At 71.9% G+C, this 115343-nt stretch carries 105 protein-coding genes and 1 tRNA gene (1 of these 106 running past the window's edge); 70 read left to right on the plus strand and 36 right to left on the minus strand.

What is annotated here, in order from left to right; all coding sequences use genetic code 11:
- Positions 1-452: 452 nt before the first annotated feature.
- Together ABZS37_RS18295 and ABZS37_RS18300 are read left to right on the plus strand one after the other, a co-directional pair.
- Positions 453-1595, plus strand: coding sequence for a geranylgeranyl reductase family protein (locus tag ABZS37_RS18295; protein ID WP_355170329.1), 1143 nt, complete (start codon positions 453-455; stop codon positions 1593-1595).
- A gap of 31 nt (positions 1596-1626) precedes the next feature.
- Positions 1627-2397: an isoprenyl transferase gene (locus tag ABZS37_RS18300; RefSeq protein ID WP_354995768.1), complete on the plus strand. Its 771-nt coding sequence runs from the start codon at positions 1627-1629 to the stop codon at positions 2395-2397.
- A gap of 35 nt (positions 2398-2432) precedes the next feature.
- Here the strand turns inward: ABZS37_RS18300 and otsB are convergent, their stop codons facing one another.
- The 3 genes from otsB to ABZS37_RS18315 all read right to left on the minus strand — a co-directional run bounded on the left by otsB (position 2433) and on the right by ABZS37_RS18315 (position 4284).
- The gene (otsB, locus tag ABZS37_RS18305; protein ID WP_355170331.1) at positions 2433-3257 is read right to left on the minus strand and encodes a trehalose-phosphatase; all 825 of its coding nucleotides are present in this window, start codon (positions 3255-3257) and stop codon (positions 2433-2435) included.
- A 67-nt stretch (positions 3258-3324) separates the two neighbouring features.
- The gene (locus ABZS37_RS18310; RefSeq protein WP_355170333.1) at positions 3325-3678 is read right to left on the minus strand and encodes a hypothetical protein; all 354 of its coding nucleotides are present in this window, start codon (positions 3676-3678) and stop codon (positions 3325-3327) included.
- A gap of 162 nt (positions 3679-3840) precedes the next feature.
- Positions 3841-4284 (minus strand): XRE family transcriptional regulator, encoded by a 444-nt coding sequence (locus tag ABZS37_RS18315; protein ID WP_355170335.1) that lies wholly within the window; start codon positions 4282-4284, stop codon positions 3841-3843.
- Positions 4285-4548: 264 nt separating this feature from the next.
- Between ABZS37_RS18315 and ABZS37_RS18320 the strand changes: the two genes are divergently transcribed.
- The 6 genes from ABZS37_RS18320 to ABZS37_RS18345 all read left to right on the plus strand — a co-directional run bounded on the left by ABZS37_RS18320 (position 4549) and on the right by ABZS37_RS18345 (position 9886).
- Complete coding sequence (locus ABZS37_RS18320) at positions 4549-4893, plus strand: hypothetical protein (protein WP_354995764.1); 345 nt, start codon at positions 4549-4551, stop codon at positions 4891-4893.
- A 31-nt stretch (positions 4894-4924) separates the two neighbouring features.
- Positions 4925-5260, plus strand: a complete 336-nt coding sequence (locus ABZS37_RS18325; RefSeq protein ID WP_074316807.1) for a hypothetical protein — start codon at positions 4925-4927, stop codon at positions 5258-5260.
- A gap of 413 nt (positions 5261-5673) precedes the next feature.
- Positions 5674-7089, plus strand: a complete 1416-nt coding sequence (locus ABZS37_RS18330; RefSeq protein WP_355170337.1) for a PhoH family protein — start codon at positions 5674-5676, stop codon at positions 7087-7089.
- A gap of 277 nt (positions 7090-7366) precedes the next feature.
- Positions 7367-8044, plus strand: coding sequence for a lytic transglycosylase domain-containing protein (locus tag ABZS37_RS18335; protein ID WP_355170339.1), 678 nt, complete (start codon positions 7367-7369; stop codon positions 8042-8044).
- A 114-nt stretch (positions 8045-8158) separates the two neighbouring features.
- Complete coding sequence (locus ABZS37_RS18340; protein WP_355170341.1) at positions 8159-8812, plus strand: rhomboid family intramembrane serine protease; 654 nt, start codon at positions 8159-8161, stop codon at positions 8810-8812.
- Between the two features lie 105 nt (positions 8813-8917).
- Complete coding sequence (locus tag ABZS37_RS18345; RefSeq protein ID WP_355170503.1) at positions 8918-9886, plus strand: NAD(P)/FAD-dependent oxidoreductase; 969 nt, start codon at positions 8918-8920, stop codon at positions 9884-9886.
- A gap of 45 nt (positions 9887-9931) precedes the next feature.
- Here ABZS37_RS18345 and ABZS37_RS18350 read toward each other — a convergent pair whose 3' ends face one another.
- Positions 9932-10633: a TetR/AcrR family transcriptional regulator gene (locus tag ABZS37_RS18350; RefSeq protein WP_355170343.1), complete on the minus strand. Its 702-nt coding sequence runs from the start codon at positions 10631-10633 to the stop codon at positions 9932-9934.
- A 141-nt stretch (positions 10634-10774) separates the two neighbouring features.
- Here ABZS37_RS18350 and ABZS37_RS18355 point away from each other — a divergent pair, with 141 nt between their 5' ends.
- Positions 10775-11689, plus strand: a complete 915-nt coding sequence (locus ABZS37_RS18355; RefSeq protein WP_355170345.1) for an NAD-dependent epimerase/dehydratase family protein — start codon at positions 10775-10777, stop codon at positions 11687-11689.
- A 54-nt stretch (positions 11690-11743) separates the two neighbouring features.
- Here ABZS37_RS18355 and ABZS37_RS18360 read toward each other — a convergent pair whose 3' ends face one another.
- Both ABZS37_RS18360 and glpX read right to left on the minus strand, forming a co-directional pair.
- The gene (locus tag ABZS37_RS18360; protein WP_355170505.1) at positions 11744-12682 is read right to left on the minus strand and encodes a DMT family transporter; all 939 of its coding nucleotides are present in this window, start codon (positions 12680-12682) and stop codon (positions 11744-11746) included.
- Between the two features lie 29 nt (positions 12683-12711).
- On the minus strand, positions 12712-13743 hold the full coding sequence (gene glpX / locus ABZS37_RS18365) for a class II fructose-bisphosphatase (RefSeq protein ID WP_355170347.1): 1032 nt from the start codon (positions 13741-13743) through the stop codon (positions 12712-12714).
- A gap of 158 nt (positions 13744-13901) precedes the next feature.
- Between glpX and ABZS37_RS18370 the strand changes: the two genes are divergently transcribed.
- Complete coding sequence (locus tag ABZS37_RS18370; RefSeq protein ID WP_355170349.1) at positions 13902-14711, plus strand: DUF4245 family protein; 810 nt, start codon at positions 13902-13904, stop codon at positions 14709-14711.
- 206 nt (positions 14712-14917) lie between these two features.
- Positions 14918-15769, plus strand: coding sequence for a hypothetical protein (locus ABZS37_RS18375; RefSeq protein ID WP_355170351.1), 852 nt, complete (start codon positions 14918-14920; stop codon positions 15767-15769).
- Positions 15770-15812: 43 nt separating this feature from the next.
- Here the strand turns inward: ABZS37_RS18375 and ABZS37_RS18380 are convergent, their stop codons facing one another.
- Both ABZS37_RS18380 and xseA read right to left on the minus strand, forming a co-directional pair.
- On the minus strand, positions 15813-16034 hold the full coding sequence (locus ABZS37_RS18380; protein WP_354995755.1) for an exodeoxyribonuclease VII small subunit: 222 nt from the start codon (positions 16032-16034) through the stop codon (positions 15813-15815).
- 45 nt (positions 16035-16079) lie between these two features.
- Positions 16080-17252 (minus strand): exodeoxyribonuclease VII large subunit, encoded by a 1173-nt coding sequence (gene xseA, locus ABZS37_RS18385; protein WP_355170353.1) that lies wholly within the window; start codon positions 17250-17252, stop codon positions 16080-16082.
- 254 nt (positions 17253-17506) lie between these two features.
- Here xseA and ABZS37_RS18390 point away from each other — a divergent pair, with 254 nt between their 5' ends.
- Both ABZS37_RS18390 and ABZS37_RS18395 read left to right on the plus strand, forming a co-directional pair.
- The gene (locus tag ABZS37_RS18390; protein WP_355170355.1) at positions 17507-18493 is read left to right on the plus strand and encodes a 4-hydroxy-3-methylbut-2-enyl diphosphate reductase; all 987 of its coding nucleotides are present in this window, start codon (positions 17507-17509) and stop codon (positions 18491-18493) included.
- Between the two features lie 40 nt (positions 18494-18533).
- A complete protein-coding gene (locus ABZS37_RS18395; RefSeq protein ID WP_355170357.1) occupies positions 18534-18968 on the plus strand; it encodes a hypothetical protein in 435 nt (144 codons plus the stop codon).
- A 27-nt stretch (positions 18969-18995) separates the two neighbouring features.
- On the opposite strand, the gene ABZS37_RS18400 is transcribed toward ABZS37_RS18395, so the two are convergent.
- Complete coding sequence (locus ABZS37_RS18400) at positions 18996-20159, minus strand: DNA recombination protein RmuC (RefSeq protein WP_355170359.1); 1164 nt, start codon at positions 20157-20159, stop codon at positions 18996-18998.
- Positions 20160-20213: 54 nt separating this feature from the next.
- Here ABZS37_RS18400 and ABZS37_RS18405 point away from each other — a divergent pair, with 54 nt between their 5' ends.
- Positions 20214-21053: a hypothetical protein gene (locus ABZS37_RS18405; RefSeq protein WP_355170361.1), complete on the plus strand. Its 840-nt coding sequence runs from the start codon at positions 20214-20216 to the stop codon at positions 21051-21053.
- A 69-nt stretch (positions 21054-21122) separates the two neighbouring features.
- On the opposite strand, the gene ppc is transcribed toward ABZS37_RS18405, so the two are convergent.
- A complete protein-coding gene (gene ppc, locus ABZS37_RS18410; protein ID WP_355170363.1) occupies positions 21123-23909 on the minus strand; it encodes a phosphoenolpyruvate carboxylase in 2787 nt (928 codons plus the stop codon).
- A 128-nt stretch (positions 23910-24037) separates the two neighbouring features.
- Positions 24038-25051, minus strand: coding sequence for a hypothetical protein (locus tag ABZS37_RS18415; protein WP_355170365.1), 1014 nt, complete (start codon positions 25049-25051; stop codon positions 24038-24040).
- Positions 25052-25135: 84 nt separating this feature from the next.
- Here ABZS37_RS18415 and ABZS37_RS18420 point away from each other — a divergent pair, with 84 nt between their 5' ends.
- Positions 25136-26176 (plus strand): S66 peptidase family protein, encoded by a 1041-nt coding sequence (locus ABZS37_RS18420; protein ID WP_355170367.1) that lies wholly within the window; start codon positions 25136-25138, stop codon positions 26174-26176.
- A 6-nt stretch (positions 26177-26182) separates the two neighbouring features.
- Here ABZS37_RS18420 and ABZS37_RS18425 read toward each other — a convergent pair whose 3' ends face one another.
- Positions 26183-27097 carry a cyclase family protein gene (locus ABZS37_RS18425; protein WP_355170369.1) on the minus strand — a complete coding sequence of 305 codons (915 nt, stop codon included), beginning with the start codon at positions 27095-27097 and terminating at the stop codon, positions 26183-26185.
- A 1063-nt stretch (positions 27098-28160) separates the two neighbouring features.
- On the opposite strand from ABZS37_RS18425, the gene mfd reads away from it, so the two are divergent.
- The 4 genes from mfd to ABZS37_RS18445 all read left to right on the plus strand — a co-directional run bounded on the left by mfd (position 28161) and on the right by ABZS37_RS18445 (position 35401).
- The gene (gene mfd / locus ABZS37_RS18430) at positions 28161-31817 is read left to right on the plus strand and encodes a transcription-repair coupling factor (RefSeq protein ID WP_355170371.1); all 3657 of its coding nucleotides are present in this window, start codon (positions 28161-28163) and stop codon (positions 31815-31817) included.
- Between the two features lie 64 nt (positions 31818-31881).
- A complete protein-coding gene (locus tag ABZS37_RS18435) occupies positions 31882-32691 on the plus strand; it encodes a hypothetical protein (RefSeq protein ID WP_355170373.1) in 810 nt (269 codons plus the stop codon).
- A 2-nt stretch (positions 32692-32693) separates the two neighbouring features.
- Positions 32694-33686 carry a nucleoside triphosphate pyrophosphohydrolase gene (locus tag ABZS37_RS18440; RefSeq protein ID WP_355170375.1) on the plus strand — a complete coding sequence of 331 codons (993 nt, stop codon included), beginning with the start codon at positions 32694-32696 and terminating at the stop codon, positions 33684-33686.
- 95 nt (positions 33687-33781) lie between these two features.
- Entirely contained in the window at positions 33782-35401 is a 1620-nt protein-coding gene (locus tag ABZS37_RS18445) for a DUF885 domain-containing protein (RefSeq protein WP_355170377.1), read from the plus strand.
- Positions 35402-35456: 55 nt separating this feature from the next.
- Here ABZS37_RS18445 and ABZS37_RS18450 read toward each other — a convergent pair whose 3' ends face one another.
- Both ABZS37_RS18450 and ABZS37_RS18455 read right to left on the minus strand, forming a co-directional pair.
- On the minus strand, positions 35457-35609 hold the full coding sequence (locus tag ABZS37_RS18450) for a hypothetical protein (RefSeq protein WP_355170379.1): 153 nt from the start codon (positions 35607-35609) through the stop codon (positions 35457-35459).
- The gene (locus ABZS37_RS18455; RefSeq protein WP_355170381.1) at positions 35606-36298 is read right to left on the minus strand and encodes a hypothetical protein; all 693 of its coding nucleotides are present in this window, start codon (positions 36296-36298) and stop codon (positions 35606-35608) included. The genes ABZS37_RS18450 and ABZS37_RS18455 overlap by 4 nt, the downstream gene beginning before the upstream one ends.
- A gap of 213 nt (positions 36299-36511) precedes the next feature.
- Between ABZS37_RS18455 and eno the strand changes: the two genes are divergently transcribed.
- The 16 genes from eno (at position 36512) to ABZS37_RS18535 (ending at position 50338) form a co-directional block, all read left to right on the plus strand.
- Positions 36512-37795: a phosphopyruvate hydratase gene (eno, locus tag ABZS37_RS18460; RefSeq protein WP_269681111.1), complete on the plus strand. Its 1284-nt coding sequence runs from the start codon at positions 36512-36514 to the stop codon at positions 37793-37795.
- Between the two features lie 33 nt (positions 37796-37828).
- Positions 37829-38470, plus strand: coding sequence for a septum formation initiator family protein (locus tag ABZS37_RS18465; RefSeq protein WP_355170383.1), 642 nt, complete (start codon positions 37829-37831; stop codon positions 38468-38470).
- A gap of 34 nt (positions 38471-38504) precedes the next feature.
- Positions 38505-39062 (plus strand): DUF501 domain-containing protein, encoded by a 558-nt coding sequence (locus ABZS37_RS18470; RefSeq protein WP_355170385.1) that lies wholly within the window; start codon positions 38505-38507, stop codon positions 39060-39062.
- Entirely contained in the window at positions 39059-39595 is a 537-nt protein-coding gene (locus ABZS37_RS18475; RefSeq protein WP_354995738.1) for an amino-acid N-acetyltransferase, read from the plus strand. Before ABZS37_RS18470 ends, ABZS37_RS18475 begins: the two co-directional genes overlap by 4 nt.
- Positions 39596-39690: 95 nt before the next feature.
- A complete protein-coding gene (locus tag ABZS37_RS18480; RefSeq protein WP_355170507.1) occupies positions 39691-40632 on the plus strand; it encodes a Ppx/GppA phosphatase family protein in 942 nt (313 codons plus the stop codon).
- Positions 40633-40775: 143 nt separating this feature from the next.
- Entirely contained in the window at positions 40776-41108 is a 333-nt protein-coding gene (locus tag ABZS37_RS18485; protein WP_074316865.1) for a PadR family transcriptional regulator, read from the plus strand.
- Complete coding sequence (locus ABZS37_RS18490) at positions 41105-42115, plus strand: hypothetical protein (RefSeq protein ID WP_355170387.1); 1011 nt, start codon at positions 41105-41107, stop codon at positions 42113-42115. Before ABZS37_RS18485 ends, ABZS37_RS18490 begins: the two co-directional genes overlap by 4 nt.
- Positions 42116-42246: 131 nt before the next feature.
- Positions 42247-42774 carry a hypothetical protein gene (locus tag ABZS37_RS18495; RefSeq protein WP_355170389.1) on the plus strand — a complete coding sequence of 176 codons (528 nt, stop codon included), beginning with the start codon at positions 42247-42249 and terminating at the stop codon, positions 42772-42774.
- A gap of 199 nt (positions 42775-42973) precedes the next feature.
- Positions 42974-43660: a dienelactone hydrolase family protein gene (locus ABZS37_RS18500; protein WP_354995733.1), complete on the plus strand. Its 687-nt coding sequence runs from the start codon at positions 42974-42976 to the stop codon at positions 43658-43660.
- Complete coding sequence (locus tag ABZS37_RS18505) at positions 43653-44393, plus strand: uracil-DNA glycosylase (RefSeq protein WP_355170391.1); 741 nt, start codon at positions 43653-43655, stop codon at positions 44391-44393. Before ABZS37_RS18500 ends, ABZS37_RS18505 begins: the two co-directional genes overlap by 8 nt.
- 20 nt (positions 44394-44413) lie before the next feature.
- Positions 44414-45199, plus strand: coding sequence for a DUF4129 domain-containing protein (locus tag ABZS37_RS18510; protein WP_355170393.1), 786 nt, complete (start codon positions 44414-44416; stop codon positions 45197-45199).
- Between the two features lie 58 nt (positions 45200-45257).
- A complete protein-coding gene (locus tag ABZS37_RS18515; protein ID WP_355170395.1) occupies positions 45258-45842 on the plus strand; it encodes a hypothetical protein in 585 nt (194 codons plus the stop codon).
- Complete coding sequence (locus ABZS37_RS18520; protein WP_355170397.1) at positions 45842-46849, plus strand: MoxR family ATPase; 1008 nt, start codon at positions 45842-45844, stop codon at positions 46847-46849. The genes ABZS37_RS18515 and ABZS37_RS18520 overlap by 1 nt, the downstream gene beginning before the upstream one ends.
- A complete protein-coding gene (locus ABZS37_RS18525) occupies positions 46849-48291 on the plus strand; it encodes a DUF58 domain-containing protein (RefSeq protein WP_355170399.1) in 1443 nt (480 codons plus the stop codon). The genes ABZS37_RS18520 and ABZS37_RS18525 overlap by 1 nt, the downstream gene beginning before the upstream one ends.
- Positions 48292-48340: 49 nt before the next feature.
- Positions 48341-48904 (plus strand): hypothetical protein, encoded by a 564-nt coding sequence (locus ABZS37_RS18530; RefSeq protein WP_355170401.1) that lies wholly within the window; start codon positions 48341-48343, stop codon positions 48902-48904.
- A gap of 102 nt (positions 48905-49006) precedes the next feature.
- Entirely contained in the window at positions 49007-50338 is a 1332-nt protein-coding gene (locus tag ABZS37_RS18535) for an NAD(P)/FAD-dependent oxidoreductase (RefSeq protein ID WP_355170403.1), read from the plus strand.
- Positions 50339-50446: 108 nt separating this feature from the next.
- Here the strand turns inward: ABZS37_RS18535 and ABZS37_RS18540 are convergent, their stop codons facing one another.
- Positions 50447-52306 (minus strand): hypothetical protein, encoded by a 1860-nt coding sequence (locus ABZS37_RS18540; RefSeq protein WP_355170405.1) that lies wholly within the window; start codon positions 52304-52306, stop codon positions 50447-50449.
- Between the two features lie 101 nt (positions 52307-52407).
- Between ABZS37_RS18540 and ABZS37_RS18545 the strand changes: the two genes are divergently transcribed.
- From ABZS37_RS18545 to ABZS37_RS18560, 4 genes are all read left to right on the plus strand, one after another.
- Positions 52408-52488, plus strand: a tRNA-Leu gene (locus tag ABZS37_RS18545).
- Positions 52489-52598: 110 nt separating this feature from the next.
- Positions 52599-53414 (plus strand): Bax inhibitor-1/YccA family protein, encoded by an 816-nt coding sequence (locus ABZS37_RS18550; RefSeq protein WP_354995725.1) that lies wholly within the window; start codon positions 52599-52601, stop codon positions 53412-53414.
- A gap of 310 nt (positions 53415-53724) precedes the next feature.
- Positions 53725-54483, plus strand: coding sequence for a Bax inhibitor-1/YccA family protein (locus ABZS37_RS18555; RefSeq protein WP_355170407.1), 759 nt, complete (start codon positions 53725-53727; stop codon positions 54481-54483).
- Positions 54484-54529: 46 nt separating this feature from the next.
- Entirely contained in the window at positions 54530-54850 is a 321-nt protein-coding gene (locus tag ABZS37_RS18560; protein ID WP_355170409.1) for a hypothetical protein, read from the plus strand.
- Between the two features lie 7 nt (positions 54851-54857).
- Here ABZS37_RS18560 and ABZS37_RS18565 read toward each other — a convergent pair whose 3' ends face one another.
- The 3 genes from ABZS37_RS18565 to ABZS37_RS18575 all read right to left on the minus strand — a co-directional run bounded on the left by ABZS37_RS18565 (position 54858) and on the right by ABZS37_RS18575 (position 58060).
- Entirely contained in the window at positions 54858-56120 is a 1263-nt protein-coding gene (locus ABZS37_RS18565) for an acetyl-CoA C-acetyltransferase (RefSeq protein WP_355170411.1), read from the minus strand.
- Between the two features lie 78 nt (positions 56121-56198).
- Positions 56199-57011, minus strand: coding sequence for an SGNH/GDSL hydrolase family protein (locus ABZS37_RS18570; RefSeq protein WP_355170413.1), 813 nt, complete (start codon positions 57009-57011; stop codon positions 56199-56201).
- Positions 57008-58060, minus strand: coding sequence for an SGNH/GDSL hydrolase family protein (locus tag ABZS37_RS18575; RefSeq protein WP_355170415.1), 1053 nt, complete (start codon positions 58058-58060; stop codon positions 57008-57010). Before ABZS37_RS18575 ends, ABZS37_RS18570 begins: the two co-directional genes overlap by 4 nt.
- 151 nt (positions 58061-58211) lie before the next feature.
- Here ABZS37_RS18575 and ABZS37_RS18580 point away from each other — a divergent pair, with 151 nt between their 5' ends.
- Together ABZS37_RS18580 and ABZS37_RS18585 are read left to right on the plus strand one after the other, a co-directional pair.
- The gene (locus ABZS37_RS18580; RefSeq protein ID WP_355170417.1) at positions 58212-58568 is read left to right on the plus strand and encodes a YkvA family protein; all 357 of its coding nucleotides are present in this window, start codon (positions 58212-58214) and stop codon (positions 58566-58568) included.
- A 72-nt stretch (positions 58569-58640) separates the two neighbouring features.
- The gene (locus tag ABZS37_RS18585) at positions 58641-60011 is read left to right on the plus strand and encodes a cystathionine beta-synthase (protein WP_354995718.1); all 1371 of its coding nucleotides are present in this window, start codon (positions 58641-58643) and stop codon (positions 60009-60011) included.
- Positions 60012-60299: 288 nt separating this feature from the next.
- On the opposite strand, the gene ABZS37_RS18590 is transcribed toward ABZS37_RS18585, so the two are convergent.
- From ABZS37_RS18590 to ABZS37_RS18610, 5 genes are all read right to left on the minus strand, one after another.
- A complete protein-coding gene (locus ABZS37_RS18590) occupies positions 60300-61256 on the minus strand; it encodes a trypsin-like peptidase domain-containing protein (RefSeq protein WP_355170419.1) in 957 nt (318 codons plus the stop codon).
- An 87-nt stretch (positions 61257-61343) separates the two neighbouring features.
- Positions 61344-61859: a GNAT family N-acetyltransferase gene (locus ABZS37_RS18595; RefSeq protein WP_355170421.1), complete on the minus strand. Its 516-nt coding sequence runs from the start codon at positions 61857-61859 to the stop codon at positions 61344-61346.
- On the minus strand, positions 61856-62785 hold the full coding sequence (locus ABZS37_RS18600) for a ribonuclease Z (protein ID WP_355170423.1): 930 nt from the start codon (positions 62783-62785) through the stop codon (positions 61856-61858). Before ABZS37_RS18600 ends, ABZS37_RS18595 begins: the two co-directional genes overlap by 4 nt.
- Before the next feature lie 370 nt (positions 62786-63155).
- Positions 63156-63818 carry a peptide-methionine (S)-S-oxide reductase MsrA gene (msrA, locus tag ABZS37_RS18605; protein ID WP_355170425.1) on the minus strand — a complete coding sequence of 221 codons (663 nt, stop codon included), beginning with the start codon at positions 63816-63818 and terminating at the stop codon, positions 63156-63158.
- Positions 63819-63933: 115 nt separating this feature from the next.
- The gene (locus ABZS37_RS18610) at positions 63934-64344 is read right to left on the minus strand and encodes an HIT family protein (protein WP_355170427.1); all 411 of its coding nucleotides are present in this window, start codon (positions 64342-64344) and stop codon (positions 63934-63936) included.
- A gap of 102 nt (positions 64345-64446) precedes the next feature.
- Here ABZS37_RS18610 and ABZS37_RS18615 point away from each other — a divergent pair, with 102 nt between their 5' ends.
- From ABZS37_RS18615 to ilvA, 4 genes are all read left to right on the plus strand, one after another.
- Positions 64447-65589 carry a cystathionine gamma-synthase gene (locus tag ABZS37_RS18615; protein WP_355170429.1) on the plus strand — a complete coding sequence of 381 codons (1143 nt, stop codon included), beginning with the start codon at positions 64447-64449 and terminating at the stop codon, positions 65587-65589.
- A 12-nt stretch (positions 65590-65601) separates the two neighbouring features.
- The gene (locus tag ABZS37_RS18620; RefSeq protein ID WP_355170431.1) at positions 65602-67011 is read left to right on the plus strand and encodes an amidase family protein; all 1410 of its coding nucleotides are present in this window, start codon (positions 65602-65604) and stop codon (positions 67009-67011) included.
- A 45-nt stretch (positions 67012-67056) separates the two neighbouring features.
- Positions 67057-67860, plus strand: a complete 804-nt coding sequence (locus ABZS37_RS18625; RefSeq protein ID WP_355170433.1) for a DUF4328 domain-containing protein — start codon at positions 67057-67059, stop codon at positions 67858-67860.
- Between the two features lie 154 nt (positions 67861-68014).
- Positions 68015-69235 (plus strand): threonine ammonia-lyase, encoded by a 1221-nt coding sequence (gene ilvA / locus ABZS37_RS18630; protein WP_354995710.1) that lies wholly within the window; start codon positions 68015-68017, stop codon positions 69233-69235.
- Between the two features lie 64 nt (positions 69236-69299).
- Here the strand turns inward: ilvA and greA are convergent, their stop codons facing one another.
- A complete protein-coding gene (greA, locus tag ABZS37_RS18635; RefSeq protein WP_355170435.1) occupies positions 69300-69797 on the minus strand; it encodes a transcription elongation factor GreA in 498 nt (165 codons plus the stop codon).
- Positions 69798-69954: 157 nt separating this feature from the next.
- Positions 69955-70395 carry a DUF4307 domain-containing protein gene (locus tag ABZS37_RS18640; protein ID WP_355170509.1) on the minus strand — a complete coding sequence of 147 codons (441 nt, stop codon included), beginning with the start codon at positions 70393-70395 and terminating at the stop codon, positions 69955-69957.
- Between the two features lie 199 nt (positions 70396-70594).
- On the opposite strand from ABZS37_RS18640, the gene mca reads away from it, so the two are divergent.
- The 6 genes from mca to purE all read left to right on the plus strand — a co-directional run bounded on the left by mca (position 70595) and on the right by purE (position 78414).
- On the plus strand, positions 70595-71476 hold the full coding sequence (gene mca, locus ABZS37_RS18645; protein ID WP_355170437.1) for a mycothiol conjugate amidase Mca: 882 nt from the start codon (positions 70595-70597) through the stop codon (positions 71474-71476).
- A gap of 48 nt (positions 71477-71524) precedes the next feature.
- Positions 71525-71818 carry a hypothetical protein gene (locus tag ABZS37_RS18650; RefSeq protein ID WP_355170439.1) on the plus strand — a complete coding sequence of 98 codons (294 nt, stop codon included), beginning with the start codon at positions 71525-71527 and terminating at the stop codon, positions 71816-71818.
- 179 nt (positions 71819-71997) lie between these two features.
- Positions 71998-74529, plus strand: a complete 2532-nt coding sequence (locus ABZS37_RS18655) for a bifunctional diguanylate cyclase/phosphodiesterase (RefSeq protein WP_355170441.1) — start codon at positions 71998-72000, stop codon at positions 74527-74529.
- A gap of 17 nt (positions 74530-74546) precedes the next feature.
- On the plus strand, positions 74547-76592 hold the full coding sequence (locus tag ABZS37_RS18660; RefSeq protein WP_355170443.1) for a thioredoxin domain-containing protein: 2046 nt from the start codon (positions 74547-74549) through the stop codon (positions 76590-76592).
- Between the two features lie 123 nt (positions 76593-76715).
- Positions 76716-77891: a 5-(carboxyamino)imidazole ribonucleotide synthase gene (locus ABZS37_RS18665; protein ID WP_355170445.1), complete on the plus strand. Its 1176-nt coding sequence runs from the start codon at positions 76716-76718 to the stop codon at positions 77889-77891.
- Between the two features lie 31 nt (positions 77892-77922).
- The gene (gene purE, locus ABZS37_RS18670; protein WP_355170447.1) at positions 77923-78414 is read left to right on the plus strand and encodes a 5-(carboxyamino)imidazole ribonucleotide mutase; all 492 of its coding nucleotides are present in this window, start codon (positions 77923-77925) and stop codon (positions 78412-78414) included.
- A gap of 78 nt (positions 78415-78492) precedes the next feature.
- Here purE and ABZS37_RS18675 read toward each other — a convergent pair whose 3' ends face one another.
- Both ABZS37_RS18675 and ABZS37_RS18680 read right to left on the minus strand, forming a co-directional pair.
- Positions 78493-83388: a permease gene (locus ABZS37_RS18675; RefSeq protein WP_355170449.1), complete on the minus strand. Its 4896-nt coding sequence runs from the start codon at positions 83386-83388 to the stop codon at positions 78493-78495.
- Positions 83389-83537: 149 nt separating this feature from the next.
- Positions 83538-84965, minus strand: a complete 1428-nt coding sequence (locus tag ABZS37_RS18680; RefSeq protein WP_355170451.1) for a UDP-glucose/GDP-mannose dehydrogenase family protein — start codon at positions 84963-84965, stop codon at positions 83538-83540.
- A gap of 250 nt (positions 84966-85215) precedes the next feature.
- Here ABZS37_RS18680 and ABZS37_RS18685 point away from each other — a divergent pair, with 250 nt between their 5' ends.
- Both ABZS37_RS18685 and ABZS37_RS18690 read left to right on the plus strand, forming a co-directional pair.
- Entirely contained in the window at positions 85216-86385 is a 1170-nt protein-coding gene (locus tag ABZS37_RS18685; protein WP_355170453.1) for an acyl-CoA dehydrogenase family protein, read from the plus strand.
- Between the two features lie 432 nt (positions 86386-86817).
- Positions 86818-88038, plus strand: coding sequence for a multidrug effflux MFS transporter (locus ABZS37_RS18690; protein WP_355170511.1), 1221 nt, complete (start codon positions 86818-86820; stop codon positions 88036-88038).
- A gap of 37 nt (positions 88039-88075) precedes the next feature.
- Here the strand turns inward: ABZS37_RS18690 and ABZS37_RS18695 are convergent, their stop codons facing one another.
- The gene (locus ABZS37_RS18695; RefSeq protein WP_355170455.1) at positions 88076-88747 is read right to left on the minus strand and encodes a hypothetical protein; all 672 of its coding nucleotides are present in this window, start codon (positions 88745-88747) and stop codon (positions 88076-88078) included.
- A gap of 23 nt (positions 88748-88770) precedes the next feature.
- Between ABZS37_RS18695 and ABZS37_RS18700 the strand changes: the two genes are divergently transcribed.
- Together ABZS37_RS18700 and ABZS37_RS18705 are read left to right on the plus strand one after the other, a co-directional pair.
- Positions 88771-89289 (plus strand): hotdog domain-containing protein, encoded by a 519-nt coding sequence (locus ABZS37_RS18700; protein ID WP_355170457.1) that lies wholly within the window; start codon positions 88771-88773, stop codon positions 89287-89289.
- Positions 89290-89431: 142 nt separating this feature from the next.
- Entirely contained in the window at positions 89432-91402 is a 1971-nt protein-coding gene (locus tag ABZS37_RS18705; RefSeq protein ID WP_355170459.1) for an acetoacetate--CoA ligase, read from the plus strand.
- A gap of 216 nt (positions 91403-91618) precedes the next feature.
- Here ABZS37_RS18705 and ABZS37_RS18710 read toward each other — a convergent pair whose 3' ends face one another.
- The gene (locus ABZS37_RS18710) at positions 91619-92308 is read right to left on the minus strand and encodes a TIGR03089 family protein (protein ID WP_355170461.1); all 690 of its coding nucleotides are present in this window, start codon (positions 92306-92308) and stop codon (positions 91619-91621) included.
- Positions 92309-92457: 149 nt separating this feature from the next.
- On the opposite strand from ABZS37_RS18710, the gene ABZS37_RS18715 reads away from it, so the two are divergent.
- Positions 92458-93603, plus strand: coding sequence for a glycosyltransferase family 1 protein (locus tag ABZS37_RS18715; protein WP_354995697.1), 1146 nt, complete (start codon positions 92458-92460; stop codon positions 93601-93603).
- A gap of 63 nt (positions 93604-93666) precedes the next feature.
- Positions 93667-94758 carry a sugar phosphate nucleotidyltransferase gene (locus ABZS37_RS18720; RefSeq protein ID WP_355170463.1) on the plus strand — a complete coding sequence of 364 codons (1092 nt, stop codon included), beginning with the start codon at positions 93667-93669 and terminating at the stop codon, positions 94756-94758.
- Here the strand turns inward: ABZS37_RS18720 and ABZS37_RS18725 are convergent.
- Entirely contained in the window at positions 94727-95329 is a 603-nt protein-coding gene (locus ABZS37_RS18725) for an NUDIX hydrolase (RefSeq protein WP_355170513.1), read from the minus strand. The two genes, ABZS37_RS18720 and ABZS37_RS18725, sit on opposite strands and share 32 nt — an antisense overlap.
- Before the next feature lie 54 nt (positions 95330-95383).
- Between ABZS37_RS18725 and ABZS37_RS18730 the strand changes: the two genes are divergently transcribed.
- The gene (locus ABZS37_RS18730; RefSeq protein WP_355170465.1) at positions 95384-96430 is read left to right on the plus strand and encodes a hypothetical protein; all 1047 of its coding nucleotides are present in this window, start codon (positions 95384-95386) and stop codon (positions 96428-96430) included.
- Between the two features lie 291 nt (positions 96431-96721).
- Positions 96722-97720 (plus strand): winged helix-turn-helix domain-containing protein, encoded by a 999-nt coding sequence (locus ABZS37_RS18735; RefSeq protein WP_355170467.1) that lies wholly within the window; start codon positions 96722-96724, stop codon positions 97718-97720.
- A gap of 12 nt (positions 97721-97732) precedes the next feature.
- Here ABZS37_RS18735 and ABZS37_RS18740 read toward each other — a convergent pair whose 3' ends face one another.
- The gene (locus ABZS37_RS18740; RefSeq protein ID WP_355170469.1) at positions 97733-98818 is read right to left on the minus strand and encodes a coenzyme F420-0:L-glutamate ligase; all 1086 of its coding nucleotides are present in this window, start codon (positions 98816-98818) and stop codon (positions 97733-97735) included.
- Positions 98815-99762 (minus strand): 2-phospho-L-lactate transferase, encoded by a 948-nt coding sequence (cofD, locus tag ABZS37_RS18745; RefSeq protein ID WP_355170471.1) that lies wholly within the window; start codon positions 99760-99762, stop codon positions 98815-98817. Before cofD ends, ABZS37_RS18740 begins: the two co-directional genes overlap by 4 nt.
- Positions 99763-99860: 98 nt before the next feature.
- Here cofD and ABZS37_RS18750 point away from each other — a divergent pair, with 98 nt between their 5' ends.
- The 6 genes from ABZS37_RS18750 (at position 99861) to ABZS37_RS18775 (ending at position 106489) form a co-directional block, all read left to right on the plus strand.
- Positions 99861-100841 (plus strand): hypothetical protein, encoded by a 981-nt coding sequence (locus tag ABZS37_RS18750; RefSeq protein ID WP_355170473.1) that lies wholly within the window; start codon positions 99861-99863, stop codon positions 100839-100841.
- Between the two features lie 172 nt (positions 100842-101013).
- On the plus strand, positions 101014-103524 hold the full coding sequence (locus ABZS37_RS18755; protein ID WP_355170475.1) for a bifunctional FO biosynthesis protein CofGH: 2511 nt from the start codon (positions 101014-101016) through the stop codon (positions 103522-103524).
- Between the two features lie 162 nt (positions 103525-103686).
- A complete protein-coding gene (locus tag ABZS37_RS18760; RefSeq protein ID WP_355170477.1) occupies positions 103687-103965 on the plus strand; it encodes a hypothetical protein in 279 nt (92 codons plus the stop codon).
- A gap of 51 nt (positions 103966-104016) precedes the next feature.
- The gene (locus tag ABZS37_RS18765; protein ID WP_355170479.1) at positions 104017-105411 is read left to right on the plus strand and encodes a DUF4331 domain-containing protein; all 1395 of its coding nucleotides are present in this window, start codon (positions 104017-104019) and stop codon (positions 105409-105411) included.
- A gap of 20 nt (positions 105412-105431) precedes the next feature.
- Positions 105432-105761 (plus strand): phospholipase, encoded by a 330-nt coding sequence (locus ABZS37_RS18770; protein WP_355170481.1) that lies wholly within the window; start codon positions 105432-105434, stop codon positions 105759-105761.
- Positions 105762-106231: 470 nt separating this feature from the next.
- Entirely contained in the window at positions 106232-106489 is a 258-nt protein-coding gene (locus ABZS37_RS18775) for a WhiB family transcriptional regulator (RefSeq protein WP_088980572.1), read from the plus strand.
- Between the two features lie 57 nt (positions 106490-106546).
- On the opposite strand, the gene ABZS37_RS18780 is transcribed toward ABZS37_RS18775, so the two are convergent.
- Entirely contained in the window at positions 106547-106996 is a 450-nt protein-coding gene (locus ABZS37_RS18780) for a metallopeptidase family protein (RefSeq protein WP_074316962.1), read from the minus strand.
- A 152-nt stretch (positions 106997-107148) separates the two neighbouring features.
- On the opposite strand from ABZS37_RS18780, the gene ABZS37_RS18785 reads away from it, so the two are divergent.
- Positions 107149-107523 carry a DUF3499 domain-containing protein gene (locus tag ABZS37_RS18785; RefSeq protein WP_354995685.1) on the plus strand — a complete coding sequence of 125 codons (375 nt, stop codon included), beginning with the start codon at positions 107149-107151 and terminating at the stop codon, positions 107521-107523.
- A gap of 16 nt (positions 107524-107539) precedes the next feature.
- On the opposite strand, the gene ABZS37_RS18790 is transcribed toward ABZS37_RS18785, so the two are convergent.
- The 3 genes from ABZS37_RS18790 to ABZS37_RS18800 form a co-directional block, all read right to left on the minus strand.
- Complete coding sequence (locus ABZS37_RS18790) at positions 107540-108946, minus strand: FAD-dependent oxidoreductase (protein ID WP_355170483.1); 1407 nt, start codon at positions 108944-108946, stop codon at positions 107540-107542.
- Entirely contained in the window at positions 108931-110277 is a 1347-nt protein-coding gene (locus ABZS37_RS18795; RefSeq protein ID WP_355170485.1) for an aspartate aminotransferase family protein, read from the minus strand. The genes ABZS37_RS18790 and ABZS37_RS18795 overlap by 16 nt, the downstream gene beginning before the upstream one ends.
- Positions 110278-110572: 295 nt before the next feature.
- On the minus strand, positions 110573-111085 hold the full coding sequence (locus ABZS37_RS18800; protein ID WP_355170487.1) for an Lrp/AsnC family transcriptional regulator: 513 nt from the start codon (positions 111083-111085) through the stop codon (positions 110573-110575).
- Positions 111086-111301: 216 nt separating this feature from the next.
- Between ABZS37_RS18800 and ABZS37_RS18805 the strand changes: the two genes are divergently transcribed.
- The 4 genes in view from ABZS37_RS18805 to ABZS37_RS18820 are tightly spaced (at most 5 nt apart) and all read left to right on the plus strand, a layout consistent with a single transcriptional unit that may run on beyond the window.
- Positions 111302-112486, plus strand: coding sequence for a spermidine/putrescine ABC transporter substrate-binding protein (locus ABZS37_RS18805; RefSeq protein WP_355170489.1), 1185 nt, complete (start codon positions 111302-111304; stop codon positions 112484-112486).
- Positions 112487-112491: 5 nt separating this feature from the next.
- The gene (locus ABZS37_RS18810; RefSeq protein WP_355170491.1) at positions 112492-113643 is read left to right on the plus strand and encodes an ABC transporter ATP-binding protein; all 1152 of its coding nucleotides are present in this window, start codon (positions 112492-112494) and stop codon (positions 113641-113643) included.
- Entirely contained in the window at positions 113640-114554 is a 915-nt protein-coding gene (locus ABZS37_RS18815) for an ABC transporter permease (protein ID WP_355170493.1), read from the plus strand. Before ABZS37_RS18810 ends, ABZS37_RS18815 begins: the two co-directional genes overlap by 4 nt.
- Positions 114554-115343: the 5' portion of an ABC transporter permease gene (locus ABZS37_RS18820; protein WP_355170495.1), read on the plus strand. The gene runs 47 nt beyond the window's last position; 790 of the gene's 837 nt are visible here — the first part of the coding sequence; it begins with the start codon at positions 114554-114556; the stop codon falls past the right edge of the window. The genes ABZS37_RS18815 and ABZS37_RS18820 overlap by 1 nt, the downstream gene beginning before the upstream one ends.

A 115343-nucleotide genomic window follows, 5' to 3' on the forward strand; every position in this document is an offset into this window, starting at 1 on the left:
CTTCCGATCTCCCGCCCCGCCCCGCCCCGCCCCGCCCCGCCCCGCGCCCCGCGCCCCGCGCCCCGCGCCCCGCGCCCGGCGCCCGGCGCCCGGCGCCCGGCGCCCGGTGCCGTCGATCATGGAGTTGTGGTGGGGGATGAAAGTGGCAAATATGGGTGCACCGGGCACCACAACTCCATGATCGGCGCGGCGGGGCGGGGCGGGGCGCGGCGCGGCGGGGCGGGGCGCGGCGGGGCGTGGCAAGGGCGCGGCGGGCTTGGGGATCGGTTGGTGTGGGTGGGCTGGTGCAGGATGACGGGTGGCGCCGGTCACAAGGGTTCGGCGTTGAGTGGCACAGGCGGGTCGTCGGGCGGGCGGGTCGTCGGGCGGGCGGGAATGCGGCGCCCCACCGGATAGCAGTGACCGGGCGAGGCGGGAACGACCGATTCGCATCGGACGGAGGGAGGCGCGCGGTGGGCGACGAGTTCGATGTGGTGGTGGTGGGAGCGGGGCCGGCCGGGGCGGCCGCCGCGCTGACGGCGCGCCGGGCGGGCGCCAGCGTGCTGCTGCTGGACCGGGCCGACTTTCCCCGGGACAAGGCGTGTGGCGACGGAATCGCGGCGCACTCGGTGGACGTGCTCGCCGAGCTGGGGGTGACCGAGGCGGTGGCAGGCTACGCGCCGCTGCCCGCGTTACGCATGATCGCGCCGGGTGGCGGCGCGGTGGCCCGGGCGCTGCCCCGACCCGCGTACACCGTGCCCCGGGAGGTCTTCGACGCGCGGCTGGTGGCGGCCGCCGTGGCGGCCGGCGCTGAGCTGCGGCGGCACACCGTGCGCCGGGTCGACCCGCGCGCCGACCGGGTGGTGCTCGACGGGGAGTTGTCCGGCCGGGTGGTGGTGGGCGCGGACGGCGCCGGGTCGGTGGTGCGTCGAGCGCTCGGCCACCCGCAGAACCCCGACCGGCACCTGGCGCTGGCCATCCGGGGGTACGCCCCGGCGCTGCCCGGCCCGTCCGAGCAGCTCATCGTCACCTCGGAGGCGCGCTGGCCGGCGTACGCCTGGTCGTTCCCGATCGGTGACGGACGGGCGAACGTCGGGTACGGGGAGGTGCTGCGCGGTGAGCCGCTGAGCCGGGCGTATCTGCTGGACCGGCTGGCCGCGCTGCTGCCCGGCACCGACCTGGCGACGGTGACCGCGTTGCGCGCCCATCACCTGCCGTTGTCCACCCATCGGCCGACACCAGGTCGGGGGCGCACGCTGCTGGCCGGGGACGCGCTGTCGTTGATCAATCCGTTCACCGGGGAGGGCATCTTCTACGCGCTGCTCTCCGGTGTGCTCGCCGGTGCGGCGGCGGCCCAGGCGCCCGAGGGGGCCGCCCGCCACTATGCCGACGGGCTGCGTCGCCGCCTCGGCACCCACCTGCGGCACAGCTCGGTCGCCGCCTGGTTGGCGCGGCGGCGCCGGGTGGTCGACGCGGCGGTCCGGGCCGCCCGTCGGGACGACCGGGTGTTCCATGACGTGGTCGAGCTGGGATTGGGTGACGGGCGTCTCACCGCTCGCACTCTGGCAATGATCGGCATCGGTCTGCCCGGCGGGGATGGGGCTCCGAGGCGATGAACTGGCTCAAGGGTCGCTACGCTGCTAGGTGATGACGCTGCGGAACCTTATCTACTCCGTGTACGAGCGCCGGCTCACGGCGAAGCTGGCGGGTAAGCCGGTGCCCCGACACGTCGGGGTGATGTGCGACGGCAACCGCCGGTGGGCGCGGGAGATGGGCTTTGTCGACCCGAACGACGGGCACCGGGTCGGCGCGGCAAAGATCAAGCATGTCCTCGGCTGGTGTGACCAGGCCGGCGTCGGGCACGTCACCCTCTATCTGCTGGCCACCGACAACCTGCGCCGTCCGGCCAGTGAGCTGGACCCACTCCTCAAGATCATTGAGGACCTGGTGGTGGAGCTGGCGGAGGAGGGCAACCCCTGGCGGCTGCGCATCGTCGGGGCGCTCGATCTGCTGCCGGCGCAGACTGCCGCTGCTCTCAAGGGTGCCGAGGAGCGCACCCGCGAGCGCACCGGCGGCGCGGAGGTCAACATCGCGGTGGGCTACGGCGGTCGCCGGGAGATCACCGATGCGGTCCGCTCGCTGCTGCTGGAGCACGCCGCCGCCGGCGGCACCATCGAGGAGCTGGCCGAGGTGCTGGACGTCGAGCACATCAGCGAGCACCTCTACACCCGCGGCCAGCCCGACCCCGACCTGGTCATCCGCACCAGCGGCGAGCAGCGGCTGTCCGGCTTCATGCTCTGGCAGTCCGCACACTCGGAGTTCTACTTCTGCGAGCTCAACTGGCCGGACTTCCGGCACATCGACTTCCTGCGCGCACTGCGCTCGTACGCCACCAGACAACGCCGCTACGGCGTCTGAGCCGGCGGCGACGCGTCTGTCGCCGCCAGGCGCGGTCAGGGCAGGTGGGTCAGTGCCCGGGTGAGGAAGTCGCCCAGGGCGGCCGGGGACTCGATCGTCAGGTCGGCGGCGTTGGCCACCTCCTGGCCGGTCTCCGGGTTGGCGACGGCCACGCAGACGCCGAGGAAGTCCGGGTCGGCGGCGGCACGGGCACGCAGCGCGGCAAAGGCCTTGATGTCCGAGACGTCGTCGCCGAAGTACCAGGCGCCGGTGGCGCCCTTGATCGCCTCGCCGATCACCATGCCCTTGTCCCGGTCGACTGGCGGCTTGAGCTCCAGCACCATGCGCCCGGCCTGCACCCGCAACCCCAGCCGGTCGGCCTGCGCCTGCCCCCACTGCTGCACGGTCGAGCCGAGCTGCGGAGCGGTACGCCAGTGCAGCGCGACGGAGAGCCGCTTGTACTCGACCAGCGTGCCGGGCGGCAGCTCCGCCCGGGCCAGGTCGGTCAGCTCCACCATGGTCGGCACCCAGGGCAGCGCCGCCGGCTCGGTGACGGTCTCCCCGCCCGAGTGGCTGTGCTCCAGCCCGTAGAGGCCGTAGAGGTCCACGCCGACGAGCCCGCCGAGCTGATCCCGGAGGAACTCGACGGGTCGGGCGGAGACGATCGCGACCCGCTGCACGATCGGGGCCAGCGCCTCGATCGCGGCCAGCGCCTTGGGCGCCGGGCGTACCGCGGTCGGATCGTCGTCGACGGGCGCAAGCGTGCCGTCGAAGTCGAAGAAGAGCACGGTCCCGGCCGCCCGGCTGGCGGTGGTCCGCCAGGCCTGGTCGGCATTCAACGGGGTCCTCGGCTGCTGACTGCCCAGATTCAACGGCGACACGCGCGTCAGCGTACCCCGGCGATGGAGGCTCATTCCTGGCCGAGTGGACCCGTTCGACGGTACGCGATCAGCGTTCGGCGGCTCCTCGTCCGCGGCGGCCGAACGGCACCACCGCCGCCTCCTGGCCATGGCTCAACAGGTAGCCCTCCACGAACCCGGTGTTGCGATCGCCGGTGTGGTTCTCGATCTCGTTGAGCCGTGCCACCAGGAACTCGGTGAGCGCGCTGAGCCGGTCGTTCAGACGCTCGTGCAGTTCCGCGACGACGGCCAGGATGACCGCGGTGGCGGCGGTGATGAGCACAACGAGGTTGACGAGCAGCGGAAGCTGCCCGCCATCGACCGCGAGGGTCACTGCGTTTCCGGTCGCCCACAGTGTCACCGACACCGTCGCGACCACGACTGCCAACCACTTCAGGGTCATGGACAGACCCCTCCTTTTGTCCCGCAGGGCTGGGTTCGGCCTTGTCCCGTCCCCCCGCCGATGACGAGCCCAAGCAGTACGAATAGGGACGCTAGCGTGCCCGTTCCGGCCCCGGAGGCAAACGAATGAACCCGACCAGGCGTTCTTTCGCCATCTGAGGAACTACCCTGCTTGATTGCCCCTTTTTCGGACATCGACCGGCAACGTTGGGCGGTAAGCGAGATATCGGATGGTTTCGCGGATGTGGAACTTCTCCGCGTCCGACACGTTCGGATCGACCAGGCGGCGCAGCAGTGCCTCCACGTCGGGGTCCATCGGAGGGGCCGGCTGGCCGGTGCGAGGGCTGGCCGCGGTGCGGTCCCAGCCGAGTGCGGCGAAGGCGGCGGCCGGGTTCAACCCCAGGCCCTCGCAGAAGGCGACCACCCGTTCGGCCTCCGGGTCGCTGGCCCAGTCGCCCCGGACCCACCTGTTGATGGTCTGCCGGGAGACGCCGGTGCGCCGGGACACCTCGGTGCCACTCCAGGCCCGGGTCGCCCGTGCCTCGTCCAGGGCGCGCCGGACGAAGGTGGCGAAGGCGATCTTCCGCGCATTGGCCGTCTCGGTCACCCCGTGACGGTACGGCCAGCCGGGTGCGAGTGCGCGCCCCGGCTCGCCACTGTCACGCAGACGTGACGGGTTATTCGGATTTCCGGTAAACGATCCAGTGCCACTGTCGAGGGGTGTCACGCGGGCAGAATAGATGCCCTTAGTGGCAAACGTAAGCGGACGAAAAGCTGATACTGTCACGCCCATGGGACAATCTACGGTGTGTCACGTGCATGAGACGATTGGTGCTCACATGCGTCACGCCCCCGGTGCCAAGGGGGTGTGGTGACCGAGCTCGCCACCCGCGCCCAGGCCTTCGGGCTGATCGCCGAGGGGGTGGCCGCGGGGCTGACCGCTCCCTGGCGCCTCTACCTCGCCCGAGGCTGCCGCTACCTGTCGCTGAGCGTCGGCGACCGCGCCGAGTGGAACGCCTGGCGTACCCATCTCGGCTGCCCGGAGCTGAGCGTCCGGGTCTACGACGCCGGCGGCGAGATCCGCCGATCCTCGGTGGCCGAGATCGTGCTGGACGGCTGCCGGATCAGCGTCGAGCTGGTCGAGGAGGTCAGCACCGACGACCTGGACCGGCTGCTCGTCGCGGATCCCACCACGATCGAGCCGGAGGAGCGATGACCTGGCGTCCGAGCTGGGCCGGAGCTGCCCGATGAGCCCATTCCTCGCGGTGTTCCTCGTTCTGGTGCTCGGTGCCACCAGCTACGCGGCCGGTCGTTTGCACGGGCAGCTCAGCTACCGCATCGGCTACCGCTTCGGTTACCGGCAGGGCTACTTCGACGGTGATCGGGGCGCCTGGAACCGGCGTCGACGCGACGCCCAGGCGGCGATCGCCTCGGCCCTGTCGGTCTCCCCGGCGGGTGTCGTCCGCTCCGCCGGCACCGTCGCCCGCCCCGGCACCACGTACACCGGCTCGTCGTTCACCGCGCCGGCCGCCCCGATCACCGGGCGGCACCCGACCGGCACGCTCGTCCGACGTACCGGCTGAGGTCGGTCGGCGGGCGAGGGCCCGCCGGCCGGCGCCACGAGCGCGGTGCGTCGTCCGCGGCGGACACGCACCGTCGGGGTCACGTCAGACCGGTGACGGTGGCCCCGCCGGCCGGGATGCGCGCAGGGGGCATGCATCCCGGCCGGCTCCGCCGTGCCCGCCGCCGGGCTCCGTGACGGTGCGGGCCCCGGCGAAGCGGTGTTTTCACGCCCGTCTTCGGAGATCCACGTTCGTCCTCTAGCCGGGAGGGTCCGGCGCGGCTAGCGTCTAGGCATGGCACGGGGTTCTCCCGAGCCAGCCGGTCCGCCCGGATCTGCGACCTCGCGCACGGGGTTCCGCATCCGACCCCGTGTCCCCGGGCACCGGAGGAGGCGGAACACGGGTGGCGGGTGCCCATCCGTCGGAGCAGGCCTGTGACGACTCGCCGTACCACCGCCGGTGCCGACCAGACCCCGGCCGCGACTGCCACGACCCGCCGCGCCACCAGGGGCCGCCGCACGGCGGCCGCCGCGCCGGCCGACCCCAAGGAGCCGCGACCAGCCGGCCAGGCCTTTGTCCTGGACACTTCCGTGCTGCTCTCCGATCCGGCGGCGTTTCACCGGTTCGCGGAGCACGAGGTGGTGCTGCCTCTGGTGGTCATCACCGAGTTGGAAGGCAAGCGGCACCATCCGGAGCTGGGCTGGTTCGCGCGGCAGTCGCTCAGGATGCTCGACGACCTGCGGGTCCGGCATGGCCGACTCGACCGACCGGTGCCTGCCAACGACGTCGGCGGCACACTGCGGGTGGAGCTCAACCACACCGACGACGGCGTGTTGCCGCCCGGGTTCCGCACCGAGAGCAACGACGCCCGGATCCTCTCCGTCGCGCTCAACCTCGCCGCCGAGGGGCGGGAGGTGACCCTGGTCAGCAAGGACATGCCGCTGCGGGTCAAGGCGGCCTCGGTGGGCCTGCGGGCCGACGAGTACCGCCACGGTCAGGCCAGCGACCCGACCTGGACCGGCATGTCCGAGCTGGATCTGGGCGAGGAGCAGATCGGTCGGTTGTACGCCGGCGAGACGCTCGACCTCGACGAGGCGGCCGGGCTGCCCTGCCACACGGGCCTGGTGCTGCACTCGGCCCGTGGCTCGGCGCTCGGTCGGGTGCTGGCGGACAAGTCGGTCCGGTTGGTCCGGGGCGACCGGGAGGCGTTCGGGCTGCACGGCCGCTCGGCCGAGCAGCGGATCGCTCTCGACCTGCTGCTCGACGAGGCGATCGGGATCGTCTCGCTGGGCGGCCGGGCCGGCACCGGCAAGTCGGCGTTGGCGCTCTGCGCCGGGCTGGAGGCGGTGATGGAGCGCCGCCGCCACAAGAAGGTGATCGTGTTCCGTCCGCTGTACGCCGTCGGCGGCCAGGAGTTGGGCTACCTGCCGGGCTCGGAGTCGGAGAAGATGTCGCCCTGGGCCCAGGCGGTCTTCGACACGCTCGGCGCGGTGGTGCACGAGAACGTGCTGGAGGAGGTCACCTCGCGGGGCATCCTCGAGGTGCTGCCGCTGACCCACATCCGGGGGCGCAGCCTGCACGATGCCTACGTGATCGTGGACGAGGCCCAGTCGCTGGAGCGCGGGGTGCTGTTGACCGTGCTGTCCCGGATCGGGCAGGGCTCCCGGGTGGTGCTCACCCACGACGTGGCCCAGCGGGACAATCTGCGGGTCGGCCGGCACGACGGGGTGACCGCTGTCATCGAGGCGCTCAAGGGCCATCCGCTCTTCGCTCACGTCACGCTCAGCCGTTCGGAGCGGTCGCCGATCGCCGCGATGGTCACGGATCTCCTGGAGGACATCCCGATTTAACGGTGCCTATGCGGGCTTTTGTCCGCATTTTAAGTGTGGCACAGATCACAAAGAGGCTGGTTGGTTTCCCATCAGCCTCACTGTGCGCAATCGTGTCCCACGAGCGTCCACGCACCACGGGAATCGTTGGTGATCGTTCGTCACGAGACGGGCGACATCGGCGGCGGTCGGTGCGTCGGCGCGACCGGCAACCGGTCGGGGCGCTCGTGGCACGGCTGACGGCCCGCCTGTGGCCCGCACCGCGCCGCGTCCTTGCCCCCGACGAAGGGACCACTTCGTGAGTCGGCTGTGGAGCCGGTTGGGCGCCCGTACGGCTGCTGTGGCACTGCTCTCCGTGGGCGTAGCCGGCGGCTTCTACCTGGGCGAAGACCGGGAAACCCAGCAACAGGGCCTGACCGCGCAGGTCGGCGTCGAGGTCGATCGGATCGATCTTGCCTACCAGCGCGATCGGCAGGCCTCCCACCAGGTGAAGTTCGCCCAGCAGCGGGCCGCCGAGTACCAGGCCAAGCTGCGCGCGGCACAGGCCGCCAAGGAAGCCGCCGAGCGGGCCCGCAGGGCCGAAGCCGCCGCGGCGTCCCGTAAGCGCGAGCGTGCGGCGGCCAACGCGCCCGCCAAGCCGTACGACGGGCCGATCCCGGCGTCCTGCACCGAGTACAGCGGCAACCGGAAGACCGGCTGCGCCATGATGATCGACGCGGGCTTCGGCATCGCCGAGTTCCCCTGCCTGGAGAAGCTCTGGACCAAGGAGAGCGGCTGGAACCACAAGGCCAACAACTCCTCGTCCGGTGCGTACGGGATCCCGCAGGCCCTGCCGGGCAGCAAGATGGGTTCCGTCGCCAGCGACTGGCGGACGAACCCGGCCACCCAGATCAAGTGGGGGCTGGGCTACATCAAGGGCAGGTACAAGACGCCCTGCGGTGCCTGGGGTTACTTCCAGAACAACGGCCACTACTGACGGCTTCGACGGCGGGGCGGGTGGCGACCACCAGCCCCGTCGTCGCGCGTACAACCGTCTGTTCCGACGGGACGCGAGTGGCGGTCGGCGACTTTTGCTGATAGCAGTTGGGGGGTGACCCTGCACCCGTCAAGCGGCGACCCCCACCGGTTCGGCACCGAGGCGTTCTACGCCGCGCTCGGCCGGGCGTTCGTCGCGATGTGCGCGGTGATCCCGTTCCTCTTCCTCATCGAAGCCGTCGATCAGGGGCTCGCGTTCGGCCTGGACGCCACCGCCGGCATCATCCCGCAACGCATCGACGGGCTGGACGGGGTCTTCTTCTCCCCGTTCCTGCACCACGGCTTCGACCACCTCTACAGCAACAGCATCCCGCTGATCCTGCTGGGCACCTTCGTCCTGGCCGCCGGCGCCCGCCGGTTCCTCTGGTCGACCCTCATCATCATCCTGGTCAGCGGGCTCGGCGTGTGGTTCACCGGCTCGCCCAACTCGGTGGTGGTCGGTGCCAGCGGCGTGATCTTCGGCTACCTGGGCATCCTGCTCACCCGGGGCATCGTCGAGCGCAGCTGGTGGAACTTCGCGGTCTTCCTGCTGGTCGGCCTGCTCTACGGCTGGCAACTGGTCGGCATCCTCCCCACCGACGAGCGGATCTCCTGGCAGGGCCACCTGTTCGGGCTGCTCGGCGGGGTGGTGGCGGCGATCCTGTTCCGTCGCCGTCGGCCGGCCCTGGATGGCCCGGACTACTCGGGTTCCACACTCAGCCTGCCCTGACCAATTCCTCGGCGCGCCTCTGGGACGTGCTTGCCCGACCGCTGCCACCCGCCTACCGTCTAGATCAGCAAGCGTTGATCCGTGAGCGGAAAGCGACGGTACGCCATGCGCGAGGTCGACATCGCCGTGATCGGGGCCGGTCCGGCTGGCCTCTTCGCCGCGTACTACGCAGGGTTCCGGGGGTTGTCGGTGGCGGTGATCGACGCGCTGCCGGAGCCGGGCGGTCAGGTCACCGCCATGTACCCGGAGAAACTGATCCTGGACGTGGCCGGCTTCCCGGCCGTCAAGGGCCGGGATCTGGTGGCCAACCTGGTCGCTCAGGCCGCCCCGTTCAACCCGCAGTACCTTCTCGGCACCCGTGCCGAGAAGCTCTCGTACGCCGATGACCGACCGGTGCTCGGCCTGGCCGGCGGCGAGCAGCTCGGTTGCGGCGCGGTCGTGGTCACCGGCGGGCTTGGCAGCTTCAGCCCACGACCGCTGCCGTGCGCCGACGGCGCCCCCGGCACGGGGATCGTCTACTTCGTCACCGCGCCGGCCGAGTTGACCGACCGGGACGTGCTGATCGTCGGCGGCGGCGACTCTGCCTTCGACTGGGCGCTGGCCCTGCAACCGTTGGCCCGTTCAGTGACCCTGGTGCACCGACGGGAGAAGTTCCGGGCGCACGCCTCGACGGTCGCCCGCGTGCTGTCGCTGCCGGTGCGGGTGGTGGTCAACGCCGAGGTCACCCGGCTGATCGGGGACGGCACGGTGACCGGCGCCGAGGTGACCGTGCGCGGCGGCGCGGCCGAGACGCTGCCGGTGGACACCGTGGTGGCGGCCCTCGGCTTCACCGCCGACCTGGGCCCGCTCGCCGAGTGGGGGCTGCGACTGGACCGCCGGCACATCCTGGTGGACAGCGCCATGGCGACGAATCTGCCCCGGGTCTTCGCGGCTGGCGACATCACCGAATACCCGGGCAAGGTCCGGCTGATCGCCACCGGCTTCGGCGAGGCCGCGACGGCGGTCAACAACGCGGCGGTGGCCATCGACCCGAGCGCCCACCTGTTCCCCGGGCACTCCTCCGACGCCGGCTGAGCGCCGGTATCGGTGCCGCCGCGCCGACCGTGGCGTCGGCTGCGGTCAGCGCGGTGGGGGCAGACCGATCAGGTCGGCCAGCAGCCCGACCTGGTGGTCGAAGTACGCGTCCCGGTGCGCGACGGTCCGGTTGAGCCGGCCGAACAGCTCGAAGCTGATCAGCCCGAAGAGCTGGGTCCAGCCGGCCATGCCCCGGGCCAGCAGGGCGGGGGGCAACCCGGGAAAGAACGCGTCGGCCAGCTCGGTCAGGTCGGCGTGCAGCTGGGGCGGCAGCTCATTGGCGGGCGGCGGGCTGAGCAGGCCGTCCTCCAGCCCTTCTCGGAGCAGGCCGACCAGGGTCAGCGGGGGGCGCTGGGCCGGGCCGACGGTGTCGTCCGGGGCGGCGTACCCGGGGACCGGGCTGCCGTAGAGCAGCGCGTATTCGGCGGGATGGGCGAGCGCCCAGTCCCGCGCCGCCCGACAGACCGCCTGCCAGCGGGCGCGGAGGTCGAGCCGATCGGTGGCGGCAACGGCCGCCGCCTCCACCGCGTCGCCGAGTGCGTCGTACGCCTCGATGATCAGCGCGGTGAGCAGGTCGTCCCGGCTCGGGAAGTAGCGATAGATGGCCGACGAGACCATGCCCATGTCCCGGGCCACCGCGCGCAGCGAGAGGTTCGCGCCATCAGTGGCGAGGTGCTGGCGGGCGACCGCCTTGATCTCGTCGAGCATTTCGGCGCGGACCCGGGCGCGGATCGAGGAAGCGGGCATGGGGACCAGTCTGCCACGGTTCGGAGCGCCAATCCAAAAAGAGAGCACCGCTCTTGACGGCTGTGGTGGTGGCGGGCCATGCTGGGTGAGCACTTCGAGAGCACCGCTCTTGTTTCGTATCTCTGCTCCCAAGGAGTTCCCATGGCACTGCACGTGATCGTCGGCACCGGCCCGGTCGGCACCGCGACCGCCCGCCTTCTCGCCGACCGAGGTGAGCGGGTCCGGGTGATCAGTCGCAGGGGCGCCGGGCCGGAGCACCCGGCCATCGAACGGATCGCCGCCGACGCCGCCGAGGTCGACCGGCTCAGCGTGCTGACCGAGGGCGCGCAGGCGCTGTACAACTGCGCGAACCCGGCGTACCACCGCTGGCCCATCGACTGGCCCCCGCTGGCCGGTGCGCTGCTCGCCGCCGCCGAGCGGTCCGGAGCGGTGCTCGCCACGGTCGGCAACCTCTACGGGTACGGGCCCGTCGACGGCCCGATGACCGAGCAGACCCCGCCGTCGGCGACCGGCATCAAGGGGCGGGTACGCAACCAGATGTGGGACACCGCGCTCGCCGCCCACCGGGCCGGTCGGGCGCGGGTCACCGAGGTACGCGGCTCCGACTACGTCGGCGTCGGCGGCACCTCACTGGCGATGATGGTGCTGCCCCGGGTGCTCGCCGGGCGGCGGGTCTTCCTGCCGGTCGACTGGGACGCCCCGCACACCTGGACGTACATCCCGGACGTCGCCCGTACCCTGGTCGCCGCCGCGACCGACCCGGGGGCGTGGGGACGGCTCTGGCACGTGCCGAGCGCTCCGGCCGCACCGATGCGTGAGCTGGCCACCCGGGCGGCGGCGCTGGCGGGCGCACCCGCGCCGCGGCTGACCCGGATGCCCTACCCCGTGCTGTGGCTGGGCGGTCTGGCCAACCCGTTCGTGCGGGAACTGCGGGAGACCGCGTACCAGTTCGACCGGCCGTTCCTGATGGACTCCGCCGCCACCGCCGCCCTGGGCGTCGAACCGACCCCGCTGGAGGACGCGCTCACGGAGATCGTCGCAGCCCTGCGCCGCTGAACCGCCCGTCACCGTCGTCCGGCTCGCCCGCCGTCCACCCCGCCCGCTGGTGGCTCAGCGGCGGGACGGCGGGGCGAGCGCGGCGACCAGCACGGCCACCATCGTCAGCGCCGCCCCGAGCAGGGTGTTCAGGCCGAGGTTCGAGGCCGCGGTGGGCAACACCAGGTCCAGCAGGACCGCGCCCACGATCTGGCCGGCGATGGTGGCCAGACCGAGCAGCAGCACACCCGTGAAGCGCACGATCGCGGCGGCGATCGCGATGAACACGATGCCGATCGGGCCACCCAGGTAGAGCCACGGCTCGGTCGGCAGGTGACCGGTGGGCCAGCCGCGTACCGCGATGTCGATCGCGAACGCGACGAGCAGGGTGACCGTGCCCACGGCGAAGTTGACCAACGTGGCGGTCAACGCGCTGTCGGCCGCCGCCCGGACCCTGCCGTTGACCGCCTGCTGCCAGGCGATGCCCACCCCGGCGAGCAGGGGCAGCAGGGCCAGCGCCAGGGTGCCCGGGTCACCGAGCCGGTCACCAACCGCCAGGACGACCGCGAACACGGTGAGCACCGCACCGGCCAACCGCTGCGGGGTCACCGGCTGCCGGCCCGTCGGCCCGATCCCCGCCCGGTCCACGGCGAGGCTGCTGCCGGTCTGGCCGGCGACCACCGCCACCGTGAAGACCGCCACACCCAGCGAGCCGATGGTGAGCCCCTGGGTGGCCACCAGGAACGCCCCGCACATCCCGCCGAGGCACTGCCACGGCCGCAGCGCGCCCGCCGCCAGAGCACGCCGCGTCGCGGCCAGGCCACGCCGTCCACCGGGGGTGGCGGGCACCAGCACCAGGAGCACCAACAGGCCGAGGCCGAACGAGACCACCGCGGCGGCGAAGCCGTCGGCCAGCCGTACCCCCAACTCGCCGTTGATTCGAGACTGCACCGCCACCGCGACCCCGGAGACCGATGCCAGCGCGACACCGGTGATCCGGCGGGTGGCCGACAGGACCTGCGGGACCGCCGTGTCGGTGGCGGTCACTCCTGTTCGTCCAGCGGACGGCCGTCGAAGTCGACCGCCGAGTAGAGCGCCAGCTTCTCCAGCCGGTGGTACGAGTCGATCACCCGGATGGTGCCGCTCTTCGACCGCATCACAATCGACTGGGTGTACGCGCCGCCGGCCCGGTAACGCACCCCGCGCAGCAGATCCCCGGAGGTGACACCGGTCGCCACGAAGAAGCAGTTGTCCCCGGTGACCAGGTCGTCGGTGCCCAGCACCCGATCCAGGTCGTGCCCGGCGGCGAGCGCCTTCTCCCGCTCCTGCTCGTCGCGCGGCCAGAGCTTGGCCTGCATCGCACCGCCCATGCACTTCAGCGCACAGGCGGAGATGATGCCCTCCGGCGTGCCGCCAATGCCCATCAGCACGTCGACATCCGACTCGCCCCGGGCGGCCGCGATGGAGCCCGCGATGTCGCCGTCGGAGATGAAGCGGATGCCCGCCCCGGTCCGGCGAATCTGCGCGACCAGGTCGTCGTGGCGGCTCCGATCCAGCACGCAGACCGTCACCTCGGAGACGTCGGTGCCCTTGACCTTGGCGATCCGGCGCAGGTTTTCGGCCACCCCGGCGTTGATGTCCACCACATCGGCGTACGCCGGCCCGACCGCGAGCTTCTCCATGTAGAAGACCGCGCTGGGGTCGAACATCGCACCCCGCTCGGAGACGGCGAGCACCGCCACGGCGTTCGGCATGCCCTTGCTCATCAGGGTGGTGCCGTCGACCGGGTCAACGGCCACGTCCACCTCCGGGCCCGTCCCGTCGCCGACCTGTTCGCCGTTGAAGAGCATCGGGGCGTTGTCCTTCTCGCCCTCGCCGATCACCACCACGCCGCGCATCTGGATCGAGTTGATGAGCTTGCGCATCGCGTCGACGGCGGCCCCGTCGCCGCCCTCCTTGTCGCCCCGGCCAACCCACCGACCTGCGGCCATCGCCGCGGCCTCGGTGACCCGGACCAGGTCGAGGGCGAGGTTTCGGTCGAGATCCTGTGGGATCCGCGTCCTGGTGTTCGTCATTACGCTGCTCCTCCTCGCGACGGTGCGGGGACGGCCGGTCGCAGGGCGGTCCCTGCTGCCGGCTTTGTCGCTGATCCTCACACGATCGCCGACCGGGCATCGGCGCGGGGCGGTGATGGCCCGGATACCGCCGGTCGGGCGGCTGCGAAGATAGAGGGGTGGAACCCGCACAGCCAGCCGACCGCGTACCCGCCGACCGCACGCCGCCCGACGGTCAGCCGCCGGTCGACGTCCCCACCGGCCCCGGTGGTGAGTCCGCCGCGACCGATCCGACGCCGGCCGCCGGCGAGCCGGCCCTGGTTTCGTCCGGCCCGGCGACAGCCCCGCCGGTGGACGAGCCAGCCCTGGTTTCGTCCGGCCCGGCGACAGCCCCGCCGGTGGACGAGCCGGCCCGGAACCAGCCCGACGGCACCGCGCGGGCCGGGGAGCGGCCGGCACCACCGCCGCGGGCGGAATCCGCCAAATCCGAGCGGTCGCCGAAGGACATGGCGATCTCGCTGCTGGTGCTGCTTGTCCCGATCGCGCTGCTGCTGGCGTTCTACCGGGGGTTTCTCGGCGGCGATCAGGCCGCGACCGTCGATCCGGCCCCCGCGATCGAGCAGGCCCGGTCGGCGAACGTCTTTCCGGTGAGCCAGCCGCAGGGGCTCGGCTCCGACTGGTTGACGGTCAGCGCCCGCTATCAGACCGTCGAGGACGGCGCGAACCTGCGGCTCGGCTACCTCACGCCGGAGGGACGGGGCGTTCAACTCCTGCAGAGCAGCGTCCCGGCGGAGCGGCTGCTTCCCGCCGAGCTGACCGACCAGGGCCAGCCGCAGGGCACCACCGAGTTGGCCGGGCGCACCTGGCAGCTCTACACGGCGCGGGGGAACCAGCAGGCGCTGGTCCTGCTGGAGCCGACCCGCACGGTGATCGTCGTCGGTGATGCCCGGGACAACGAACTGCGCGAACTGGCCGGCTCGTTGCGCTGACGGGCCCGCCGATCGGCGGCCCCTGATGGCGAAAATTGGGCAACCAGACAGAAGGGTGATTGTCCGACGCGTCGACAGGGAACAAAGAGGGAGCGATCCGGGCGCGCTGCTCGGCCCGGATCGCGCGGCGCAGCCGACGGTGCTGCTGCGTCGCCGGAGTTTCCGGCGCCGTCCAGGTCGTCGGGTGACCCTCTTGGGAGACACGTATGACTGTTCGACGACTCAGCGCCGGCCTGGTAGCCGCCGCTCTGATCACGCCCGCCCTGGCCGCCTGCGCCAGCGGTGGAACCGGCACCGCCGGATCGACCGCGTCCCCGACGGTGACCGCGTCCGGCACGGCGAGCCCGTCCGGCGGCGCGCCGGTGGCGGGCGACGCCAAGCAGGCCCTGCTCGACTCCACCAAGGAGATCAGCAACGGCAACTTCCGGTTCACCCTGGCCGGCGCCGGCTCGACGGCGGAGGGGCAGGTGCACCAGCCGAGCCAGAGCGCGGCGATGAAGTTCGCCATCGGCGGCCCCTCGTCCGACCTGGCGATGAAGCTCGACGTGATCCACTTCAAGCCGGACAGCTGGGTGAAGCTGGAGCTGACCGGCCCCACCGCCGACAGCCTGCCCGCCATCAAGCAGCTCAACCTCGGCAAGTACCAGCACCTCGACCAGGCCCGGATCAAGGGCAACCGCAATCTCGGCTTCGACTTCGACAAGGTCGACCCGGCCGGCAGCGCGGTGCTGACCCAGGGCATCACCGAGGTTCGCAGCACCGGCACCGGCACGTACGCCGGCACCATCGACGTCACCAAGGCCGCCGAGGCGGGCTCGTTGAACGCTGCCACGATCGCCGCGCTGGGCACCCAGGCGAAGACGGTCCCGTTCACCGCGAAGGTGGACCCGCAGGGCCGCCTCAGCGAGCTGGTGCTGCAGCTGCCGGCCGCCGGGCAGGCCGCCGCCCAGGAGATCCGGATGACGTACTCCGACTACGGTGCCGCCACCGCCGCCCAGAAGCCGCCGGCGGACCAGGTCGTCGAGGCGCCGGCCGAGCTGTACAGCCTGTTCAACTGACCGTCGTACGTGGGTGGGGCGGCTCCGGCCGCCCCGCCCGCGGTCAGGAAGCGGGCTCCTGCCGGGCAGCGTCGATTCGCGCCCGCGCACCGTCCAGCCAGCGTTGACAGATCACCGCAAGCTTCTCCCCGCGCTCCCAGAGCGCCAGCGACTCCTCCAGGGACGTGCCGCCGGCCTCCAGCCGTTCGACCACCGAGGCCAGCTCGGCGCGGGCCTGCTCGTAACTGAGCCGCTCGTCCGGCCCGGCCTTCGTGTCGTCAGTCATCGCGTCCATCTCAGCACATCGCTCCCCAGGTCACCGCGTCGCCACTCAGCCGTCCACCGTCGCGGCCAGCTCGCCGTCGGCCAGCCGTACCCGCAACGGGTCGCCCTTGCCCACCTCCGCTGCCACCCGGACCACGTGGCCGTCCGCGCGCTGCACGATCGCGTACCCCCGGTCGAGGGTGGCGGCGGGGGAGAGTGCGCGCAGCCGGGCCAGGGTGTGCCGCAGGTCGTCGTCGGCGGCGGCGAGTCGATGCTCCAGGCAGCGGCCGGCCCGCTGGCGCAGCGCGGTCAGCTCGGTCGCCCGATGCTCCACCATCACCTGAGGTCGGGCCAGCACCGGCCGGGAACGCAGCCCGTCGAGCCGATGCGTCTCCCGGTCCACCAGGTTGCGCACCGCCCGTTGCAGCCGCGAACGGGCCTGGCCGATGAGGCGTACCTCCTCGGTGAGGTCGGGGACGACCCGCTTGGCCGCGTCGGTCGGGGTGGAGGCACGGACGTCGGCGACGTAGTCGATCAGCGGCGCGTCTGTCTCGTGGCCGATCGCGCTGACCACCGGCGTACGGCAGCCGAACACCGCGCGGCAGAGCGCCTCGTCGGAGAAGGGCAGCAGGTCCTCGATGCCACCGCCGCCCCGGGCGATGATGATCACATCGATGGTCGGGTCGGCGTCGAGCACCTTGAGCGCGTCGACGATCTGCGGCACCGCGGACGGGCCCTGCACGGCCACGTTGACCGTGCGGAACTCCACCGCGGGCCAGCGCCGCCGGGCGTTGGTCAGCACATCCCGCTCCGCCGCCGACGCGCGACCGGTGATGAGCCCGATCCGACCGGGTAGGAACGGCAGTCGGCGCTTGCGGGAGCGGTCGAAGAGCCCTTCGGCGGCGAGCAGCTTCTTGAGCTTCTCCAGCCGGGCCAACAGCTCTCCGAGCCCCACCTGTCGGATCTCGTCGGCGCGCAGGCTCAGCGTGCCCCGGGCGGCGTAGAACTCCGGTTTGGCGTGCAGCACCACGCGGGCGCCCTCGCGCAGCTCCGGTGCGCCGGCGTCCAGCACGTCCCGGTTGGTGGTGACGGTCAGGCTCAGGTCGGCCGACGGGTCACGCAGGGTGAGGAAGACGGTGCTGGCCCCGGGACGGCGGCTGATCTGCGCCACCTGCCCGTCCACCCACACCCAGCCCAGCTTGGCGATCCATGCCCCCACCTTCTGGCTGACCACCCGCACCGGCCAGGGCTCCTCAGCGCTACTACTCCCGCTGCCCCCGCCACCCCCGCTGCTCCCCGCCCGCGCCCCATCCCCCCGCGCCCCACCACCCGTGCTCACCCACCCACCCTACGGACCCTCGCGGTGATCAAGAGGTTTGCGTCACCCCCGGGCGCGTTTCTGACGCAAACCTCTTGATCACCCGGGCCGTCGCCTGGGGGCGTGCGTGGGTCGCGGGCTCTGCCGGGGGGAGAGCCGGCACGTACGATGGGCGGGTGACTGAGGCTGAGGCGACTCCACGGACCGGCAAGCGCGTGCTCCTGGCCAAGCCCCGCGGCTACTGCGCGGGTGTCGACCGCGCGGTGCAGACCGTCGAGGAGGCGCTGAAGCTCTACGGTGCCCCGATCTACGTGCGCAAGCAGATCGTGCACAACAAGCACGTCGTGCAGACCCTGGAGGCCCAGGGCGCGATCTTCGTGGAGGAGAACGAGGAGGTGCCGGAGGGCGCCACCGTCATCTTCTCCGCGCACGGCGTGGCTCCCGAGGTCTACGAGCAGGCGAAGCAGCGCTCGCTGAAGGCGATCGACGCGACCTGCCCGCTGGTCACCAAGGTGCACCACGAGGCGAGGCGGTTCGCCGCGGAGGACTACGACATCCTGCTGATCGGCCACGAGGGGCACGAGGAGGTCGTCGGCACCGCCGGTGAGGCCCCCGCGCACATCCAGCTGGTGGACGGCCCGGACGACGCCGACAAGATCACCGTCCGCGACCCGGCGAAGGTCGTCTGGCTTTCCCAGACCACGCTCTCGGTCGACGAGACGCTGGAGACGGTGGCCCGGCTCAAGCAGCGCCTGCCGCTGCTGCAGTCCCCGCCCAGCGACGACATCTGCTACGCCACCTCCAACCGGCAGCATGTGGTCAAGGAGATCGCCGCCGACTGCGACGTGGTGATCGTCGTGGGCTCGACGAACTCCTCCAACTCGGTCCGCCTGGTCGAGGTCGCCCTGGACGCGGGCGCCCGCGCCGGTCACCTGGTCGACTTCGCCCACGAGATCGACGACGCCTGGCTGGAGGGGGCCACCACGGTCGGCCTGACCTCTGGCGCGAGCGTCCCGGACGACCTGGTCCAGGAGGTGCTGGTCCACCTCGCCGCACGGGGCTTCGCCGACGTCGAGGAGATCACCACCGCCAACGAGCGGCTCACGTTCTCGCTTCCGCAGGAGCTGAGGCGGGACATGAAGGCCGCCGCGGCGCGCGGCTGAGCATGGGAACGAACTCGGCCCGGCGTACGTCAGATTCGGCATGAGGATCTTTCGGCTCGCCGTTCCCGCGCTGGCCGTCTGCGTGGCGTTGAGCGCCTGCGGCAGTCAGGACGCCGGCGGCGGCACACCCACACCGACCCCGTCGGGAGCGCAGCCGGCGACCAGCCAGCCCACGCCCGACCCGACCGCCTCGCCATCGACCGTCGACCCCACCCCGCCATCAGGCCCGAAGACCGGGAAGCCGGGCGGCCCGAGTACGCCCCCAGGTGTCGGGAACACCAGCCTGACCGGCACGGTGCAGAGCGGCGTGGAGCCCAACTGCGTGCTGCTCGACGGTTACCTGCTTCTCGGCGGCCCGCGTGACGTGCTGATGCCGGGTGCGCGGGTCGAGGTCACCGGTCGGGTGGAGCCCGACATGATGACCACCTGCCAGCAGGGCACCCCGTTTGTTGTGTCGAGCGCCAGCCGGTCCTGACCATCCGCTGGTGGGTTGCGTGGTGGTCTAGCGGGCCGAGACCTCGTCGTCGGCCGGATCGACCAGCTCGGGTGCCTGCGGCTGTCGGGGCGTCAACTCGACCTGCGGGGGCGTGGCCAACGTCTGGTCCGAGACGCCCAGCTCGGCGAGCTTGCGGGCGCTGACCAGCACCCGGGCCTCCAACGAGCCGACCGCCCGGTTGTACGCCGTCACCGCACCGGCCAGCGACGACCCGAGCTTGCCCACGTGGTCGCCCAGGGTGGAGAGCCGGCCGTACAGCTCCCGGGCCAGGGTGTGCACCGCGAGCGCGTTGCGGGCCAGAGCTTCCTGCCGCCAGGAGTAGGCGACCGTCCGAAGCAGGGCGACCAGCGTGGCCGGCGTGGCCAGCACCACGTTGCGGGTGAAGGCGTGCTCCAGCAGCGTCGGGTCACGCTGGAGCGCGACGTCGAGGAACGGATCGGCGGGGACGAACAGCACCACGAACTCCGGTGAGTTGTCGAACGCCGACCAGTACGACTTGGCGGCCAGGGCGTCGACGTGCCCCCGCAGGTGTCGGGCGTGCGCGTCGAGGTGGGTGTCCCGGCCGCGCTCGTCGCGGGCCTCCATGGCCGTCAGGTACGCGTCGAACGGCGCCTTGGCGTCCACCACCACCGATCGGCCGCCGTGCAGCCGGACCACCAGATCCGGGCGGACGACCTGCTGGTCGGTGGCGGCGGTGACCTGCTCGGAGAAGTCGCAGTGCTCCAGCATCCCGGCGGCCTCGACGATCCGGCGTAGCTGGTGCTCACCCCAGCGGCCCCGCACCTGTGGCGCCCGCAGCGCCGCCACCAACTGCTTGGTCTCGGTGCGCAGCTCACCGGAGACCGCGCTCATCGACCGGACCTGCTCGCGCAGCTCGGCGTACGCGTCGACCCGGTCGTGCTCCAGCTCGGCCACCCGCTGCTCGTAGCGGTGCAGGGTTTCGTGCAGCGGCGCGACCGCCCGGGCCACCGCTTCCTGGGACTGCGCGGTGGCCTCGTAGCTCAAGGCCCGCATGGACTGCTCCAGCCGGCCCTCGCCCTCCCGGGTGGCGGTCAGGGTGGCATCGAGGCGTGCGATGTCGGCCGCCGACCGGGACGTGGCCGCGAACCAGCCCACCGCCACGCCAGCGCCGAGGCACACGATCACCAGGAGCAGCGTCGAGACGTCCATCACCGGAGCTTGCCAGACGGATACGACGTGCGAGCCGGGGGTACGTTCGATGACATGGAACTTGTGCTCTGCCTTGCCGTCGTGGTGGTCGGCGCGTTGGGCGCCTCGGCGCTCATCCGGGCCCAGGCCACCGCCCGCCGGCGCACCGAGCTCGGCGACGCCCGCGCGGAGGCGCAACGGTGGTACGAGCGCCTCGGCGGCCAGTTGATGAACCTGCAGGGTGACGAGCCGGCGGTACGCCAGGCGCTGGCCGACGCCGGTGAGCGGTACAACGCGGCGGGCTCGCAGTTGGAGCAGGCGCGCACGCCGCACCAGTTCGGGCTGGCCCGGGAGACCGCGCTGGAAGGGCTGGCGTACATCCGGGCGGCGCGTACCGCGCTGGGCATCGATCCGGGCCCCGAGGTGCCGCAGTTGGCCGCCGCCCGCGGCGTGGGGCAGCTCACCAAGGAGCGCGAGGTCGACGTGCAGGGGCAGACCTTCCGGGCTGGCCCGCAACCCGGCCGGGAGACGCCCTACTACTACCCCGGTGGGCGTTATCAGGGCCGGCCGGTGCCGGCCGGCTGGTATTCGACGCCGTGGTGGAAGACGGCGCTGGGCGCCGGCGCCGGGGTGCTCGGCGGCATCCTGATCGCCGACGCGCTGTTCTCGCCCGCCTTCGCCGACCCCGGGTACGGCTACGACGAGGGCTACCAGGAGGGCTTCGGCGACGGCGTCGATCAGGGCGGGGACGGCGGCGACCAGGACTTCGGCGGCGGCGACCAGGGTGGTGACGGCGGCGGGGACTTCGGCGGTGGCGACTACGCCGGTGGTGACTTTGGCGGTGGTGACTTCGGTGGCGGTGGCTTTGGTGGCGGGGACTTCGGTGGTGGTGACTTCGGTGGCGGCGACTTCTGATCGTCGCTGAACGACCTGCGAAAACAGGCCCCGGTCGTAGTGACCGGGGCCTGTTTTCCGTTCCGCTGATCAGCCGGTGTTGCGCATCCCGGCGGCGATGCCGTTCACCGTGGTGAGCAGTGCCCGCTCCAGGGCGGTGCCGTCGCTCGGGGCACGTCGGCCGCCCGGCGCGGTGGCCACCGCCCGTCCGGCGGCACCCGACTCCCGGTACTGCCGCAGCAGCGCCACCTGGAGGTGGTGCAGCGGCTCCAGGTAGGTGTCCCGCACGGCCAGGGTGCGCTGGAGCACCGGCGAGTTTTCCAGCAGGGCGGGCGAGGCGGTCACGGCCAGCACCTCCCGCTTGGTCAGCTCGTACTCCCGCTCGATCTGCTCGAAGATCGGGTGCAGCTTCTCCGGCACCAGCGTCTCGACGTACCGGCGGGCGATGCTCAAGTCGGTCTTGGTCACCATCATCTCGACGTTCGACAGGAACGTGCGGAAGAAGTGCCAGTTGCGGTGCATCTCGGCCAGCACGTCCGCCAGCCCGGCCTCACGGGCGGCGGCCAGCCCGGAGCCGACGCCGAACCAGCCCGGCACGATCTGCCGGGTCTGCGTCCACCCGAACACCCACGGAATGGCCCGCAGACCGGACAGGCCCGCGCCGGTGTTCGGGCGCTTCGCCGGCCGGGAGCCGATGTTCAGTGCGCCGAGCAGTTCGGTGGGGGTGGACGCCCAGAAGTACGCCGGCAGGTCCGGGTCCTCGACGAGCGACCGGTAGGACTGGTACGCCGATTCGGAGACCACGTCCATCGTCGCGTCCCAGCGTTCCAACATCTCGGCCGGCTGCCGAGGTGCGGTGTGCAGCAGGGTCGCCTGGAGCACGGCGGCGAGGGTGAGCTCCAGGTTCTCCCGGGCCAGTGAGGGCAGGGTGTACTTGTCGGAGATCACCTCACCCTGCTCGGTCACCTTGATCGCGCCGTCCAGCGTGCCGTACGGCTGGGCCAGGATCGCCTCGTGCGTCGGCCCGCCGCCGCGCCCGACCGTGCCGCCTCGACCATGGAACAGCCGCAGGTGTACGCCGTGTCGGGCGGCCACGTCGCGCAGGGCGCGCTGCGCCCGGTGGATCGACCACTGGCTGGTGGTGATCCCGGCCTCCTTGTTCGAGTCGGAGTAGCCGAGCATGACCTCCTGCACGTCGCCTCGGGCGGTCACCAGCGCGCGATACGCGGGCAGCGACAGCAGCTCGTCGAGCATTTCGCCACCGGCGTTCAGCTCGGCCGGGGTCTCCAACAGCGGCACGAACCCGACCCGGGCCCGCCCACTGTGCACGTCCACCAGGCCGGCCTCGCGGGCCAGCACCACCGCGGCCAGCACGTCGTCGACGCCCAGGGTCATCGAGATGATGTACGACTCGATGACCTCGGTGCCGAACCGGTCCTGTGCCTCCCGGATGGTGCTGAACACGTCGAACGTCTTGCGGGCCGGCTCGGACAACGCGGTGTCCACCGTGGACAGCGGACGGCGGCCGGTCAGCTCGTCGGCGAGCAGTTTGGTGCGCTCCAGCCGGCTCAGCGCCGGGTAGTCGGAGACCTCACCGACGGCCTCGTAGAGCTGGGCGAGCACCGTGTGGTGCGCCTCGGCGTGCTCCCGTACGTCCATGGTGGCCAGGTGCAGGCCGAACGCGGAGACCGTACGGATGGTGGAGGCCAGCCGGCCGACGGCGGTGAGCTGCCCAGCGTTGCGGGCCAGCGAGGCGCGCAGCAGATCCAGGTCGGCGATCAGCTCGGCGGAGCCCCGGTAGTCCCGGCCCGGCACGTGCGCGGTGCCCTGGCGCAACCTCTGCCGGGTGTTGGCGAGCTTCGCCTTCACGCAGCGTGCCTTGAGCCGGTACGGCTCCTCCGCGTTGACCCTGCGGAACCGGAGCGCGACCTCGGGCAGCGCGTCCAGGTCGGTGGCGAGGCTGGCGGAGAGGTCCAGCGACACCCCGCGCAGCCGGCGGGAGACCGAGACCTCGTTGATCAGGTGGTCCATCGCCTTCTCGGTGGCCGCGATGCCGTGCTCGTGCTGGATGGCCAGCACGTCACGGGTCACCGCCGGGGTGACGAACGGGTTGCCGTCCCGGTCGCCGCCGATCCAGGTGCCGAAGCTCAGCGGGCGGGCCGTCGGCGAGGTTTCCACGCCGAGCGTGCGCAACGTGTCGGCCAGGTCGTCGAGCACCTGGGGGGCGGCCTCGGCGTACAGGTCGCGCAGGTAGTAGATGGCGTTGCGGGCCTCGTCGGTCGGGTCCGGCCGGTCCAGTCGCAGCTCGTCGGTCTGCCACATCAGGTCCAGCAGTTCGGCCAGCCGGCGGTTCGCCGGGCCCTCGTCGCTGGCGCCGTAGAGGATCGCGTTGGCGGTCTCGGTGTCCAACTCGTCGGCGATTGCCCGCAGCTTGGACAGGATCGAGCGGCGGGCCGCCTCGGTCGGGTGGGCGGTGAAGACGGGCCGGACCGCCAGCCGACGGGCCGCGTTGGCGATCTCCTCGGCCGGCACCCCGCGCTCGGCGATCATCTTGGCCGCCTGGTCCAGCCAGCCGCCCTGCACGGCGCGGCGGCGGCGCAGGTCCCGCGCGCGGTGCACCTGCTCGGTGATGTTGGCCAGGTGGAAGTAGGTGGAGAAGGCGCGGGCCAGCTTCGTGCCGGTGGTCACGTCCAGCCCGCCGAGGCGCTGGGCGGCAGCCGGGGCGTCGGTGCGCACCTGGGCGCGGATCTCCTCGACGAGGTCGAGCAGCGGGCGACCCTCCTGGCGGGCCAGGGTCTGCCCGAGCAGGGTGCCGAGCCGGCGGATGTCGGCGCGCAGTGCGGCGTCCGGGCCGTCGTGGTCATGCTGGTCGGTCACGATGCGCTCCTTACGTGAGTACGAAGGACAGCGCTGTCCGACTCCCTGGATCGTATCCGCGCGGGGCCGGGTGGCAGGAGGGGCTCTCCCGATGGCGCGCCGTGACGCGGAACACCTCGGAGATCAGCTCAGGTCTCCCGGCGGGCGGGCGCACGACGGCCGCGGACCAGAGTCGCGCCGAGCAACGCCACCAGGCCCAGCGCCGCCCAGAGCGCGAGCCCGGTCACCGGCCAGCCGATCGAGCGCCGGTCGAAGTACACCGCCGACTTGATCAGGTCGGTGGCGAGCCCGGGCACGTTCCACCGGTGCATCCCGCGCAGCCAGGTGGGCAGGAACTCGGGGGCGTAGATGCCGCCGGAGCCCGGGTTGCCGAGCACGACCAGCAGCAGGATGACCAGCCCGGTACCGAGCACGCCCAGCCAGCCCTGAACCGCTGCGGCGACCATCGCGGCGGCGAAGACGGCCAGCATGCCGGTGCCGGCGATGGCCGGGACGTCGTGATCCCAGACGTCCAGCACCGGCCCGACGATCACCGCGCCGACGATGCCGAGCACCACGCTGTACACCGCGAGCGCGCCGATCCGCAGGCCGGCGCGGCGCAGGGTGCGCGGGGCGGTGCCGACGGAGATGCCGAGCACGGTCGAGGCCAGATAACCGCCGAGGACGTACCCGATGGCCAGGTAGAACGGCACCAGTCCGCGCGGGTCGCTGCCGGCCACCGGCACCTCATCGGTCACCCGCAGCGGCATACCGGCCTGCTGGGCGGCGCTGGTGAGCACCTGGATGACCAGGTCGGTGGCGGCCGGGGCGCTGGCGCTGGCGGTGGTCAGGACGAGCCCGCCGTCGGGCGCGGAGCCGAGCACCGCGTACACCTCACGGCTGGTCAGGCCGTCGTCGGCAGCGCCCGGGTCGTCGTACTCGATGGGCTTGATCTTGTGGGTGCGCTCGCGGACGGCGGCCAGGACGGTGCGCGCGGGCTGGTCGCCCATCGCCACACCGACCGGCACATCGCGGGGGTTGGGCTGGTGCAGCGCGCCGACGTAGGCGGCGATGAACGCGGCAGCCAACACCAGGGTGCCGAGCAGCAGGCCGGCGGTGCGGGGCAGGGAGTCGCGTACCCCGACCTCCGGCGCCTCGTCCACCAGGCCAGCCTAGGGCGGTATTCGCCCTGCTTGCGGCGTTTCGCCGGGCGGTAATTCGCTGGCACCGACCACTACCGTCTGATCATGGACGTGCCGCGATATCCCACCAAGCCGAAGCCGGGCGACCGGGTCGCCATCGTGTCGCCCTCCGCCGGCCTGCCGGCGATCTTCCCCCACGTGTACGAGTTGGGGCTGCGCCGGCTGCGCGAGGAGTTCGGCCTGGAGCCGGTGGAGTATCCGACCACCCGGGTCCTGGGGGCGGACCCGCGCGACCGCGCCCGAGACCTGACCGCAGCCTTCGCCGACCCGAGCATCACGGCGGTGCTCGCCACGGTCGGCGGGAACGACCTGATCACGGTCACTCCGTACCTCGACGACGACGTGCTGCGCGCCAACCCCAAGCCCTACTTCGGCTACTCCGACAACACCAACGTGCTCAACCACCTGTACCGGCTGGGCATCGTCGCGTACCACGGTGGGTCGGTGCTGGTGCACATCGGCCGGCCCGGCTCGCCGCACGCGCTGACCTTCGACTCGCTGCGCGCCGCCCTCTTCACCACCGACTGGTACGAGTTGACGCCCGCGCCCGAATGGGGTGACCGGCCGAACCCCTGGACCGAGCCGGAGACGTTGGCCCATGAGCCGGAGATGCTGCCCGGCGAGGGTTGGCGCTGGCAGGGGCCGGCGCGGGTGGTGCGGGGGCGCACCTGGGGCGGCTGCCTGGAGATCCTGCACTGGCTGATGGCCACCGACCGGGTGCCAACCGCCGACGAGTTGGCCGGATCCGTGCTGATCTTCGAGACCTCCCAGGAGATGCCCAGCGCCCAGGAGGTGTTCCGGATCGTGCGGAACATGGGGGAGCGGGGCCTGCTCGCCGCCTTCCCGGCGATCGTCGTCGGCCGCCCCAAGGCGTGGCACTTCGACAAGCCGCTGTCGGTGCCGGAACGGCTGGCCTGGTGCGAGGCTCAGCGGGAGGCGATCACCCGCGCGCTGGCGTCGTACAACCCGGACGCGGTGGTGGTCTTCGACGTCGACCTCGGCCACACCGACCCACAGCTGATCATCCCGTACGGAGGGGAGATCCGGGTCGACGCCGTCGAGCGCCGGATCGCGGTGCGGTACTGAGGGTGCTCAGGCGCCGACGACGGCGAAGGCGCGGACCGGGAAGGTGCCCATGCCGGCCACCATCGGTGGGGCCGCGGTGAACCGGAACCCGCTCGGCGGCAGCGCGTCCAGGCCGGTCAGGTGCTCCACGATGGGGATGCCGGCGGCGAGCAGTGTGCTGTGCGCGGGGCGTACGCCTCCGGCCGCCGGGCTCATGTCGTCGATGTTGATCGAGTCGATGCCGACCAGAGCCGCACCGGCGTCGGCCAACGCCTGGGCGGCGTCCCCGGTGAGGTACGGCGCTTCCGGCGCGCCGTACCGCTCGGTGCCGAAGTGCTCATCCCACCCGGTGTGCAGCAGCACCGCGCGCCCGGCCACCTCGTACGGTGCCAGCATCAACCGGTCCACGGCCCGGGTGTCGGCCGGCACCCGCACCACCACCCCGGGTAGGTCGGCGAGCCGGTCCAGCGACACCCCGGTCAGGTCGTCGCCGCCGGCCCAGCGATGGGCGGGAGTGTCCACGTACGTGCCGGTGTTGGCGATCATGTCGATCCGGGCAACGTGGAACTCGGTGCCCGGCGCATAGTTCGCCCGGGACGCCGCGAAGGTCAGCCAATCGTCGATCCGCGGCCCCGGCCAGCCGGGCAGGGTGGTCATCCCGTCGCTGATCACATGGCTCAACTCGACCAGCCGACGACCGGTGCCGGAGCCGCCGCCGACGACGCCCCGGCCGCCCTTGTGCGGCTCCTCGATGATCGTCTTTGCGCCGATCCGGACGTCGGCGACCATCAACAGCCCGAGATGCCGGACGAACAACGCCGCCAGGTCGTCGTCGGTGATCTGCTGCCCCGGAATGTCCAGCCGGAATCCCTCGGTGCGCAGCCCGCCGCCGTTGGCGAAGCTCACCTCCGCGTCGAACTGTGCCCGCCACTGCTCACCCATCCCGACACCCGACCACGAAGCCCAGCCATCGTCAAGATCCACGCCCGGGTCCGGTCGCCCCTGATCGGGTCGCCCCTGGCCCAACCGCCCCTGGTCCGACCGCCCCTGGTCCGACCGCCCCTGGTCCGACCGCCCCTGGTCCGGTCGCCGCGGGTCGGGTCGCTCCTGGTCGGGTCGCTCCTGGTCGGTCCGCTCCTGGTCGGGCCGCCACGGGTCCGGCCGCCACGGGTCCGACCGCCCCGGGTCCGGTCGGTGCTCGCCCGAACGCCCCTGGTCGGGTCGCCCCTGGTCCGGGTCGCCCCGGGTCCCGTCGCCACGGCCCGGTCGGTGCTCGCCCGACCGCGCTGTCGCCTGCGGTCCGCGTCCTCGAGCCCGCCAGATCGCGCTAACCGGGGGAGATCGCGCTCGATCCAGGAAAGAGTGCGATCCGCCGGCTCCGAGGCCACTACATCCTGGATCGAGCGCGATCTTGACGGACGGTGCCCGCTGGCGGCAGTGCGACCGCCCCTTCGGGGCGGTTACGTGTGCGCTCGGCGGGGTCGAGCCGGCTGGCCTCCGGCCTCCGCGGGCACCCGCACGCCGACAAGATCCGCACATCGTCAGGGGAGCCGCTGTTCTCCCGCCCACCGGACCAAGATCCACACAACATCGGGGAAACTGCTGCCTCCCGCGTCCCGGAAGCAGCAGTTTCCGGGAAGTTGCGCCGATCTTGTTCCGGTGGGCGGGGCGGGCGGGCAGGCCGGGCGGGGCGGCCCGGCGGTGGAGCGGGCAGGCGGGCGGGCAGGCCGGGCGGGGCGGTCCGGGGGCGGGGTGGGCAGGCGGGGCGGGCAGGCAGGCCGGGCGAGGCGGCCCGGCGGCGGGCGGGCAGGCCGGGCGGGGCGGCCTGGCGGCGGAGCGGACAGGTCGGGGGCGGGTAGTTGGGCGGGGTGGGCGCGATGCGACGCGGACCTGCGCGGAAGGGGGTGCGTGTCGGTGGGCGGGGATAGGCTGGTTGTCGTGCACCCCCCGTCCGACTGGACGAGGGGCCGCCGTCGTGTGCGTCGACTCCCCTGGAAGGATTCCCTTGCTCACCGGACTGTTCTCCGCCGCCCTGGCCGACCCGGGGCTGGCCCGGGCGCGTGACCTGGCGCGCTCCGGTGCCGCCCAGGTCGACGGCCTCGACATCACCGCCCCGGCGGCGCTGCGCCCGTTCGCGGTGGCCGCCGTCGCGGCCGACCCCGACGGCACCGGCAACGGCAAGAACGGGGGCGGGGCCGGGCGGCCGGTGCTGGCGGTGACCGCCACCACCCGTGAGGCCGATGACCTGGCCGCCGCTCTGGGCGGGTTGCTCCCGGCGGAGCAGGTGGTGGTCTTCCCCTCCTGGGAGACGCTGCCCCACGAGCGGCTCTCCCCACGCTCGGACACGGTGGGCCGCAGGCTGGCCGTGCTGCGCCGGCTGGCGCACCCTGACTCGGCCGACGCGCACGGCAGCACCGGTCCGCTGCGGGTGGTCGTGGCTCCGGTCCGCTCGCTGCTCCAACCGCAGCTCAAGGGGCTCGGCGACCTGGAGCCGGTGCAGCTCGCCGCGGGCGAGGAGGCCGACCTGGAGGAGGTCGCCCGCCGGTTGATCGACATGGCGTACGCCCGGGTCGACCTGGTCACCAAGCGCGGCGAGTTCGCGGTGCGTGGCGGCATCCTGGACGTCTTCCCGCCCACCGACGAGCACCCGTCCCGGGTCGAGTTCTGGGGCGACGAGGTGGAGGAGATTCGCACCTTCGCCGTCGCCGACCAGCGGACCATCGAGCAGGTTCCGCTGCTCTGGGCACCGCCCTGCCGTGAGCTGTTGCTCACCCAGCCGGTCCGCGACCGGGCCGCCGCGCTCGCCGAGCAGCACCCCGAGCTGGCCGAGATCCTGGACAAGCTGGCCGAGGGCATCCCGGTGGAGGGGATGGAGTCGCTGGCACCGGTGCTGGTCGGCCCCGACTCGCTGGAGCTGCTGCTGGACGCCATGCCGGCCGGCACCCATGTGCTGCTCTGCGACCCCGAGCGGATCCGCACGAGGGCGCACGATCTGGTGCGTACCTCGGAGGAGTTCCTTCAGGCCAGCTGGGCCGCCGCCGCGGTCGGCGGCCAAGCCCCGGTGGACGTCGGCGCTGCCGCCTTCCGCACCCTGGGCGAGGTCCGCGCCACCGCCGGCAAGCTCGGTCAGCCGTGGTGGACGCTGTCCCCGTTCGGCCTCGTCGAGGCGGAGACGGCCGAGACGCGGCAGCCCTGGGAGGACGCGCCGGAGCAGACCGCCGTCACCCCGGACGACGCCATCGCGGTGACCCTGTCCGCTCAGCCGGCCCCGCTCTACCACGGCGAGACCACGCGGGTGGTCGACGACCTCAAGCGCTGGGCCGGCGAGGGCTGGTCGATCGCGTTGGTCTTCGAGGGGCACGGCCCTGCCCAGCGGGCAGTGGAGGTGCTGCGCGACGCCGGCCTGGGCGCCCGGCTCACCGACGAGGTGCCGACAGCGCCCGCACCGGGCGAGCTGGTGGTCACCTGTGGTGCGCTGAGCAGCGGGTTCGTCGACGAGGCGTCCCGCTTCGTGCTGCTCACCGGCAACGACGTGACCGGCGGTCGAGGCACCTCGACCCGGGACATGCGCAAGATGCCGAGCCGGCGGCGCAACACCATCGACCCGCTGGAGCTGAAAGCCGGCGACCACGTGGTGCACGAGCAGCACGGCATCGGCCGGTACGTGGAGCTGGTGCAGCGCACGGTCAACGGCGCCAGCCGCGAATACCTGGTCATCGAGTACGCGGCCAGCAAGCGGGGCCAGCCCGGCGACCGACTCTTCGTCCCGACCGACCAGCTCGACCAGCTCTCCCGCTACGTGGGCGGCGAGCAGCCGACCCTGCACAAGATGGGTGGCTCGGACTGGCAGAAGTCCAAGGCTCGGGCCCGTAAGGCGGTCCGGGAGATCGCCGCGCAACTGATCCAGCTGTACGCCGCCCGCAAGGCGTCGAAGGGCCACTCGTTCGGTCCGGACACCCCGTGGCAGCGGGAGCTGGAGGACGCCTTCCCCTGGCAGGAGACACCGGACCAGCTCGCCGCGATCGACGAGGTCAAGCGGGACATGGAGCAGACCGTCCCGATGGACCGGCTGATCTGCGGCGACGTCGGCTACGGCAAGACCGAGATCGCGGTCCGGGCGGCGTTCAAGGCGGTGCAGGACGGCAAGCAGGTGGCGGTGCTGGTGCCGACCACGTTGCTGGTGCAGCAGCACTACAACACGTTCGCCGAGCGGATGAGCCAGTTCCCGGTCCAGATCCGGCAGCTGTCCCGGTTCCAGACGCCGAAGGAGACCGAGCGGACGCTGGAGATGGTCGCCGACGGCACCGTCGACATCGTCATCGGCACCCATCGGCTGCTCCAGACCGCCACCCGGTTCAAGCAGCTGGGTCTGGTGGTCGTGGACGAGGAGCAGCGGTTCGGTGTCGAGCACAAGGAGCACCTGAAGACGCTGCGCGCGTCGGTCGACGTGCTCAGCATGTCGGCCACCCCGATCCCACGGACCCTGGAGATGGCGATCACCGGCATCCGGGAGATGTCCACCATCGCCACCCCGCCGGAGGAGCGGCACCCGGTGCTCACCTTCGTCGGCGCGCAGGACGACCGGCAGGTGGCCGCGTCCATCCACCGCGAGTTGCTTCGCGACGGGCAGGTCTTCTACCTGCACAACCGGGTCGAGTCGATCGACCGTGCGGCGCGGCGGTTGCGGGAGCTGGTGCCCGAGGCGCGGGTCGCGGTGGCGCACGGGCAGATGGGCGAGGAAGCCCTGGAGAAGGTCATGGTCGGCTTCTGGGAGAAGGAGTTCGACGTTCTGGTCTGCACCACGATCGTCGAGTCGGGCATCGACATCCCGAACGCCAACACGCTGATCGTGGAGCGGGCCGACCTGCTCGGTCTGGCCCAGCTGCACCAGATCCGCGGCCGGGTCGGCCGAGGCCGTGAGCGGGCGTACGCGTACTTCCTCTATCCGCCGGAGAAGCCGCTCACCGAGCACGCCCACGAGCGGTTGGCGACCATCGCGCAGCACACCGAGCTGGGTGCCGGCATGTACGTGGCGATGAAGGACCTGGAGATCCGGGGCGCCGGCAACCTGCTCGGCGGCGAGCAGTCCGGGCACATCGAGGGCGTCGGCTTCGACCTGTACGTGCGGATGGTCGGCGAGGCGGTCTCCGCGTTCAAGGGTGAGCGGTCGGAGGAGGAGCCCGACGTCAAGATCGACCTGCCGATCGACGCGCACCTGCCGCACGACTACGTGAGCGTGGAGCGGCTGCGCCTGGAGATGTACCGCAAGCTCGCCGAGGCGCGCGACGAGGAGCGGCTGCACGAGGTGATCGCCGAGATGACCGACCGGTACGGCGAGCCTCCCGCCCCGGTGCAGAACCTGGTGGAGGTGGCCCGGTTCCGCCTGCTGGCCCGCCGGTACGGCCTGACCGACGTGACCATGCAGGGCAAGCACGTGCGGTTCGGGCCGCTGCCGCTGCCCGACTCCAAGCAGCTACGGCTGAAGCGCTACCACCCGGACGCGGTCTACAAGCAGGCCAACGACCAGGTCAGCGTGCCCCGGCCGAGCACCCGTCGGATCGGCGGCGAGCCGCTGCGTGACCAGGCGCTGCTGCAGTGGTGCGCCCAACTGCTCTCCGATGTGCTGGGGGCCCCCGCCCCGCTGGCCGTCGCGGCGGGGTGAGGTGGGGGTCAGGGTGAGGTGGGGGCCGTCACAGCACGGGAGAGGGCATGAGAGAGTGGCGGGCATGCGTGCTCGCCGTGTGATCGCCGCCGCCAGCGTCGCGGCCCTGGGTGTCCTCTCCCTCGCTGCCTGCGGCAAGTCCGCACCGGACGTCGCCGCGTACGTCGGTGACACCACCTACTCGCTGGAGCGGGTCGACGAGATCTACTCCGACGTGCAGGCGAAGTTCGGCGACGCGGTCCGGCAGGAGGCCAGCCAGGCCAGCGCGACGCCCTCACCGGAGCAGCTGCGCTCCGCCGTCACCCGGCAGGACGTGGTGAACCTGCTGGTCAGCCTGGAGCTGGGCAAGCGGGTCGCGGCGGCGAAGAACCTCCAGGTGCCCGACGAGGTGACCCCGCAGCAGTTGGAGCAGAACCTGCGGGTGCCGGCCAGCACCGAGTACGCCAAGCTCTGGGGCGAGTGGATCGACCTGCTCCAGGTGCTCAACCAGCAGCTTCCGCCGGCCGACCTGAGCGACGACTCGATGATGGCCGTCTACCAGGCCCTCGCCAAGACCGGCGCGATCCAGGGCGGGATGTCGGTGGCCGACGTCCGCCGCGCGTTCGGTGACGGCGGCTTCGTCCGCGCCGCCACCGCGCTCAGCACCGCGCTGGAGGAGGAAGCGACCAAGGCGGACGTCTCGATCAACCCGCGCTACCGGGCGATCGGGGTGCCGTCGGTGGTGAGCACCGGCCAGTCGCTGGTCTTCTACTCGCTCCCGTACATCAACGAGGCCGGCCCGGTCACCGACATCTCCACTCCGGAGCCGCTGCGGTCGAGTGACGCCCCGGACGCCGAGGGCACGCCCCAGGACGACGAGGGCACGGCCAGCTGAGCATGACGGCACGGATCGTCCTCCTGGTCACCTCGCCCCGGCTGCCCGCCGGTCTGCTGACCTCCGCAGCCTGGGACGTCGTACGGCAGCACCCGGTGCTGACCGGCGCGGAGAGTGAGCTTGTCACGGCCGTGCGCCAGGCGGGCGCTGAGGTCATCGTGGTGGACGGCCCGGCGACGCAGCCGCTGCTGGACACGGTCGCGGCGCACGGCACGGCGGTCTGGCTGGCTGGCCCGGCGGGCGACGAGGCGCTGGCCCGGGAGTTGGGTCTGCGGCTGGCCCGGGAGCCAGGGCTGGCCGAGATGGAGCTGATGTACGGCTCGTGGGATCCGCCGGGCGCGCGGCTGCTCGACGCGGTGGCCGTGCTGGACCGGCTGGCCTCGCCGGGAGGCGACCCGTGGAAGCGGGCGCAGACACACCGCAGCCTCGCCGGTTACCTGCTGGAGGAGAGCTACGAGGCGTACGACGCGATCAGTGCCGACGACACCGACGCGCTACGCGAAGAGTTGGGCGACGTGTTGCTGCAGGTGGTGTTGCACGCGCGGCTCGCCGAGGAGTTGCCCGAGGACGAGCGGTGGACCATCGACGACGTGGCGGGTGGCCTGGTCGACAAGATGATCCGGCGTAACCCGCACGTCTTCGCCGGTGCGGAGGCGGGCACTCTGGAAGAGATCACCGAGAACTGGGAGCGGATCAAGCGCGCGGAGAAGGCGCGTAACTCGGTGCTGGACGGCGTGGCACTGAGCCAGCCCGCACTGGCCCTGGCCGCGAAGATTCTGGACCGCGCCGCCCGCATCGGTCTGGCGGTCCCGCCGCCACTTGCCGATACCCAGGTAGACGCCGAAGCACGACTGGGCGCCAGCCTCCTGACCACGGTCGCGACAGCCCGCCAGGCGGGAATCGACCCCGAGGCGGCCCTCCGCCGCACCACCCTCGCCTACGCCGAGGCGATCCGCGCCGCCGAAGCCCACCCCGCACCCCCCGACCCGAGTTGATCAAGAGGTTCGCGTCAGGATCCGGCGGGGAACTGACGCAAACCTCTTGATCAACCCCAGCGTGCGGGGATCCAGCGGTCGGTAGGGTGGGCCGGGTGGAAGCGTTTGGGGTGCTGGCTGAGCGGGTTGTCGAGGCTTTACTGGAGTCGCGGCCGGGGGTTGCTACCGCTGCGGGGGATCATCGGTTCGACGACCGGCTTCCCGATTTGTCCGCCGATGGTGTGGCCTCCGATCGGGCGATGCTCTCCGACGCGGCCAACGCGCTGTCCGAGTTGGACCCGGACTCGCTCGACGTCGACGAGCAGGTCGACCACGCGCTGCTCAGCTCCTTCGTGGATCGGGAGCTGTTCGAGCTGACCGAGATCCGGTCGCACGAGTGGGACCCGCTACGCCACAACCCCGGCCCGCTGCTGCACCCGCTGCTGGCCCGCTCGTACGCCCCGCCGGAGGTGCGGCTGACCCAGCTCGCCGGCCGGCTCGCCGCCGTACCGGATGCTCTCGCCACCGCTCGCGCGACGCTGCGGGACATGCCGCGGATCCATGCGGAGACGGCGGTCGGGCAGTTCACTGGCACGGCTGCGCTGATCCGCGACGAGCTGCCGGCGTTGCTCGCGCAGGCGCCGAGCACCCTGGACCGGGTCGAGCCGGCGGCGACCGCGGCGATCGCCGCGCTGGAGGAGTTCGTCGCCTGGCTGCGTGTCGGCCTGGCCGCCGACGCCGGCCCCGGCCGTGACCCGCGACTGGGCCGGCGCCGTTGGGAGGCTCGGCTCTGGCACACGCTGGACACCGAACTGGGCGCCGCCGAGATCCAGCGCCGCGCCTGGGCCAACCTGGACCGGGTCACCGCGGAGATTCGCGAGGCGGCCGTCGAGCTGGTCGGCGGCCCGGCCGACGACGCGGCCGTACGCCGGGCGCTGGACGTGCTCGCCGCCGAGCACCCGAACGACGGGACCATCGTCGAGCTGGCCGGGGTGACCCTGGACGAGGCAACCGACTTCGTCCGCACGTACGACCTGGTCACCCTGGTCGACGACCGGTGCGTGGTCCAGGAGATGCCGGAGTTCGCCCGGGGCGTCGCGGTGGCGTACTGCGACGCGCCCGGCCCGTTGGAAACCGCGACCGTGCCCACCTTCTACTGCATCGCGCCCACCCCTTCCGACTGGCCGGCGCATCGGGTCGAGTCGTTCTACCGCGAATACAACGACCACATGATCCGCAATCTGACGGTGCACGAGGCGATGCCGGGGCACTTCCTCCAGCTCGCCCACGCCCGTCGCTACGTCGGTGGCACCCGGGTCCGGGCGCTGGCCGAGTCCGGCCCGTTCATCGAGGGCTGGGCGGTGTACGCGGAGGAGCTGATGGTGGGGCTCGGCTATGGCGGCCTGCCGGTGCGGTTGCAGCAGCTCAAGATGCAACTACGGATGACCATCAACGCGTTGCTCGACCAGTTGGTGCACGCCGAGGACCTGCCCGAGGCCGAGGCGATGGCGTTAATGACCGGGCGCGGCTTCCAGGAGGAGGGCGAGGCGGCCGGCAAGTGGCGCCGGGCGCAGCTCACCTCCACGCAGCTCTCGACCTACTTCGTGGGTTACAGCGAGGTCGCCGAGATCGCCGCCGCCCGTCCGGAGGGCGTGTCGGTCCGCGACTGGCACGACGCGATGCTCGCCCACGACTGCCCGCCCCCGCGCCACCTACGCACCCTGCTCGGCGTCTGACGCGCCGCCCGCCGGTCGTGGCCGCGGACGTCACGGCCGGTGGCGATCGCGGCGGTCAGCGCCGTCCGGCGGTCACCGTCGCGTCGATCAGGCAGCGCGAGATGGAGTACGCGGGCGGCAGCTCCGCCGGCAGCGCATCCACGCCGAACCACTGAGCCTTGGTCAGCTTCTGGCCGTCGACCACCGGCTCGGCCGTTGGGCCGGTCACGAGCCGCCGGGGCGGCGGTCCACGACACCGGCGTCGGCGGGCGGGTCGAACGCGCTGTTGTCGACCGTTGCGGAGTAGCTGCTCAACGCCAACTCCATCGGCTTGCCGTCGACCGGCCCGGTGAAGCTGCCGAGCACGCCCTCGGTGGTCACGCAGGCGGTGAAGTCGCCGGACGAACTCTGCACCTCGACGCAGGTCGCGTGGCGCCCGGCGACGGTGGTGTCGCTCTGCTTGATGACCGCCTGCGGATCGAGTGCGGCGGCGCTCAGAAGCCCGACCACCACCGGGGGGGTGACGAGGCCCTGCCGATTGGCCTCGCCGAAGAGCGTCACGGTGGGCTTGCTGCCCGGGGTGGGTGGGGCGACCAGCGTGCACTCGGGGCGGGCGCCGGTCGTCGTACACCGGGTGATGGCCTCCGGGGTGACGGTGAGTCGCCCGCCCGGGTAGGTGTACGCGGAGCGGGCCGGGTCCTGCGCCTGCGCGATGGCGGCGCTCTGGCCGCCGGGGAGCTGGTAGTCGGCCGAGTAGGTCAACTCCAGCGCCCGGTCGAGCCGGGCGGCGATGTCGTTGACGAGTTCCGAGCGACCCATGGCGACTCCGGCGTCCTCGAATGTCTGACAGCCGGTGACGGTGAGCGACGCGATGACCGACACGGCGAGCATGCGGAGGGTGGTCGAGGCGGCGGGCATGGCGACCAGCCTGGTGGATCTGGTCCGCGCAGCGCAAACCCGTTGCCGGTTGACGCCCGGAAATCCGGGAATGTCCGTCAGTGCGGGGCGACTCGGGTGCGCGGGCGACGCCGTGCCCGTTCGCGCCGCCCGATACGCTGCGTTCAACACCTGCCTCAGCCGCACCGTCGCGGCCCACCCACGGACCGGATCACAACAACGAGGAGCGACTTAGTGGCAACCATCGAGGGAATCGTCGCCCGGGAGATTCTCGACTCGCGGGGCAACCCGACGGTCGAGGTCGAGGTCGGTCTGGACGACGGCACGGTCGCCCGCGCCGCCGTGCCCTCCGGCGCCTCCACCGGCGCCTTCGAGGCGATCGAGCTGCGCGACGGTGACGCCGACCGCTACCAGGGCAAGGGCGTGGAGAAGGCGGTCTCCAACGTCGAAGACAAGATCGTCGACCAGATCATCGGGTACGAGGCCAGCGAGCAGCGGCTGATCGACCAGAAGATGCTCGACATCGATGGCACCGACAGCAAGTCGGAGCTGGGCGCGAACGCCATCCTCGGGGTCTCGCTCGCGGTGGCGAAGGCCGCTGCCGGCAGCGCCGAGCTGAGCCTCTTCCGTTACCTGGGCGGCCCGAACGCGCACCTCCTGCCGGTGCCGATGATGAACATCCTCAACGGTGGCGCGCACGCCGACTCGAACGTCGACATCCAGGAATTCATGATCGCGCCGATCGGCGCGCCCACCTTTCGTGAGGCGCTGCGCTCGGGCGCGGAGGTCTACCACGCGCTGAAGTCGGTGCTGAAGAAGAAGGGCCTGTCGACGGGGCTCGGCGACGAGGGTGGCTTCGCGCCGAACCTGCCGACCAACGCGGCGGCCCTGGACCTGATCGCCGAGGCGGTCGAGAAGGCCGGCTACCGGCTCGGCACCGACATCGTGTTCGCGCTCGACGTGGCGGCCACGGAGTTCTTCGACAACGGCACCTACACCTTCGAGGGTGCCGCGAAGTCCGCCGAGGACATGAGCACCTACTACACGAAGCTGGCCGACGAGTACCCGATCGTGTCGATCGAGGACCCGCTGGCGGAGGACGACTGGAGTGGCTGGCAGACGCTGACCGCCTCGATCGGCGACCGGGTGCAGATCGTCGGTGACGACCTGTTCGTGACCAACCCGCAGCGCATCGCCCGCGGTATCGCCGAGAAGTCGGCCAACGCGGTGCTGGTCAAGGTCAACCAGATCGGTTCGCTGACCGAGACCCTGGACGCCGTGGACCTGGCCCACCGGGCCGGCTTCAAGTGCATGATGAGCCACCGTTCCGGTGAAACCGAGGACACCACCATCGCCGACCTGGCGGTGGCCACCGGCTGCGGCCAGATCAAGACCGGCGCACCGGCCCGTTCGGACCGGGTCGCCAAGTACAACCAGTTGCTCCGGATCGAGGAGGAGCTGGCCGACGCGGCGCGCTACGCTGGTGCGGGCGCGTTCCCGCGCTACCGTTCCGCCTGAGACGCGCATAAGCCTCGGGGGAGGGGTGTGACGATGCAGCAGCGCCGCACACCGGGTGGTCAGCGTCCCGCCCGCCGGCCGGGTCAGTCCGGTCGGCCGGGCGGCGGGCGCGCCACGCGGGGATCGGTCCGGGAGGCCGGCGTACGCGCCGAGCCGCGGGGTGCCGCTGGTCGGGCGCCGGGCGCGGCCCGGGGCGCCGAGGGCGTCCGTTCCGCGAATCGTCCGGCCGCCGCTCGGCGTACCGCCGCCGGTGGTGCCGTGAAGCGGCTCGCCGCACCCAACCCCCGTCGCTTCACCGGCCGGGCCACGGTGCTGTTCGCGGTCCTGATCGCGCTCGCCCTGGCCTACACCTACCCGGTCCGGGTCTACCTGGACCAGCAGGCCGACATCGAGCGGATGGAGGCGGCCCAGGCGGTGCAGGAGGCGGAGATCGCCAAGCTCGCCGCCGAGGCCGCCAACTGGAACGACAAGGCGTTCATCGAGACCAAGGCCCGGGAGCGGTTCTTCATGGGCCGGCCGGGCGAGAAGATGATGGTGGTGCTGCACGACCCGGAGGGCGCCGCCCGGGATGCCGGGAAGTCGGCCGGTTCGGCCGCCCCGACCGGGCCAGCGACCTGGTACGACACGCTCTGGTCGAGCGTGCAGGCGGCGGACAGCCAGCAGCCGGGTAAGTGATCCACCGATCAGCGCACCAGGAGAGATGGGCACCGTGACTGTCGTACCACCGCCGGAGTCGGCGGCGGATTCCGTACCCCTGCCGCAGCGGGAGCCGGCGACCGAGGCCGACCTGGCCGCGGTGGCCGCGCAGCTCGGCCGGACTCCCCGTGGCACCCGGGCGGTCGCCCACCGGTGCCCGTGTGGCCTCCCGGACGTGGTGGAGACGACCCCCCGCCTCGCCGACGGCACACCGTTTCCGACGCTCTACTACCTGACCTGCCCCCGGGCCACCGCGGCGTGCAGCCGACTGGAGTCGGCGGGGCTGATGAAGGAGATGGCGGACCGGCTGACGGCGGATCCCGAGTTGGCCGCCCACTACCGTGCCGCGCACGAGGACTACCTCGCCCGTCGAAAGGCGATCGGCGAGGTGCCGGAGATCGCCGGTATCTCGGCCGGCGGGATGCCGGGCCGGGTGAAGTGCCTGCACGTGCACCTGGGGCACGCGTTGGGCGCGGGCCCCGGGGTGAACCCGTTCGGCGACGAGACGTTGGAGCTGGTCGAGCCCTGGTGGACGGCCGGCCCGTGCGTGGACGTGCCGGCGGGCGAATGAGCGCGCAGGCCGGGTCCTCGGCACCCGAGAGTCAGATTCTGGTGCGGCGGGCCCGTACGGGGGATGTGCGGGGCATCCGGCGGCTGGTCGACACCTACACCGACGATCGGCGGCTGCTGAGCAAGGCCACCGTCACCCTCTACGAGCAGGTGCAGGAGTTCCGGGTAGCGGTCCGGGCCGAGGACGGTGCCGTGGTGGGCTGCGGTGCGCTGCACGTGATGTGGGAGGACCTGGCCGAGATCCGTACGGTCGCGGTGGATCCGTCCTGCCGGGGCCGACGGATCGGGCACCGTCTGGTCGGCGAGCTGATCGACGCTGCCCGGGAGTTGGGCGTGGCGCGGATCTTCGTGCTCACCTTCGAGACGCAGTTCTTCGGCGCGTTCGGGTTCCAGGCGATCGACGGCGCACCGGTGCCGCAACCGGTGTATGAGCAGCTGCTGCGCTCGTACGACGAGGGTGTCGCGGAGTTCCTGGACCTGGAGCGGGTCAAGCCGAACACGCTGGGCAACACCCGGATGCTGCTACGCCTGTAGTCAGGACCGCCGGGTCTGGAGTCGGTCGCCGCCGCCCGGCCAAGCCGCCGGGTGGCCGATCGCCCTGCCGTAAGGTTGCTGCCGTGACGACGCGTGTGGCGGCCATCGACTGCGGGACCAACTCGATCCGACTGCTGGTCGCCGACCTGCCCGAGGAGTCGGCCGGGTCGCAGGCGCCGCTGGTCGACCTGACCCGGCGGATGGAGATCGTCCGGCTGGGCCAGGGTGTGGACCGCACCGGCCGGCTGGCACCGGAGGCGATCGAACGGACCCGGGTGGCGCTGGCGTCGTACGCCGCCGACATCGAGAAGCTGGGTGCGGATCGGGTCCGGATGTGCGCCACCTCGGCCTCGCGGGACGCGGCCAACGCCGCCGACTTCACGGACATGGTGCAGCGCACCCTGGGCGTCGCGCCCGAGGTGGTCACCGGCGACGAGGAGGCCCGGCTGTCGTTCACCGGCGCGGTGCGCGGGCTGCCGGCCGACGCGAAGGAGCCGTTCCTCGTCGTCGACATCGGCGGCGGTTCCACCGAGTTCGTGGTCGGTGACCGGGCCGCCGGGGTGCGTGCGGCGATCTCGGTGGACATCGGCTGTGTCCGGATGACCGAGCGGCACCTGCCCGGCGACCCGCCGACGCCCGACCAGGTCGCCGCCGCGCAGGCCGACATCGCGGCTGCGGTGGACCGGGCGCTCGCCGTGGTGCCCGGCCGCGAGGCGGCCACCCTGGTCGGCCTCGCCGGGTCGGTCACCACCGTGGTCGCCATCGCGCAGGGCCTGCGGGAGTACGACCCGGAGCGCATCCATCACGCGCGGGTGTCGTACGAGGCGGTGGCTCAGGTGACCGCGGACCTGCTGGGTCAGACCCGTGAGCAGCGGTTGGCGACCCCGGTGATGCACCCGGGCCGGGCCGACGTGATCGGCGCGGGCGCGCTGGTGCTCCGCGTGATCATGGAGCGGTCCGGGATGCCGTCGGTGGTCGCCTCGGAGCACGACATCCTCGACGGCATCGCCTGGAGTCTCCAGCCAGCGTCGAACTAGGTGGGGTTGATCGACTCCACCTCGCCGATATCGCGGCATCCGAGTCATCAGGAAACCCCGATATCGGCGATCTTGTGTTGATCATCGCGCGAGCGGGCGAGTTTCGTTGACGGTACTTCGCATTACACAGTAGTGTGCAGTGCGTGGACACCACACAGTTGCTGAAGGGCGTGCTCGATCTGGCCGTCCTGGCCGTGCTCCGGGAGGAGGACGGCTACGGCTACGACATCCTGCGCCGGCTTCGCGAGGCCGGCCTGGAGGAGGTCGGCGACGCCTCGGTCTACGGGACGCTGCGCCGCCTCTTCGCCGCCGGCCTGCTCACCACCTACGTCGTGCCGAGCGAATCCGGGCCGCACCGCAAGTACTACTCACTCAACGCCGCGGGGCGTGACCAGTTGACCCGCTCCGGCAAGCTCTGGCGCTCGTTCGCCACGACCATGGACAGTCTGCTCGACGATCGGGGGATGGCGGCATGACCGTCATGGGGCAGGAGATCAACGACTACGTGGCGCGGGTCCGGGCCGCTCTGGCCGACCTGCCGCCCACGCAACGCGACGAACTGACCGAGGATCTTGCCGACCACCTCACCGAGGTCGCCGCCGAGTCCGAGGGCACCCTCGTCGAGCGGCTGGGCGAGCCCGAGACGTACGCCGCCGAGCTGCGCGCCGCGGCCGGCGCCGCCCCGGGCGGCGGGCGCAATCTCGACCAGAAGGTCGCCACCGCGGTGGTCCGGGTCCGCAGCCAGCTGCGCGAGATCGACGCCCGGCTCGGCCCACCCCTGGGGTACGCGACGGCCAGCGACTTCCTCCGGTTGCTGCGCCCCGGTTGGTGGGTGCTGCGCGGCTACCTGGCGGCGATGCTGATCACGGTGCTTTCCACCGGTGGCAGCTACGGTCTGCTGCCCCGCTTCGGTGGCGAACTGCTCGCCGGCATGGTCATGCTGGTCGGCTTCGTGCTCGCCTCCATCTGGCTCGGCCGCCGCTCCGCCCGGCTGACCCGCTGGCCGCGTTGGGCGCTGCACACCGGCAGCCTGGTGCTGGTGGCCTTCGCGCTCGCCGCGCTGGCCAACGCGGAGAACCGGCTCGGCTACACGGACTACTACTACGACCAGACCTCGGTGGACAGCCAGTACGGCCAGATCCGGGACGTCTTCGTCTACGACAGTGAGGGCCGGCTGGTGGAGAACGCCCGGCTCTTCGACCAGAACGGAAGTCCGATCAGGCTCGGTTATCCGGACTGCCAAGGCCCCGTCGACGAGTACGCCAACCCGCTGCTGCGGCCGTACCCGTACTGCCCGGGCCAGGCGCCCTTCGGGCCGCGCGCCCCGGGCGTGCCTGTGCCACCCGCGGCGCCGACCACCACGCCGGGGCCGACCACGACGCCGACCAGCACGCCGACCAGCACGCCGGAGCCGACCGGAACGGCCACCGGTCAGCCCACTGCAGACCCGACCGTGACGCCGACCCCCACCCCGACGAGCTGAACCTGCGGTGTGAACTGGATCATGCGTACGAAGCTGGGAAATAGCTGAACGGACGAGGCGAGCGGGACGGCACCAGAAATCAATGATCGTTATGGTGTCGTCTGCTCATCAACCCCTCGGAAGGAACCCCCGTGTCAGAGCAGGTCGCACCGCCCCCCGCGCCCGACGCCGCACCACCCCAGCCGGCCGTCGAGACGCCGCAAGCGGCCGCGCCGCAGCCGACCGCGCCGCAGCCGACCGCGCCGCAGCCGGTCGAGCCGGAGGCGAAGAAGTCCGGTGCGAAGAAGGCCCTCGGCATCGTCGGCGCGATCCTCGCGATCGTCGTCGTCGCCGGCCTGAAGTTCGGCGTCGCCTCGGCGATCGGCAACTACTTCAACAAGGACGAGACCGCTGCCGCCAAGGCAGGCGACTGCATCGCCGAGCTGCCCGAGGTCACCGGCACGGAGCAGGAGGAGGTCGACGGCGCCAAGGTCGTCGAGTGCACCTCCACCGACGCCGCGTACAACGTGGTCGGTCGGGTGGACGACCAGACCGAGGCTCAGGCCAAGGCCGACACCGCCTGTAACCAGTACCTCAAGGAAGACGAGGAGGGCTACATCTTCTCCAGCATCGAGCCGGGCAAGACGGGCTATGTGCTCTGCCTGACCAAGAAGGCCTGACCGGAGCGGTAGATCACCATCGACGGCGGCGGGAGCGAACCCCGCCGCCGTCGGCGTACCCAAAGTCACCGACGGGCGAACGGGAGGTGAATGCCACTGTTCCGGTGTCTTCCCGGCGGCGGCGTGGCATGGCAGGCTACCGGCACGTAGGACCACTGGGCGACCAGCCAACGATGACTGACCGCTAGGAGGACGGCCCATGGGCGAGATGGTGAGCTACCGCAGCAACGGGGGCGCGAGCGAGGGGTATCTCGCGATACCCGCCAGTGGCCTGGCCAGCCCCGCCGTCATCGTCATCCAGGAGTGGTGGGGCCTGGTCCCACACATCCGGTCGGTCGCGGACCGGTTCGCCGAGGCCGGCTTCGTCGCCCTCGCCCCGGACTTCTACCACGGTGAGACGACAAGCGAGCCGGACGAGGCACAGCGTCTGCTGCTGGCGATGCGGATGGACGAGGCGGCAAAGGACATCGCCGGCGCGGCCGACTATCTCGCGGGGCGGCCCGAGGTCACCGGCAAGGTCGGTGCGGTGGGCTTCTGCGCCGGTGGCAGCCTGGCCCTCTGGTCGGCCACCATCTCCGAGCGGATCGTCGCCACCGCTGGCTTCTATCCCGTGTTGCCCTGGGAGTCGATGCGCCCCGACTGGGCCGACTACGCCGGCAAGGCCGCGATCATCCACTGCTCCGAAGAGGACGGCACCTCGGCCGACGAGGGCGTACAAACCGCCCGCCGGGCCATCGAGGAAGCCGGCGGCGACTGCCACCTCTACGACTACCCGGGCACCTCGCACGCCTTCTTCAACGATGACCGGCCGGAGGCGTTCGACCAGCGCGCCGCCGCCAGCGCCTTCGCCCGCACCCTGGAACTCTTCCGGGCCAAGCTTGGTTGAGTCGCGTACCCCCGAGCAGGTGGTCGCCCGCGCCGCGCGGGCGACCGACCTGGCCGACCTCGACGCGGCGGTGAGCGACTGTTTCGCCTGCCCTCGACTGGTCCGGTGGCGGGAGGAGGCCGCTCGCACCCGCCGAGCCGCCTTCCGCGACCAGGAGTACTGGGGCCGGCCGGTGCCAGGCTTCGGCACCGGCGACGCGCGGATCGCCATCCTCGGGCTGGCGCCCGCCGCGCACGGTGGCAACCGCACCGGCCGGATCTTCACCGGCGATCGGTCGGGTGACGTGCTGTTCGCCGCGCTGCACCGGGCCGGGCTGGCCAACCAGCCGACCAGCGTCGCCGCCGACGATGGGCTCGCCCTGCGGGACATCCGGATCTTCTCGGCTGTCCGATGTGCGCCGCCGGACAACAAGCCCACCCCGGAGGAGCGGGACACCTGCGCACCCTGGGTGCACCGCGAGGTCACGCTGATCCGGCCCACGCTGCGCGTCGTGGTCGCGCTGGGCGCATTCGCCTGGGCCGCGTGGTGGCCGGTGCTACAGCAGGTGTACGGGCAGCGCCCGCCCAGCCCGCGACCGGCGTTCGGTCATGGGGCACACTGGTCCGGCACGGACGCCCCGGAGTTGCTGGGCTGCTACCACGTCAGCCAGCAGAACACCTTCACCGGGCGGCTGACACCACAGATGCTGGACGACATCTTCGGCCAGGCTAAACAGCTGGCCGGAGTGGACTGAGAACGCGTGGGGCGGTGGCGATGAGAGACGGAACACGCCTGCCCGCGTCGTCCCCGGCCGCCGAGCCGGGGGTGTTGCGCCCGGTGCTCGGCCTGCTTCGCCGGTGGTGGCCGGTCGGCGCGGTCACCGCCCTGCTCGCCGGTGCCGCGCTGGCGTCCGCCCACTCGTCGATCGGGGCCAGCCGGATCCCGCCAGCCGCCGACAATGTTCCCTGGGTGCCCGAGTACCCGACCGCCGAGCCGGCGCGGTCCATCCCCGTCGAGCCGCGCGACGCCGGCGAGGCGACCCAGGCGGACATACCGCAGTGGATCGCGACCGTGGCGATGGTTCTGCTCGGGTTGGCCATCCTCGCCGTGCTCGGCTACCTCTCCTGGATCCTGATCCGGGGCGCGCTGCGGCGTACCACCCGCGCGTTGCCGGCGCAGCGCGCCCGGCGTTCTGCCGAGGGCACCGCCCGTGAGGTGGTCGCCGCCCTCGACGCCGGCCTGGTGGAGCTCGACGATCGCGACACCGACCCCCGGGTGGCGGTGATCGCCTGCTGGGTGCGCCTGGAAGAGGCCGCCGCCACGGCCGGTGTTCCACGGCTCGCCGGGGACACCCCCACCGACCTGGTCAGCCGGCTGCTGCGCGGTGACCCGGCGGCCGGGGTGCCGGCGATCGTCAGCACCGACGTGCTGGCCGAGTTCGCGTACGTCTACCGGGAGGCCCGGTACGCCACCCGCCCGATCGACGAACGCACCCGCGACCAGGCCCGCGCGGCGCTACGCCGGCTGCGCGGAGAGCTCACCGCGGTGGTGACCCCGTGAGCGCGAGGAGTGAGCCGGGTTTGCGAGCCCCGCAGTCGCGAACCGAAGGCGGCTGCGCATGAGCAGCACCAGCATCGACGACCTGCTCGCGTTCGAGGAGGAGGCGGCGCCGGCAGGCCCGCAGCCGCGCCGCTCTCGCGCCCGGCCGGTGCTGCGCTCGCTCGCCTGGGCCGCCGCGGTGGTCGCGGTGCTGCTCGTCGGCCTCCGCGCGGTCGGCCTGCAGATCTCGCTGCCGGTACTCATCGCCGGGGTGCTCGCCGTGCTGGCGGTCCGCCGGATCACCGCCCTGCTCGCACCGCCACCCCCGCAGCCGGCCGGTGGCCGGGTCGTGACGGGCGAGGAGGACGGCACCTACAACTGGGATACCCGGGACGCGCTGCGTACCGCGATCAATCGCTGGGAACGGCCACTGGACTGGTCCACGACCCGAGCCGAACGTTTCACCGACGTGGTCCTGCCCCGGCTCGGTGAACTGGCCGACGAACGGATGCGCCTGAAACACGGCGTCACCCGTGAGTCGGATCCGGCCCGAGCCCGTGTCCTGCTGGGCGACCGGCTCTGGACGTTCCTGGAGATCCCGCCTCGCCGCACCCCGTCGCCGCGCGATCTCGCGGCGATCGTCGCCGAACTGGAGAAGATCTGATGAACGACGTGGACCGGAGCATCGCCCCCGCCGAGGTCGGCCACCTGGCTCGGGCGGTGCTGGACGCGGTCGGCACCGTCGTGGTCGGCAAGCGGGACGCGTTGGAGTTGGTCCTCGCTGGCATCCTGGCGGGCGGGCACGTGCTTCTGGAGGATCTGCCGGGGCTGGGCAAGACGCTCACCGCACGCTCGTTCGCGCAGGCGCTCGGGTTGGATTTCCGCCGGTTGCAGTTCACCCCGGACCTGCTTCCCGCCGACGTCACCGGCTCGTTCCTCTACGACCAGCGCAACGGCGACTTCACCTTCCGGGCCGGCCCGCTCTTCACCAACCTGCTCCTCGCCGACGAGATCAACCGGACGCCCCCGAAGACCCAGTCCGCGCTGCTGGAGGCAATGCAGGAAAAGCAGGTCTCGGTGGAGGGTGTGACCTACAAGCTGGACGAGCCGTTCCACGTGTTGGCCACCGCCAACCCCATCGAGTACGAGGGCACGTACCCGTTGCCCGAGGCGCAGCTGGACCGGTTCCTGCTGCGGGTCTCCTTCGGTTACCCGCAGCCGGAAGAGGAATGGGAGGTGCTGCGCCGTCGGATGAGCCGTCGCCGCGAGGAGGCGGAGATCAAGGCGGTGGTCGACGCGGCCACGCTGCGGGCCATGCAGGCCGCCCTTGAGGACGTGGTGGTCGAGGACTCCATCGGCCGCTACATCGTGTCCCTCACCGCGGCCACCCGGGAGCACCCGTCGGTGCTCGTCGGTGCCTCGCCTCGCGGTTCGCTGGCGCTGCTGCTGCTGGCCCGGGTCCGCGCGGTGTTCGGCGGACGGGACTACGTCGTGCCGGAGGACGTCAAGGAGGTGGCGGCACCCGCCCTGGCCCACCGGATCACCCTGCGCCCGGAGATGTGGTTGCGCCGGGTCGATCCGGCGTTCGTGGTCGGCGAGGTGCTGGAGGCGACTCCCGCCCCGGCGAGTGGCGCGTTGCCCAGCTACGCCGACGGCGGGCTCCGGCGCTGATGACCGGACCGACCGTGCCGCAAGCCACCGAGCCCGAAGCGGCTGCCGGCTGGGCACCCACGCCGGCGCTCGGCCGGGCGGTGCTGCTCGCCGGCCTGCTGCTGGTGGGAGGGGTGCTGCTGGGGCGGGTGGACCTGATCGTGCTGGCCGCCCCGTTCGCGCTCGGCACCGCGTACGCGCTGCGTCGACGGCCCACGGCGCTGCCGCAGGTGTGGATCACCCCGGGTGACGGCGGGCCGCTGGTCGAGGGCGGCGAGATGACGGCGGCGGTGAGCGTCGGCAACCCGGACACGGTCGACTACGACCTGGTGGTGCTGCGTTCCCGGGCGTCGCCGTGGCTGCGGATCGAGCGGGCCGGCTTCGCCCGCGACGAGGTCGTCGACGACGTGCCACCGGCCGCCACGACGTCGGCCGGCGGCGCGGCTCCGGCCAGTGGCGTCGGTCGTTCCGTCATCGACCGGCCGTTCGTGACGTCGGTGCCCACCGGCTCGGCGGTGGACCTGGAACTGGCCGGCCGTGCCCTGCGCTGGGGCCGGCACCCGATCGGCCCGGCCGGTGCCCGGGTCGCCACGGCGGGCGGCCTGCTGGTCTCCCGGGCGGTGATCACCGAGCCGGTCCGGGTGCGGGTGTACCCACGTACCGAGCCGTTCGAGGCGGTGGAGGCGATGCCCCGCGCCGCCGGTCTGGTCGGGGCGCACCACTCCCGTCGGCCCGGCGAGGGCGGCGAGCTGGCCGGCGTACGGATCTTCGGCCCCGGGGACCGGCTGCGCCGTATCGACTGGCGGGTCTCGTTGCGCACCCGGCAGTTGCACGTGGCCTCCACCCTCTCCGACCGTGACGCGGAGGTGGTGGTGCTGCTCGACGTGCTCGCCGAGGCCGGCCGCTCCGGCGGGGTTGACAGCGCCGCCTCGGTGCTCGACACCACCGTCCGGGCCACCGCGGCGATCGCCGAGCACTACCTGCACCGTGGTGACCGGGTGTCCCTGCTGGAGTACGGGCCGGCAGCCCGACGGCTGCGTCCAGCCGCCGGGCGTCGTCAGTACCTGACCGTTCTGGAGTGGCTGCTCGACGTACGCGTCCGAGCGTCCTCGCATGAGCCGTACGACCAGGTTTTCGGCCCGCAACTGCTCTCCTCGGACGCGCTGGTGGTGGTGCTCACCCCACTGTTGGACGAACGGTCGGCGCAGATGCTCGCCCGGCTGACCCGCGCTGGGCGCTTCGTGGTGGCGGTCGACACGTTGCCGACGAACCTGTCGTCGCCGAAGGACCGGGGTTGGGCCGAAATTGCGTACCGCCTGTGGCGCCTGGATCGGGAGATCATGATCGGGCAGCTTCGGGAGCACGGCGTACCGGTGGTGCGCTGGGCTGGCGCCGGCAGCCTGGACCAGGTGCTGCGGGACGTGGCCCGGTTGGCGATGGCACCACGGGTGGGTGGGCGGTGAGCGCGAACGGCGAGGCGGGAGCGGTGAGCGCGAACGAGGGCAGGCGCAGATGATCGACGTCGTAACCGGGCGGGTCCGGGCGGCCCGGACCGCTGTCGCCCAGATCAGCGCCGCCCCGCTGATGGTTCGGGCCGGGATCTTCGTCACCGTGTTTGCCGGGTTCGCCCTGGCGTTCCCCGCCGAGGTGCTTTCCGGCCGGCCGATCCTCTTTCTGGCGGTCGCCGCGCTCCTGCCCGCGTTCGGCCCGCGGCGGATCTGGGTGACCTTCACCGCGCTGGTCACGGTCGGCGGCTGGCTGCTCGCCACCGACGGGTACGGCCGCCCGGTCGCTCTCTGGCGGCTGCTCGCCCTCGCCGCCCTGCTCTACCTGGGGCACACCCTCTGCGCGTTGGCCGCACTGCTGCCGTACAACGCGGTGGTGGACCCTGAATTGATCACCCGGTGGTTGCTGCGGTCGGCCGCCGTCCTGCTGGGCACCGCCGTGCTGGGGGTGCTGTTGTTGCAGGCCGCAGGGATCGGTGGGGAAACCGGATATCAGTGGGTCACCGTGCTGGGGCTGCTGGTGGCCGTGGGGACAGCGGGGTTGCTGGGTTGGCTGCTGCGACGTCGATAACCGCTGTGACCTGAGGGTTAGGCAGGTCACATAGGTTGTGCTCCGTCACAGATGGGGGGCGCGAGCGGGATTACCTGAGCCGGCCGGGGAAAGATAGATGACGTGAATCCGAAGCGGATCCTTGTGGTTGGTGCCGGGCACGTCGGTCTGTACGCCGCCCTGCGCCTGTCGAAGAAGCTCAGCTCCCGTGAGGCTGAGGTCATGGTGGTCGATCCCCAGCCGCACATGACCTACCAGCCGTTCCTGCCTGAGGCGGCGGCGGGCAACATCTCCCCGCGGCACTCCGTGGTGCCACTGCGGCGGGAGTTGCGCCGGTGCAAGGTGGTGGCCGGCACTGTCACGCGGATCGAGCACGACCGCAAGGTGGCCACCGTGCAGCCGATCAGCGGCCCGGCCCGGGAGATCACGTACGACCACGTGATCGTGGCCCCGGGCTCGGTCTCCCGCACCCTGCCGATCCCCGGCCTGCACGAGCAGGGCATCGGGTTCAAGACCATCGGCGAGGCGATCTACCTGCGCAACCACGTGCTGGACCGGCTCGACGTGGCTGCCGCGACACCGGACCCGGACGTCCGCCGTTCGGCGCTGACCTTCACCTTCGTCGGCGGTGGGTACGCCGGCATCGAGGCGCTCGCCGAGATGGAGGACATGGCTCGCGACGCCCTGCGCTACTACCCGGAGCTCAAGCAGGACGAGGTTCGCTGGGTGCTGGTCGAGGCCACCCAGCGGGTGCTGCCCGAGGTCGACCGGGACATGGGCGCCTACACCGTCCAGCAGTTGCTGAAGCGGAACATGGACATCCGGCTCGACACCCGGCTCGAGTCCTGCGTCGACGGGGTGGTCAAGCTCTCCGACGGTGACAGCTTCCGGTCCGACACGATCGTCTGGACGGCCGGCGTGAAGCCGTCGCCGATGCTGGACGCGACCGACTTCCCGCGCGACGACCGGCGGCGGATCACCTGCCTGCCCACTCTTCAGGTGGTCGACGGCGACCGGGTGGTCGAGGGCGCGTGGAGCGCCGGCGACTGCGCCGCTGTGCCGGACCTGACCAAGGAGCCGGGCAACTTCTGCTCGCCGAGCGCGCAGCACGCGGTGCGCCAGGCCGCGCGGATGGCCGACAACATCGCGGCCGTGGTCCGGGGCCGCGAGCCGGTCGACTACAAGCACAAGCACGTCGGCAGCGTCGCGAGCCTCGGCCTGCACAAGGGCGTCGCCCAGGTGTACGGGATCAAGATGACCGGCTGGCCGGCCTGGGTCATGCACCGGACGTACCACATGAGCCGGATCCCGTCCTTCAACCGCAAGGTCCGCGTCGTGGTGGACTGGTCGTTGGCGTTCTTCCTCAAGCGTGAGGTGGTCGCCCTGGGCCAGCTACACGACCCCCGCGAAGAGTTCGTAGAGGCGTCCCAGCCGGTAGGCGCCCCCCGCGTCTGACCCGCCCCACCCACACCCCGCCGATCTTGCACTTTCGGACGCCCTGATGCGCCTTGGCGCCCAGTTCGTCCGGGCAGTAAGTGCAAGATCGGCGGGGTTGGTCGTGGGTCAGACCCGCCAGATCCAGGCGTCGGCTATGCGCGTGGCGGGGCCGTAGAGCTGTTCCAGGGTGGCTCGCAGGCTGTCGGCGTGTGGAGCGTCGTCGGTTAGCGCCACGCAGGATGCGCCCCAGAAGTCCGCGTCGCGGGCGGCCTGACGGCGCTGCTCGTCGCCGATGGCCGGTTGGTCGCCGCGGCGGGCCACGTCCGCCAGCAGTGCGGAGGTGGGCTGCTTGAAGGTGCCCATCGCCGCGGTGCCGCCCCGCCCGTAGGGGCCGATGAAGAACCCTTCCGGCAGACCGAAACCGGCGCCGGCGGCGGTTGCCCAGCGCATCGGCCAGGGCTCCTTCGGTGTGGGCAGCGGCACCGGGACCAGCACCCCGCCGGGGGGTACGCACTGCCGCCAGTGACCGCCGGTGACGAATTCCGGCACGGCGGGCCGTGCGGCGGTCGGCAGGGGGGCCGGGAAGATCGGCAGCAGTGCGGCGCCGACAGCCAGCGGCACCAGCCGCCGCGCCCGACCGGTGCTGCGCAGCGCCCGGTCGACCGCCAGCACCAGCAGCGTCGCGACGATCGGCAGCAACGCCAGCGCGAACCGCATCGGCAACGCGCCGTCCACCACCGGTAGCCCGCCGATCAGGGCGTACGGGCCGGGAAGCGCGGTCCTGGTGCCGCCGAGCACCACCTCCGGGCCGAGCGAGAGCGCACCCATCACCAGGCCCGCCACGACGCAGGCGAAGACCAGCCGGCGTCGCCCGACCCAGATCGCGCAGGCGGCGGTGACCAGGAGCAGGGGCCAGCCGAGGAAGGTGTTGTACTCGGCCGGGCCGGTGGTCAGCCGGGCGGATTGGTCGCTGCCGGCCACCGACAGTGGGGACACCGTCCACCAGCTGCTCAGGTCGGCTGAGAAGTAGGCCGGAGTGAACATTCCGTCGGCGACCCCCTGCGGCCCGGCGAACTGGAACCACAGCGGATAGCCGAGCACCAGCAGGGCAAGCCCGGCGGCGATGGCGAGCCCACTGGCGAAGCCGGGCAGCGCCCGTCGGGCGAGGTCCCGGTCCGTCACGGCGTAGCTGATCGCCATCACCAGCAGCGTGACGGCGGCGAGGAAGAGCACCTCCTCGCCGATGAAGACCTGCGCGGTGACCGTGGCGGCCAGCCCCGCCGCGGAGGTGAACATCCGCCGGCGATCCGGCCCGGAGGGACGGGTGCGACCGGTCCTGCGGGGTGTCACGGCTCCCGGGTCGGACGCCCGCAGCAGTCTGAGCACCAGCCAGACGATCACCGGCACCAGCCACTGGGCGGTCATGTGCAGGTGGCTGTTGGTCTGGGAGACCATGCCCGGGCCGAACCCGCACAGCCCTCCGCCGAGCGCGGCGGCGAGCCGGCGGGCGCGCAGTGTCCGGTGGAACAGCAGGTACCAGGCGAGAGCGGTGCCGGCGAGGTTCGCGCCGGCGATAAGCGCGAAGGTGACCGGCGCACCCAGCAGCAGGGTGACCGGCGCGAAGACGATTCCGAGCGCCATCACCGTGGTGTTGGCCATCAGGTTGACGCCGTCGGGGGCGTTGAGCAGGTCGGTGAGCAGACCGAAGTCGCCGAGCAGCGCGCGGGCGTCGACCGCCAGGAACCACTCGTAGAGGGCCTGGTCCTCCGGGTTGAGGGCCAGCGTGCGGCCAGCCGGATCGGGCCAGAGCCCGTGGGTGAGCCAGCCGGCCAGCACCGCGCAGATCAGAGCGACCAGCAGGTCCGCCCGGTGTCGGTGGACGGCGGCCAGCAGCCGGGTGGCCCGGGACCCGCGGCTGACCCGATCGGCGAGGCGGAAGGCCTGCTCAGGGGCGGCGTCGGGGGCCGTGGGGGCTGCGCTGCTCACGGCATCGACCCTAATGTGGCCAGGCCGGCGGGGTACGCCGGGTCGTCGTAGACCGGCTACGGTGACACTGCACGGTGCGTGTCGACGCGCCGGTGCCACCCGCCCGGGTGGTGGAAAGGCAGACACGGCCGCCTTAAAAGCGGCTGCCGCAAGGCGTGCGGGTTCGACCCCCGCCCCGGGCACCGGTCGGCTCGCACACACATGCTCATTCGTGATCACCAGGACTTGGCTGCGCCGTTTACTCTTGGAGGGCACGTTCACGTGCAAACGACCCCCTGAGGGAGGCCAGACAGTGAAGACCTCGAACCCGGTGCTCGCCCGGCTCGGCCAAGCGGCCGAGCGGGAGCGCTCCGCCGGGTACGCCCCGGCCGGGCCGTACGGACAGCCCGGCATTCCCCAGCAGTACCCGTCCCAGGCCGGTTACCCGGCCGCGCCGCCCGCCGTAGCGCCCATGACCGTGGACGACGTGGTCGTCAAGACGGTCGCCCTGCTCGGCATCCTGGGCATCACCGCCGCGGCCGCCTGGGTGCTCGTGCCCGACTCGCTGGTCGGTACCGCCTGGATCGGCGCGGCGGTGGTCGGCCTGGTCCTCGGCTTGATCATCTCGTTCTCCCGGATGGCCAACCCCGCGCTCGTCATCGCGTACGCGGTCGTCGAGGGCGTCTTCGTCGGCATGGTCAGCAAGGCGTTCGAGACGCTCTACGACGGCATCGTGCTCCAGGCCGCCGTGGCCAGCTTCGGCATCTTCTTCCTGATGGCGATGCTCTACCGGGCGAAGGTCATTCGGGCCACTCCCGCGTTCGTCAAGGGCATGATCGCGGCGATGGTCGGCCTCTTCGCCGTCATGATGATCAACCTGGTGCTGGCGCTGTTCGGCGTCAACACGGGCCTGCGTGACGGCAGCCCGCTGGCGATCGGCTTCAGCCTGGTCTGCATCGTGGTCGCCTCGCTGAGCTTCGTGCTCAGCTTCAAGGAGATCGAGGACGGCGTCCGGATGGGCCTGCCCCAGCGCTACTCCTGGACGGCTGCCTTCGGCATCCTGGTCAGCCTGGTCTGGCTCTACATCGAGATCCTGCGCCTGCTGAGCTACTTCCAGGGCGACGACTGACCTCGTCCGCGCTGTCGACCGGCGCCCGCCCCCGCTCATGCGAGGGCGGGCGCCGTCGTTCGCACCGGGCGCGCCGTTTTCCCGCCGCCGTCGGGCCGCCCGGGGCAGAGTGACTGCAAGGGCGTGTGTCAAAGCCTCGGTCGAGCCGAGGCGGAGTCCAGGCGGCGGTCCGGCAAGGCGGGAATTGGCCCGGATACCGGTGTTGTATCCGGGCCAATTCCCAACGCGGCCGGTCGTCGTCTGGGCCCGTCGCAGGCCGGCCAGGGGCTTTGACACACGCCCTGGGGGTACGCGGGTGAAGGAGGCGGCGGTGCGCAGCAGCAACCCGGTGCTCAACCGGCTGGACGAGACCGGCCGGGTGGAGGCCCGGGTGCTCGGCGCCCGTGACGTCGAGCCGATGACGGTCGACGACGTGGTGGTCCGTACCGTCGGGTTGCTGCTCGTCACCGGCGCGGCCGCGGGGGTGTCCTGGGCGGTGATACCCGACGTGGTCTGGCTGGGGGCCGCGCTGGCCGGTAGCGCGCTCGCCTCGATCGCCCTGGTCCTGGTGATCTCGTTGCGCGGGATCACCAACCCGGTGCCGATCGTCGGCTACGCCGTGCTGCAGGGCCTGCTGCTGGGGGTGGCGAGCCGCACCTTCGAGCAGGTCTATCCGGGCATCGTGGCGCAGGCGGTGGCCGGCACCTTCGGCGTCTTCCTCGGCATGGCGGCGCTCTACCGGGCTCGGGTCATCCGGGCGACGCCCCGACTGGCCCGCCTGGTGATCGGTACGTTGCTCGGCATCGCCGTGCTCAGCGTGGTCAACCTGGTGTCGTACCTGATCTCCGGGCGACCGGGGCTGGCGGGCTACAGCGTCAGTGGGGAGGTCGGCTGGCTGCCGTACGTCTTCTCGGTGGTGGCCATCATCGCCGGGGCGTTCAGCTTCATCCTCGACTTCGACCTGGTCGAGCGCTCGGTGCGCGACGGTCGACCCCGCCGGTACGCGTGGCTGTGCGCGTTCGGCCTGCTCACCGGGTTGGTCTTCCTCTACTGGCAGTTGCTGCGGCTGCTCAGCTACCTGCGCCGTTGACCGGCCCGCGGTGGCTCGGCCGGTGCCGGCCGTAGACTCGGCGGCGATGAGCGCAGCGGAGTTGGATCAGGCCGTGCGGTTGCTGGTCCGTCACATCGGGCACTGGCAGCAGCCGCGTTGGGCAGCGGTCGCGACCACCGGCAACGTGTCCCGCGCCGACCTGGTGCACCGGTTGGTGCAGGAGATCGCCAATCTGGCCGCCGACGCTGAGGGTGAGCCCCGGCGGGTGGTACCCCGGCTCGAAAACGACCTGGCCCTGCCCGATCAGCTACGGGTGGTGACGGCAGACCTGGTGGCCGCCGGCCCGGGGCCTGAGGCGCTGGCCCGGGCCGCCGCCGAGGTGACGGCGACCCGCAGCGCGCTCTGACGTCAGCTCAGCTGAGCCGCTCCAGCACCATGGCCATGCCCTGGCCGCCGCCGACGCACATCGTCTCCAGACCAATGGTCTTGTCGTGCCATTCGAGGGCGTTGAGCAGGGTGCCGGTGATCCGGGCGCCGGTCATGCCGAACGGGTGACCGACCGCGATGGCGCCACCCATGACGTTCAGCTTCTCCTCCGGGATGCCCAGCTCCCGGTAGGACGGGATGACCTGCGCGGCGAACGCCTCGTTGATCTCGACCAGGTCGACGTCGTCGATGGTCATGCCGGCCCGGCGCAGCGCCTGGCGGGACGCCTCGACCGGCCCGAGACCCATGATCTCCGGCGACAGGGCGGTCACACCGGTGGAGACGATCCGGGCCAGCGGGGTGAGCCCAAGCTCCTCGGCCCGCTGGGCGCTCATCACCACCACGGCGGCCGCGCCGTCGTTGAGCGGGCAGCAGTTGCCCGCGGTGATCCGGCCGTCCGGGCGGAACACCGGCTTGAGGCCAGTGACCGCATCGAGGGTGACACCGGCGCGAGGCCCGTCGTCGGTGCTCACCACCGTGCCGTCCGGCGTGGTGACCGGGGTGATCTCCCGGGCCCAGAAGCCGTCGGCGATGGCCTTCTCGGCGAGGTTCTGGCTGCGTACGCCGAACTCGTCCATGTCGGCGCGGGTGACGTCGTACACCTGGGCCAGGTTTTCCGCGGTCTGCCCCATGGTCAGGTAGATGTCGGGCAGCTCACCGGCCTCGCGCGGGTCGGTCCACACCTCGGCGCCGCCCTGTGCGCGGAGCTTCGAGCGCTCGCCGGCCGCCCCGAAGCGAGGGTTTTCCCAGCTGCCGCCGACCAGGGCCTGCGCCTCGGGAGGCAGCCCGTCGGAGCTGCCCCGGGCGAAGCGGGAGACCATCTCCACACCGGCGGAGACGAACACGTCGCCCTCGCCGGCGCGGATCGCGTGCATGGCCATGCGGGTGGTCTGCAACGACGAGGCGCAGTAGCGGGTCAGCGTGGCGCCGGGCACGGTGTCCAGGCCGAGGAGGGTGGTCACCACCCGGGCCATGTTGAAGCCCTGCTCGCCACCGGGCAGGCCGCACCCGAGGTAGAGGTCGTCGATCGTGGTCGGATCGAGCTGGGGGATCTTGTCCAGGGCGGCCTGGACGATGGTCGCGGCGAGGTCGTCGGAGCGGACGTCGCGCAGAGACCCCTTGTGCGCCCGGCCGATGGGGGAGCGGGCGGTGGCGACGATGACGGCGTCGCGGGACGACTCAATCGGCATGGACCAACGTTAACCCGCCGGTAACATGGCGCGGAAGAAGCCGGCGCGGCGGGAAATGTCACCCTGGCCGGGCCCGATCTAGCGGCGGGTCGCGACCGCCGCAGCGGCGGCGACGGCGGGCAGCAGCGCGTGCGCCCACACCCGGTAACCGTCCGCCGAGGGGTGAAAGCCGTCGTGGCAGAGCGTGCCCGCGTCGGCCCGGAACACCGGCCCGGTCTCGGTGGCCAGGTCGACCACCGAGCCGCCAGCATCCAGCACGGCCGTGGTCTGTGCGCGGGCCATCCGGCGCCCGGACCAGCCGACCACCTGACGCAGCGGAGGCGCGATGGCACGCACCGCGCCGAGATCGGGGCAGGTGCCCACCACCACCTCGACCCGCGCCTCGCGCAGCCGGTGCACCGCCGCGCCGAGATACGCCGCCGCTTCGGTGGGTCGGCGCAGCCCGGTGGCGTCGTTCGCGCCGATCAGGATCAGCGCCACGTCGGGCCGCTCACCGAGCAGGGCTCGGGCCACCTGCGTGGCCAGGTCCGTCGAGCGGGACCCGGAGACGCCGACGCTGGACAGGTGCACCCGCCGGCCCGTCGGGCCCTCGGCGAGCAGGTTGGCCAACTGCCCGCCGATGGTGTCCTCAAGACGGTCGACACCGACGCCCAGTGCCGATGAGTCGCCGAGCAGCACCAGCCGCAGCGGCGGAGCGCCGGCCCGGCCGATCGTGGCACGCAGGGCCAGCCCCAGCTCCGGTTGGGCGTAGCGCCGGTGCCGGGCGACGAACGCCTCACCGGCCAGGACGGCGGCGCCCCCCACGGTGCCGGCGAGCAGCGAGAACGCCGCCGCCCGACCCAGCCGGCCCGGAAGGCCGGCCGTCACGCCCCGCTCGCTGCGCACGTTCATGCCAGTCCCTCCACTGTCGAGGTGTCCGAGGCGGAGCCGTGCTGCGGCACCGCGCCGACACCGAAGAACGCCCGGCGGCGCAACTGCGCCCACCGGCCGGCCGGCCCTCGGTCACGGCCCCGGACCTGGGTGCCGCTGACCTCCGTGCCGGCGTGCCGGGCCGCCTCCTGCGCGGCCTCAGGCAGCGACCGTACGCCTTCGCCCAGCGTCGGTGTGGCCCGTCGTTCCTGCCCTGCACCGAGCACGGAGAGCATCGTCGGCAGCAGCGCGGCGGCGGCCATCGCGTACCCCTCGGCGGAGGGATGGAACCGGTCCCAGGCGAACATCCGGGTCGGCTCCGCGGTGAACCGGGGGCCGAGCAGATCACCGAGGGAGACCGTCCAACCGCCCGCCTCGACCACGGCGACCGTCTGGGCTGCGGCGAGTTGGCGGCTCCACCGATGTGCCAGCCAGCGCAGAGGGGGCTGAATCGGTCGGATCGCGCCCAGGTCGGGGCAGGTGCCGACGACCACCTCGCATCCGGCGTCGCGCAGCGTGTGAACAGCCTCGACGAGGTAGCGCACCGCCAGCCCGCGCGGGGTGCGGTTGGTGATGTCGTTGCCGCCGATGAGGATCACCGCGATGTCGGGTCGGCACTCCAGCGCCGCCTCCACCTGGTGTCGGAGCGCCGCGGAGATGGCACCGACGACCGCGAAGCGGTGCAGTTGCACCGGCCGGTGCAGTCGACGGGACAGGCCGGTGGCGAGCAGCGCGCCGGGTGTCTCCCGTCGGCGGTGCACCCCGTAGCCGGCGGCCGACGAGTCGCCGAGCACGACCACGGTGAGCGGGGGGCCGGGGAACTTCGCGCCATACACCCCGTCGCAGCGCGGCGGCGGCGCCTGGGCCATCGGGATGGTGCGCCGGGCCTGGCGGGCCTGCCCGAGCAGCACCCCGCCGGTCGCCACCACGGCCGCCGCGGTGGCTCCCGTGCCGATGGCAGCCAGGCGGGCGATCCGCCAGGCGTGCCGCCAGCGCGGACCAACGGGTACGACGGAACCAGCCACCCCCATACCGCGACATTATCGCGCCGGCCCGACACGCCGCTGTCGTCGTGACGGCACCAGGGTGCCTGGAAACCGACGCAACGGGGTATCTGTGTAGGAGCGGACCGGTCGACTTGCGCCGACCCGCCACGCTGATCCGGCGGAGAGGAGCGCGACGATGGGGAAGACACTGAAGCGCAGCGCGGCGTTCACGGCCCTGGCGCGGGCACTGGCGGCCGGGGCCCGCGGTGGGCCGTCGATCGGCACCCGGTTGGCGGCGCTGCCCCGGATGATCCGGGCCACCACCAAGGGGGAGTACGACGGCGGCCTCCGGCTGGCCCTGATGACCGCGGCGACGGCGTACATCGTCTCGCCTATCGACCTGCTCCCGGAGATCCCGCTGGCGATCTTCGGGCTGGCCGACGACGCGGTCATGATCACGTGGTTGGCCGGCAGCGTGCTCGCCGAGACCGATCGCTTCCTGGAGTGGGAGGCCCGCCGCAGCTCGGTCATCCCCGGAGGGCTGGTGCCCTGACGACACGTACGCTGGGCGGCGAGGAAACGTCTGCCCGGTGGCCATCGCCGGCGCCGCAACGAAGGGCACACCGTGCAGTACTACGACAACGTCGTCGACATGATCGGCAACACCCCGCTGGTACGTCTGCGTAACGTCACCGAGGGCATCCAGGCCACCGTGCTCGCCAAGGTCGAGTACGTCAACCCGGGCGGCTCGGTGAAGGACCGGATCGCGCTGCGGATGGTGGAGGACGCCGAGGCCGCTGGCCTGCTCAAGCCCGGCGGCACCATCGTCGAGCCGACCAGCGGCAACACCGGCGTCGGGCTGGCCCTGGTGGCCCAGCTCAAGGGCTACAAGTGTGTCTTCGTCTGCCCCGACAAGGTCAGCCAGGACAAGCAGGACGTGCTCCGGGCGTACGGCGCCGAGGTGGTGGTCTGCCCGACCGCGGTCGCTCCGGAGGACCCGCGCTCCTACTACAACGTCTCGGACCGGCTGACCCGGGATATTCCCGGCGCCTGGAAGCCCGACCAGTACAGCAACCCGGCCAACCCGCGTTCGCACTACGAGACCACCGGCCCGGAGCTGTGGAAGCAGACCGAGGGCGGGCTCACCCACTTCGTGACCGGCGTGGGCACCGGCGGCACGATCTCCGGCATCGGCCAGTACCTCAAGGAGGCGTCCGAGGGTCGGGTGCGGGTCATCGGGGCCGACCCGGAGGGCTCGGTCTACTCCGGCGGCACCGGCCGGCCGTACCTGGTGGAGGGCGTCGGCGAGGACTTCTGGCCAGAAACGTACGACCGGGGTGTGGCCGACGAGATCATCGAGGTCTCCGACAAGGCGTCCTTCGAGATGACCCGGCGGCTGGCCCGCGAGGAGGGGCTGCTGGTCGGCGGCTCCTGCGGGATGGCCGTGGTCGCCGCGCTGGAGGTCGCTCGCAGGGCCGGCCCGGACGACGTGGTGGTGGTGCTACTGCCCGACGGTGGCCGGGGCTACCTCTCGAAGATCTTCAACGACTCGTGGATGGCCCGGTACGGCTTCCTCGACAACTCCGGCGCCGAGCCGACGGTGGCCGACGCGCTGGCCAGCAAGCCGGGCGGGCTGCCCGAGTTGGTGCACGTGCACCCGACCGAGACGGTCCGTGACGCGATCGACTACATGCGCGAGTACGGCGTCTCGCAGCTCCCGGTGCTCAAGGCCGAGCCGCCCGTGGTGACCGGCGAGGTGGCCGGCTCGATCGCCGAGCGGGACCTGCTCGACGCGTTGTTCACCGGCCAGGCCCACCTGCACGACACGATCGAGCGGCACATGGGCGACCCGCTGCCGATGATCGGTGGCGGCCAGCCGGTGAGCGAGGCCGTCGGCCTGCTGGAGAAGTCCGACGCCGCACTGGTGCTCGTCGACGGCAAGCCCAAGGGCGTCCTCACCCGCCAGGACCTCCTAGCCCACCTAGGCGCCCACTAACCCACCCCACCCCACCCCACCCCACCCCGCCCCGCCCCGCCCCGCCCCGCCCCGCCCTCCCCCCGCGCATGCGCCGCATCTCCGCGTCGATCTAGGGAAAATCATCGTGAGTTGATCTCCGATCACGATGATTTCCCCTAGATCGGCGCGGGCGGCGCGGCGGCGCGGGCGGCGCGGCGGCGCGGGGCGGCGCGGCGCGGGCGGGGCGGGGCGACGCGGGCGGCGCGGGGCGAGGCGCCGAGCGGCGGGGCAAGGCGGCGGGGCAGGGTGGTGGGGTGGTGGGGTGGGTTAGCGGGTTAGTTCGGTGGGGACCGCTACCACGTCGACGAAGGCGCTCTTGCGGAGGACCGTGACCGGTAGGCGGGTTCCGATGGCGGGGCCGAGCATCAAGCGCTGCAACCCCTGGCCGTCGACCACCGCTCGTCCGCCGGCGCTGAGGATGATGTCGCCCAGGTAGATCCCGGCCACACCGGCAGGGCTGCCCGGTACCACCTCCACCACACGCAGCCCGCGCCGCTGACCGGTGCGCGCCGTCACGTCTGGCGGCAGCGGCACCGGTACGCCGGCCACGCCGAGCCAGGCGCGGCGGACCCGGCCGGCGTCGGTCAGCTCGGCGATGATCTGGCGGGTGGTGCCGTTGATCGGCACGGCGAGTCCCAGCCCGTAGCCGGCGACGGCCGTGTTGACCCCGATCACCCGGCCGGTGGAGTCGGCGAGCGCGCCACCGGAGTTGCCCGGGTTCAGCGCCGCGTCGGTTTGGATGACGTCCTCGATGAGTCGGGTGACCCGCCCGTCGCGGGCCGGTAGTGAACGGCCCAACCCGGAGACCACGCCGGCGGTGACCGACCCGGCCAGGCCCATCGGATTGCCGACGGCCACCACCAGCTGGCCGATTCGCAGCCCGTCGGCGTCGCCCAGCTCCACCGGGGGCACGGTGGTCTCGTCGACCCGCAGCACGGCGAGGTCGGAGAGTGGATCGGCGCCGACGACCTGGAATGGAGTCTCGGTGCCGTCGCCGAACGCCGCCGTGCCGCCGGCGGCCCCCTGGACCACGTGCGCGCTGGTCAGCAGCAGGCCGTCGGTGCCCACGGTGATCGCGGATCCGGCGCCGGCCCCGCGCGGGGTCCGCACCGACAGGGCGGCCACGCTGGGCAGCACCCGGGCCGCCACAGTGGTGACCACCCGGGAGTACGCGTCCAGCGCGGCCTCCTCGGCCGGGTCGGACCGGGTGTGATCGGTGTCCATGTCCGGGCCAACGCCGTCCGTCGCTCCGACATGCCCCGATCCGCCGACAGCGAACATCGACCGACGCCGGGCGTCAACAGGGTGCCGTTACGCGAGCAGGGGGCGGGTGTAGCGGAGTTGGGGCGTGGACGCGGCGCCGATGTACTCCTCGCGTTCCACACCGGTCGGGGTCCAGCCGCCGCGCTGGTAGAAGGCGCGGGCGTGGGCGTTGTCCCGCAGGACCCAGAGCACCGCTCGCCGCCAGCCCCGGGCCCGCATGGCGTCCAACGCGTCCACCATCAGCGTGCGCCCGGTGCCCCGGCCCTGCTCGGCCGGGTCCAGGTGGAGGGCGTTGAGCAGCCCGGTGGCTGGGTCGTCCTCGTCGTCCGGGCCCAGGTAGCTGAACCCGACCAGCGTCCCGGCCCGCTCGGCCACGGTCAGCCGGTGGGCGTCCCGCTCCCAGCGCCACCGCTCGACCCAGTACCGCCCCATCGCCTCCGGCGTCGGGTCGGCCAGCGCCTCGGCCGGCAGGAAGGTGGAGTACGCGACGACCCGCGAGCGCTGGTGCAGGGCGCCCACCGCCATCAGGTCGTCACCGGTCGCGGGGCGGAGCGTGACGGTCATCCGGCCGAGGCTACCCGGCGGGGTGGGAGCTGCACCGTGCTCAGGTCCTCGGCGATGATCAGGTCACCGTCGAAGTGCGCGCGGGCCTCGTCGTGGAACCGGCGTGGGTCGGGGTATCGCTGGGAGAAGTGGGTGAGCACGAGCCGGCGTACCCCGGACTCGGTTGCCACCCGGGCGGCCTGCGCCGCGGTCAGGTGGCCGACCTCGGCGGCGAGCGCGGCCTCCGACTCCAGGAAGGTCGACTCGATGACCAGCAGGTCGGCGTGCTCGGCGAGGCCATACACCCCGTCGCAGAGGCCGGTGTCCATCACGAAGGCGAACCGCTGCCCCGGCCGGGGCACGCTCACCTCGTCGCGGGTGACGCGGCGCCCGTCGAGGTCCAGGTGCCCGGCGCGGATCAGCTCGCCGACGGCCGGCCCGGCGATGTCGTACGCGGCCAGCTTCTCCGGCAGCATCCGGTAGCCGTCCGGCTCGACCAGGCGGTAGCCGTACGTCTCGATGGGGTGTCGCAGCCGGCGTGCTTCCAGCGTGCCGCAGCTCAGGGCGATCCGCTGCCCGTCGGTCTCGATCGGGGTGACCTGCAGCTCGGCGGTCTCGTAAAAGGAGGTGGCGTGCCGTAGCCGGGCGAAGTATTCGGCGCCGCCGGCCGGGAAGTGCACGGCGACCGGGCGCGTCACCCGGTCCAGGGAGAGCCGCTGGATGGTGCCGGGCAGCCCGAGGCAGTGGTCGCCGTGGAAGTGCGTGACGCAGATCCGGGTCAGGTCGCTGGCGGTGACCGTGGTGTGCAGGAGTTGGCGCTGGCTGCCCTCACCCGGGTCGAAGAGGATCACCTCGTCGTCCCAGCGCAGCACGTACCCGTTGTGGTTGCGCTGACGAGTCGGCGCCTGGCTGGCCGTTCCCAGGACCACCAGCTCGCGCATCGACATCGCCGGACCTCCGGATATGAAGCGACCCCCGGGGTTTTCCGCGCTTGCGCGCGGGCCGGCTGGACTGAGGCCGGCACCCCGGGGGTCGGGTGGCTGTCATGGATTTCGCCGCACCGCTGCCACACGGTCTCGACGTTGTTGCTGGTGCCCGCCTCGCGGCGGACCGATCACTGTCGAGGACAGCGGCTAGCTGACAGCCACCTCACGAGTCCGATTGCTATACAAGTCTGGACCACCTCCTTTCACGTGTACGGCCACGTTATCGAGTCCTGACCGGGCTCGGCAACGGATTTCGATCACACGGTCCGACGGGAATGCCCGGCCGCCTTTTCGGCGGCCGGGCATCGAGGTCGTACGGGTCGGCGGTGGGTCAGCCCGCGGTACGGGCCACGCCGACCGGGCAGCTCAGCCCGTTCGGGCCGTGGTTGCAGTATCCGTTCGGGTTCTTCGTCGGGGCGAGGTACTGCTGGTGGTAGTCCTCGGCGAAGTAGTAGCTGCCGAGCGGGGTGATCTCGGTGGTGATCTCACCCTTGCCGGCGCGCGTCACGATCGGCTGGAACGCGTCCCGGGACGACTCCGCGATGGTCCGCTGCTCGTCGGTGGTCGTGTAGATCGCCGACCGGTACTGGGTGCCCACGTCGTTGCCCTGGCGCATGCCCTGGGTCGGGTCGTGGTTCTCCCAGAAGACCTTCAGGAGATCCTCATAGGTGATCTTGCTGGGGTCGTACACCACCTGGACGACCTCGGCGTGCCCGGTCCGGCCGGAACACGTCTCCTCGTACGTCGGGTTCCTGGTGGTGCCACCGGCGTAGCCGGCGGAGGTGGTGAAGACGCCGGGCAGCGTCCAGAACAGCCGCTCGGCCCCCCAGAAACAGCCCATGCCGAAGACCGCGACCTGCAGGCCCTCCGGGAACGGGCCCTTCAGCGGGGTGCCCAGCACCTCGTGCCGGTCGGCGACCGGCATGGCGATCGGGCGGCCCGGCAGGGCCTGGTCGGGCGAAACCATCTCGGCGTTCATACGGCGCAAAAACACGGTGGGACTCTCCTCTCGTACCTCTCCCAGCGTGTAACACCGGTGGGTCTTCCTTCCTTACCCGCGCACGTGTGAGTCAGCCCTGTCCGATCGTCGGCTCGCGACCGGGCGGAGTTCAGAGGGCGGCGGCGACCCGGTCGGCGTACGTCTGGGCCTCGGTGTCGTCGTCATAGCGGGTGCGCGGCCAGAAGAAGCCACGCAGTCCGTCCCCCTTGGTGCGCGGAACCACGTGGGTGTGCAGGTGTGGCACAGATTGGGACACCTTGTTGTTCATCGCCACGAACGTCCCACCGGCTCCGAGGCCGGTCTCCACGGCCACCGCCAGCCGCCGGACCAGCGCGAAGTAGCCGGGCAGCAGGTCGGACGGCAACTCGGCCAGGGTCACCAGGTGAACCCGGGGCACCACCAGCACATGCCCCTTGAACACCGGCCGGGTGTCCAGGAACGCCACCCCGTCGGGCTCGTCGGCGACCCGGAACGCCGACACCTCACCCGCCACGATCCCGCAGAACACGCAACCGCTCATCGGCCCAGGCTATGCCGGCGCGTTCCCGGGCCAGAGGGGCCGGCCCCACCGGGAGCATGGGTTCCGTTCCAGCCTTCGGGACGGGGCACTAGCCTCACCAGAATGAGTCACGGCTTCGAGACGCTCGCCATCCACGCCGGCCAGGACCCTGAGGCCCGAACCGGCGCGGTGATTCCACCGATCTACCAGACCAGCACCTACGCGCAGGACGCCGTCGGCGCGCCCCGGCTCGGCTACGAGTACAGCCGCTCGGGCAACCCGACCCGGGACGCGCTCCAGGAGTGCCTGGCAGCGCTGGAGGGCGGGCCAGTGGGGCTCGCCTTCGCCAGCGGCCTGGCGGCGGAGGACACCCTGCTGCGGGCCGTGTGCCAGCCGGGCGATCACGTGGTGATCCCGGATGACGCGTACGGCGGCACGTACCGACTCTTCGCCCGCGTCGCCCAGCGCTGGGGCCTGGAGTTCACCCCGGCCAAGGTCTCCGACCCGGCCGCGATCCGGGCGGCCGTGCAACCTGGCCGCACGAAGATCGTCTGGGTGGAGACGCCGACCAATCCGCTGCTCGGTATCGCCGACATCGCCGCCCTGGCCGCCGTGGCGCACGACGCGGGCGCACTGCTGGTGGTCGACAACACCTTCGCCTCGCCGTACCTGCAGCAGCCGATCGCGCACGGCGCGGACGTGGTGGTGCACTCCACCACCAAGTACATCGGCGGGCACTCCGACGTGGTGGGCGGGGCGCTCGTCGTGGCCGACGCCGCACTCGGCGAGGAGCTGCGCTACCACCAGAACGCGATGGGTGCGATCAACGGCCCCTTCGACGCCTGGCTCACGCTGCGCGGCATCAAGACCCTCGGGGTACGCATGGATCGGCACTGCGACAACGCCGAGCGGCTCGCCGCGTACCTCGACGGGCACGCGAAGGTGGCGCAGGTGATCTACCCCGGCCTGCCCTCGCACCCCGGTCACGAGGTGGCCGCCAAGCAGATGCGCCGGTTCGGCGGCATGATCTCGTTCCGTGCCGCCGGTGGTGAGGACCACGCGGTGGAGATCTGCAACCGCACCAAGCTCTTCGTGCTCGCCGAGTCGCTGGGCGGCGTGGAATCCCTGATCGAGCACCCGGGTCGGATGACACACGCAAGTGCTGCCGGCTCGCCGCTTGAAGTTCCCGGGGATCTCGTGCGACTGTCTGTCGGCATCGAGACGGTCGACGACCTGCTCGCCGATCTGGAGCAGGCGCTGGGCTGACCGCTGGGGAGGATGGCCGTGCAGGACATCGTGGCGACCTGGGTCGGGGCGACCGCCAAGCAGATCGCTCGGGGCGTACGCCGAGGTGACGTCTCGGCCACCCAGGTCGTCGCCGACCACCTCGAGTACATCTCCCGAGCCGACCGTGAGCTGGGCGCGTTCCGTGCCGTGCGCGGCGGCGAGGCGATCACCGAGGCGGAGAAGGTCGACGAGCAGGAGGACCTGGCCAACCTGCCGTTGGCCGGGGTGCCGGTGGCGGTCAAGGAGAACACCCCGGTCGCCGGCCTGCCCACCTGGAACGGGTCGACGGCCGCACGCACCGACGTCGCGGAGGCCGACCACGAGGTGGTGCGTCGGCTGCGCGGCGCCGGAGCGGTGATCCTCGGCGTGACCCGGATGCCGGAGCTGGGGCTGTGGGCGCTCACCGACGACGACAGCGCGGTGACCCGCAATCCGTGGGACCGCACGCGTACCCCCGGCGGCTCCTCCGGCGGCGCCGCCGCCGCGGTGGCCGCCGGGCTGGTGCCGATCGCGCACGGCAACGACGGTCTCGGCTCGATCCGGATTCCCGCGGCCTGTTGCGGCCTGGTCGGGCTCAAGCCCGGCCGAGGCGTGGTCCCCTGCCAGCTCGGCGCGGACGACTGGTTCGGCCTCACCGAGCACGGCATGCTGACCAGCACGGTCGCCGACGCGGCGGTCGGCTTCTCGGTGCTCGCCGGTCGGCGTCCCGAGAAGCTGGTCCCGCCGCAGCGGCTGCGGGTGGGCGTCTCGCTGCGCTCCCCGGTACGCGGCGTGGCAGCGGACGCGCCCAACCGGGACGCGGTAGCCGCCGCCGGTCGGCTTCTCGCCGCCGCCGGGCACGACACGGTGCCAGCCGATCCGGTCTACCCCACGGCACTCGGCCTGCAGGGCATCGCCACCTGGTTCGCCGCCGCCGCCACCGACGTGCGCGCCTCCGGGTTGGACCGGCGTGGCCTGCAACGGCGTACCCGGCGGCACGTCGCGCTGGGCGAGTGGGCGCAGCGTCGCGGCTACGTGCGGGAGGCTGACCGGGCCGCGTGGCGGCAAAGGTCGGTCGACTTCTTCACCGACCACTCGGTCGATCTGCTGCTCACCCCGGCGCTGGCCACTGCTCCGCCGGAGGCGGCACGCTGGTCGGACCGGTCCTGGCGGGCGAACATGGCAGCCAACATCCGGTACGCCCCGTACGCCGCACCGTGGAACATCGCCGGCCTGCCGGCGGTCGTGGTGCCGATCGGCCGCCGCCCGGACGGCCTGCCGGTCGCCGTGCAACTGGTCGGTCCGCCCGGCTCGGAGCTGCTGCTGCTCGGTGTGGCCGGCCAGTTCGAGATGGCCGCCCCGTGGACGCGGCACGCCCCCGGCTATCCCCAGGTCGGAACGGGGTCGCCGGCCGCCGCATGATCGTCTACGGTGTGCGCGCATCGTCGCGCTGACCGGGGGACATCTATGCGCTGTCAGGCCTGTGGGGACGCCACGTCTCCCGAACACCACGAATGCCAGCGTTGCTACACACCGCACGGTCAGCCCGCCATCACGCCGGGGCTGCCGACCTACTCCGTACGCGGGATCGGCCTGGCCGCCCGCATCGCCGTCGGCGCGACCGCTGTGCTGTACCTCGTAGTGGCACTCGGCCCGCTGGTGGGGTTGGTGATGTCCCGGCAGGCCCGGGCCGACAACGACCCGGATCTGCTGATCGGTGCGGTGGTCATCGAGGCGCTGTTGGCGCTGCCCATGGTGGCCGCGTACCTCACCGCCGCCGTGCTGGTGATCATCTGGACCTGGCGGGCGCGGAAGAACACCGACGCGTTCCCGGGTGCGCTGCCGACACTCGGGGCCGGTTGGGCGATCGCCGGCTGGCTGGTCCCGTTCGCGAACTTGGTGGTGCCGGCCCGGGTGGTGGCCGGCGTGGCGCGGGACAGCCTCTGGCGGCGGTTCACCCCGGACCTGGTGTCCGTCTGGTGGAGTGCCTGGTTGGTGTTCAGCATCGGCGAGCGGGTGGTCAGTCGCCTCGACAGCCGGGCGTACGACAGGCTGCCGGAGACCCCCTCCACCGATGGCGGCTACCAGGCGTACACCGACTACTACCTGGGCTCTCTCCTCCGTAACGCCGTGCCCGCGGTGGCCTGCGTGATCGCCGCGGTGGCGCTGATCGTGCTGATCCAGCGGATCTCCGCTGCGCAGGAGGCCCGCATCGCCCGCGCGCTGCCAGCGTGGCCGACCGCCCCGGTCTGGCCGACCGCTCGCGCATGATCCACTCCGGATCGCGGATATTGCGCTGACGAAGCGAGGTTGATACCGCGATATCGGGGATGTCGAGCGGATCAACGCCGTGGCCGGAAACCGGGCACCTGTCGACCCCGGTGTCGCCGCAGAGAGCTCCGGAGGCGGGTGGCACGATCGGGGCATGACGGAACTGGTCGGTCTCGACGACGTGCGGGCTGCACGGGAACTGCTCGCTGGCGTCACCCGGACCACCCCGCTGGAGCCCTCCCGCCCGCTGAGCGCGGCACTGGGCGGGCCGACCTGGCTCAAGTGCGAGAACGTGCAGCGCGCCGGCTCCTACAAGGTGCGTGGCGCGTACGTGCGGATCTCCCGGCTCTCGGCGGCGGAGCGGGAGCGCGGCGTGGTCGCGGCCAGCGCGGGCAACCACGCGCAGGGCGTGGCCCTCGCCGCCGGCCTGGTCGGCACGCACGCCACGGTCTTCATGCCGGTCAACGCGCCGCTGCCGAAGGTGGCCGCCACCAAGGGGTACGGCGCGCAGGTCGAGTTGGCCGGCAACACCGTCGACGAGTCGCTGGTCGCCGCGCACACGTACGCCGAGCGCACCGGCGCGGTGCTGATCCACCCGTTCGACCACCCCGACGTGATCGCCGGCCAGGGCACGGTGGCGCTGGAGATCCTCGAACAGTGCCCGGACGTAAAGACGATCATCACCGCGGTGGGTGGCGGCGGTCTGATCTCGGGCATGGCGGTGGCCGTGAAGGCGTTGCGACCGGACGTACGGATCATCGGCGTCCAGGCGGCCGGTGCGGCGGCGTTCCCGCCCTCACTGGTGGCCGGGGAGCCGGTCCGGCTGCCCGCCTTCTCCACCATCGCCGACGGCATCGCGGTCGGTCGGCCGGGGGAGATCACCTTCAACCACGTGCGCAAGCTGGTCGACGAGATCGTCACGGTCTCGGAGGAGGACATCTCCCGGGCCCTGTTGATGCTGCTGGAGCGCGGTAAGCAGGTGGTCGAGCCGGCCGGGGCGGTCGGCGTCGCCGCGCTGCTGGCCGGCGTGGTGGAGGTGGAGACGCCGGTGGTCGCGGTGCTCTCCGGTGGCAACATCGACCCGTTGCTGATGATGCGGGTGATCGAGCACGGTCTGGCTGCCGCGGGTCGTTACCTGCGGGTGTCGGTGCGCTGCTCGGACCGGCCCGGGCAACTCGCGTCGCTGCTCAGCCAGATCGCCGAGCATCGGGCCAACGTGGTGGACGTGGAGCACCAGCGGGCCAACCCGCACCTGGGCCTCGGCGAGGTGGAGGTGGCGCTCTCGGTGGAGACCCGGGGTGTGGAGCACTCGGACACGCTGATCAGCGCGTTACGGGCCAGCGGTTACCAGGTGGTCTTCGCCGCCGAGGCGTGACACGACATGGTGCCACGCCTCAGCGGCGGCAACGCCTCAGCGCGTGTGGTGAGACCGGCGACGGTCAGCCGGAGAACGGCTCGAAGCTGACCACGGTCACCTTGATGTCGGCGCCACTCGGCGCCGTGTAGGTGCAGGTCTGCCCGGGCCGGCCGCCCAGGATCGCCTTGCCGAGCGCCGACTCGGGGCTGTAGACGGTCAGGTCGGTGGTGGCCGCGATCTCCCGCGAACCGAGCAGGAAGGTCTCGGTGTCGTCGGTGTCGTCGTCGAAGTAGATCGTCACGACCATGCCGGGCGACACCGCGTCCGCCGTCGGCGCCTCGCCGACCTTCGCGGTACGCAGCAGCTCCTGCAGGTAGCGGATGCGACCCTCGGCCTTGCCCTGCTCCTCGCGGGCGGCGTGGTAGCCGCCGTTCTCCCGCAGGTCGCCCTCCTCGCGCCGCGCGTTGATCTCGGCTGCGATCGCCGGGCGGTTGGCGATGTGCTCGTCGAGCTCGGCCTGGAGACGGTCGGACGCGTCCTGCGACAGCCAGGTGGCGGGCGCCTCGTTGCCAGTGGACACAGGCGGTCTCCTCAGTTGTGCGTGGCTGGCTGACAGGTGAACTACCAAGTTACCAGTGCGGTACGACACAGCGGGTCGGCCATTACCGCCGGTGTCCGGATACGACACCGTTGGTGGAGGCCCTCCCAGCCCTCGTTCGCGATGCTGTTCTGGCAGCTCAGGACGGAGCCTGGCAGCGCAGGACCTCGCCGATGAAAGGCCGCGCGGTGGTGGTCAGGCGGTGCTGGGTCAGCACGTGCCGGTCGCCGGGCTCGGCGGTCACCGTGACCTGTTCACGGGCCACCTCGGCACCCGCGCGGTCCCGGGCACGAAGCACACAGACCGCCGAACCGCCCGGCGGCACGGTCACCCGAAAGTCGACCAGCACCTGATTGTCCGTGATGTCGGTGTAGGTGATCACCTGGGCGTCGTAGACCGGGTCGCCGTACTGGCGGTAGAGCCGGACCGAGATCGCGGTCAGGGTGGCCACGAGCACCAGCAGCGCGAGCGCGGCCAGCAGCGTACGGCGGCGCCCTCCGCCCGTTGCTCGGCGACGGCCGTAGCGCCCGGCCGGGAATACCGGCGCGCCTGGTGAAATTGTGGCGTGCGTCTCGGTCACCGGCGGGTATCTCCTGGCGTTGTTGTCGGCGGTATCGGCAAGAATGACAGAGTCCATCCTCCCACCCGGTCCAGCGGCAGGAATGGCAGGTCATGCCCTGCGGTGCTGACCGGCGATGGGGTGTGAGGAACGATCCCGGCAGGTCAGCCGGTCGAGCCCGGTCGGGTCCACCGTCCGGCACAGACGAGGAGCGCCGAAGTTGGCAGAGCAACTGCGTCTCATGGCCGTGCACGCTCACCCGGACGACGAGTCGAGCAAGGGCGCGGCGACGATGGCGAAGTATGTCGCCCAGGGGGTGGACGTCCTGGTCGTGACGTGCACTGGCGGGGAACGCGGGAGCGTGCTCAACCCCAAACTCGACCGGCCCGACGTGTGGGCCAACATCGCCGACATCCGTCGTGCCGAGATGGACGCCGCGCGGGCGATCCTCGGCGTCGATCAGGCGTGGCTGGGCTTCGTCGACTCGGGCCTGCCCGAGGGCGACCCGCTGCCGCCACTGCCCGAGGGCTGTTTCGCCCTGCAGGACGTCGAGGTGGCCGCCGGCCCACTGGTGCGGCTGATGCGCGAGTTCCGTCCGCACGTGGTGACCACGTACGACGAAGAGGGCGGCTACCCGCACCCGGACCACATCATGTGCCACAAGGTGAGCGTGGCGGCGTTCGAGGCTGCCGGTGACCCGGAGCGCTACCCGGAACTGGGCGCTCCCTGGCAGCCGCTCAAGCTCTACTACGACATCGGCTTCTCCAAGGCCAAGATCATGGCCCTGCACGAAGGCATGCTGTCCGCTGGTCTGGAGTCGCCATACGAAGAGTGGCTCAAGCGGTGGGAGGATCGGCCGGACAAGGGCCCCCGGGTCACCACCCGGGTGGACTGCGCCGATTACTTCCCGGTCCGCGACGACGCGCTGCGCGCCCACGCGACCCAGGTCGACCCGGACGGCTTCTGGTTCCACGTTCCGATGGACCTGCAGCAGCGCGCCTGGCCGACCGAGGACTTCGAGCTGGCCCGCTCCGTGGTCGACAGCCCGCTGCCCGAGTCCGATCTCTTCGCCGGGGTGCGGGAGACGGCGCACGCACGTTGATTTCGGGCGGGGCTACCCTGGTTACCAACCGCACATCGGAGGAACGCCATGCTGACCACTGCCCAGGTGCTCGCGGAGAACAACTTCGGGGACACCCGCACGGGTGGTCTGGCCGGGCCGATGGGCCTCTTCCTCATCCTGCTGCTGGCCACCGCGACCATCCTGTTGATCCGCAACATGAACGCTCGGCTGCGCCGGTTGCCTGATCGGTTTCCGCAGCAGACCGCGCCGACCGATCCGACCAGGGCCGATGCGACAGTCGTCGATCCGACAGACGGGACCGGAGCGCGTGATTCATCCACGCCCGCTCCCAACGGGCACGAGCAGCACCGGAACGGGTAGTCCGCGCATGATTCACGCCGAACCGGTTGGTCGCCCCCTGTTGCGGCCACCCGGTTTGGCTTAGCCTTCCGCCGGGGGGACCAAAAGTCTCCGAGCCGTGTGCGGGAGGGGGCGCCGATGACCAGCACAGCACCGGCCGCCCGCCGCGCCGTCGGTCGGTCGGCTGACGGGGAAGGTCGATGACCTCCGGCTCGGCCGGCGACCCGCTCGACCGGCTCGGGGTGCGTCGCACACCGGGCCGGCTGCTCGTGCTCAGTGCGGCCGTCACGCTGACCGCCGTGGCCGCCGCCGTGGTCGGATTGACCCTCCCGGCCAGGCTGCCGGCCGACGACCCGCTCGGGGGTCCGGCCCGCTTCGGCATCGCTGTCGCCGTCCTCGCTCTCGCCCAGCTCGCCCGGCTACGGTTCCGCTCGGCCGCGGGAATGGTCAGCATCACCTGGGGTGAGGCGGCGCTGATTGTCTGCCTGTACCTGACGCCGGCCGGCTGGCTGCCGTCTGCCACGCTGCTCGGCACCGGGCTGGCCTGGACGATGCTGTCGCTGTACAACGACCGCCGTCCGGCCCTGGAGATCGTCCGAATCGCCGCGTCGCTGGCCGCCGCGTCGGCGCTGGCCGTTTCCGTGACCACTGCGCTCGGGCGGCCGCTGCTCGCCCCACCCACCCCGATGCTGGCGGTGGCCGTGATCGCCGGGTCGGTGACCTACCTCCTGGTGACCGCCTGGCTGGGCGGGGTGACGCTGGGCCTGCGGCACGGGCTGCCGATCGGGCCGCCGCTGCTCGCCGCGCTGCGCGGCAAGCTGCTGATGTTCGTCGGCAACGTGGCGGTCGGCCTCGTGGTGGTCGCACTGCTGGAGCTCGACCCCCGCTGGTTGCTGTTGCTGCCGCCGCTGCTCTGGCTGTTGCAGCAGACCTATCGCTACCGGCTGCGCTCCGATCAGGAGCGCCGCACCTGGCGAGCCTTCGCCGAGGCCACGGCGGCCCTCAACCAGCTCGACGAGCGGGGCGTGGCGAGCGCGGCGGTGACCGGGGCGCTGACGCTGTTCAACGCCGAACTGGTGGACGTCGACGTGGCTCGGGCCGACGGCCGCTGGCACCGATACCGGGGCGACGCTGGCGGCCAGCTGGTCGACCGTGAGGTGGGCCCACCGGACCAGTCGGAGTTGGACGAACACGAGCTGAGCCGGGCACTGTCGGTGGGCGCTGCTCCAGTTGGTCGGCTGCGGGTCAGGTTCCCCCGCTCAGCTCCGCCCACCCCCCGAGAACACGACGCGGTGGCAGCGTTCGGCGACGCGCTCGCCGCCGCGCTGCACGACGCCGCGACTCACCGCGAGCTGCGGCTGGTCACCGCCCGGTCGTCGTACGAGGCGGTCCACGATCCGCTCACCGGGCTGGCCAACCGGGCGGCGATGCTCGGCAAGGGTGATCAGTCGCTGCGACAGCTCGCGCACGATCACCCGGTGGCGCTGCTGCTGCTGGACATCAACCAGTTCAAGGAAGTCAACGACACCCTCGGCCACGCCGCGGGCGACCAGTTGCTGCGGCTGACCGCGAATCGGCTCACCGCGCTGGTCCGCCCTGGTGACCTGCTCGGCCGGCTCGGCGGCGACGAGTTCGCTCTGCTGCTCACCGCAGTGCCGGTGCTCAGCGACCGGGCCGCCCCGATGGCACACGCGTTGCGTCAGGCCCGCGAGATCGCCGAGCAGTTGGCCGCGCCGACCGAGGTGGCCGGGGTGCGAATGTCGATCGAGGTCTCCGTCGGAGTGGTGGTGGCCGACGCGGGGACCGCCGACCTGACCGAGCTGCTGCGCCGCGCCGACATCGCGATGTACCAGGCCAAGGAGGGCGGCGGCAACGTCGCCGTGTACGACGGCACCCGGGACGCGGCCAGCACCGACCAGCTCGCCCTGCTGGCCGAGCTACGCGAGGCGCTGAAGGTCGACGATCAGCTGGTGCTGGCGTTGCAACCGGCGGTCGACCTGGCCACCGGTGCGCCCACCGGCGTGGAGGCGCTGATCCGCTGGCGGCATCCCCGGCGCGGGTGGCTGAACCCGGCCGACTTTATCCGGCCGGTGGAGAACAGCGAGCAGCTCGGCACCTTCACCCGTTATGTGCTGGACAAGGCGCTCGGCGTGGCCGCCAGCTGGGCCCGGGACGGCCTGGACGTCCCGATCTCGGTCAACCTCTCGGCGCGCAGCCTGCTCGACCCCCGGCTGCCGGCGGAGATCGCCGACGCGCTGCGCCGCCACCAGGTGCCGCCGCACCGGCTCGTTTTGGAGATCACCGAGACGGTGGTGATGAGTGAGCTGGAGGTCATCGACGAGGTGCTGGCCACGCTCCGGTCGATGGGCGTGCAGCTCGCGGTGGACGACTTCGGCACCGGCTTCTCCTCGTTGACCTTCCTTACCCGGATCGCGGTCGACGAGTTGAAGGTGGATCGCTCGTTCGTGGTCCGGATGGCCGACTCGCCGGAGGCGGCGGCGATCGTACGGACGACCGTGGGCCTCGCTCACGAGCTGGGGCTGCGCGTGGTCGCCGAAGGGGTGGAGACCGCCGAGCAGCGGATGGCCCTGGCCGAGCTGGGTTGCACGTCCGCGCAGGGCTACCACTTCTTCAAGCCGATGCCGGCGGACAAGATCGGCGCGGTGCTGGGGTCGCTGCGCGACTCGGCGGAGTCGAACGTCTTCCGGCTCCGCGCCGACGGCGCCTCCTGACGCACTATGGTCGTCGGGTGAACCGACTCGTCGACGCCACCAGCCCGTACCTGCTCCAGCACGCCGGCAACCCGGTCGACTGGTGGCCCTGGTCGGACGAGGCGTTCGCCGAGGCGAAACGGCGAGATGTGCCGGTGCTCATCTCGGTGGGCTACTCGGCCTGCCACTGGTGCCACGTCATGGCGCACGAGTCGTTCGAGAACGAGCAGGTCGGCGCCCTCTTGAACGACAACTTCGTGTCGATCAAGGTCGATCGTGAGGAGCGCCCGGACGTGGACGCGGTCTACATGACCGCGACCCAGGCTATGACCGGCCAGGGTGGCTGGCCGATGACCGTCTTCGCCACCCCGGACGGCACCCCGTTCTTCTGCGGCACCTACTTCCCACGAACCAACTTCGTCCAGTTGCTCCAGTCGGTCGCCACCGCCTGGCGGGAGCAGCGTGAGGCGGTGCTGCACCAGGGTGCCGCGGTGGTCGAGGCGATCGGCGGCGCGCAGGCCGTGGGCGGCCCCACCGCCCCGCTGGACGCCCCGCTGCTCGACGCCGCGGCCGCCAAGCTGGCCAGTGAGTATGACGAGACGAACGGTGGCTTCGGCGGCGCCCCGAAGTTCCCACCACACATGAACCTGCTCTTTCTGCTGCGCCACCACCAACGCACCGGGGACCCGCGCAGCCTGGAGATCACCCGACACACCGCCGAGGCGATGGCCCGTGGCGGCATCTACGACCAGCTCGCCAGCGGCTTCGCCCGGTACTCGGTGGACGCGCATTGGACGGTGCCGCACTTCGAGAAGATGCTCTACGACAACGCGCTGCTGCTGCGGCTCTACACCCAGCTGTGGCGGCTCACCGGCGACCCGCTGGCCCGCCGGGTGGCTCGGGACACCGCCCGGTTCCTCGCCGACGAGCTGCACCGGCCGGGGGAGGGTTTCGCGTCCGCGCTGGACGCCGACACCGAGGGCGTCGAGGGGCTCACCTACGCCTGGACGCCCGCCCAACTCGTCGAGGCGCTGGGCGAGGAGGACGGCCGGTTCGCCGCCGACCTCTTCGCGGTGACCGATGACGGAACCTTTGAACACGGTACGAGCGTGCTCCGGCTCGCCCGGGACGTCGACGATGCCGCGCCCGAGGTCCGCACCCGCTGGCGGCAGGTGGTCGGGCAACTGCTCAGCGCCCGGGACACCCGCCCGCAGCCGGGCCGCGACGACAAGGTGGTGGCCGCCTGGAACGGCCTGGCGATCACCGCCATCGTCGAGTTCCAGCAGGTCGCCGCGCTGTACGCGTCCCCGCAGGACGAGGACGCCAACCTGATGGACGGCGTGACCATCGTCGCCGACGGCGCGATGCGCGACGCCGCCGAGCACCTGGCCACGGTGCACCTGGTGGACGGCCGGCTGCGCCGGGTCTCCCGGGATGGCAGGGTCGGCGAACCGGCCGGCGTCCTGGAGGACTACGGCTGTGTGGCCGAGGCCTTCTGCGCGCTGCACCAGCTCACCGGCGAGGGGCGCTGGCTCACGCTGGCCGGCGGGTTGCTGGACACCGCGTTGGCGCACTTCGCCGCGCCCGGTGGCGCTTTCTACGACACCGCTGACGACGCGGAGCGGCTGGTCGCCCGGCCGGCCGACCCGACCGACAATGCCACCCCGTCCGGCCGGTCCGCGTTGATCGCCGGCCTGGTGGCGTACGCGGCGCTGACCGGGGAGACGCGCTACCGGGAGGCCGCCGAGGCGGCGCTCGGTACGGTCGCGCCGATCGTCGGGCAGCACCCCCGGTTCACCGGGTACGCGGCCATGACCGGCGAGGCGTTGCTCTCCGGGCCGTACGAGATCGCCGTGGCGACCGACGATCCGACCGGCGACCCCCTGGTGGCCGCGGCACGCCGGCACGCCCCACCCGGGGCGGTGGTGGTGGCCGGGCGTCCGGACCAGCCCGGTGTGCCGCTGCTCGCCGACCGGCCGCTGGTCGACGGGCGGTCCGCCGCGTACGTCTGCCGGGGTTTCGTCTGCCAGCGGCCGGTCACCTCTGTCGAGGACCTGGTCGCCGAGCTGGGTGGAGCCGGCTGATCGTCCGAGGTAGCGCGCGGTAGTTGTCCGCGCCGCACGCCAGGCGGTCCGTCCAGCGCTTCCCGGGCGGGCCGCCGGCCCTCCGGGTGGGCGCGTCGGCGTCCCGGATAGGCTGGCCGCGCTATGGATTCCCGTACCGGTCTGCCTGTTGTCGGCATGGTGGGTGGCGGCCAGTTGGCCCGGATGACCCATCAGGCCGCGATCGCCCTCGGCCAGTCACTGCGTGTGCTCGCGACCGCCCCCGACGACGGCGCGGCGCTTGTCGCCGCCGACGTCCAGTACGGCGACCACACCGACCTGGCCGCCCTCCGTACCTTCGCCAAGGGCTGCGACGTCGTCACCTTCGACCACGAGCATGTGCCCACCGAGCACATCCGCACGCTGGCGGCGGAAGGGGTGACCCTGTACCCGCCGGCGGACGCGTTGCTGCACGCCCAGGACAAGCAGGTCATGCGGGAACGCCTGACCGAGCTGGGTGCGCCCAACCCGGCGTGGCGGCCGGTCGGCGAGCCCGCCGACCTCGTCCGCTTCGGCGAGCAGCTCGGCTGGCCGGTGGTGCTCAAGGCGGCCCGGGGTGGCTACGACGGCCGGGGCGTCTGGATGGTCGACGACGCCGCCCAGGCCACCGAGCTGGCAGCCACGCTGCTCGCCGGGGGGACCCGGCTGATCGTCGAGGAGCGGGTGCCGTTGCGCCGGGAGTTGGCCGTCCAGGTGGCCCGGTCGCCTTTCGGTCAGGTGGCCGCGTACCCGGTGGTCGAGACGGTGCAGTCCGACGGCATCAACGTGGAGGTGCTGGCCCCGGCGCCCGGCCTGGACGAGGAACTGGCGGTCTCCGCCCAGCAACTCGCCATCGACCTGGCCACCGCGCTCGGCGTGATCGGTCTGCTGGCCGTGGAGCTCTTCGAGGTGCGCGACGACGCCGGCCGGCCCGCGATCGTGGTCAACGAGCTGGCGATGCGCCCGCACAACTCTGGGCACTGGACCATTGAGGGTGCCCGGACCTCCCAGTTCGAGCAGCACCTACGGGCGGTGCTGGACTACCCGATGGGCGATACCGCGCTGACCGCGCCGGTCGTGGTGATGGCGAACGTGCTCGGCGGCGAGCCGGGCGGAATGTCGATCGACGAACGGCTGCACCACCTCTTCGCCGCCGAGCCGGGTGCCAAGGTGCACCTCTACGGCAAGCAGGTGCGACCCGGTCGGAAGATCGGGCACGTCACGGTTCTCGGCGACGACCTGGACGACGTACGGGCGCGGGCCGCGCGGGCCGCGCGTTGGCTGCGCGAGGGGCACGAGTGAGTCACGCTGTCGTGAACGAGGAGGGGCCGGAGTGAGCACGGTCGGGCTGATCATGGGCAGCGACTCGGACTGGCCGACCATGCGGGCCGCTGCCGAGGTGTTGGACGAATTCGGTGTGGCGTACGAGGTGCGGGTGATCTCGGCACATCGGACTCCGGTCGCGATGATCGAGTACGGCCGCGACGCCGCCGACCGGGGCCTGAAGGTGGTCATCGCCGGGGCTGGTGGTGCTGCCGCCCTGCCGGGCATGGTGGCCTCGGTGACGCCACTGCCGGTGATCGGTGTGCCGGTGCCGCTGAAGCACCTCGACGGCATGGACTCGCTGCTGTCCATCGTGCAGATGCCGGCCGGGGTCCCGGTCGCCACCGTGTCGATCGGCAACGCCCGCAACGCTGGCCTGCTCGCCGTGCGAATCCTCGGCGCCAACGACGAGAACCTGCGCGCAAGAATGACGGCCTACCAGCAGGACCTGGAAAAGCTGGTAGCCACAAAAGAAGCCGCCCTCCAGGCAACCCTCCGGTAGATCCCGCCACCCCGGCCCTCAATGGGGTCGATCATGAAGTTTTGGCGCCCGAAAAGGGATGCGCCGTGACCCTCCGGTTCATCTCATGCCGCGTAGCGCGGTCTGTAGGCGTTCCTGGGCGCGGCGGCGGCGCTCGTTGCTGGCGCCGAGCACGAGTAGCAGGATGCCCACCGGGATCAGCGCCAGCCACGGGCCGAGGCTGAACAGCGCGTGGATCGCGGTGATCGCGGTGACCGACGCGCCGACGATCACCGGGGCCTGCTGCTGGCTGGACGAGCCGAAGATCAGCACCGCTACCGCGCCGAGCAGCAGCAGCATCTGCCGCAGCGTGCTGGACTCGGTGGCCAGCACGATCGCCAGCGTCGGCACGAAGGCGGCGACCAGCGCCGGCCCGTACGCCACCCAGCTGCTCAGGTCCGGTCGATGGCGCAGCTCCAGGACTCCGACGAGGAGGGCGAGCGCGGCGAACGGCAGCGTGTACGCCTCGGGCAGCGCCACGTCGGCGACTCGCATCAGGATCCACCACGCGGTGATCTCGCAGACCACCACCGCCCAGAACAGGATCCGGCGTTCCACCGGCCGGCGACCGGGCCGGGTCGCCGCCACGCCGAGGACCGCGCCCCAGGCGGCCAGCAGGGCGGCGATGTGCCGGGGTGAGTCGAAGGCGAGGGCGAGGGCGATCAGCGCCGCAGCGTATCCGCTCCACTCCACCGTGGCGGCCTCGCGCTGCGCCTCGGGACGGCGCAACCGGGGCAGGGTCGCGGCGAGCACCTGCAGGACAGCACCGACGGCCAGCACCCCGAACGCGGACCAGACCGGGGCCAGGCCGGCGACCAGTCCGGCGGTGAGCACGAAGAGCTGCGCCATCAGCGAGGCGAAGAGCCAGCCGAGGATGCGCGCCCGCTGAGTGGTGCCGAACAGCGCCGCGACCGCGCCCACGCCGACCGCGCTGCCGAGGGTGAACAGGGTCAACTGCCGGTCGGCCAGGCTGCCGGCCAGCCCGGCGCTGCCGCCGGCCAACCCGATGACGAACACCAGCACCCGGGCCAGCCGTAGCGAACGGGCCGGCTCGACCAGCGGCGGCGGCGGGGTCAGCGCGAGGCCGAGCATCGCGATGGTGAAGACGGAGAGCGCGGCGACGGTGCTCGCCGGCCAGCCCCAGCCCAGCGCGATGGGCGCGATCAGCAGCGTGACGGCGGCACCCGGCAGCACCACCGGCACGGCACGGGACCGTCGCCCGCCGCTGAACCCGGTGGCGGCCAGCGCCGCGGTCGCGGTGAGCAGCAACGCCGTCAGCACGTGGGTCGGGTTGACCACGTCCGAGGGCGGGGTGAGCAGCTCCGGTGGCGGCCCCTGCCAGATGCGGGTCAGCGTGCGGTGCGGTTCGATCAGGGCGGTGACCAGGGCCGGTGCGATCGAGGCGAGTGCCAGGGCGGTCGGCAGGGCCGCCGCGGCCAGTGCGCCCGCGGCCGGGTTGACGCGCCAGCGCCGCCGGTCCGGGTCGTCTGGCAGGCGCCGTAGCGCGCCGTCGAGCCGTACCGCCCAGCGCCGGACCGGCTGGGCGGAGCCGATCGGCGGCACGGTCGCCCCTCGGATCAGCTCGGCCAGCACGCCGAGCAGGCCGGCGGCGGCCGCGTAGACGCCCGCGGGGAGGCCGGTGGGAATGGCGGCGAGCGCACTGATGGTGGCCCCGCCGACCACCGCCACGCTGACCCATGGCAGATATTGGGGCACCTGCCGGCGGACCGCGGCCACGGCGGCCAGGCCGAGGCTGGACGCGGCCAGCGCGGCGGTCAGGACCACCTGCGCCGAGTGTTCGAACTCGGCGGACAGTGCCGCCACCGCACCGGGGAGGGCCAGCAACGCGGCACCGATCGCCGCGCCACCGATCTGCACCAGGTGCGGAGGCATCCCCTCGGTTTCGATGTCGGTCACCTGTGGGCCGGCCAGGACGCGGGCCAGCGTGGCCACCACCACGCCGATCAACGCGATGCTGCCCAGCGCCAGCGCGGTGGTCCACGGCCGGACCAGGCCGGCTCCGGCGGCGTGCAGTGCGACCACCCCGGCCACGGTGGCCCGAGACAGCCCGGCGCGCGCCTCCTCCGTGGCCACGGCAGCCATCCCGTAGAGGGTGGCGACCATGCCGCCGACCAGGACCGGCGACCACCAGGCCAGATCGAAGGCGGCCGGCGCGCCGATCGTGGCGAGCACCACCGCCACACCGGACACATCCCAGCGCCAGGGCGGCGGGAGCAGGATGCCGGCGGCGAGAGCCAACAGCGCCAACGCGATCGGTGCCTGCCAGGTGGCACCCCCGACGGGCGCGGCCGGCCAGTCGCTCAGGTCGCCGTTCCAGATCGGGCCCGGGGTGGCCAACACGCCGAACCCACCGCGCACCGCCGACCAGCCGGCGAGGACGCCGATGAGGACACCGCCGACGGCGAGGCCGAGAATCGGTCCGCGTCGCCACTCCTCCGGCATGGCGCGGGCACCCACGGCGACCACGAGGACCAGGCCGGCGGCCACCGCCAGCTGCCCGCCCGGGGCGAGCACCGCCCCGATCCGCACCAGCGTGGCGATCAGGGCGGTGGTGACCGCCGCGGCGGCCAGGTCCGAACCGTCCAGGGTGAGGTCGGCGCGACGGCCGGCGTCGATGGACGGGGCCAGGAAGAGCAGCACCGCCGCGACCAGTAGCAGCGCACCCACCCAGGCGTCGGCGACGGTCGCACCGGGCGCGCCGAACGCGGCGGCGGTGACCATCAGCGCGCCCAGCCCGGTGCCGACCGACAGGGGCGCGGGGATGCGGCGCTGGGAGACCTGCACCACGGCGGCGTAGCCGAGGGTCACGCAGACCGCCAGGAAGCTGGCCGCCAGGACCGGGACGGTCACCTCCCGGAGGCTGGCCGGGGTGGGGGTCGGGTCGGTCGGCATGGTGGCTGCCACGAACGCGGCCACCGCCCCGGGCAGCGCGAACGCGGCACCTCCGGCGGCCCACGCGGTGACCGTGTCGGAGGCGGCCGAGGCGATCCGGACCCGGGGTGCCAGCGCGACCAGCGTGCCGGCCGTGAACAGGCTGAGCAGGACCGCGGCGGTGAGTGTGGGGCTGGACAGGCTGGCACCCGCGCCGAACAGGCCCACCACGGCCGCCCCGACGGCGTGCGCCACCGCGGCTCGCACGGTGCGCGCGGAGAGCCCGATGACCCCGATGCCGATCGCGGTGATCACCATCGGCCAGGGTGCCGTCACCCAGCCGAGACCGAACGACGCCGGAACGGCGAGCGCGGTCAGCGCCGCGCCGGCGACCGCGAACTCGCGGCGGATCTCCGTGGGCAGCGCCAGCACCGCCGCGATGGTGAGCAGGAATGCGGCGCCTGCGAGCTGCCAGGTGGTCGGCCCGACCGCGGCGGCCAACTCGGCCGGATGCCGGTCGAGGTCGGCACCCCAGGCGGGCAGTGCCGCCCGGACCGGTGCCACACCGGCGCGTAGCGCGCCTCCGGCGACCACCAGACCGCTGACGGTCAGCGCCACCGCCGAGGCGATCTGCGGGCCACGTCGGGCCGCCTCGGGGACCGCGCGCACCGCCAGCCCGGTCACCGTGATGACCGCCGCGATCAGCAGCAACGCCCGGCCGGGAAGAGCCACCGAGGCGATTCGGCTGAGTGCGCCGATCACGGCCAGGGTGACGATGCCGGCCGCGACGTCGGGCAGCGGCGGGCGACGCAGCACCAGCGCGCCGGCCAGCCCGACCGCGGCGGCCAGCAGGAGCACCACCCCGGCGCCGCTCGCGGTCGGCACGGTCTGCGCCCGGAGCAGGGCGGTGACCGCGTACGCCAGGGCGACGGCGACCGCCACCGCGTGCAGCAACCACGTCAGCTCACGCAAACCGGGTACCGGGCGGGTCGGCTGCGTGTCGGCGGAACCCACGCCGGCGTCGATCAGCTCGGCGGCCTCCTCCGGGTCGCCCTCCGGCCGGCTCTCGGTGCTGCGTTGGCGGGGTGCCGGCGGGGTGCCCGGCGTTGGCAGGTCCTGCCGGACGGGGCGTTCCACGGCCACGCCGGAGCGGGCCAGCCAGAGGTCGACGAGGGCGACCAGGGCCAGCACCAGGGCCCAGCCGCCCGGCCCGGTGATCTGGTCGTACGCCAGCAGCGGCAGCACCGGCTGCGCGGCGAGCACGGTGGCGAAGCGGGGTGCGCGCAGGCCTGTCCAGCTGGCGTACCCGAGTGCTACGGCGGCGGTGATCGCGAAGATCACCCCGGCGAAGATCGCGGCGGAGGCGCCGCCGTTGCCGATCCGGTCCACCGCCCAGAGGGCGTTGCCGGCAAGCGGCACCAGCAGCAGGCCGACGGCGGCGATGGTCTCGGCCGTCGAGGTGAGCCCGCGCCGGGCCAGCACCGGCGGGGCGAGCAGCATCAGCACGGTGGCCAGGAGGAGGATGCCGAGCCGGGCCAGCGCGTCCATCGAGCTGGTCGCCACCGCGGCGAAGACCACCGCGGCCACCCCGAGCAGCAGCGCGCCCAGGCCGAGGGGGATGTTCTGCACCTCGCGCGACGAGGCCTCCGGCGGGTGCTCCGGGTCGTCCGCGTCCAGCCAGGTCGGCCGGGGCGGAGGCGGCGGCGGGTCCTCCGGGGCGGACGGAGCGCCCTGGCGGGGCACCCGGGGCGGCGCTCCGGTGGTGGCGGTCGGTGGCCGCCGGCCGGGCCGGCGGCGTAGCACCCGACGTGGCCGGGTTGCCTGCTTGAGTCGCTCCTCACCGGCGTGGGCGAGGATGTCCCGCTGGAAGAGTGCGGCCTGCATCTTGGCGGCGATCTGCCGCTGCTCGCGGGCGATGGCGGCATCGCGCGCCTTCATCTCCGCGATCGAACGTTCGATATCCGCCAGGTGCTCGGCCCACTGCGGCTGATCAGCCCCACAGTGCGGACACCGGACGGCCGGCTTGATCTCCCGGCCGCACGAGGAGCATTGAAAGGTCGCCACGACACCCCTCCACCCGCACTGTGGACTCCCACTCTCGCAGCATGCCCAAAGCTGGCGCGGATTTCGACTCTTGTCGGCGGGTCCGGGGCAAACAACGACACCGGCCGGCCACCGAAATGCTCGGTGGCCGGCCGGTGAGGTCCGTTCCGTCAGGGGCGGCCCATGCCCCGGTACTCCCAGCCGGCCTGGGTCCACAGTGCCGAGTCGAGGCAGTTGCGGCCGTCGACGACCTTGCGGCCGCCGACCAGTTCGCCAAGGGCGACCGGGTCGGCGTTGCGGAAGTCGGCCCACTCGGTGAGGACGCAGACCAGGTCGGCGCCGGAGACCGCCTCGTTGATGCCGGTCTCGTAGGTCAGCTCGGGAACCGCGCGGCGGGCGTTCTCGGTGCCCTGCGGGTCGTACACGTGCACCTCGGCGCCGGCCTTGTGCAGCAGCGCGGCGACGGCGAGCGCCGGAGCGTCGCGGACGTCGTCGGTGTTGGGTTTGAAGGTGGCACCGAGCACGGCGATCCGGGTGCCGGAGAAGTCCGGGCCGGCCGGGCCGGAGCGGCGGCCGAGCAGATCCGCGGCGAGCTGGAGCACCCGGTTGCGGCGGCGCAGGTTGATCAGGTCGACCTCGTGCAGGAAGCGCAGCGCCTCGCCGGCACCCAGCTCCTGGGCGCGGGCCTGGAAGGCTCGGATGTCCTTGGGCAGGCAGGCGCCGCCGAAGCCGAGGCCGGCCTGGAGGAACCGGTTGCCGATCCGCGGGTCGTAACCGATCGCACGGGCCAACTGGGTGACGTCGCCACCGGAGGCCTCGCAGACCTCGGCCATCGCGTTGATGAAGGAGATCTTGGTGGCCAGGAAGGCGTTCGCGGCGACCTTGACCAGCTCGGCGGTGGCGAAGTCGGTGACCACCAGGGGAACCTCACGGTCCTCGGTGGCGGCCAGGTCGAACACGCCCTTGTGCGCGGCGTAGAGCATGCCGTTGGCCCACTCGCTCTTCACACCGACCACGATCCGGTTGGGGCGCAGGACGTCGTCGACGGCGAACCCCTCCTGGAGGAACTCGGGGCTCCACGCCACCTCGACGCCCAGGTCGTTCGGGGTGTGCTTGCCGACGAGCTGCTCGACCCATTCGGCGGTGCCCACCGGCACCGTGGACTTACCGACGATCAGAGCCTTGCGGGTCAGGTGCTGCGCGAGGCTGGTCACCGACGCCTCGACGTACGACAGGTCAGCACCCATCCCGCCGACCCGCTGGGGGGTGCCGACGCAGATGAAGTGCACGTCACCGAACTCGGCGGTCTCGGCGATGTCGGTGCTGAACCGGAGGCGGCCGGCGGCGAGGTTGCGGCGGAGCAGCTCATCCAGGCCGGGCTCGTGGATCGGCACCTCACCGGCGTTCAGCATGGCGATCTTGTCGGCGTCGACGTCGAAGCCGAGCACCTCGTACCCCAGTTCGGCATAGCAGATTGCGTACGTCGCACCGAGGTAGCCGGTCCCCAGGAACGTCACCCGCGGCCGGGGTGCGCCCGAAGGAGGCGTCACTGCGGCGATGGCGGGGGTCGGCTGGATGGTGGGGTAGGGGATCGTCACGCCTGTCTTCTCCGCTCGCAAAGGCGGCGCGTCGTCGCGTCGCATTCTTCTGCGGCGCCTCGGCGGGCACCGGAGGGGTGGCTCTGTCGTCTGTCTTCCATCATCGCCCAGCGGCGTGGGTGCTCCGTCATGCCCATACCTACGCGCCGGTAACATCACCTGAACTGCAGTAGTTATCCTTCAGTCTGCGCGCTCGGCGGTCACGGAAGGCTACAGACTGCGCATGATAGCGGTGAAGGGGAGGCCCGAGATGGCCGTAGGGGAGTCGTTCGACGTCTACCGGTTGCCTGAGGAGCACGAGGCGATCCGGGAGGCGGTGCGTGCGGTCTGCACCGCGAAGGTGGCTCCGCACGCCGCCGAGGCCGACGAGACCGGGGAGTTTCCCAAGGCGTCCTACGACGCGCTGCGGGCGGCCGACTTCCATGCCCCGCACATCCCCGAGGAGTACGGCGGGGCGGGTGCGGACGCGCTGGCCACCGCCATCGTGATCGAGGAGGTGGCGCGGGCCTGCGCGTCCTCCTCACTGATCCCGGCGGTGAACAAGCTCGGCACGATGCCGCTGCTGCTGTCCGGTTCCGAGGAGCTCAAGCGCCGTTACCTGACGCCCGTCGCGGCGGGCGACGCCATGTTCTCGTACTGCCTCTCGGAGCCGGAGGCGGGCAGCGACGCGGCGTCGATGACGACCAGGGCGGTGCGTGACGGGGATCACTGGGTCCTCAACGGCGTGAAGCGCTGGATCACCAACGCCGGTGTGTCCGAGTTCTACACCGTCTTCGCCGTCACCGACCCGGCTGCCCGCTCCCGGGGCATCTCGGCCTTCGTGGTCGAGAAGTCCGATGCCGGGGTGAGCTTCGGCGCCCCGGAGAAGAAGCTGGGCATCAAGGGCTCGCCCACCCGAGAGGTCTACCTCGACAATGTCCGGATCCCGGCCGACCGGATCATCGGCGCGGAGGGCACCGGCTTCGCCACCGCGATGAAGACCCTGGACCACACCCGGGTCACCATCGCCGCCCAGGCCGTCGGGATCGCGCAGGGCGCGCTCGACTACGCCAAGGGGTACGTGGCCGAGCGTCGCCAGTTCGGCAAGGCGGTCGCCGAGTTCCAGGGGATCCAGTTCATGCTCGCCGACATGGGCATGAAGCTGGAGGCCGCCCGGCAGCTCACGTACGCCGCGGCCGGCAAGTCCGAGCGGGGCGACGGGGACCTCACCTACTTCGGCGCGGCGGCCAAGTGCTTCGCCTCCGACGCCGCCATGGAGATCACCACCGACGCGGTGCAGTTGCTCGGCGGGTACGGCTACACGCGTGACTACCCGGTCGAGCGGATGATGCGGGACGCCAAGATCACTCAGATCTACGAGGGCACCAACCAGGTGCAGCGGATCGTCATGGCCCGGCAGTTGCTGGCCGACGTCGTCTAGGTCGTCCCTCCGGTCAGACGCCGTCCGCTGGTCCGGTGTGCCGTAACCGGCATGCCGGCCCACAGAGGTCCTGGCCGGGGCTGTCCGTGCGGGTTCGGGTGAGACCGGTGCGTGGCGTGACCCCCCACACACCGGGAACGTCGCACGCCCTCAGGGCGTTGGCGAGCGAGAGAATCACCTCATCGGACGATCGCCTCATCCGGCCACCCCCGCCGCGGCCCCTGCCTCGTCACTTCTCGCTGCCCACCGTCGGGCAAGCCCACATCGTGCCCGCCGCAACCGGGGGTGCGGTGACGCCTCAGCGGTCGCACGTGACGACGCACCAGCTTCCGCAGAAAGATCGAGATAATGAAGCAGTTGGTGGACAAGACCGGGCCCGGCACCCGCAAGGGAGACCCGAGTGCGACCGAGGAAGTGCTGCCCGGCGACCTGATGACCAACCGTCAGCGGCTGCAGCTCGTCCTCGTGCTGGGCGCGTTGATCGCGATCGGGCCGCTGACCATCGACATGTACCTGCCGGCGCTGCCCGCCATCACGGCGGGTCTCCAGACCACCGAGACCGCGGTGCAGTTGACGCTGACCGGCACGCTGGTCGGCCTCGCGTTGGGCCAGTTGCTGATCGGGCCGCTCTCCGACGTGGTCGGGCGGCGCAAACCCCTGCTCGCCGGGCTGGCCGTGCACGTCGTGGCATCCGTGCTGTGCGTGTTCGCACCCAGCATCGGCGTGCTCGGCGCGCTGCGCGTACTGCAGGGGCTCGGCGTCGCGGCCGCCACCGTGGTCGCCACAGCGATCGTGCGCGACCTGTTCAGCGGTGCGTCCTTCGCCCGGATCTTCTCCCGGCTGATGCTCGTCATGGGTCTGGCGCCGATCCTCGCGCCGACCCTGGGCAGCGGCGTGCTTCGCTGGACCGAATGGCGGGGCGTCTTCGCGGCGCTGGCGGTGCTGGGTGTGCTGCTGACCGTCGTGGCCGCGCTCCGGTTGCCGGAGACCCTGCCGGTGGCTCGCCGCCGACGTGGTGGGGTGGGGGCGACCCTGCGCGACTACCGGCGGTTGTTCAACGACCGGGCGTTCATGGGTCTGGTGCTGGTCGCCGGGTTGGCCATGGCCGCCCTGTTCGCGTACGTCTCCGGGTCGTCCTTCGTGCTGCAGGACCAGTACGGCCTCAACGAGCAGGAGTTCGGGCTGGCCTTCGGTGCGGGCTCGGTCGGCCTGATCACGGCCACCCAGTTCAACGTCCGGCTGCTGCGCCGCTTCACCCCGCAACAGATCCTGGTCAGCGCTCTGATCGCCGGAACGGCGGCCGGGCTGGTGCTGGTCATGTTCGCCGTGACCGGTTTCGGTGGCCTGGGCGCCCTGTTGGCGTCACTGTGGCTGGTCCTGGCCGCGACGGGCCTGGCCATGCCGAACGCGCCGGCGCTGGCGATGACCCGGCACAGCGAGGCCGCCGGGACCGCTGCCGCGCTGCTCGGCGCCGTGCAGTTCGGCATCGGCGCGGTGTCCGCACCCCTGGTGGGGTTGCTGGGCACCGGGAGCGTACCGATGGCGATCGTCATCGCGGGCGGCATGGCCGCCGCGCTGGCGGTCATGCTCCTCGTCGTTCCCCGCGCCAGCCTCGGCACGGGTGACCCGGACCTGGCGGTCGCTCTGCACTAGAGAGAGGGCGGGCCGGTTGCCCGGCCCGCCCCGACGATCAGCGGATCTCAGTGGTGTCCTCGGGGCGCGGTTGACCGCGCGGTGGGGCGGACCAGGGTGACTCGCCACCCACCCGGCGGGGCAGCGGCTCGGTCGGTGTCGGATCGGCGGGGTAACCCAGGGTGAGGGGCGCGTTGTCGCGCTCCGCGGGCGCGGGGGACGGCCAGTCGGTCAGCGTGAAGTCGTCGTTGCCGGGGCCTCGCTCGGGCGCGGGGACCGGCGCCGCGGTCGGCTCGGCCGCCGGGAGCGGCCACTGCCGCCAACGCTGCCCGCTGAAGGTCGCCATCAGCAGCAGCAGGCCGATCAGGAAGAGCGTGCCGTTCTCCACGGGCAGCCGCAGCGGCAACGGATCGCCGAACACCTTCCACCCCTGCGGGATCGCGTCCCGCATCGCGAAGGGCGCCACGAACATCCCGACGTACGGGATGACCAGCAGCAATCCAGCCACCAGCGGGCCCAGCGGTGAGAAACGCAGCGTGCCGAGAAGGCCCAGCAGGACACCGCCGACACCGAGGTACACGGCCGGCTCGATCAAGTTGGCGGTGTTGAAGGTGCCGATCTCCACCCAGCGGTCGACCGTCCGGCTCGACCCGTCCTGCCCCAGTGTGACCAACACCCAGGTGATGGGCGCCACCACCAGCCCGGCGAGGAAGCTCCAGAGATGTCGCATCCGCGCACCGTACCGTTTTCGGCATGACTGAGCACCTCTCCGCCGCTCCGACCGGCAAGCCGACGTCGTACTCACGCGTCACGCTGAGCAAGATTATGACCGCGGTGGACGTGAACCTGTACGGCACCGTGCACGGCGGGGTTCTGATGAAGTTCGTCGACGATGTGGCGGGGGCCGCTGCCGCCCGGCACAGCGGCGGGACGGCGGTGACCGCGGCGATCGACGAGATCGTCTTCTCCGAGGCGGTCCGGGTCGGTGACCTCGTGCACGCACACGCGCAGGTGAACTGGACCGGTCAGACCTCGATGGAGGTGGGCGTGCGGGTGGTCGCCGAACGATGGGACTCGGCCGAGGACGCGCCGGTCCGGGTGGCCACCGCGTACCTGGTCTTCGTCGGGGTGGACGTGGGTGGGGCGCCGCGCGTGGTCCGCCCGGTGCTGCCCGAGACGGCGGAGGACGAGCGCCGGTACAAGGAGGCGGAGATCCGTCGCGCGCACCGCCTGGCCCGTCGCCGGGCCATCCAGGCCCACCGCGCCGGCTGAACCACATGGGTTGGTCAGGTGGAGTGTGGGCCGGGCACGCGTCGATCGGCGGACCCGGTGCGCAGAATGGCGCTTCGAGGTAGGGCAAGATGGCGCCACGGCCCATTCACAGTGTCGTGCCGGGCCAGGGGAGGGTGGAACAGTGGGTGACATGCTGTGGGCGCCGCCGGCGGACGTACGCGAGCGGTCCCGGATCGGTGCCTACCTGCGCTGGTTGCGGGAGCACCGTGGGCTGGACTTCGCCGACTACGACGCGCTGTGGCGCTGGTCCACCACCGACCTGGACGGTTTCTGGCGCTCGATCTGGGACCACTTCGAGGTGATCGCGCACACCCCGCCGACCGCCACCCTGGTCGACCGGGGGATGCCCGGCGCCCGCTGGTTTCCCGGGGCCACGCTCAACTACGCGGAGAACGTGCTGCGGATGCCGGGACGTGTCGATGACGACCCGGTGGTGATCGCGCACGGGCAGACGCGACCACCGGTCACGCTGACCGCCGCCGAGTTGCGCGAGCAGGTCCGCCGGGTGTCTGCCGGGCTGCGCCGGCTCGGCGTCACCGCCGGTGACCGGGTGGCGGCGTACGCCCCGAACATCCCGGAGACGTACGTCCTGCTGCTGGCCACGGCCAGCCTGGGCGCGACCTTCTCGTCCTGCGCACCCGAGTTCGGCACCCGCAGTGTCACTGACCGGTGGCAGCAGATCGAGCCGGCCGTGCTGGTCGCCGTGGACGGCTACCGGTACGGCGACAAGCCGGTGGACCGGCGTGCCGAGGTCGCCGCGATCCGGGCCGCTCTGCCGTCGCTGCGGCACACCGTGAGCATCGCGTACCTGGACCCGGCGAACGCCCCGCAGGAGGGGACGCTGGGCTGGGCCGAGCTGGCCGCGCCCACCGACGAGCCGTTGACGTTCACGCCGGTGCCGTTCGACCACCCGCTGTACGTGCTCTACTCCTCGGGCACCACCGGGCTGCCCAAGCCGATCGTGCACGGCCACGGCGGCATCCTGCTGGAGCACCTGAAGATGCTCGCCCTGCACCACGACCTGGGCCCGACCGACCGGTTCTTCTGGTTCACCACCACCGGCTGGATGATGTGGAACTTCCTGGTCTCCGGCCCGGCGGTGGGCGCGACCATCGTGCTGTTCGACGGCAACCCGGGCCACCCCGATCTCGGTGGGATGTGGAGGCTTGCGGCGGAGACCGGCACCACCTACTTCGGCACCTCCGCGCCGTTCCTGTTGGCCTGCCGCAAGGCCGGGCTGGTGCCCCGCGACGTCGCCGACCTGTCGGCGCTGCGCAGTGTGGGTTCCACCGGTGCGCCACTGCCCGCCGAGGGCTTCCACTGGGTGTACGAGACCGTCGGCGACCGCCTCCAGCTCCAGTCACTCTCCGGAGGCACCGATGTGTGCACCGGTTTCGTCGGCGGGGTGCCGCTGCTGCCGGTGTACGCCGGTGAGATCGCCTGCCGGGCGTTGGGCGCCAAGGTGGAGGCCCGTTCCGCCGACGGCACCCCGGTCATCGGCGAGCTGGGCGAGCTGGTGATCACCGAGCCGATGCCGAGCATGCCGGTGGGCTTCTGGAACGACCCGGACGGCACCCGCTATCGGGAGGCGTACTTCGACGTCTACCCGGGCGTCTGGCGGCACGGCGACTGGATCACCATCAACGAGCGGGGCGGCTGCGTGATCACCGGACGCTCCGACGCCACGCTCAACCGTGGTGGGGTGCGGCTGGGCACCGCCGAGTTCTACTCGGTGGTCGAAGGGCTGGACGAGGTGCTCGACTCGGTCGTCGTACACCTGGAGGACGACGAGGGCGGTGCCGGTGAGCTGCTGCTCTTCGTGGTGCTGGCCGAGGGCCTGGAGTTGGACGACCCGATGCGCGCCATGATCTGCCGCGAACTGCGGACCGCGCTCTCACCCCGGCACGTGCCGGACGAGATCCACCAGGTGCGCTCGGTGCCCCGCACCCTGTCGGCGAAGAAGCTGGAGGTTCCGGTCAAGAAGATCCTCACGGGCACCCCGGTCGACCAGGCCGCAGCCAAGGGCGCCCTGGCCAACCCCGAGTCCCTGACGGCCTTCGCCGCCCTGGCCCAAACCCGAACCCACCCCTAACCACCCCCCCCGCTCCGCCGCCCCCGCCGCCCCCGCCGCCCCCGCCGCCCCGCTAACCCCGCCGCCGCCCCGCCCCAGCCCCCGCCCAGTCGATCTAGGGCATATCGTCGTCGGATGATCTCCGATCACAGCGATATGCCCTAGATCGACGAGAGCAGAGGGCGGGCGCGGGAGCGGAGGGCGGGGGCGGGAGCAGAGGGCGCGGGTGGGGCGGGGTTACGGGAGGGGGTGGGTTACTTTTTCCGTGGTTAGGCGGGTGGGAAGGCGGGCTGGGTCCAGGTTGGCGCAGAGGACCACGGTGGCCGCACGGGTCAGTGGGGCCAGCAGCCAGTCGACCGGGTCGGGGTGCCGGGCGGCGTCGACGAGGACTCGGGCGCCGGGAAGAATGCCCAGCTCGGCGGCACGGGCCTGTGCGCGGGCCAGCAGGTGATCGTCGGTGGGGCCCGGCCCGGGTCGCGGGGTGAAGTGGTCGCCGTGCCGGCGTACCTCGACCACGTAGTCGGCGAACCCGGGCGGCACCTGCCGTAGCGGCGCGGCGAGCGGGGCGAGCCCGAGGGCGTACCGCTCGTCGGCCGGCCAGGACTGCGCCTCGTCCAGCCGGTCGGCGGCGGCGAAGAGCACATCCACGTCACCCGCTGTGTCGACGACGCTCAGCTTGGCCGACCAGCAACCCAGCAGCACCGCCGCGGTCTGCCAGTGTGGCGGCAGCAGCACGCCGGCCGTGGTGCCCGGGGCGAGGCCGACCTCGTCGACGAGGAGGTTGGCGGTTTTCGCCACCCAGTTCGCCAGTGTGACCCCGGAGAGCTCGGTGCGGTCGCCGCTGGCATCGTCGTACCAGGTGAGCAACGGTCGGGTCGGGTCGTTCGCGATCGCATCGGCGAACACCCGCGAAATGTTGTCGGCCATCGGTGCGAACGATACGCCCCTGTGGGCCGTACTCGAAGACGATGACAAGTCGGCGTACCGTCGGGTCGCAGTCAGCGTCGGTGGCGCGCCCCGGCGTAGGCTTGGCCCCCGGAGTGTTGTTCCCCACAGACTGCAAGAGGAGTCGCCCCGTGACCGCCGGTCGCCCGCCCCGCGTGCTCATCGACGCCACGAGTGTCCCCGCCGACCGTGGTGGTGTCGGTCGATACGTCGACGGTCTGCTCGGCGCCCTCGGCAAGGTGTGCGGGTCGGGGGTGGATCTGGCCGTGGTCAGCCTCCGCACCGACCAGGAGCGCTACACGCGGATGCTGCCCGGGGCGGAGATCATTCCCGCCCCGGCCGCCGTGGCGCACCGCCCGGCGCGGCTCGCGTGGGAGCAGACGGGCCTGCCGCTGCTCGCCCAGCAGGTGGGCGCGCACGTGCTGCACTCGCCCTTCTACACCTGCCCGCTGCGGGCCGGGTGCCCGGTTACGGTCACCGTGCACGATGCGACGTTCTTCACCGAGCCGGAGCACTACGACAAGTCCCGCCGCACGTTCTTCCGCAGCGCCATCAAGACCTCGCTGCGTCGCGCCGACCGGGTGATCGTGCCCAGCAAGGCCACCCGGGACGAGCTGATCCGGCTGCTCGACGCCGACCCGACGCGGATCGACGTGGCCTACCACGGTGTCGACCAGGCCGCCTTCCACGCACCCACCGACGAGGAGAAGGCCCGCGTCCGTGCCCGGCTGGGGCTGGGCAACAGCAGCTACGTCGCCTTCCTCGGCGCCAAGGAGCCGCGTAAGAACGTGCCCAACCTGATCCGTGGTTGGGCGCGTGCCGTGGCCGACCGGGCCGACCCGCCGGCCCTGGTGATCGCCGGTGGGCAGGGGCACGACGACGACATCGACCGGGCGGTGGCCGAGGTCCCGTCGCACCTTCGCCTGCTGCGCCCCGGTTACCTGCGCTACGCCGACCTGCCTGGTTTCCTCGGCGGCGCGCTGGTCGCCGCCTATCCGTCCTACGGCGAGGGGTTCGGGCTGCCGATCCTGGAGGCGATGGCGTGCGCCGCCCCGGTGCTGACCACGCCCCGGCTCTCGCTGCCCGAGGTGGGCGGCGACGCCGTCGCGTACACCTCGGAGGACCCGGAGCAGATCGGCACCGACCTGGCAGCTTTGCTCGACGACGAGCAGCGGCGGCTGTCGCTGGCGAAGGCGGGGTTCGACCGGGCCAAGGAGTTCACCTGGGAGTCCAGCGCCGAGGTGCACATCGCCGCCTGGAGTCGCGCCCGTTCGTGACCGTCCGGGCCCCTGGCGGTGACCCATGCCACTCCGGGCGGGTTCGTCAGGCATGATGTGCGGATGCTTTATGCGGTCATTCCGGCAGGTGGCAGCGGCACAAGGTTGTGGCCGTTGTCCCGCGCCGGCCACCCCAAGTTCCTCCACCCGCTCACCGGCACCAGCGCTTCGCTGCTCCAGGCGACCGTGGAGCGGCTCGCGCCGCTGACCACACCGGATCGGACCCTGGTGGTCACCGGTGCCGCGCACGTCGCGGCGGTGGCCCGGCAACTGACCGGTCTGCCCGAGGAGAACATCCTGGTCGAGCCCTCCCCACGGGACTCCTGCGCGGCGATCGCGTTGGCCGCAGCGGTGATTGCGGTGCGCGACCCGGACGCGGTGATGGGCAGCTTCGCGGCCGACCACCTGATCCGCGACCCGGGAAGCTGGGTCCGCACGGTCCAGGAGGCGGTTCGCGGTGCCGAGCAGGGCATGTTGATGACCGTCGGGATCACCCCGACCCGGGCGGAGACCGGCTACGGCTACCTGGAGACCGGCGACGAGACCGAGGGTTCGCCGTGGCGACCGGTGACCGAGTTCAAGGAGAAGCCGGGCGCCGAGGTCGCCGAGGCGTACGTCCGTTCGGGCCGGCACCTGTGGAACGCGAGCATGTTCGTGTGGCGGGTGGACGTCTTCCTCGCCGAGTTGGCCCGCCAGCAACCGGCGCTGCATGCTGGCGTCGCCGCGATCGCCGCCGCCTGGGGCACCCCGGAGCAGGACGAGGTGCTCGGCGCGATCTGGCCGACGCTGCAGAAGATCTCCGTCGACTACGCGGTGATGGAGGGCGCGGCCACCGCGGGTCGCGTCGCGACCGTGCCGGGCGACTTCGGTTGGAACGACGTCGGCGACTTCCACACCCTGGGCGACGTGCTGCCGGCCGACGCCGCGGGCAACGTCGTGCTCGGCTCTGACGCCAAGCCGGGTGTGCTGCTGCGGGACAGCGCCAACCTGGTGGTCGTGCCGCAGTCCGGTCGGTTGGTGGCCGTCCTCGGGTTGCGCGACCTGATCGTGGTGGACACCCCGGACGCGGTGCTGGTCTGCCCGCGCGACCGGGCCCAGGACGTCAAGGCCCTGGTCGACGAGCTCAAGGAGCGGGGCGAAGAGGGCTACGTCTGAGGGCTGCGAGGGCCGGCGCGACCAGTTGCACGGTCCCGCCGGCCAGCGGCTCGGGCAGTTGGTCCGGCGGGAACCAGCCCAGTTCCTCGGCCTCGTCGCTGACCTGCTCCACCGCTCCGGGTGGGGCGAGCACGGCGAACCGGACGTCGTGGTGCAGGGATCCGCCCTGACACTGCACCGGGTGCACGTCGACGTCGATCGGGACCGGGTCGATGCGCAGGCCGGGGATCCCGGACTCCTCGGTGGCCTCGCGGAGCGCGGCGGCGACCAGGGTCTGGTCGGTCGGCTCGCAGTGCCCGCCGAGTTGCACCCAACGCCCGAACTTGCCGTGTAGACAGAGCAGCACCCGCGTGCCGGTGGCGTCCAACACAAAGGCGCTCGCGGTGATGTGCCCGGGGCGGTGCTGCCGGCTCATCGTGACCGGACCGGCGCCGAGCAGCCGGAGGGTCCGGTCCCGCGCGACGGCTGAGTTCGGGCTGGTGGGCTGCCAGCCCTCGAGCAGCGCCGTGGCGTCGGCGTGCAGCTCCGCGTACCCCTCGGGGCTGGTCGGGTGGGCGGTCGGTCCGGTGATCGCGGTGTCGGGCACCCCGCCACTGTACGAGCGTGTGCTCCGTACGCTGGCTCGGTGACCCTGCGACTCGTCGAATTCGTGGTGGCCGGCAACGAGGCCAGTGATCTGCTGCCGGTGCGGTCGGCTGCGCTGCTGCGCGCGTACGGCGCCCGGCGGGGCTTTTGGACGGTGCTGGACGAGGGGCCGGTGGAGCACTGCCTGGCGCTGCTGCTGGAGCTGGACGACGGCGAGTGGACGGCCCGGCACGTGGTGGCGGACGCCGGTGTGGAGAACGGGCGGACCGAGGACGGTGAGGCGCTCGCCCACCACGACGGCTGGGTGTACGTCTTCGGCTCCCACTTCGGCTCGAAGGCTGGCCCGCTGCGCCCCCGGCGCGCCTTCGTGGCCCGGTTCCGGGAGGACGACGCGGCGACCGGGCCGGTGCCGGTGCATGTGGTGCGCAACTCGTTCCGGCTGCACCGGGCGGTGAACGACGCCCTCGCCGGGTCGCCGCTGACGCTGCTGCCGCCGGGGGACCGGGTGCGGGCCCGGTTCATCGTGGAGACGTTGGCGAGGGGGACCGCCCGGGAGAAGAGCTGGGTCAATCGGCTGGCCCCGGACGACCTGCCGTTGAACGTGGAGGCGGCGGCCTTCACTCCGGCCGGGACGGTGCTGCTCGGGCTGCGTTTCCCGGTCACCGAGGACGGTGAGCCGATCCTGGTCGAGGTGGCCGATGTGCCGGCCATGTTCGCGGCGGAGCCGGAGTGGCCTCGGGCGTTGGGCGCGTACGTGCTGTCCGGGGTCACCCCGCCGGGGGAGCTGACCGGGTTCCGCGCGATCACCCCGACGTCGGACGGCGGGTACGCGGCCGTGATCGGCTCGATCGACGCGCTGGGTAAGGGCTCGGTGCTGCTCGACGACCATCCGGGCGGGGGTGACGTCACCTCCCGACACGTCCGCTTCCGACTTCCGGACGCTGCGGTGGGCGACGCGTACCGGCTCGTCGGTACGTTGGTGGCGGACCTGGCGCCGTTTCACCACGTCGAAGGGCTGGCCGAGTTGGACGGGCGACCGTTCTACGTCACGGACGAGGACCACCGGGTCGCGCTCTGGGTCGGCTGAGCCGGGGCGGGTGGTGATGCGGGACGGGATGACCGGACGGCACCTCTGCGGAGCAAGGGCCGCAGACCCTCGTGGTGCCGCCCGATCACCGGGCCTCCCCGGCCCCGGTGCCCCTGGCGCCGGGCGCATTCAGGACGCGCCGGCACCGTGTTCGGGCATGGGAAGCATGCCGAACAGGCCCCGGCGACGTCGAGGTTTTTCAGTTCAGGCTTAAAGATGGAGATAAGTGCCGGGCAGGTAGAGTCGAACAGCCGTCCGGCATCCCCCTGCTTGGTGGCTCAGGAGCGCTGCATGCTGAAGATCCACTTTTCTGGCGAGGACATCCTCCGGACCCGGGTGGCCCCGGCGGCGGACCCGGTCTGGGAGTTGGTTCTCAGCCTGCACGTGTTGCAGGGCCGCAACCGCGATCCGTTGACGGCGAACTGGCGGCGCACCGTGTCCCGAGGGCTGCGCCAGGACGCCGCCTCCGACCAGCTCCGGTTGCTCTTCGCGCTGAACCCGCCGCGCGGCTACTTCCCCGACTTCCTCACCCCGTACGCCAGCGTCGACGGCTTCGAGGCCGGGCTGGACGCGCTCCGCCGTACCCCCGCCGAGTTGCTGCACCGGGACCTGAGCGTGCTGGCCGCCGAAAATCAGCTGCCCTCCTCGGCCGCAGCGCTGGCCCGGGGTGAGGTGGCGGCGCTGCACCACCTCGCCGAGTCGATGGAGCAGTACCGGTCGCTAGCGATCGGGCCGTACTGGAGCCGGATTCAGGCCGCGGTGGCGGCGGACCGTGCTCGCCGGGCGCGGGCTCTGCTCGACGACGGTGTCGAGGGCCTGCTCACCAGCCTCCGACCGGCGATGCGCTGGGAGGGCGGGGTGCTCGAAGTCCGCCAGTACCCGCACAGCCGGGAGCTGCACCTGGACGGCCGAGGGTTGCTGCTGGTGCCGTCGTTCTTCTGCGCGGCCACCCCGGTCGCCCTGCTCGACCCGGCGTTGCCACCGGTGTTGGTCTACCCGGTGGACCGGCTGGGCGGGCTGGCGTCGGTCGACGGCGCCGGAGGAGCCCCGTCAGGTGCTGCCCGTGACTCACTCGCCGCGCTGCTCGGCCGCACCAGGGCCGCGGTGTTGCAGGCCAGCGACGAGGGCTGCACCACCGGTGAGGTCGCCCGCCAGCTCAACATCTCGCCGGCGGCGGCGAGCCAGCACGCCACCGTGCTGCGCAACGCCGGCCTGCTGGTCAGCCACCGGGACCGCAACAGCGTGCTGCACACGTTGACTCCGCTCGGCCGGGCCATGCTGGACGCGTGACCCGGCCGCCTGTCACAGGGCGAGCGCGGCGCTCGCCGGGCTGCCGGGCGGTGGCGGCAGCAGGGTCGACCCGACGCCTTCGGCGGCCAGGGTGGCGCGCAGTCGGTGCAGGTCGGCGCCGAAGCGGACCAGCCCCATCGGCTCGACGGGCGTCGGCGGTGAGCCGAGCACCAGGGCGGCGCCGTCCGGCCAACCGGGCATCTCGGCGACCAGTCCGGCGCGTACCTCCGCCTCGTCGACCAGGGTGAAGACCGTGCCGGGGGCGACCACCCCGGCGACCGCTTCGATCGCCCGTCGCACCGCGATCGGGTCTGCCGGCGTCGGGCCGGGACCATCAGCCAGCGTGGCCGCGTCGGCCAGCCCGGCGGCGCGGGCCTCGGCGGTGCCGAGCGAGAAAAGGTCCTGTGCGGCGTCGCGGATCAGCGCCCGCGCGCCACCGGCATCGTCGGGGTTGGTGGCGGAGAGGTAGCCCCGCACCACGGCAACGGGGACCTGGTCGCACTTGCCCTTGATCAGCTCGCCGGCGCCCGCCAGCTCGTCCACCACGGCCATCTGGGTCAACTGCAACTCGTTGCCGTACGGATCCACCTCGCCCCGGTGGTCACGGATGGCCGGCATCCCGGCCACCCCGAGCGCCACGTCGGTGAGCCCGTTGCGCCAGGGCCGGCCCATGGTGTCGCTGACGATCACGGCCACGTCCAGGTCGTAGCGTTCCCTCAGCTCGTCGCGCAGAGCCCGTGCCGAGGCGTCCGGGTCGACCGGCAGCAGCACCAGCCGGGTCTTGTCCACGTTCGACGCGTCGATCCCGGCGGAGGCCATCACGAAGCCGTGATGGGTCTGCACGATCCGGGTCGCCCCTCGGCTGGCGACCACCCGGGCGGTCTCGCCGGCCAGGACGTCGTCCCGTGCGGCGAGTCGCTCAGGCCCGTCCGCCGGTACGTCGACCAGTCGCCCCTCCGCCTTTGAGACGATCTTGCTGGTCACCACCAGCACGTCGCCGTTACGCAGCCACGGCGCAGCGGTCGCGATCACCGCCGCCAGGTCGTCACCCTCGGTCACGTGGCCGATGCCAAGCACCGGCAGGATCTCCAGCCTCACGCCAACTCCACCGCGGCGCGCACCATGGCCACTGTCGCCGCCTCGTCGGTCATCCGCAGCGGCACCGCGCGGACCGTCACCCCGGGCACCACCGCGCCCGCGTCCTCCTCGGCCACCAGCCAGCCGTCCAGCAGGCCGCCGTCCGTCCGGCCCCCGTACAGGCGGCCCACCCCGGCGGCGCTGCACTCGACACCGAGCACGGCGAGGCAGCGGTCGGCCATTCCCCGCACCGGGGCGCCGCCGATGATCGGTGAGACGCCCACCACCGGTGCCGGGCCGTCGGCCACCGCCTCGCGCAGCCCGGGTACGGCCAGCACCGGTGCGACGCTCACCACCGGATTGCTGGGTGCGACCAGCACCAGATCCGCCGCGCCGATCGCTTCCAGCACGCCGGGTGCCGGCTTCGCCGTCTCCGCCCCGACGAAGACGAAACGGTGGGTGGGAATGTCCGCCCGGTACCGCACCCACCACTCCTGGAAGTGAATCGCCCGCTGACCCTGGTCGTCCTCAATGACAGCGTGGGTTTCCAGCCGGTCATCCGTCGCCGGCAACACACGCACGCCCGGCTCCCAACGGGTGGCCAGCGCTTCGGTGACCGCACTCAACGGGTAGCCACCGTTGAGCATGGTGGTGCGGACCAGATGGGTGGCGATGTCCTTGTCGCCGAGCCCGAACCAGGTCGGCTGCGCCCCGTACGCGGCCAGCTCGTCCTTGACCGTCCAGCTCTCGCCGACCCGACCCCAGCCCCGCTCCGGGTCCGCGCCGCCGCCGAGCGTGTACATGACGCTGTCCAGGTCGGGGCAGATCTTCAACCCGTGCAGCCACAGGTCGTCGCCGACGTTGACCACGGCGGTCACCTCCGCGCCGACCTCGCGGGCGTACGCCCGGACGCCGAGCAGGAACCGGGCGCCGCCGATGCCGCCAGCCAGAACCACGATGCGCATGTCGACCATCCTCGCGCACGTGACGCCTCCGGTCCGCCGGTGGCCCAGGAGACTAGGCTCACGTGCGCCCTGTCCGTTCATGCCCTGAGGGGGAGCTCGTGACCAGCCCCGCCGAGCCCGCGTCCACCGACGCGACGCAGGCCCGCCAGCTGACCAAGCCACTCCGCGAGCTCGCTGCGCTCGCGCTGCTCGGCGCCAACGCCGTGTTCCTCTTCGTGGGCCTGCTCCGGCTGATCGCCCCGAACGACTACAGCTCGTTCACCGACCGCGCGGGCAGTGCCTTCTACGCGTTCATCGGGGTGGAGGCGGTGGCTCTGCCGCTGCTGGCGGTGCTGCTGGCCACCCACATCTCGCCGGTGCTGCCGAAGGCGAAGCTGATCACCCAGGTGGCTCTCGGTGAGTACGCGGTCAGCGCGCTGTTCGGCACGCTCACCATGCTGATCTGGACGGTGGGCCGGCTGGCCGAGGCCGAGGTGCTCGACGCGCTGCTCGGTGTGCTCACCCGGTTCGCCTGGATGGTGGTCTTCGCGGTCGCCGCCTGGGTGGTCTACACCATCTGGCGCGCCCACTACTACGTGCCGCGGCCCAAGCCCCAGCCGGGCGCCTACGGCCAGCCCCAGCCGGGGTGGCCGCAGCAGCAGGGTGGTTGGCAGGCCCCGGGGCAGCCCGGTGGCCAGCCGGCAGGCGGGTGGCCCACTCCCGGTCAGCCCGGCGGCTACCCACCGGCGCAGTTCCCCGGCCAGTACGGCCAGCCCTCGCCGCCGTTCCAGGCACCGCAGTCCGCGCCGCCGTTCCCGCAGTCCGCGCCGCCGCACCCTCAGTCGGCACCGCCGTTCCCGCAGTCCGCATCGCCGTTCCCGGCCGCGCCGCAGTCCGCGCCCCCGGTGAACCCGGCACCGCAGTCAGCGCCGCCGTCCCCGGCCGCGCCGCCGTTCGGGCAGCCGCCGTCGGCCGACCCCACACAGGCCATCCCGCGCCAGTCCGCCGACCCGACCGAGGTGATCTCCCGCCCCGCCGACGCGGACAACGACCGCACCCAGCACATCAAGCCAGGCGACAACCCAGACCAACCCCGCTAAACAAACACCCACCCCCCAGCCCTCCAGACCTCCGCCCGCCCCCGTTGATCATGAAGTTGTTGTCGGTTGGCACGGCGTGTCGTGGCAATAACTTCATGATCAACAGGGCGAGTTGAGGGGGCCTCGGGCCCGGGTTGGTGGGGCGGGATTGCGCAGCGCATAGGCTGAGCGGATGGTTGATCGCACCCACTCCGGCCCGAGCGACGCGAGCGTGCGGCGGGCCCTGGGCCGGGCCGCGACCGGGCGGGCTCTGGACGTCGACGAGGCGACCGCGCTGCTGTCCGCTCGCGGTGACGCGCTCGACGAGCTACTGCGGGTGGCCGGTGGGGTCCGCGACGCCGGGCTGCGTGAGGCGGGGCGGCCGGGCGTGGTCACGTACTCCAAGAAGGTCTTCATCCCGCTGACCCGGCTCTGCCGGGACCGCTGCCACTACTGCACGTTCGCCACCGTGCCGCACCGGCTGCCGGCGCCGTTCCTCGACCGCGACGAGGTGCTGGCGATCGCCCGGGCGGGTGCCGAGCAGGGCTGCAAGGAGGCCCTGTTCACCCTCGGTGACCGGCCGGAGGAGCGCTGGCCGGCGGCCCGGAGCTGGTTGGACGAGCGCGGCTACGACTCCACCCTGGACTACCTGCGTGCCTGCGCGGTCGCGGTGCTGGAGGAGACCGGGCTGCTGCCGCACCTCAATCCCGGGGTGCTGTCCTGGTCGGAGCTGCAACGGCTCAAGCCGGTCGCGCCGAGCATGGGCATGATGTTGGAGACCACGGCGACCCGGCTCTGGTCGGAGCCGGGCGGCCCGCACTATGGCTCACCGGACAAGGAGCCGGCGGTCCGGCTGCGGGTGCTCGAGGACGCGGGCCGGGTCGGGGTGCCGTTCACCACCGGCATCCTGATCGGCATCGGGGAGACCCCGGCGGAGCGGGTGGACGCGCTCTTCGCGATCCGCCGCGCGCACCGGGAGTACGGCCACCTCCAGGAGGTGATCGTGCAGAACTTCCGCGCCAAGCCGGACACGGCGATGCGCGGAATGCCCGACGCGGAGCTGCACGATCTGGCCGCCACGGTGGCGGTGGCCCGGTTGCTGCTCGGCCCGAAGGCCCGGATCCAGGCCCCACCGAACCTCATCGCCGGCGAGTACGACCTGCTGCTGCGCGCCGGCATCGACGACTGGGGTGGTGTCTCCCCGCTCACCCCGGACCACGTCAACCCGGAACGTCCCTGGCCACAGATCGAGGAGCTGGCTCGGCACACCGAGTTGGCCGGGTTCAGCCTGCGCGAGCGGTTGACCATCTACCCCGAGTACGTGCGCGCCGGTGACCCGTGGCTCGACCCGCGGTTGCTGCCGCACGTCAGCGCACTGGCCGACCCGACCTCCGGGATGGCGGTCGAGTCGGCGATGCCGCAGGGCCGCCCCTGGCAGGAGCCGGAGGAGATGTTCGGCGGGCGGACCGACCTGCACACCACCATCGACACCACCGGCCGGACGGACGACCGGCGGGGCGACTTCGACAGCGTCTACGGGGACTGGGCGGAGGTGGCCACGAAGGTGACCGCCGGGCCGACCGCCCCCGCCGGCGACCAGGATCTGCGGGCCGGGCTGCGGCTCGCCGCCGACGACCCGGCCGCGCTGCTGGAACCCCGGCACGCCGATGCCGCGCTGGCGCTCTTCGGCGCGGACGGGCCGGCGCTCGACCAGTTGTGCCGACTCGCCGACGACGTGCGCCGGGACGCGGTCGGCGATGACGTCACCTACGTGGTCAACCGCAACATCAACTTCAGCAACGTCTGCTACGTGGGCTGCCGGTTCTGCGCGTTCGCCCAGCGTGAGAGGGACGCCGACGCGTACCGGCTCTCCGTTGAGCAGGTCGCGGACCGGGCCGAGGAGGCGTGGGCGGTCGGTGCCAGCGAGGTGTGCCTCCAGGGCGGCATCGACCCGAAGATGCCGGTCACCGGGTACGCCGACATCGTGCGCGGGATCAAGGCCCGGGTGCCCGAGATGCACGTGCACGCGTTCTCCCCGATGGAGATCGTCACCGCTGCCGCGAAGGCGGGCGTGCCGGTGCGCGACTGGCTGATCCAGCTGCGTGAGGCGGGCCTGGACACCATCCCGGGGACCGCCGCGGAAATCCTCGACGACGACGTGCGCTGGGTGCTGACCAAGGGCAAACTCCCGGCCGCCGCCTGGGTCGATGTGGTGAGCACCGCCCACGAGCTGGGCATCCGGTCCAGCTCCACGATGATGTACGGCCATGTCGACCACCCCGGGCAGTGGCTGGCGCACTTCCGGGTGCTGGCCGGTGTGCAGGACCGCACCGGAGGCTTCACCGAGTTCGTGGCGCTGCCGTTCGTGCACACCAACGCCCCGATCTATCTGGCCGGCATTGCCCGCCCGGGGCCGACGTGGCGGGAGAACCGGGTGGTGCACGCCATGTCCCGGCTGCTGTTGCACGGCCGGATCGACAACATCCAGTGCTCCTGGGTGAAGCTGGGTGACGAGGGCACGGTGGCGATGCTCCAGGGCGGCTGCAACGACCTGGGCGGCACGCTGATGGAGGAGACCATCTCCCGGATGGCCGGCTCCGGCAACGGTTCGGCGCGTACCGAGGAGCAGTTGCGGGCCATTGCGACGGCGGCCGGGCGTCCGGCGCGCAAGCGTTCGACCGCATACGGTCACGCCCGGCCCTGAGGTCGAACCTTTCCCCGCTGCCGGCCGTACCACGCGGTGCCGGCGGCGGTCGCGGCGAGGATCGCCGCCGGTGTCCCCTCAGGGGCCCGGCGGCGTCGGTTGACGGCACCGGACCCGTCCGTCCCCGCGGGCGCGTTCGCGCCGCCGCCGGAAAGGTTGCCCATGACCAGTGATCAGCGGAAACGGCCCTGGCCGCGACTGACCCGCCGACAGACGTTGACCGCCGCGGCCAGCGCCACCCTCGGCGCCGCCGCGCTCACCGTGCCGGGCCTGTCGGCCGCGCAGAACGCCCCCGGCGCGGCCGGACGAGCCGACGAACCGATCGTCGTGCACCTGCGTGACGCCGCCTCCGGGACGATGGACGTCTTCGTCGGTGAGGCCCGGATCGAGGTACGCGACCGTGGCCTGGCGGACCGGCTGCGGCGCGCTGCCCGGCGCTGACCCGACACTCCGCTCCGTCATCCTGCCCCCGCCCAGTGAGGTTGGTCCGCCATGTCTTCCCACCGTGAGGCCCCGGAGATAGCCAAGGATCCGGTCGCCGACAGCTCCGACCTGTACGCGTTCGTCAGCCCCGACAAACCCGGTGCGGTCACGCTGATCGCCAACTACGTGCCGTTGCAGCTCCCCTCCGGGGGCCCGAATTTCTTCGAGTTCGGCGACGACGTGCGCTACGAGATTCATATCGACAACGACGGCGACGGCCGTCCGGATGTCACCTACCGGTTCGAATTCACGACTGAGATCACCAATCCGAACAGTTTTCTCTACAACACGGGCCCGATCGATTCGCTGGACAGCGAGAACTGGAACCGGCGGCAGTTCTACAGCCTGACCCGGGTGGCCGACGGCCGGGAGCACCGGCTGGCACACAAGCTGCCCTGCCCACCGTGCAATGTCGGCCCGCTGTCCACCCCGAAGTACGCCGAGCTGGTCCGGCAGGCCACGTACTCGCTCTCCACCGGTGAGCGGGTCTTCGCCGGGCAGCGCGCGGACGGCTTCTTCGTCGACCTGGGCGCGATCTTCGACCTTGGCACGCTGCGACCGTTCCAGCAGTTGCACGTGGCCGGCAAGAAGATCTTCAAGGCCGAGGGGGAGCCGGTCAACGCCACCGACCGGATGAACGTGCACAGCATCGCGGTGCAGGTGCCGCTGGACCGGGTGCGCCGCCGCGCCAACCGGTACGGCGTCGGTGACCGGGCGTCGGTGATCGGGGTGTGGACGTCGGCGTCGCGTCGGCAGGTACGGGTGCTCGGCGACCGGGGCGCGGCGGACACCGCCACTGGCCCGTTCACCCAGGTCTCTCGGCTGGGCAATCCGCTGTTCAACGAGGTCATCGTGCCGATGTCCAAGAAGGACCTGTGGAATTCGTTGCCGCCGTCGGAGGACAAGCGGTTCGCGCAGTTCGTCGAGCAGCCGGAGTTGGCCGCGTTGCTGCCGGCGCTCTACCCGAACGTCTTCCCCAATCTGGACAGGCTCACCAAGGCGAAGAAGCCCCGGGCCGACCTGGTGGCGATCCTGCTCACCGGCGTGCCGGCCGGGCTGATCGACGGCTTCACCAACACCACCGGCGACGTCCAGGCCGACATGCTGCGGCTGAACACCGCGATCCCGCCGACCCGGAGTCCGGACCGGTTCGGGGTGCTCGGCGGTGACCTGGCCGGGTTCCCGAACGGGCGGCGGGTCGGCGACGATGTGGTCAGCATCGCGCTGCGGGCGATCGCCGGGGTGACCGTCCCGCTGGTGGACAAGACGTTCCGACCGGACGCCGCTGCCGCCGCGGTCACCCCCGGGTTGAGCGCCGCCGACGTGACCGCACCGTTCCTCGGGAACTTCCCCTACCTTGGTACGCCGTACGACGGGTTCAACAACCCGCCGGCGGCGTCCTGACCGGCGCGGGGGGAGCAGGGATGCACGAGCACGCGTACGGGCCGTCGGAGACCGGGAGCGTCGTCCTCGACCTCGGTGGCGACACCGGTGCCCTGATCGTCTACACGGGCCGGGATTTGCACGGCCGGGAAATTGAGATCAGTCGGGGCGATGACCGGCGGGTCCACTCGGCGGTACGGGAGCGCCGGGTGCGGGATGGTGTGCTCCACAGTGCGGTCTATCCCGATCTGCCCGGTGGCAGATATACCGTCTGGTGGGACGAGAGTACGCCCGCCGGGACAGTGTCTGTCCACGGTGGATCGATAGCCGAGTTCACCTGGTCGAGCAGGGGTTTTGGGGCTAAAGCCTAACCTCGTCGCATCGGTTTTTTGTCGCGCCCCGTCCACATTGTGGGCGGGGCGCGAACGCTGTTCGTCGCTCGACGGGCGGTCTGCGCCGCGCCGCGTTAACCTGTCCCCCACCAAGATCAGCTTTCGGGAGGGGAGGTCGGCGACTGCGGCTGGCGTGGCTGCGTCGATGGCCTGCTGGGGGAGCGCCACGGCAGAAAAGTCGGGCAACTCGCCGGAGAGGGCGTTACTCGGCCGGGGTCTGAATCGATAGGGCAGGTTGCGAGGCTGGACGGTCCGAGTGGCCGGCCGGGGGGTGTCGGGAGGGCGACTCCATTATCAAGTTTGGCTTGACGGCGCACGCATTACACGCGTGTAATTTGAATGGGGTTGTTCGCACGGAACGCAACAAAACGGGACCGGACGGACAAGCACGCCTTTCGCGTGGGGGGTTGCAGCGGCGATGACGCCGGTGCGCGACAAGGAGGCATTTGATGGACGGCCAGCTTGAGGTGGCCGACCTGCTCGGAAACGCGCCGGAGTGGCAGGAGCGGGCGTTGTGCTCGCAGACCGACCCCGAGGCGTTCTTTCCCGAGAAGGGCGGCTCGACCCGCGAGGCGAAGCGAATCTGCTCGCGCTGCGAGGTCAAGACCGAATGCCTTGAATACGCTCTGGGTCACGACGAGCGGTTCGGCATCTGGGGAGGGCTCTCGGAGCGGGAGCGGCGCAAGTTGAAGCGGCGGGTTGCCTGAGCGGTGCGAGGTCGGGGCGGTGGGGGCCGCCCGACTCGCCCGCGCACGGGGCTTGGCTCAGGCGAGCTCGTCGGGATCGACCCCGAGAAGGTTCGCCACCTGTTCGATGATCACGTCATGCACGAGATCGGCGAGGTCCTCACGGTCCATCGCCCGGAACTCCAGGGGCCGCCGGTACAACACGATCCGCGGCGGCACCTCCTGCCGGCCCGGGCGGCCGGGCAGCAGCCGGGCCAGCGGAACCTCACCGTCCTCCAACACATCGGAGTCGTAGACGTTCAGGTCCGGCGGGACGTCCTCGACCGCGAACTCGACCCCTGCCAGCTCCTTGGCGAACCGACGCTCCAGCGTCTCGACGGTGTCCAGGACCAGGTCGTCGAAGACCTCGGCCTTGGTCCGCGCCAGCGGCACGGTGGCCGGCACCAGCCGTCCGCGCAGGCCACGCCCGTGCCGGTCACGGTGCGCACGCCGGCCGGAGCCGGGGCGGCGGTGTTCCGGGCTCGTCATGAGGCAAAGGGTAGCGCCCGCGCCGGGCTCGCCAGCGGCAGCGCCGCTCCCGTGGCGCGGCGCGCCCAGGACGGCGAAGTGTGATCACCACGACGGGCGTGTCGCAACGCGAAGCGATGCGCTGGACCCGGTAATGGAGATACCCTGCCGCCGTGAGGTCATCCCGGCGCTGCTCCCGTAACGGCTGCCCCCGGCAAGCGGTCGCCACATTGACCTATGTCTACAACGAGTCGACAGCGGTCGTGGGTCCACTCGCGGCGTTCGCCGAGCCACACACGTACGACCTGTGTGAGCCGCACGCCCGCAGCCTGACCGCCCCGCGTGGCTGGGACGTGGTCCGGCACGAGGGCGAGTTCGAGCCGCCGCCGCCCACCACCGACGACCTGGTCGCACTGGCCGAGGCGGTCCGCGAAGCCGCCCGCCCAGCCCCGAGGCCGCCGGAGGGCACACCCGACCGGTCCCACCCCGACCAGTCCCACTCCACCGGCCGCCGGGGCCACCTCCGCGTCATCCCCCCGAACCACTGACCCCGCCGCCCGGGGGTCAGTTGCCCAGGAAGCGCGAGAAGGTGGCCGCTCGGCGGGAAGGGCGGTTGGTGCGGGATTCGGCCCCGTCGGCGGAGGCCATCACCCGTAGGCCGGCGTTCACGGCCAGCCAGCGCAGGGGCTCGGGTTCCCAGCGGGGTGAACGGTGGTTCACCCAGGGCAGGGTGGTCAGCTCGGTGCGCTCGCCACGGATCAGGTCGGCCAGGGTGCGACCAGCGAGGTTGCTGGAGCCGACACCGTCCCCGACGTAGCCGCCCGCCCAGGCCAGCCCGCTGGCCCGGTCGAAGCCAACCGAGGCCGCCCAGTCCCGGGTCACCCCGAGCGGGCCGCCCCAGGCGTGCGTCACTGGCAGGTCCGGGCCGAGCACCGGAAAGAGCTCACCGAGGGTCCGCCGCAGCGCGGTGAAGACCCGTGGCTCGTGGTCGTAGCCGGGGGAGACCCGGGACCCAAAATGGTACGGAGCACCGCGCCCGCCGAACGCCAACCGGCCGTCCGCGGTGCGCTGCCCGTAGATGATCACGTGTCGGTGGTCGGAGAACGTCTCACGCTGAGCCAGCCCGATCCTGGCCCAGGTCTCCGCCGGCAGCGGCTCGGTGGCCACCATCAGCGAGTACACCGGTGCCACGGCGCGTCGCTGACCGGGCAGCATGGGCGTGTACCCCTCGGTCGCCCGGACCACCACCGGCGCCCGTACGGTGCCAGCCGCGGTGATCGCCGCGCCCGCCCGGATCGCCGTGACCGGGGTGCGCTCGTGGATCGTCACCCCGAGCCGTTCCACGGCCCGGGCCAGGCCGCGGACCAGCTTCGCCGGGTGCACCGCAGCACAGTGCGGGGTGTACGTCCCCCCGCGTACCCCCTCGGCACCGCAACGGTCGGCGGCCTCGCGGGCGTCGAGCAGCGCCAGGTGCTCCGCGCCGAAGCCGAACGCGCGGGCCTCGTCCACGGCGGCCCGCGCCCGGGCGAGCTGTGGGCCGGTGCGGGCCAGGGTGACAGTGCCGCCGTCGGCCCAGTCACAGTCGATGCCCTCCGCCGTGACGACCCGGCCCACCTCGCGGACCGTGCCGTGCAGGGCCCTCTGCATGGCGACCGCCGCGTCCGGGCCGTGCCGGCGGGCCAGCCCGGTCAGCGAGGTGGGGAAGAGCGCGGAGCACCAGCCGCCGTTGCGGCCGGATGCCCCGTACCCCGCGATCTCCCTCTCCAGCACGATGACCCGCAGCGCCGGGTCGGCGCGGGCCAGGTGGTACGCCGTCCACAGCCCGGTGTAGCCGGCACCCACGATCACCACGTCGGCGTCCGCGTCGCCCGGCAGTGACGGACGCGGGGTCAGCGGCTCGTCCAGCGTGGACAGCCAGTACGACAGCTCCCGGTAGTGCCCGACGGGGTCGCCGCTCAGAGCCGTGCCCATGCCTCGGTGAGAACCGTGCGCAGGATCTGCTCGATCTCGTCGAAGTGCTGCTGCTCGGCGATCAGTGGTGGGGCGAGCTGAATGACGGGATCGCCCCGGTCGTCGGCCCGGCAGTAGAGGCCGGCCTGGAACAGCGCGGTGGAGAGGAAGCCGCGCAGCAGACGCTCCGACTCGGCCTCGTCGAAGGTCTCCCGGGTCGTCTTGTCCTTGACCAGCTCGATGCCGTAGAAGTAGCCGTCGCCGCGGACGTCGCCGACGATCGGCAGGTCGTACAGCTTCTCCAGGGTGGACCGGAAGGCGTCCTCGTTGGCGCGTACGTGCCCGACCAGGTCTTCGCGGGCGAAGACCTCCAGGTTGGCCAGGGCCACCGCACAGGAGACCGGGTGACCGCCGAAGGTCACCCCGTGGGCGAACATGCCGGTCTCGGTGAGGAACGGCTCCATCAGCCGGTCGCTGGCGATCATCGCGCCGAGCGGCGCGTACCCGGAGGTGATGCCCTTGGCGGTGGTGATGATGTCCGGCTGGTAGCCGTAGCGCACGGCGCCGAAGTATTCGCCCAGTCGGCCCCAGGAGCAGATCACCTCGTCGGAGACGAGCAGCACGTCGTACGCGTCGCAGATCTCCCGGACCCGCTCGAAGTAGCCGGGCGGGGGTGGGAAGCATCCGCCGGAGTTCTGCACCGGCTCCAGGAAGACCGCGGCGACCGTGTCCGGCCCCTCCCGCTCGATGGCGCGGCCGATCTCGTCGGCGGCCCAGCGGCCGAACGCCTCGGGGTCGTCGCCGTGCTCCTGCGCCCGGTAGAAGTTGGTGTTCGGCACCTTGATCGCGCCGGGCACCAGCGGCTCGAAGTCGCTCTTGATGCCGGGCAGGCCGGTGATCGACAACGCGCCCATCGAGGTGCCGTGGTAGGCGATGTACCGGCTGATCACCTTGTACTTGTTGGGCTGGCCGGTGCGCTTGAAGTACGCCCGGGCCAGCTTCCACGCCGCCTCGACCGCCTCGGAACCGCCGGTCGTGAAAAAGACCCGGTTGAGATCGCCGGGGGTGAGGCCAGCGATCTTCTCGGCCAGCTCGACGGCCTTCGGGTGGGCGTACGACCAGAGCGGGAAGTAGGCCAACTCGCCGGCCTGCTTGGCGGCGGCCTCGGCCAGCTCGGTGCGGCCGTGGCCGGCGTTGACCACGAAGAGCCCGGCGAGCCCGTCCAGATAGCGGCGACCCTGCGCGTCCCACACGTACGCGCCCTCGCCGCGCACGATGGTCGGCACCTCACCGTCGGAGTAGCTCGCCATCCGGGTGAAGTGCATCCAGAGATGGTCGGTGGCGTTGGCCATGTCAGCCCCATCGGTCGTCGGGCCGGTCAAAGGGGTGAGGCCGGCCGCTCTGCCCACGGTTATCGCACAGTTCCGGGCTCCGAGGCAAGTGGTATCGGCGGTGTTCGGGCTTCGCTGCGACGGATTTAGCGCACCAGTATCGAAGATGCAACGGATTCCGCACTGGCGGTTTGCGTGGCCGGTCGCTAGATCCACTCCATATCGCCGATGTTGGGGTGTCGGGCCGGGGTTGATACCGCGATATCGGGGATGTCGAGTGGATCAACCTGGCGGGTCGGCGCGGGATGGGCGCCCGTCAGGCCGTACCCCAGGTGTAGGTCTGCTTGCGTAGCTTGAGGTAGACGAACGCCTCGGTGGAGAGCACGCCTGGCACCGTGCGCAGGCGTTGCAGGATCTCCAGCAGGTGGTCGTCGTTGCGGCAGACCACCTCGGTGAGCAGGTCGAACGACCCAGCGGTGATCACCACGTAGTCGACCTCATCCAGCTCGGCCAGCCGGTCCGCCACCGCCTCCAGGTCACCGTCGGTGCGCAGGCCGATCATCGCCTGCCGGGGGAAGCCGAGCTGGAGCGGGTCGGTCACGGCGACGATCTGCATCACGCCGGAGTCGAGCAGCCGTTGCACCCGCTGGCGGACTGCCGCCTCGGAGAGCCCGACCGCCTTGCCGATCGTGGCGTACGGGCGGCGGCCGTCTTCCTGGAGTTGTTCGATGATCTGCTTGGCCACGTCATCCAGCAGAGCGTGATTGGCACCTTCACGGACAGCGACGCGTCGACCGCCATTGCTGTTCTCGTGCTGCCGGTTCGTCATCGTCCGCTCCCCATGTCCCGAATCGTGATGTCGCGCGTGTATCCCCGCGTAGTCTGGCGTATTTCGTCGTGCATCGCTATTCCCGCAACGGAATCCCTTGTAAGGGAGGTCACCTCATGTCAGGATCAGTCGTCCATGGCACCTGAACCTCCCGATCCCTCCGCCGGCGCGCCTCCCCCCGTCCCGCCCGCCGACGATGACCCCTTAGGAGTCGTCATGCGTACTCCCCTCCGGCCCCTCTCCCGGCGTGGACTGCTCACCGGCACTTTCGGTTCGGCCGCCCTGCTCACCATGGGCGGCAGCCTCGCGGGCTGCGGCACCAAGGGCGCCCAGCAGACCGAGGCCGGCTGCGTCAGCGAGGACCTTTCCGGGTCCGAGAAGAAGCTTGCTTTCTCCAACTGGCCGCAATACATGGACGTGGACGAGAAGGACGAGTCCAAGCGACCCAGCCTGGACGAGTTCATCACGAAGAACGGCATTCAGGTCACCTACACCGAGGACATCAACGACAACAACGAGTTCTTCGGCAAGGTGCAGAACCAGCTCGCCGCCTGCCAGAGCACCGACCGGGACATCATCGTGCTGACCGACTGGATGGCAGCCCGGATGATCCGACTCGGCTGGATCCAGAAGCTCGACCCGACGAAGATTCCGAACGTGCAGGCCAACCTGCTTCCGTCGCTGCTCAACCGGCCCTTCGACACCGAGAACCGGATCTCGATTCCGTGGCAGTCCGGCCTGGCCGGGTTGGCGTACAACGGCAATGTCACGAAGGAACTGCGGACGGTCGACGAGCTGCTCACCCGCCCCGACCTCAAGGGCAAGGTGACCGCACTCAGCGAGATGCGCGACACCATGGGCCTGCTGCTCGGTTCCAACGGGCACGACCCGGCCAACTTCACGACCGCGCAGTTCGACGACGCGCTCAACAAGCTCAAGAAGGCCGTCGACTCCGGGCAGATCCGCAAGTTCACCGGCAACGACTACGCACCCGACCTGGCCAAGGGCGACATCGCCGCGTGCATCGGCTGGTCCGGCGATATCATCCAACTGTCCGGTGAGGACGAAAAGGTGCAGTTCGTGGCGCCCGACTCCGGCGTGATGCTCTACAGCGACAACATGATGGTCCCCAACAAGGCCACCCACAAGGCGAACGCCGAGCAGCTCATCAACTACTACTACGAGCCGGCGGTCGCCGCGAAGCTCGCCGCGTACGTCAACTACATCTGCCCGGTCAAGGGCGCTCAGGCCGAGATGGAGAAGATCGACCCGGAGTTGGCCGCCAACCCGCTGATCTTCCCCGATGAGGCGCTGCTGTCGAAGTCCAAGGTGTTCATGGCCCTGGACGAAAAGCAGGAGAAGGAGTACGAGGGCAAGTTCCAGCAGGTCATCGGAGCGTGACGGGGATGGCACGCGAGACTCCCGCCGGCGACCTGCGCCTGGCCAACCTCACCAAGCGGTTCGGCATCTTCACCGCCGTCGACGACCTCAGCCTGACCGTCCCGCAGGGCTCGTTCTTCGCGCTGCTCGGCGCGTCCGGCTGCGGCAAGACCACCACGCTGCGCATGATCGCCGGGCTGGAGGAGCCGACCAGCGGGCAGGTGCTGCTCGGCGACCGGGACATCGCCCGACTGCGGCCGTACAAGCGACCGGTCAACACCGTGTTCCAGAGCTACGCGCTCTTCCCGCACCTCACCATCTTCGAGAACGTGGCCTTCGGGCTGCGTCGACGCGGCATCCGCTCGGTCGACGACGAGGTGCTGCGGATGCTGTCGCTGGTGCAACTCGACGGGTTCGGCAACCGCCGCCCCGCCCAGCTCTCCGGCGGCCAGCAGCAACGGGTCGCGCTGGCCCGTGCCCTGATCAACCAGCCGCAGGTGCTGCTGCTCGACGAGCCGCTGGGCGCGCTCGACCTGAAGCTGCGCCGGCAGATGCAGATCGAGCTGAAGCGGATCCAGACCGAGGTCGGCATCACCTTCGTGCACGTCACCCACGACCAGGAGGAGGCCATGACCATGGCCGACACCGTCGCGGTGATGAACGCGGGTCGGATCGAGCAACTCGGTGCCCCGGCCGACATCTACGAGTTCCCCGCCACCGCGTTCGTGGCGAACTTCCTCGGCCAGTCCAACCTGCTCGCCGGCGAAGCCGCCGGCACCGGCGGCGGCGAGGTCGCGGTGACGGCGCACGGTGCGCGCTTCTCGGTGCCCGCCGGCCGCGCCCGGGCCGACCAGGGTCCGGTCCACCTGGGGGTACGCCCGGAGAAGCTCCATCTGGTCGGCTCCGCCGACCAGGTGCCCGCGGGGCATCAGCACGTCACCGGGGTGGTCACCGACGCCTCCTACGTGGGGGTCAGCACGCAGTACCTGCTGCGCACCGGCTGGGGCACCGAGCTGTCGGTCTTTGCGGCCAACAGCGGAACGTCGGGGCAGGTGCCGGTCGGCAGTGAGGCGGTGGCGTACTGGGATCCGCGGTACGCGTTCCTGCTGCCCCGGGACGCCACCGACACCGACCGGACGTCGCCGGTGCTCGACGAGCCGGTGGGTGCGTCGTCGTGACCCTCCTGGCCCAGGTGCCCACCGGGTCGGGGCAACCGTCGCCCGCGCCACCGGCAGCCCGGTCCGGGCGGCACCGGCTCCTGCCGTACCTGCTGTTGTTGCCCGGCGCGGCCTGGCTGCTGATCTTCTTCGGTGTGCCGCTGATCCAGCTCGGCTCGGCCAGCCTCTACGACCCGAGCGGCTCGCTCTCCACCGGGTACGCGATGACCTGGGCGTTCAGCAACTACCCGGACGTGCTGCAGGCGTACTGGCCGCAGTTCCTGCGCTCGTTCGGCTACGCGGGCCTGGCCCTGGTGCTGGCGCTGCTGCTGGGCTACCCGTTGGCGTACGCGATTGCGCAGAAGGCTGGCCGGTGGAAGAACCTGCTGCTGGTCTGCGTCGTCGCGCCGATGTTCACCAGCTTCCTGGTCCGCACGCTGGCCTGGAAGACCATCCTGTCGGACAACGGCGCGCTGGTCGGTCTGCTGCGCGACGTGCACCTGCTCGCCCCGGACGGCCGGCTGCTGGCCACCCCGTTCGCGGTGGTGCTCGGCCTGACGTACAACTTCCTGCCGTTCCTGGTGCTGCCCCTGTACGCGAGTTTGGAGCGGCTGGACTACCGGCTGCTGGAGGCGGCGAGTGACCTCTACTCCAGCCCGGTGCAGGCGTTTCGCCGGGTGACCCTGCCGCTGTCCATGCCCGGCCTGGTCGCCGGCACGCTGCTGTTCTTCATTCCGGCCAGCGGTGACTACATCAACGCCGAGCTGCTCGGCACCCCGAACGAGTACATGATCGGCAACGTCATCGACTCGGCGTTCCTGGTCCGGCTGGACTACCCGCAGGGCGCCGCGCTGTCGTTCCTGCTGATGGCGGCGATCCTCGCGGTGGTCTTCGGCTATCTGCGCAGGGCCGGCACGGAGGAGGTTCTGTAATGCGTATCTCCCGCTGGCTGGCCGACCGCTGGGTGATGATCGTGGCGCTGCTGGTGCTCGGCTACCTGGCGCTGCCGATCCTCGTGGTGGCCGGGCTGTCCTTCAACCGGCCGTCGAGCCGGCTGTCGTACGACTTCAACGAGTTCACCCTCGACAACTGGCGTCAGCCGTGCGCCACCTCGGACATGTGCGACGCGGTCGTCCGGAGCGTGCAGATCGGTTTCATCGCCACCGTGGTCGCCACGGTGCTCGGCACCCTGATGGCGTTCGCGCTGGTCCGGCACCGCTTCCGTGGCCGGTCCGGCATCAACGTGCTGATCTTCCTGCCGATGGCCACCCCGGAGCTGGTGATGGGCACGTCGCTGCTGGCCCTCTTCGTCTCCGCCGGGGTGCCGCAGGGCTTCTGGACCATCGTGATCGCGCACGTGATGTTCTGCGTCTCGTTCGTGGTGGTCACCGTCAAGGCGCGGCTGGCCGGAATGGATCGGCGGCTGGAGGAGGCCGCCATGGACCTCTACGCCAGCGAGTGGCAGACCTTCCGGCGGATCACCCTGCCACTGGTGCTGCCCGGCATCGTGGCCGCCGCGCTGCTGGCCTTCTCGCTGAGCTTCGACGACTTCATCATCACGAACTTCAACGCCGGCACCACTGTCACGTTCCCGATGTACGTCTGGGGCGCTGCCCAGCGGGGCATCCCACCGCAGGTCAACGTCATCGGCACCGCGATGTTCGCGATCGCCCTGCTCCTCGTCGGGCTCAGCTCGCTGCGTGGTCGGCGGGCCCGTCGTG

Origin of the sequence: Micromonospora sp. NPDC005413 (assembly GCF_040606435.1) — a bacterium.
Taxonomy (GTDB): Bacteria; Actinomycetota; Actinomycetes; order Mycobacteriales; family Micromonosporaceae; genus Micromonospora.

Excerpts from the sequence above, each read along its gene's own strand:
- ABZS37_RS18520 (WP_355170397.1), top strand. The coding sequence starts at position 45,842 with ATGAACGACGTGGACCGGAGCATCGCCCCCGCCGAGGTCGGCCACCTG.
- ABZS37_RS18800 (WP_355170487.1), bottom strand. The coding sequence starts at position 111,085 with ATGACGAACCGGCAGCACGAGAACAGCAATGGCGGTCGACGCGTCGCT.
- ABZS37_RS18620 (WP_355170431.1), top strand. The coding sequence starts at position 65,602 with ATGGCCGTGCAGGACATCGTGGCGACCTGGGTCGGGGCGACCGCCAAG.
- ABZS37_RS18810 (WP_355170491.1), top strand. The coding sequence starts at position 112,492 with ATGGCACGCGAGACTCCCGCCGGCGACCTGCGCCTGGCCAACCTCACC.
- ABZS37_RS18625 (WP_355170433.1), top strand. The coding sequence starts at position 67,057 with ATGCGCTGTCAGGCCTGTGGGGACGCCACGTCTCCCGAACACCACGAA.
- ABZS37_RS18475 (WP_354995738.1), top strand. The coding sequence starts at position 39,059 with ATGAGCGCGCAGGCCGGGTCCTCGGCACCCGAGAGTCAGATTCTGGTG.
- ABZS37_RS18500 (WP_354995733.1), top strand. The coding sequence starts at position 42,974 with ATGGGCGAGATGGTGAGCTACCGCAGCAACGGGGGCGCGAGCGAGGGG.
- ABZS37_RS18790 (WP_355170483.1), bottom strand. The coding sequence starts at position 108,946 with ATGGGCACGGCTCTGAGCGGCGACCCCGTCGGGCACTACCGGGAGCTG.
- ABZS37_RS18650 (WP_355170439.1), top strand. The coding sequence starts at position 71,525 with ATGCTGACCACTGCCCAGGTGCTCGCGGAGAACAACTTCGGGGACACC.
- ABZS37_RS18690 (WP_355170511.1), top strand. The coding sequence starts at position 86,818 with ATGACCAACCGTCAGCGGCTGCAGCTCGTCCTCGTGCTGGGCGCGTTG.
- ABZS37_RS18325 (WP_074316807.1), top strand. The coding sequence starts at position 4,925 with ATGAGCCCATTCCTCGCGGTGTTCCTCGTTCTGGTGCTCGGTGCCACC.
- ABZS37_RS18345 (WP_355170503.1), top strand. The coding sequence starts at position 8,918 with ATGCGCGAGGTCGACATCGCCGTGATCGGGGCCGGTCCGGCTGGCCTC.
- ABZS37_RS18760 (WP_355170477.1), top strand. The coding sequence starts at position 103,687 with ATGACCAGTGATCAGCGGAAACGGCCCTGGCCGCGACTGACCCGCCGA.
- ABZS37_RS18510 (WP_355170393.1), top strand. The coding sequence starts at position 44,414 with ATGAGAGACGGAACACGCCTGCCCGCGTCGTCCCCGGCCGCCGAGCCG.
- ABZS37_RS18560 (WP_355170409.1), top strand. The coding sequence starts at position 54,530 with ATGAGCGCAGCGGAGTTGGATCAGGCCGTGCGGTTGCTGGTCCGTCAC.
- ABZS37_RS18400 (WP_355170359.1), bottom strand. The coding sequence starts at position 20,159 with ATGGACGTCTCGACGCTGCTCCTGGTGATCGTGTGCCTCGGCGCTGGC.
- ABZS37_RS18465 (WP_355170383.1), top strand. The coding sequence starts at position 37,829 with ATGCAGCAGCGCCGCACACCGGGTGGTCAGCGTCCCGCCCGCCGGCCG.
- ABZS37_RS18405 (WP_355170361.1), top strand. The coding sequence starts at position 20,214 with ATGGAACTTGTGCTCTGCCTTGCCGTCGTGGTGGTCGGCGCGTTGGGC.
- ABZS37_RS18350 (WP_355170343.1), bottom strand. The coding sequence starts at position 10,633 with ATGCCCGCTTCCTCGATCCGCGCCCGGGTCCGCGCCGAAATGCTCGAC.
- glpX (WP_355170347.1), bottom strand. The coding sequence starts at position 13,743 with ATGACGAACACCAGGACGCGGATCCCACAGGATCTCGACCGAAACCTC.
- ABZS37_RS18735 (WP_355170467.1), top strand. The coding sequence starts at position 96,722 with ATGCTGAAGATCCACTTTTCTGGCGAGGACATCCTCCGGACCCGGGTG.
- ABZS37_RS18780 (WP_074316962.1), bottom strand. The coding sequence starts at position 106,996 with ATGACGAGCCCGGAACACCGCCGCCCCGGCTCCGGCCGGCGTGCGCAC.
- ABZS37_RS18420 (WP_355170367.1), top strand. The coding sequence starts at position 25,136 with ATGGACGTGCCGCGATATCCCACCAAGCCGAAGCCGGGCGACCGGGTC.
- cofD (WP_355170471.1), bottom strand. The coding sequence starts at position 99,762 with ATGCGCATCGTGGTTCTGGCTGGCGGCATCGGCGGCGCCCGGTTCCTG.
- ABZS37_RS18610 (WP_355170427.1), bottom strand. The coding sequence starts at position 64,344 with ATGAGCGGTTGCGTGTTCTGCGGGATCGTGGCGGGTGAGGTGTCGGCG.
- ABZS37_RS18590 (WP_355170419.1), bottom strand. The coding sequence starts at position 61,256 with ATGGACACCGATCACACCCGGTCCGACCCGGCCGAGGAGGCCGCGCTG.
- ilvA (WP_354995710.1), top strand. The coding sequence starts at position 68,015 with ATGACGGAACTGGTCGGTCTCGACGACGTGCGGGCTGCACGGGAACTG.
- ABZS37_RS18615 (WP_355170429.1), top strand. The coding sequence starts at position 64,447 with ATGAGTCACGGCTTCGAGACGCTCGCCATCCACGCCGGCCAGGACCCT.
- ABZS37_RS18770 (WP_355170481.1), top strand. The coding sequence starts at position 105,432 with ATGCACGAGCACGCGTACGGGCCGTCGGAGACCGGGAGCGTCGTCCTC.
- ABZS37_RS18575 (WP_355170415.1), bottom strand. The coding sequence starts at position 58,060 with ATGGGGGTGGCTGGTTCCGTCGTACCCGTTGGTCCGCGCTGGCGGCAC.
- ABZS37_RS18565 (WP_355170411.1), bottom strand. The coding sequence starts at position 56,120 with ATGCCGATTGAGTCGTCCCGCGACGCCGTCATCGTCGCCACCGCCCGC.
- ABZS37_RS18655 (WP_355170441.1), top strand. The coding sequence starts at position 71,998 with ATGACCTCCGGCTCGGCCGGCGACCCGCTCGACCGGCTCGGGGTGCGT.
- ABZS37_RS18440 (WP_355170375.1), top strand. The coding sequence starts at position 32,694 with ATGACGGCACGGATCGTCCTCCTGGTCACCTCGCCCCGGCTGCCCGCC.
- ABZS37_RS18700 (WP_355170457.1), top strand. The coding sequence starts at position 88,771 with ATGACTGAGCACCTCTCCGCCGCTCCGACCGGCAAGCCGACGTCGTAC.
- ABZS37_RS18355 (WP_355170345.1), top strand. The coding sequence starts at position 10,775 with ATGGCACTGCACGTGATCGTCGGCACCGGCCCGGTCGGCACCGCGACC.
- ABZS37_RS18755 (WP_355170475.1), top strand. The coding sequence starts at position 101,014 with ATGGTTGATCGCACCCACTCCGGCCCGAGCGACGCGAGCGTGCGGCGG.
- ABZS37_RS18455 (WP_355170381.1), bottom strand. The coding sequence starts at position 36,298 with ATGCCCGCCGCCTCGACCACCCTCCGCATGCTCGCCGTGTCGGTCATC.
- ABZS37_RS18425 (WP_355170369.1), bottom strand. The coding sequence starts at position 27,097 with ATGGGTGAGCAGTGGCGGGCACAGTTCGACGCGGAGGTGAGCTTCGCC.
- ABZS37_RS18435 (WP_355170373.1), top strand. The coding sequence starts at position 31,882 with ATGCGTGCTCGCCGTGTGATCGCCGCCGCCAGCGTCGCGGCCCTGGGT.
- ABZS37_RS18530 (WP_355170401.1), top strand. The coding sequence starts at position 48,341 with ATGATCGACGTCGTAACCGGGCGGGTCCGGGCGGCCCGGACCGCTGTC.
- ABZS37_RS18775 (WP_088980572.1), top strand. The coding sequence starts at position 106,232 with ATGGACGGCCAGCTTGAGGTGGCCGACCTGCTCGGAAACGCGCCGGAG.
- ABZS37_RS18665 (WP_355170445.1), top strand. The coding sequence starts at position 76,716 with ATGGATTCCCGTACCGGTCTGCCTGTTGTCGGCATGGTGGGTGGCGGC.
- ABZS37_RS18720 (WP_355170463.1), top strand. The coding sequence starts at position 93,667 with ATGCTTTATGCGGTCATTCCGGCAGGTGGCAGCGGCACAAGGTTGTGG.
- ABZS37_RS18310 (WP_355170333.1), bottom strand. The coding sequence starts at position 3,678 with ATGACCCTGAAGTGGTTGGCAGTCGTGGTCGCGACGGTGTCGGTGACA.
- ABZS37_RS18805 (WP_355170489.1), top strand. The coding sequence starts at position 111,302 with ATGCGTACTCCCCTCCGGCCCCTCTCCCGGCGTGGACTGCTCACCGGC.
- ABZS37_RS18595 (WP_355170421.1), bottom strand. The coding sequence starts at position 61,859 with ATGACCGTCACGCTCCGCCCCGCGACCGGTGACGACCTGATGGCGGTG.
- ABZS37_RS18490 (WP_355170387.1), top strand. The coding sequence starts at position 41,105 with ATGACCGTCATGGGGCAGGAGATCAACGACTACGTGGCGCGGGTCCGG.
- ABZS37_RS18300 (WP_354995768.1), top strand. The coding sequence starts at position 1,627 with ATGACGCTGCGGAACCTTATCTACTCCGTGTACGAGCGCCGGCTCACG.
- ABZS37_RS18380 (WP_354995755.1), bottom strand. The coding sequence starts at position 16,034 with ATGACTGACGACACGAAGGCCGGGCCGGACGAGCGGCTCAGTTACGAG.
- ABZS37_RS18375 (WP_355170351.1), top strand. The coding sequence starts at position 14,918 with ATGACTGTTCGACGACTCAGCGCCGGCCTGGTAGCCGCCGCTCTGATC.
- ABZS37_RS18795 (WP_355170485.1), bottom strand. The coding sequence starts at position 110,277 with ATGGCCAACGCCACCGACCATCTCTGGATGCACTTCACCCGGATGGCG.
- ABZS37_RS18600 (WP_355170423.1), bottom strand. The coding sequence starts at position 62,785 with ATGTCGATGCGCGAGCTGGTGGTCCTGGGAACGGCCAGCCAGGCGCCG.
- ABZS37_RS18580 (WP_355170417.1), top strand. The coding sequence starts at position 58,212 with ATGGGGAAGACACTGAAGCGCAGCGCGGCGTTCACGGCCCTGGCGCGG.
- ABZS37_RS18395 (WP_355170357.1), top strand. The coding sequence starts at position 18,534 with ATGAGGATCTTTCGGCTCGCCGTTCCCGCGCTGGCCGTCTGCGTGGCG.
- ABZS37_RS18525 (WP_355170399.1), top strand. The coding sequence starts at position 46,849 with ATGACCGGACCGACCGTGCCGCAAGCCACCGAGCCCGAAGCGGCTGCC.
- ABZS37_RS18570 (WP_355170413.1), bottom strand. The coding sequence starts at position 57,011 with ATGAACGTGCGCAGCGAGCGGGGCGTGACGGCCGGCCTTCCGGGCCGG.
- ABZS37_RS18695 (WP_355170455.1), bottom strand. The coding sequence starts at position 88,747 with ATGCGACATCTCTGGAGCTTCCTCGCCGGGCTGGTGGTGGCGCCCATC.
- ABZS37_RS18710 (WP_355170461.1), bottom strand. The coding sequence starts at position 92,308 with ATGGCCGACAACATTTCGCGGGTGTTCGCCGATGCGATCGCGAACGAC.
- ABZS37_RS18515 (WP_355170395.1), top strand. The coding sequence starts at position 45,258 with ATGAGCAGCACCAGCATCGACGACCTGCTCGCGTTCGAGGAGGAGGCG.
- ABZS37_RS18765 (WP_355170479.1), top strand. The coding sequence starts at position 104,017 with ATGTCTTCCCACCGTGAGGCCCCGGAGATAGCCAAGGATCCGGTCGCC.
- ABZS37_RS18685 (WP_355170453.1), top strand. The coding sequence starts at position 85,216 with ATGGCCGTAGGGGAGTCGTTCGACGTCTACCGGTTGCCTGAGGAGCAC.